This is a genomic window from Streptomyces sp. NPDC006012 (assembly GCF_042871185.1).
Classification (GTDB): Bacteria; Actinomycetota; Actinomycetes; order Streptomycetales; family Streptomycetaceae; genus Streptomyces.
Window position 1 is genome coordinate 57,672 of sequence record NZ_JBIAIE010000007.1, and the last position, 115,343, is coordinate 173,014.

The window sequence follows — 115,343 nt, forward strand, 5'->3', positions numbered from 1 at the left end:
GTCGACGGGGCCGAGGTAACCGAGCCCGAGTTGTTCGAACACACTCGGCCCGCGCCCGGCGCGCAGGTCGGCCAGGTGCTCGGCCAGCCCGCCGACGGTCGGCGCGTAGGAGCGTTGGTTGTCGTTGAGCACGATGACGAGCGGCCGCTCCGGCCCGCCCGCGATGTTGTTGAGCGCCTCCCAGGCCATGCCGCCGGTCATCGCGCCGTCGCCGATGACCGCGACGGTCGCCCGGTCGCGTCGGCCGAGGTGGGCGTCCGCCCTGGCCAGCCCGTCCGCATAGGACAGCGCGGTGGACGCGTGCGAGTTCTCCACCAGGTCGTGCTCGGACTCCTCCCGGCTCGGGTAGCCGGAGACCCCGCCCGACGTGCGCAGCCGGTCGAACCCGGCCTGGCGGCCCGTGAGGATCTTGTGCACGTAGGACTGATGTCCGGTGTCCCACAGCAACCGGTCCCGCGGGGACTCGAACACCGTGTGCAACGCGATGGTCAGCTCGACCACACCCAGGTTGGGCCCGAGGTGTCCCCCGGTCGCGGAGACCCGCTCGATGAGGAACGCGCGGATCTCCCCGGCGAGGTCGCGCAGCTCCCCGGCGGTCAGCTCACGCAGCCGCGCCGGGTCGCGCACGGTTTCCAGCAGCGCCATGTCGAGCAGTGCTCCTCACCGGGTGTGGTCGGCGGCCGCGGCCGCCCTCTCGGTCAGTTCGGGCCGACTGCCCGGCGCGATGCCGGTTCGGCCGACGTCCTCGTGTGTCGGCTGACGCCTGGAAGGAGGGTGGCCGTGGCCGGTCGGACAGGTCGGAGCGACGGCCGACGCGGCTCACCGCCGACGTGTTCCTGCCGGCGGAGTCCTTGTGGGCGCCGTCAGCGACAGGGGTCGCCCGGTCTCGATCGGTCACGGCACGTCCGCCACTCCGGTCAGCCGCGTGGGCGGGGAGAACACGATGTCCTCGGTCGCCACCCGTGCTACGGACGTGTCCGCGTGACCCAGTTCGGCGAGCCGGTCGAGCAGCTGGTCGACGAGGATCTCCGGCGCGCTCGCCCCGGCGCTCACGCCGACCGTGCTCACGCCGGTCAGCCACGTGGGGTCGAAGTGGGTCACGTCCGGCACCAGTTCGGCCCTGCCGCCGAGCCTGCGCGCCACCTCGACCATCCGGATCGAGTTGCTGGAGTTGGTCGAACCGACCACCAGCACCAGGTCGCACCGGTCCACCATGGCCCTGATGCCGTCCTGGCGGTTCTGGCTGGCGTAACAGATGTCGTCGGTGGCGGGCCCGCGCAGGTCGGTGAACCTGCGCTGGAGCACGGCGATGATGTCCCTGGTCTCGTCCACCGAGAGCGTGGTCTGGGTGAGGTAGGCGACCGGTGCGTCGGGGGGAAGGTCCAGTGCCTCCGCGTCGGCAACCGTCTCGACGATGACCGTACGGTCGGGCGCGTGCCCGTAGGTGCCCTCGACCTCCTCGTGGTCCGCGTGCCCGATCAGCAGCAACGTCCGCCCGTCGCGGGCGAACCGGCGGGCCTCCTGGTGCACCTTGGCCACCAGCGGGCAGGTCGCGTCGAGCACCTCAAGCCCGCGTGCGTCTGCGTTCTGCCGCACCTGCGGGGAGACGCCGTGCGCGGAGAAGACACACACCGCGCCCTCCGGTACCTCCTGCTCGGAGTCGACGAACCGGACTCCCCGGCGCTGGAACTCGCGCACCACGTAGTGGTTGTGCACGATCTCCTTGCGGACGTAGATCGGCGCGCCGTGCTGTTCCAGCGCGAGGTCGATGATGGCTATCGCCCGGCGTACACCGGCACACAAACTCCGTGGCTCGGCCAGCAGGACCTGCTTACCGTCACTCATCCCACTCCGTTCCGTGCCATGACGTTTGCGTCGGAACGCCTGGCTTCGTTGCCGAACAGGGCGTCCACGCCGGTCGGTAGAAACCGAGTCGTTCTCAGGAAGTCTTGTCTGCCGTTGGGTGCCGGCTTAATAGCCGGACTCGAAGTACGGCCTTGGTGCCGCCCAGCAGCTACTGTTCCGCAGGATCGTCCAATCCAGTCCTTGCGTCGTCTTCTTTGGGGTTTTTCCTAAAGTCGAAGATGCTCACGCCGCGTCGTTGACACGACCAGGGCTGTCCCCCAGGATGGCATCCAATAGTTGCCACTCGATTTCGGGACGACTCAAGATTCCAGATCATGAGGGCGGCTCTGCATTTCGAACGAGGCGCTGCTCGTGCCGCAAGCCACTTCATGGAATCCGGTCCGGCGATCCCTGTTAAAGGACGTATCCTCGCCAAAATCATGACGAGCGCAGCGTAACGACCACAGCAAGTCATTCGCCAATGTCGTCGGTATCCGAGCTCTGGAGGAGTGACCGTGTCAAATCTGAATGAACTTTCAAGTTCCTCTCAAACAGCGCTGGAGCCTCAGGACGAGGTAAGAATAGTTGGCCAATACTACGACGACAAAACAGCCAGGCTTGTTCGCAAATACGGGCCTGGGCCCAGGATTCACTACCATGTGGGTCACTACCCTTCCTCCGAAACGCCACTGCATGCTCACGATGCGACGCCGGACGCCATTCGCCACAGCATACGGAGTCATCAAGAGGGTTTGCTGCGGTATGCGGCCAAGATCTGGGGCGCTGAACACCGGCTGTCGGGGAGAATCCTGGACGTCGGCTGCGGCCTTGGCGGGGGCTCGCTGTTCTGGGCACAGGAATACGGCGCCGACGTCACGGCGGTCACCAATGCTCAGGAACACGCGCCGATAGTTGACGGGTTCGCGCGGGAATGCGGTGTGGACGGGAAGGTCCGAACACTGGTCTGTGATGCAATGCATCTCCCCTTGGACGGCCCCTATGACGCAGCAGTGGCAATCGAGAGCAGCGGATATTTCAACCGCCCTCAGTGGTTCGAGCGTCTGGCCCGCGTGCTTCGTCCGGGCGGGAGCGTGTGCATCGAGGAAGTATTCATCACACGCCCTCACGGGGCCGATGTGTGGGCCGAATACTTCTACACAAAACCGGCTACGGTACGCGACTACGCAGAAGCCGCGCAGTCTGCGGGTTTCGAATTGGTCGATGACGTCGACGCTACGTCAGAAACCTTGCCGTTCTGGGAGGAGAGTGCCGCCTGGACGAAGGCGGTACTGGACAGTGACAGCAGCCTTTCGGCAGTTGCCCGCAGGCAGCTGAGGATATCTCTGATGGCCAACCAGGCGCTTGGCGCTGAATGGCAAGCAGGGGGATTGCGGCTGGGCTTCCTGCGCTTCGAGCTGAAGTGAGCGAGGGCCCACCGTCGAGGTGAACGGCGGCGGCCGGCCGGTACGGCTCCGAGTCGCGCCGCACCACGAGAGCCCCGGGGACGACGGGCCGCCGCAACGCCACACCTTCGGCGGCCTGGGTTCCCAGGACATGTCAGCTGTATCCACGTCGCCGGCCGTCTCCTCGCCGCGTTCCCCCGCATGTGGCTCGCGGTCGACACCCAGGACCTGCGGTGGCGTGCCAACACGACCATGGCGGGCGCACCGCCGGTACGGCTGAACCGCCGCCGACTTCCCGCCGCCTTCACAACGATACGGAATTCCTCATGACGCTCGAACAGTCTCCCGCTCACAGCGACGTCCGCAACGTGTACGACGGGTTCGGTCGGATCTACGGTTCCGCGTGGGGCCGCAACATCCACTACGGCTACTGGGAGAACGACGCCGACGACAGCTCCGTCGAGGTAGCCACGGACCGCCTGACCGACCTGATGATCGAAGGTCTCGCCGCGCAGGCCGGCCAGCGGGTCCTGGACATCGGCTGCGGCGTCGGCCATCCCGCGCGGCGGCTCGTCCGCGCCTGTGACGTGGACGTGGTGGGCATCACCGTCAGCCACATCCAGGTGGCGGAGGCCACGGAACTCACGGCCGAGGCCGGGCTCGCCGACCGGGCCACGTTCCAGTTCGCGGACGCGATGGACATGCCCTTCCCTGACGGCTCTTTCGACGCGGCCTGGGCGTTCGAGTCGATGTGGCACATGCCCGACCGTGGCCAGGTGCTCTCCGAGGCCGCCCGCGTCCTGCGCCCCGGCGGCCGCCTCGCCGTGGCCGACGTCATCCAGCGCGACCCGGTCAGCCCCGAGGGACGTGTGGTCCTGGACCACGTCTGCGAGAACTACGCGGTGCGCTCCTTGGGCACGGTGGACGAATACCGGGTGGCGTTGGCCGCCAACGGTTTCGTCGACGTGGAGATCCGTGACATCACCGACAACGTCATCCGTACCCTCGGGCTCATGGCGGACGCCTTTGAGACTGTCCGTGACAGGCTGTCCGATCTGGTCGGCAAGGAACACGCCGACTCGCTGATCGACTTCGTACGCAGGTTCGGGGCCATCCCGGAGAGCGGTTACCTCTTCCTGACCGCGGTCCGCGCATGACCGTGGGCGCCGTCCCCGGTTTTCAGCTCGGCGTCCCATGGTGTAAGGCTGAGGTCGAGGTGCGTCCTGACGCTTCCTCAACAGTGAGCCGTCCTCGGTAATGGCCTGCCACGTCAAGTGATACGGCGGACGCGAGGCCCGGCCGGTGCACGTCATGCGTGGCCCCGAGTGCGTGACAGGGCCACGCCGATCGCGTACTCGAACTGCGTCACCGGCCGCAGGCCAGAGCCGAGGACCGCATCCGCGCCGCCCAAGCCGAAACGGCCCGCCAGTCGAACTGGCGGGCCGTCACGAATTTCCGAGGCCGGCCGGCATCCTGATCCGTGGAGCCCAGGGTCCTCACCTTGACTGCTGTCGGCCAGATGAGTTCTGCGGGGTCAACGGGTCGTCAGCTGCCCGGCGACCGCCCGGACGCCCGTCCTCACTGCCGTACCCGCAGCTCGGTCAACGCCCGAAGCGGAAACACCGGCCGGTGATGTGGCGGCAGCCCCGGCGCCAGAGCCAGACCCGGCATCCGGGCGGCGATGGCCTGTATCGCGATCTCCAGTTCCGCGCGGGCGAATCCGGCTCCGAGGCAGAAATGGATGCCGTGCCCGAACGCGAGATGCGTGGCGGACCCACTGCCCGGACTGAACCCGGCCGGACATGCGTGAGCGCGACTGTCCCGGCCGGCCGCTCCGTACAGCAGAAGCAGCCGGCTCCCCGCGGCCAGGTGGACGTCGCCGACCACCACGTCACGGACCGCGGTCCGGTACATGCCCGCCAGTGGGCTGTCGAACCGCAACCCCTCCTCGACAAGGTCCCGTGTGGCGATCGTCCCGTCGACGACCTCGGCCCAGCCGCCGGGTGACCGAAGCTGCTGGTAGAGGATCGTGCCAAGCGCCTCGGCACAGGTCATGTGTCCCGCGAAGATCAGTGTGGGGACCTGGACGGAGACTTCGTCGGCGGTGAGCGTGCGGCCCGCCTTGCCGTCGTGGAGCAGCTCGCTGATCAGGTCGTCCTGCGGTGCGGCCAGCCGCTCCTGCACGAGTGAACGGGCGAACGCTCCGAATTCCATCAGTCCGCGGGCGTATTCACGCAGCCGGTCAGGATCGGCGTTGCGCTGCGACATCATGAGTTCGATGCGTTGCTCGGACCACGTGCGGCAGCGGTCGACGTATTCGTCCGGGACTCCAAGGCGCCGGCAGATCACCTCAAGGGCGTACGGAACGGCGAACGCCGAGATGAAATCGAACTCCGTCAAGACCCCAACACGCTCGACGAGGTCGGTGGCGATCGCACGGATCGTGGGTTCGAACGCTCTGACCCTGGCCGGCGTGAACCCGGCGTTGAGCACTTCCCTGATCCTGGCGTGCTCGGGAGGGTCGAGTGAGCCGACGGCCACCGCATCAGCGCCGCGCCAGGTGCGGAACATCCGACTCACGTCCTCGGGCAGCGCGACCGCAGGACGGGGGTTGTGGTCACGGGCCGAGAAGCTTCGGTCGTCCCGCAGTACGGCAACCATGTCCTCGCGCCGGGTGACGCACCATGCGCCGAGCAAAGGAGCGTAGAACACCGGCTCCGCATCTCCGACGTCAGCCAGGAAGGAATACGGGTCGTCGCGATGTGCGCCATACGGGTCGAACGAGGTGCTTTCATGCAATTGCCCAGAATCAACTGACATAGCCATTCCGCCTCTCCAGCTTTCAGCGAACCATTCCGGGTGGGGATCAGTGACGTTGTGTCATTTTGCTCGGCCCGCCGGAGCCGAGACAGGCCGCTCGGCCCAGGAGCTATTCAGCGGTATGGCCGACCCGGTCGAGGCGCAGCAGTTCTTCGCCGTTCCCTCTCCGTGGTGTGTCGGAGGGAAGGTTCAGTGCCGCTGCGCCGGCAACCGTCCCGACGATGACCGTCCGGTCGGGAGCGTGCCCGTGGGTGCCCCCGACCCCCTCGTGGTCCGGGTGCCCGAACAGCAGCAACGTCCGCCCGCCGCGGGCGAACCGACGGGCCTCCTGGTGTGCAGCTTGGCCACCGGGGGGCAGGTCGCGTCGAGCCTCCGTTCCGTGCCATGACGTGTGCGTCGGAACGCCTGGCTTGCGTTGCCGAACAGGGCGTCCACGCCGGTCGGCAGAAACCGAGTCCTTCTCAGGAAGTCTTGTCTGCCGTTGGGTGGCCGGCTTAATAGCCGGACTCGAAGTACGGCCTTGGTGCCGCCCAGCAGCTACCGTTCCGCAGAATAGTCCAATCCACTCCTTGCGCCGTCTTGTTTGGGGTTTTTCCTAAAGTCGAAGATGCTCACGCCGCCTCGTTGACACGACGAGGGAGGTCGTTCAGGATGGCGGTCAGAACGGTCACGTAAATTCCTGCGCCTCTTCTTTGGGGTTTTTGCTGAAGCCGAAGATGCTCACGCCGCGTCGTTGACACGATGGGAGAGGTCGTTCAAGATGACGGCCGGAACGATCACGCAAATTCCGGTGTATCCCTCCAGGTTCAGATTGCGCGTAGACGCGGCAGCTGCCTACGTATTGACCTGTGGTGATGTCGGGTGATCATGAGCTTTGCGCAAGCGTTCGTCTGTCGACAGTTCGCCGAGGCTTCACCGCACGGCGAGGTGTGGCAAGGGCTGAGAAGATGTTTACGCAACATATCCAGCACAGTGATTTTGAGTGATGCAATTCGCGAACCCCAGGCGCGTAGGTTCTGACCAGGAATTGGGAGGGCGCGCAACCGGAGGAGAATCCCGATGAGCGCACTCGACACCCCGTCGACCGGGCTCCAAGCCTTCCTGTCGCCGAAGACAGTGCAATCCACAACCGATCAACCTGCCGCTGGGCGACTTCCTCGTTCCTCGACGGACACCGGGGCGACGAGCTCCAGTACATCGTGATCGTCCTCGACAAGGTGGTCCGAACCTCGATTCCGGCGGAGGCCGTCAGTGAGTACCCCAGCTCAATTGCCTTTCGAGCAGACGAATGTGCTGCAACTCGCGCCAGGGCTGCGCACGCTCCAATCCCAGGGCACGGTCCATCGGGTTCGTACTGCCGACGGCGACGAGGCGTGGCTGATCACCGGTCATGCCCAGGTGGCGCAGTTGCTCGACGACGGCCGGCTCGGCCGCTCCAACCCCGATCCGGAGGCGGCGAAGGACGGCGGGTCGGCGCTTCTCGCCGGCCTGCTGGGCGACTTCGCCACCGACCACGCTCGGCTGCGGGCGCTGTTGGAGCCGCACTTCTCACCCGAGCGGATGCTGGCGCTGCGGCCCCACGTCGAAAAACTGACCGGGCGACTCCTGGACGAACTGGCCGGGCAGAAGCCACCGGTGGACCTGCGCCAGGCCTTGGCGCTGCCGCTGCCGATTCAGGTGATGTGCGAGTGGTTGGGCGTGCCCCAGGAGGACAAGGACCGGTTCGGCAGCTGGACCCAGGACGCCGCCAACCTCGGGGACCCGGTCAGGTCCAAGCAGGGACTGGGCGAGTTGTTCGGCTACTGCAGGCAACTCGTCGCGGACAAACGGCGGAATCCGGGCGATGACGTGATCTCCAGGATCTGCGCGACCGAGGGGACCAACGACAACGAGGTCCTCGGATTGACGGCGTTGTTGCTGTTCGGCGGCTATGAGACCACGGTCGCCCGGATCGGCACCTGTGTGTCGCTGTTGTTGGCCAACCCCGAGCAGTGGCAGGCGCTGGTGGACGACCCCGGCCTCGTCCCCGGCGCGGTCGAGGAAACCCTGCGGATGTCGATGCCGAACCCGCACAACGGCGGCATGCCCCGTTATGCGCTGACGGACTTCGAGATCGACGGAGTCACCATCCGAACCGGCGACTTCGTGCTGCTGAACATCATCGCGGCCAACCACGACGAGACGGCCTTCGCCGACCCCGGCCGGATCGATGTCGCTCGCGACACCACGGGCAGCCTCGTATTCGGGCGCGGCGCGTACTCCTGCGTCGGCGCGATGCTGGCCCGGATGCAGCTGCAGGTGGTGCTCACCCAGCTCGTCGCGCGATTCCCCACCATGCGTCTGGCTGTCGGTGTGGAGGAGCTGGGGCTGCGCCACAACACGCTGATCGGCGGGTTGATCCAACTTCCGGTGACATGGTGATTGGATCCTGATGCTGCACAAGATATCTACCGGCGTAGTCACGAAGAGCCCGGATTCGGCCCGCGCGTATCTCCTGTTGATGCGACTGGACAGGCCCACGGGGTACGTGCTCTACCTGCTTCCAGGGCTGTGGGCTGCCGTCCTCGCCCCCGGGAAACAACCCGACCTGCTGGCGGTGGTGGTTGTCGCTGTCGCCGCGGTGCTGGTGCGCGGCGCGGCCTGCGCGGTCAACGATGTGGTCGACAGGGACGTCGACGCCCGAGTCGCCCGTACCGTGTCGCGTCCGGTCGCGTCGGGGACGATCAGTATCGGGAAAGCACTCCTGTTCGCCGCCGCCCAGGCCGTGGTCGCACTGCTGGTCCTGGCGGTGGCGAACGTGGAGACGGCCCTGGTCGCCGGGGCCTCGTACCCGTTGATCGTCGCGTACCCCTACATGAAGCGCATCTTCTTCTGGCCCTCGGCGTTCCTGGCGCTGGTGATGAGCGTCTACGTGCTGATCGGCTGGACGGCGGTGACCGGGAGCGTCGACTACCCGCCCGCGGTGTACGGCCTGTACGCCGGCGGGGCCTTCTGGACCCTGATTCACGATGCGATCTACTCCCATCAGGACAAGGAGTACGACCGGAACATCGGTGTCAGGTCTTCCGCTCTGCTGTTCGGCAAGGCCACCAAGGTGTGGCTGGCGGTTTTCATGGTGCTCAGCGTCGGCGGCGTGCTGTGGGCCGGTTCCCAGACGTCGATGGGGTGGGCCTTCTACCTCATCGTCGTGCTCGCGGGAATCTTCCTGACCTATCTGGTCGTCCGTGTGGACCTGGATGATCCGAAATCGTGCTGGGACGCCTTTGTCACCAACACGTACTTCGGTTGGATCATTCTCGCGGCCGTGGTCGCCGGGCAGTTCACATGAAGGATGAGGTACGTGTGACGGATTCGATGTGGCAGGGCAGTGGCGTCGACCTGGACGCCTACCTGACCCGCGTGGGCTACCAGGGCGACGTGGCTGCGGACCTCGCCACGCTGCGCGGTCTGCACGCCGCCCACGTCGATGCGATCGCCTTCGACAACCTCGACGCGGTGCTCGGGCGGCCGACGGTGCCGTTGGACCTGGACAGCGTCCAGGAGAAGATCGTGCGAAAGGGCCGTGGCGGCTGGTGTCTGGAACAGGTCGTGCTGGTGGCGGCCGTGCTGGACCGCATCGGGTTCACGTTCACGGCGTTCGCCGGCCGGACGCGGATCCGCACCGGGAACAAATTCGGTCCCGCACTCCACGTCGCCCTGTGCGTGGAACTCGACGACGAACGCTGGATCTTCGACGTGAGTTTTGGTGCATACGGGCCGCACGTCCCCATCCGCCTCGCCGAGAACTCGCGGCTGGACGGCGATTGGCCCTTCGACCTGGTGCGGGAACCGAATGGTGAACACGTGCTGCGGTTCCTGCGACCTGAGGGGCCAGCAGAACTCTACGGTTTCACCACCGACGTGCGCTATCCGTCGGACTTCGAGCTCCTCAACCATTTCTGCCTGACTCACCCGCGCTCGCCGTTCAACCACCGGATGGTCCTCCAGCGCACACAGCCCGAAGTGAGGCACCTCCTCGCCGGCAGCACTCTCACGGAAATACGTCCCGCAGAGCCGGCGACCTTCCGGGAACTCGACAAGGACGAGCTGCTTTCCGCTCCCGAGAAGATTTTCGGGATCACCTTGGCACCGGGCGACATCCAGGCGCTCCGGAAAATCTTGGACGGTCCGTGATGCGTACCTTGCTGCTGGACAACTATGACTCGTACACCTTCAACCTGTACCAGTTGATCGCCGACATCAACGGTCAGGAACCCGTCGTCATGGTCAACGACGATCCGATGTTGTCCAGCCTGCGGCTGGAGGACTTCGACAACATCGTCGTCTCACCCGGGCCTGGACGGCCGCAGAACCCCCGCGACGTCGGGCTCCTCGACGACCTGCTGCGCCGCACCACGCTGCCCGTGCTGGGCGTCTGCTTCGGCCATCAGATGATCGCGCACCTGGCCGGAGCGTCGGTGGTCGCCGCGCCCGAACCGAAACACGGGCACCTTGCCAAGGTTTCCCACGAGGGAGATCCGCTGTTCGCCGGAATTCCGCGGGAATTCGTCGCGGTTCGCTACCACTCGCTGTGTGTGCGGGAGCCCCTGCCCGAGGAACTCATCGCCACCGCGTGGGCGGACGACGGTGTGCTCATGGCGCTGCGTCACCGCGATCTGCCGCAGTGGGGCGTGCAGTTCCACCCCGAGTCGGTCGCTTCTCAGTACGGGCGTGAGATCCTGCAGAACTTTGCCGAGCTGACCCGCCGGACGCAGCACGGACAACGGCCGTCCGCCACCGACACCGTCGCCGTCACCCCACTGTCCGACGACACGCCTGGCGCGGTCGAGGAACTGGGAGTCATCAGCACGGTCGTGCCGACCGCTGCCGATTCCGAGGCCATTTTTCTGCATCTCTTCGACAACACCCCGTACTGCTTCTGGCTGGACAGCAGCCGGGTGGAGGAGGGCCTGTCCCGGTTCTCGTTCCTCGGCGACACGTCAGGTCCGCTCAGCGAGACCCTGACCTACCGCACCGGCAGCGGGACAGTGGAAGTGCGCGATGCGAACGGCGTCGGCTTCGTCACTGGAAGCGTGTTCGACGTCCTCGAACAGCGGCTGCGCGAACGACGCATACCCGACTCGGACCTGCCGTTCGACCTGACCGGCGGCTACGTCGGCTACTTCGGCTACGAACTCAAGGCCGAATGCGGGGCCACGGCCCGCCACACCGCCGAGACACCGGACGCCCTCTGGATGTTCGCCGATCGCGTCGTCGCGGTCGACCACCAGGAGGGACTGACGTACCTGGTGGCCGTCCACGACGAGAAGACCCGGGGCGACGCGCAGGAGTGGGTGGAACGGACGTCCGCGCTCCTGATGGGCCTGAACCCGGCCGGCGCCGAGCCGCCGCGCGAACCTGCCGCCGGCCCGCCCCCGAACGCCGAGGAGTACCTCGGCCGCGGCCGGAGCCAGTATCTGGCGGACATCACGGAGTGCCGACGGCAGCTGAACCGGGGCGAGAGCTACGAGATCTGCCTGACCAACCAGTTGCACATGCCCTTCCATGACGACGACACGTCCTTCTACCTGAGGCTGCGCCGGGCGAATCCGGCACCGTACGCCGCACTCATACGCCTCGGCGACGTCACGGTCTTCAGCTCCTCGCCGGAGCGGTTCCTGCGCGTCGAGAGGGACCGCACGGTCACCAGCAAGCCGATCAAGGGCACAGCCCCTCGCGACGCCGACCCGGTGCGTGACGCCGAACTGGCTGCCACCCTCGCCTCAAGCGCCAAGACCCAGGCCGAGAACCTGATGATCGTCGACCTGCTGCGCAACGACCTGGGCCGGGTGTGCGAGGTGGGCAGCATCGAGGTCGACCCGTACCTGGCCGTCGAGAGCTACGAGACCGTGCACCAACTGGTCTCCACCGTGCGCGGACGGCTCGATGACGGGGTCAGCGCGGTGGACTGCGCCCGGCAGTGCTTCCCGGGCGGGTCGATGACCGGGGCGCCGAAGCTGCGGACCATGGAGATCATCGACCGCTTGGAGACGGAGGCCCGGGGCGTCTACTCCGGCGCCCTCGGCTACTTCGGCCTCTCCGGCGGCACGGACCTGAACATCGTGATCCGCACCGCGGTCCGCGTCGGTGACCGGTTGACCATCGGAGCCGGCGGGGCGATCGTGCTCGACTCCGACCCGCAGGAAGAATACGAGGAGATGCTGCTCAAGGCGGCAGCGTCGCTCCGCGCCTGGCGTGCGCCGGCGGTGCCGGACGCGGGCGGCTCCGCACGATGAACACGCCCGTGAGCACCGCGACCGACCAGGGCGTCCGCCGGTGGTGGGACGCCGATGGCGGATGGTCGACGGCCGACGCCGCCGGGACGGTGCTGGTCATCGACTCCTGGCTCGTGGACGAGGGGCGGGTGCGGGGACTCGACCGGCACGCCGGACGCTTCCGTTCGGCCTGCGACCGGTGCTCCGAAACGGGAGCGGCACAGACGAACCGGTTCCTGCGGGCGGTCGCCGAGTCGCTGCCCGCGCGAGGCCGCTGGTTTCCTCGCGTCGAACTCGTGCAGATCGGGTCGAGAACGCGGCTGCGGATGTGGCTGCGCCCCGCGCCACCGCGCACCGCGACCGTCCGGCTGTGGACCGCGACGGGCCCCGACCGTCGTCGACTGCCGGCCGTCAAGGGCGCCGACCTGGACCACCTGGCTTCCCTGCGTGCTGCCGCGGCTACGGCGGGAGCTGACGAGGCGCTGCTGATCTCGGCGGAAGGGCACGTGGTCGAAGGGGCGTCCACGAGCATCGTCTGGTGGCGGGGCGACACGCTGTGCGGGCCACCACCCGGCCCCGGCCTGCTCCCCGGGATCACCCGCGCCCTGCTCGGCGAGCTCGCCGGTACGGCAGGGCACCAGGTCGTCACCGAGCGGGCCACCGCGCCGGACCTCGCCGATGTGCCCGTCTGGACGCTGAACGCCCTGCACGGCATCCGGCCGGTCACCGAGGGGCTGGGCCGGTTCCAGGACACGGACGCCGCAGCGGCCGAGCGCTGGCAGTCGCGCCTGGCTGCGCTCGCCGTTCCGGCCGGCGCCTCCCTGATTCCTGTGGTGAACCCATGACGGAGGTTTCCCGATGACCGCGGCACGTGAAGAAGCCGAGTACGAGCGCGACCTGCTGGTGCAGCTGACGCGCCGCTGGGGGAGACGAGTGGCCGTCAAGAAGGACGAGCTCGACCTCGACGGTCACTTCGACACGGCGCTGCCGGACTTCCCCGAACACCTCGTTCCGGTGCTGGGACTGCCGGGTGCCGACCGGCTCGACCGGGACGCTCGCGAGCGGATCCTGTCCGCGGCGTGGATCGCCTACAACGCCAAGACCGCCGCCATCGAGGACGAGATCATCCTGCCGGCCTGCCGGTTGATGCTCCAGGAACGGATCCCCGTCCGCCGCGACGACGTCGCCGTCGATGCGCTGCACCAGACGATCATCGATGAGCACTACCACATCCTGATGTGCCACAACGCCGTCGGCGTCACCCGCAGGCGGCGCGACATGACGGACGTGCGGTTCGCGCCGGGCGTCTGGTCGGTCGTCCAGGAACGGGACGCGACCCGCGCCGGGCTGTCCGGGTTCGACCGCGACATCGTCGACATCGCGTTCTCCCTGGCCGCCGAGACGACGATCAGCGGGTTCCTCTCCACACTCGCCACCGCCCAGGAGATCCAGCCGATGAACCGGATCACCACCGATCTGCACCGGCGGGACGAGAGCGGACACGCGGTGGTGTTCCGCGAGTTGTGCGGCTCGCTCTACCGGAGCCTGGACGGCGCACTGCAGCGGACGTTCCGCGAAGCGCTCGTCACCGGGCTGACCGCGTTCCGCTCCGCCGACCTGGACCCCTGGGTGACCGTGGCGGCCCAGGGCGGCTTCGAGATCGACACCGGTCAGCTGAGCGAGTGGGCCGCGTCCCGTCCCGTGCCCGCCCGGGACACCGGACCATTGCAGCTGCTCCTCGACGACCTGGGCATCAGCCACGACCTCGTCGAGATGGTCCAGCGCTGACCGTCCCACGCCGTTGAGCCATGAGAAGGGGACGGAGATCATCTTGACCCTCACCGGCGACGCCGCGCACTGGCGGACACTCGTCGCCCATCAGCGGCCCAAGTGGCCGAGCCCGGCTGAGCTCGGCGAGGTGGCGGATCACCTGGCAGCCTCGCTCCCGTTGGTCACGCCACAGGAGTGCGACACGCTCACCGCACAACTCGCCCAGGCGGCAGAGGGCAAAGCGTTCCTGCTGCAGGGAGGCGACTGCGCCGAACGATTCGACCGCCTCTCGACGCAGGCGATTCACAGCAAACTGCGCCTCCTGCAGCAAATGGCCGTGATCCTGACGCACGCGTCGGCGGTGCCGGTGGTCAAGGTGGGCCGGATGGCCGGGCAGTACGCGAAGCCCCGATCCCGGCCGACCGAGACCGTCGACGGGCGCACCCTGCCGGTCTACCGGGGCGACGCGGTGAACGGCATCGGCTTCAGCCAGGCCGAACGACGGCCGGACCCGGCCCGGCTGCTTCGGATGTACGACGCCTCGCGCCACACCCTGGACGTCATGCGCGCATTCGCCCGTGGCGGCACCGACCTACGCCGACTGCACCAGGAGAGCCAGGACTCCGTCTCACGTTCGCCTGCCGGTGAACGCTACGACGACCTCGCCGGTCGAATCGGCCAGGCACTGTCCGCCAAGGCCGCGGGTGGCGCCGATCCGCTGCGCACCACGGAGTTGTTCGCCAGCCACGAGGGACTGCTGCTCGACTACGAGGCCGCGCTGACCCGCTACCACCCGCGTTCCGGCCGAAGGTATGCGGGCAGCGGCCACATGCTGTGGATCGGCGACCGCACCAGACAGCCCGACGGCGCCCACGTCGCCTACTTCGCGACCATCGACAACCCGATCGCGGTGAAGCTGGGCCCTGCCACCACGCCCGCGCAGGCGCTGGCCCTGATCGACCGCCTCGACCCCGACCGGCGGCCGGGCCGGCTGACGTTCATCGTGCGCATGGGGGCACACCGCGTGCGGTACCTGCTGCCGGAGCTCGTGGAGCAGGTCACGGCTTCCGGCGCGCCGGTGGTGTGGGTGTGCGATCCGATGCACGGCAACACCTTCGAGGCGCCCAGCGGGCACAAGACCAGGCGGTTCGACGACATCCTCGCCGAGGTCGCCGGCTTCTTCGAGGTGCACGACGCGCTCGGCACCCACGTCGGCGGACTGCACGTGGAGCTGACCGGCGAGGACGTGACCGAGTGCGTCGGCGGCGGCGCCGGTCTGGGTTTCGACGACCTGCACCGCAGGTACGAGTCGGCGTGCGACCCGCGCCTCAACGGAGGCCAGGCGCTTGACCTGGCCTTCCGGGTAGCCGAGCTGTTCACCCCGGGAGCAACCGGCGTCGGGGCGCAGGACGCAGCGGTGAATACCGCGGCCTGGGGCGCGGGTGACGGCAATTCACCCGCTTAGTCCGGCGCGTGAGACCAAAAGGATCTTCGAGGATGCGTCCACGCATCGGGATTCCGCCCTGTGGACCCTTCTTGCGATGTCTCATGAGCGGTTCACGAGAGCCCGTCCGAACGAGTCGAGCTGAGAACCCCAGCATCCTGACTCTGGCCGTACGCCGCTTCGGCCGCATTATATGGAGTGCGTGGCGATTCTGAAAGTGGCTGCAAAGGTTGTCTGACCTGCGGGTTCGGGTGGTGTGCGTTATGTGCAGTGTAGGTGTTACAGGTGAAATGAAGCTTTCCGGGGAATCTTGACGCTCGTCATGAACGGGGTGGGTGACCAGCCTGCTCGCATCCATCGAAGACCGATGCCTACCGCAGGGCACGAGGGGTGGCAGGTCCCTCACTCCGCGGACGTGCTCACCAGTAGTCTGGAGCCACACCTTCGGTCACTCGGTGTGAGGTTCTTGCTCAAGCTATGCCTTTGGTGGAAGATCGTCACCGGGTGCACGGACATCGATTTCGAAGGCCCCGCAAAGATCAATTCTGATATACGCGCTACCCCTCGGGATAGGCATATGTCACCTTTGATGGTCATGCGCAGCGACGTGATCGATTACTCTTTCCTTGATCGGAGTGTCGATCCGCCCATTCGTTCGGCGGTCCCGGTGTGCTCAGCTCTTTGGCTGAATGCGTATCGTAATGAGCTGCTTTTCGGCCACCTTTTCCTGCGTCGGTACTTTTGAAAGTTCCGTATTGGAGTCTTCTTGCATAACTGCGACACCCTCCGAGCAGCGGATTCGCTCCGGGTGTCGTGGTTCACGTCTTTGCGTCACTGTCAAACGTGACTCCGAACACAGCTGATCTTTTCCGTCTTGTGATCGCACCATGGATATCTGCACCCCGTCCGCACCGTCGTGGAGGCTGGTATGTGCTCGGTCAGGTGTTGCCTGACTGCCCTTGGGTCCCGGTGGCGCACTGACGGAACGTCATATCGCTGCCTGCCTGGTGGTGACGCCTTGGGCAGGGCGGGGCGACCCGCCACCGTCCGGCGGCCGGGGCGCCGCTCGCCGCGCTCGCAGCCCACGTGGCCCGTGCTCAAGACCGGGAGCAACTCCCGTCCTGCTCGTTCCGGGTCAGGGATCCAGGCAATGTGCCGACCGCCGAGAACCACGTTTTCGGTCATCGTTCCAGGGATCGGCTCCGGAGCGAATTGACCTTGGCCTCGCGTATCGAAACCCCACACTGCGGCCGGACCGGCCGCGCGACACGGCAAGACAACGGAGGAACACGAGAATTGAGAACCACGGAGGAATCTGCCGATCACGTCGGCCCCAGTACGCTGCGCCGGCTCACGGCAGCCTGGCCGAGGCGGGCCACGGTCCGTACCCACATGGACGAGATCACCGGACCGGAGGAATACGATCCCGAACTGCTCGACTACCCGGTCGCCCTGATGCCGTTCGGGGAACACCCGGACTTCCAGGGCGCGTCGGAGGACAAGCGGCGCACGGTGAACACCCTGGGCTGGATCGCGTACAACGAACGCGTCGTGGCGGCTGAGGAGTTCGTCGTCAACCCCACCTTCGAGAAGCTCGGCCACGCCGTCTACCCCGGCGTGGACCGTTTCGAGGTCAAGGAAATCGTGCGGCAGTCCCACATCGACGAGGTGTGGCACACGTATATGCACATGCTGGGCATGCAGCGCACCCGCGAGGCCCGGGAGATCACCGCCGAACCCGACTGCGGCCACCCGGTGACCAACCGCCTGCTCTACCAGGCGCAGGAGGCGTCGGGGGAGCGCAGCGCAGCGGATCTGCTCTATCTGCTGTGGACGACGGTCGGCGAGGTCAGCGTCAACGCCTTCCTCGACCTGATGGCCCGCGACGGGACCGTGCAGCCGATGCACGCCCTGATCGCCCGGCTGCACGCCCGCGACGAGGCGGCACACGGCCCGGTCATGGTCGAGGTGATGAAGGACGTCTTCATCAACCTGAGCAAGCGGCAGCAGGACTTCTTTGTGGCGTCCCTGCCCGCAGGCATCAATGCGTTCTGCACCGAGGACTTCGACTGGTGGCTGAAGGTTCTCGCGTTCGCCGGCATCCCGAAGGCCCGGGACATCATCGAGGACTCCCGGGGCGGCGGGGGCCACGCGGGACTGCTCGTCACCGACTTCTCCGGCATCCTGCGCATGCTTCGCGAACTCGGCGTCGAGGACCGGGTGGACTTCGACTTCGCGGGCGCCGCAGCGGCCGGCACCACGGGGAGGGGCGCATGATCCTCACAGGTCCCGAGATCACCGAGGCCGCGCAGGACGGGCGTATCGTCATCTCGCCGTTCAATCCCGCCCAGGTGAACCCCAACAGCTACAACGTCTGCCTCGGGGACAGTCTGCTGACGTACGCCGAGGACGTCATCGACCCCTACCTCCCGAACGCCACCCGGGAGATAACCATCGGGGAGGACGGCTACGTCCTGCAGCCCGACCAGCTCTACCTCGGACACACCGTGGAACGGGTCGGCTCCGACCTCTATGTCCCGCTCCTCTTCGGACGGTCCTCGGTCGGCCGCCTCGGACTCTTCGTGGAGATCACGGCCCCCATCGGCGACATCGGCTTCCACGGCCAGTGGACGCTGATGCTGGCCCCGGTACGGCCGTTGCGGGTCTATCCCGGGATGAAGATCGGTCAGATCATGTTCTTCGTATCGCTCGGGGAGGTCGATCTCTACCGGGGCAAGTACCAGGCCTCGGCGGGCCCCCAGGAGTCCCGGTACTGGAAGGACGTGGCGGTGCCCACGACATGATCCTCACCCGTGGAGCCATCGCCGCCGCCGTCGAGCACGGCGACATCGTCATCGAGCCCTTCGAGGCCGACCGGATCTCCCCGAACGCCTACGACTGGCGGCTGGGGGACCGGATCCGGGTGTGCGAGGGCGACGAGTTGGACGCCGCGGCGGCGACCAGCGTCACCGAGCACATCATCCCGCCCGAGGGCATGGTGCTCCGGCCGGGGCAGCTCTACCTCGGCGTCACGCACGAGCGCACCCACTCCGAGCGCTACGCCCAGATGATCAACGGCGACCGCAGCATCGGCGCGCTCGGGATCTGGGTCCATGTGTCCGCCCCGCTCGGGCACGTGGGCCACGCCATCCGCTGGACCCTGGAGATCCGGGTGGCACGGCCCGTACGGGTCTACCCGCACATGTCGTTCGGGAAGATCGTCTTTCTGGTCGCTGCGGGAGCGGTGTCCAGCTACCAGAACATGGGCCAGAAGTACACGCGGACCAGCGGAATCGACATATCGCGGCTGTATGAGGAGCTGCGATGAGCGCGGTGCGGGTGTTGACGGGTCTCGACCTGCCGTGGGGCAGTCCGGGTGGCAGCGTCGAACTGCTCAAGGACCTCTATCTGGACGCCCCCGGGGCACTCGCGGCGAACTCGTTCATGCTCGTCCCGGATGGCCCGCCGCCACCCCCTGAGGACGCGGCGGAGCTGCCCGATCTGCTGAACGTGCCGGGCAAACAGCTGGAGGGCGACGGCTTCTGGGCGTACGTCGAGCGGCTGACTCAGGCGGTCACCGAGCGTTTCCCCCACGACGAGCAGGACGTCATCCATCTCCAGCACCTCGCCTTCGGCGCCACACCGGCGCTGCTGCGGGGCTATCCGAAGCAGCCGTCCATCGGACTGGTACACGGCACGGACCTGCTGTTCGCCGCCGAGTATCCGACCCAGGCAGAGGTACTGCGAGAAGCGGTGGCCGCCGCCTGCTCCCTGGTGGTGCCGACCGCCGGGATGGCCGACCAACTGCGGCGCCTGGCCCCGGTGGAGAGCAGCCGCATCGTCCACATCCCCTGGGGAGTCCCCGACGCGCTGCTGGCAAAGCCGCCCGTGCGCAAGGAGCGGGACGACGGGGAGCTCCGTGTGCTCTACGCCGGCCGCCTCACCGCGGAGAAGGGTGCCGCCGAACTGGTCGACGCCCTCGACGGCGTAGCCGGACTGCGGCTCAGCATGGCCTCGCCCGAGGCCGAGTACCGCCGGCTCTCCGCCGTGCGGGACGTGTCCGCCGTGCACTATCTCGGCTGGCTGACGCGCAAGGAGCTGTGGGCGGCCTTCGCCGAGCACGATCTGCTGGTGATGCCCTCGGCGAAGCTCGAAGCCTTCGGCCTGGTGGCGGTGGAAGCCCAGGCGTGCGGGCTCCCGGTGGCCTATCAGCCGGTGCCCGGGCTGAGCGACGCGCTGGGCGACTCGGCCCTGCCCCTCGACATCCTCGCCGATCCGCGGCGGGCCCTGGCCGAGCTGATCAGGCTGCGTGAAGACCAGGGGGCGCTGGACGAACTCCGGCGCTCCGGTTTCCGGAACGCGGCACGCTTCCCGCTGTCCAGGACCGCACAAGAATTGGCTTCCCTCTCCGCCCAGGTGCGATGAGACCGGCTCCAGCTGCCTACGCCCGAAGGAAGGCGACATGTACACCGCCGCGCTGTTCGACCTCGACGGCACGCTGATCGACACGGAGCCCCGCAGCTATGAAGCGTGGTCGCGGCTCTTTCGCAACCACGGGGTCCCCTGCGACGAGGCCACCCTCAAGGGCTTCGCCGGACGGCCCGGAAGAGAGGCGCTGCGCGACCAGCTCGACCGGTTTCCCGGTCACACCGTCGACGAACTCTTCGCGGAGGCCATCGCCTACACGGCCCTCCCGGACATGCCTCCCGTCCGGGCCGTGCCCGGCGCCCTGGAACTGCTGGCCCGACTGCGTGCGCAGGGGGTGCCGCTCGGACTGGTCACCTCGGGCACGAGGGACTACGCCCGGCACGAACTCGGCGTTTTCGGCGCCCTGGACTTCTTCGACGTACTGATCACGGCCGACGACGTCACCCGCGGAAAGCCGGATCCGCAGGGCTGTCTCAGGTGCTGCACGGCGCTGGGTGTGGACGCGTCCGCCGTCGTGGTGTTCGAGGATGCTCCGGCCGGAGTGGCGGCGGCCAAGCGCGCCGGCGCCGATTGCGTGGCGATCACCTCCACCCAGCCGGCGGCGGCGCTGGCCGCGGCGGACCTGATCGTCCCCGATCTCACCGGCATGACCTGGCCACCCCCGACCCCTGCTGTGGCCGCGACGGCGCGGACGGAGGTCTGAGGGTGAGCGAGGCGATTCTGGAGGTGGTCGTCACCTCGGCCGAGGAAGCCCTCGCGGCGGTCGCGGGGGGCGCTGACCGGCTCGAACTGGCGACGGACATGGAGGCGGACGGCATCACCCCCGCACTGGCGGAGTTCGTCCGCACGCGCGAGGCCGTCTCCGTCCCGGTGCGTGTCATGCTGCGCGACCTGGGCGGTTTCCAGGTCGCCGACCTCGACGAGTTGTGCGTCAGGGCCTCGGCGATGCGGGCCGCGGGCGCCGAGGAGTTCGTCCTCGGGTTCCTCACTCCGGACGGCGCGCTGGACCTGCCCGCGATGCGCGCGGTGCTCGACTCGGTTCCCGGGTGCCGCTGGACCTTCCACCGGGCCGTGGATCACGCGGCGGACCGGACAGCGGTCCGGCGTGCCATCGAGGGGCTGCCCGGCATGGACACCGTGTTGTCCGCGGGCAGTGTGATCGGTGTCGCGGACGGTCTGGACATCCTGCTGGAGGAGGCGGACCGCCAAGGGGAGCCGGGCTACACCATGGCCGTCATGGCCGGCGGAGGGCTCGACGCGGGGCACGTCCCCCTCCTGTGGGCCAGAGGTGTTCACGCGTTCCACGTCGGTACGTCGGTCCGGCGCGGAGGCTGGGACAGCCCGGTCGAGCCGGACTCCGTACGCCGCTGGCGACACCTCATCAATGCCGCCCGGAAGGACGTCGGCTGATATGCCGTCCGAGACGCCCACCGCGGCCGACTGCGTGTTCTGCGACATCGTGGCGGGCCGGCTGCACGCCGAGATTCTCCACGAGGACGAGCGGACTGTCGCCTTCCTCGACAACACCGCGGTCATGGAGGGCCACACCCTCGTCATCCCCAAGCGCCACGCGGTGGACATCTGGGCGATCTCCGAGGATGACGCGGCGGCGGTGATGCGTATGGCCCACCGCATGGCCGGGGTCCTTCAGGCTGCCCTGGAGCCGCACGGCATGACGCTCTTTCAGGCGAACAGGCCGGCGGGCTGGCAGGACGTCTTCCATCTGCACGTCCACCTGGTCCCGCGGCGGAACTCCGACCACCTTCACCGCCCCTGGGTCGTGGACCGTGCCGACCCGGCGGCACTGGCGCGGACCCGCCACCGCATCCTGCGCCGCGCGGGAGCGGCGGCTCACCCAGCCCCCGCCGAGGTCATCCCGGACGACCATGGTTAGGGCCACGGATCTTCAAAGAGCCGCTGCGAAGAGGTACTTCAAGGAGAGACGCGCAGGCGGTGGGCCGGTGTGTGCCCGGGCCGTCAGACCGCTCGGCGGTACGGGGGGCGGTAGTACGGGCCGGTACGAGGGCGGTACGGGGGGAACTCGCCATCGGACATGCCACCGAACCCCGCCGGCGGTAACTCAATCATCGGGCACCCGCCTAAGACGCCATGACATGAATGTCAATCGAATCCTTCCGATTCTCACGAATTGGTCACGCCGAGACAACCCTGAATCCTTGATCCTGGTCCGGTCCGTACAGCAGAGTCTTCATGATGGTGCCGACGCAAAATGCAGGACGGACCAGAGGTAGCTGCGGGATCCCGTTTGCATTAAGATGCCTGTTGGTAGAAATTATCTCCAGGTTCACGTCTCCAAGCTCATGGTCCACACGTTTCCGGTCTCTTCTCAGGACAAGGAACATGCTCATGGCTTCTCATGGGGATCTTATCCGAGCGTGCCCGATGATGCGCGATCACGACGACTTTTCTGCAGCAGCCGCCAGTAGTGTGGTGCTTACTTCCGATGTATTCGGACAAACTGCCGCACCGGATTACTGGAATTGGTCCGAAACGGCTCATCGTGGAGTGGTCGGTGCCCTGCTGGGTAGGGGGACGGAATCCGTTGGGCGGGCTGTCACTCAATTATTGGAAAACCCCGAGAGCGGCGATCTCCATCACCAACTCCAAGGGTGCATCAAAGAGTATCTGGATCACAGCAATGCGGCCGACCTCTTCCCGCTCGCCGAAGCCGTCTGGAGTGTTGAACGTCGGTCGCGCCTTCGGTTCCATGTCGGCCCCGACTGGCACTCTTATGGCGAGAGCGTGTCACTCACCGATCTGGCGAATAGTTGCCGGACCGCAGAGTCGGAGGCCGTGGACCCGGAAGCCGCCATTGTCATTCCTTTTCGTGGGAGCGATCCGCATTCGGCCCGGATTCGGAATCTCCTCGCGACTCTGAGCGCACTCAGCCAGCAGACCTGTGCTAGACACCGATATCGAGTCGTGGTGGTAGAAGCCGACAGTGAGCCACGGTGGCAAAGCCTCATTGAACCTGCATGCGACGTCTACATATTTGCCCCTCACACGGGAAGATTCAACAAGGCGTGGACCACGAACATCGGGGTTGTGCAGGGTGCGACTGGAGCAGAAGCCGTCTGTATTCTTGATGCCGATATTCTGGTGAATGACGACTTTGTCGAGCGCGCCATCACGCGATTTCAGGTTGCCGGAGCGCAAGCACACTGGCCATTCAGGGACATGCTGTTCCTGGACGCGAGGTGCAGTGAACTCGCCATCCGCGGACGCTGCATCAAGCGTGAGGCCGCAGTGCCTCATCCCATGATGCGTGGTGTATATGTGCGCCGTCCCCCCGGGGGGTGTATTTGGCTGAGAAATGGTCTCTTCCGGCGGATAGGCGGAATGGATGAGCGGTTCGAAGGCTGGGGAGGAGAGGATCAGGACTTCGAGTGGCGAGTAGATCGCTACGGTTCCCTCGACCGTCATCCGGATCCGATCGTGCACCTTGATCATCCCAGAATGCCTTACCGAGCCGATGACGGGCTCCCATTCTTCAAAGAAATCAGCTTCTGCAGCTGGCCGTGCGAGTCAGAGATCGGGGACGTTCACAAATACGTCAGTCGGCCATGATCCAGTAATCGCGACAGAGGGAGATCTCGGTGGAATCGTCTCGGACGGAAGAGGTACGTTTTTCTGCCTCCCGATGCGAGACTGGGCCTCTGACCTGGGCCCAGCGTCTTCTGTGGAGCGACACGCAATGGCTCAAGCCGGACGACCACTTCTACAACATAGCCTTGCAATTCAAAGTCCCCGACGGGCACAGCCTGAAAGACGTACTGAGCGCGTTGACCGCCCTCGTACAGCGTCACGAGTCCTTGCGGACCCGTTTCGTCCGCTCCGACAGCGGCGAACCGGTACAGCAGGTCACGTCGGAAGGGGCATTGTCGATCGAGATCCTCTCGGCCGGCGCGGCGGATGCCGACGCAACCGCAGGCGCCTGGCTGAAGGAAAACCACGACATTGCGTTTGACTTCTCGAAGGAAACGTCGGCCAGGATTGCCGTATTAGAGGTTGCCGGATCGCCTCGGCGAGCGCTTTTCATCATCTCCCACATGGCTCTCGACCAGGCCGGAGGCAATATTCTCCGGACGGAGTTTGAGCGAATCTTGGTACTGGGTGCTGATTCCCGATCCGCGCAGAGCGCTGTATATCAACCGCTGGACCGGGCTGCTTATGAGGCCACAAAAACCGGGCGTCGGCAATCCGAGATGGCCCTCGGCTACTGGGCGGACGTACTGCAATCGACGCCGGCGCGTATGTTCGCCTACCCGCCGCAGCACCCGGAAAAGCCGCGGTATGTGAATTTTGCTATGAAGTCGGAAGCGGTGTCCACATGTTTGGACATCCTTACGGAACGTTACCAGGCAACCAACGCCTCCGTGCTGGTCGCGGCGACGGCAGCGATGCTGAGCACGGTGACCGGCAGCACGGACATCCTGCTCAAGACGGTCAGTAATAACCGGTTCGTGCCGGATCTCAAAGACTTGCTGGGTATCGCGTTGGGGAACTCCATCATGGCTGTACCGGTTGGCGGCCACAAGTTCGGAAAGATCATTCAGCGCGTCAGCGGGACAACGGTAGCCGCACTCATGCATGCGCAACTCGACTCCGTCGAACTGTCCGAGCGCGTTGCTCGAATGAACCGCGAGCGGGGTGTTTACACCGATCTCTTCGAAGCATTCATCAATGACCGGCGATACTTCAGTCCCCTGACAGGTCAGAAGGAGTTCTCGCTCGCGGAACTCCGGCAGATGGCTCTGAAGACCGTGGTGTACAGGGACGGAACCTGGGAGCGGCAGAACGCCAAGTTCTTCCTTGACGCAGGCCCGGGTGACAGCGGGGGCGGAGATGTATTCAGCATCATGGCGGATACGGCCTTCATCTCTGCCGCGACCATCAAGCAGATGCTGCGAGGGCTGGAGTCGCTGCTGATCACGGAGACCCACAGAGAGGTCGACTCCTCGGAGATCTCGGCCATCGTCGGTATACCGGAGCCGGCCCGAGGCGATTCCTGGAAACTGATCGACCAGTGCTGGGCCGATTTGGACAGGTCCAGAGATGTCCTGCGCCAGGTCACAGGCGGCTCGCAGGTCGGCCTCTTCCCTGTCGACTCCGGGGAAGGGCTTGAATTGGTGGCTTATGTCCGAAGTGAAGATCCCTTGGTGACCCCCGAGACGATCCATTCCCTATGTGTCGAAGCCCTGGAAGAGAACCCGACCGCCATGGCTGCCGGTCGCTATGTCATCTGCCGGAGCGCCCCTGCTTCCCCGGCGGAGGACGAGGCCTCTTGGCTGCGGCAGCCGGTGGTGTGTGCGGGGACAGGGCGAGGGCGTTGATGGTGAGCACGCGGGTTTGTTCTCCGCGTGCTCCCGCCGGCACCGACCGCTGGATCCACCGGCTCCCTGTGCGCTCCCGTCCGTCCACCACCCGAAGGGGCGAGATCGAACTCCTCATGTCGAAGATCTGAGTTGCTGCGCTGCACGGACTGGCCGATATGGAAGGTTAGGAACACTGTGTCTGCCGAGTTATTGATGCTCTGTCTGGATCTGCAGCTCGGGCGCCCCCCGGCGCCCGCAGATGCGAAGGCCCTGACGGACGGCGAGACGACCTTGACCTACGGCAGCCTTCACGATCTGGTTGTTCAAGAAGCCGCGGTACTGCGCCGGGACGGCCTTGGACCCGGCTCCCTCGTTGCGTTGCCCACCGGAGAGAGACGAACTGTCGGCACCATCGTGTCCCTGCTGGCGATCCTGGCTGCCGGTGCGGCGTTCACTCCGGTGCCGGCGGGCGCCGACGGCAAGTCCCCGGTCCTTGAGATCGTGTCGGACCGTTCGGCCTGGCCGGGTCACCTTTCGCCGCTCTCCGCCCCGGCCTACGTCTTCTCCACTTCAGGCAGCAGCGGCGCCGCCAAACACACGGTGGTCACCAGAGAGGGTTTGCGCAACGTCTTCGCCGGCCTGTACGCCCGCTTCCACGAGCACGTTCCGCCGTTGGCCGTGTGGACGCAGCTGCATCCGCTGACGTTCGGCTTCAGTATGTGCGAGGTACTCGGGAGCCTGACGTTCAACGGCACGCTTGCCCTGGTCGACCGGGAGGAGCCCGTGACGTTCACGGCGCTCTCCCGGAGACTGTCCGAGGAGGCCGGCCCGCACGTGGTGTGCCTGACGCCCTCGGAACTGTCGGTCCTGATGCGGGAGACGAAGGATCCGCTTCCCTCCCATCTGGTCCTCAGCGGCGAACCGGCGCACAGGGCACCGTTGCGCGAGGTCTTCTCCCGTGCGCAGGACGGGCCGTCGGTCGTGGTGAATACGTATGCGGCGACGGAGACATCAGGACAGATCACCGCCGACCTCGTCAGTGCCGCGGGGCTCGAAGCGGCCCTCGCCGGCCACGTCGGGCGCCCCCTACCGGGTGTCGAGGTCGTTCTCCTCGGCCAGGACGACGCACCGATCCCACCCGGCGACACCGAAGCCGAGGGGGAGATCGTGGTGCGGGGCCCGACAGTGTCAGGCGGATATCTGGACCCGGTCGCGAACAGCGAGAAGTTCTCTGCCGGCGGTAGGGAAAGGGCCTTCCGTACGGGAGACCGAGGGCGCTGGTCGAGGGACGGCGGGCTCGTGGTCACCGGTCGCTCCGAACGCCGCGTGAAGCTCACGGGTCACTGGACGGATCTCGACGAGATCGAGCGGGCTCTCACCGGGGAGGGTCTCGCGGCCGAGGCGGTCGCGGCCGTCGAGGAGTACACCGTCGACGCCACCTCGGCCAGCCGTCTCCTGGTGGCCTTCGTCGCTCCGGGAGCGGCAGGCAACGAGTCGGCGGCCCGGGTCCGACGCCGGGTGCTACGGATGCTCGACGGCCAGGTCACCCTCCGGGTCATCGCGTGCGGGACGATTCCGCGCACCGCCAATGGAAAGACCGATCTGGCCGCGATGCGACAGGCACCGCAGGCAGTCGCGCGCTCCGGACTCGCCGCCACCGTGATGGGGGTGTGGGGGGAACTGCTGGGGGCCGGGTTCTCCGCCGATGCGAATCTCTTCGAGAGCGGCCTGGATTCCCTCGCCGTGACCGCCGCGGCGGTCCGGCTCACCCACGTCCTCGGGCGTGAGGTGTCGACGACGTTCGTCTTCGACCACCCGCGGATCACCCTCCAGATCGAGGCTCTCTCCGGCGCCGTCGACCCGGCCGAGCAGCGACGAGTACGTCAGCCGAGCCCCCTGAGCAGCGCCGCGGACCGGCGTCGGGCGGCCCGACGCCCGGACTGTCTGTCAGTGCCGCCCGCCCACACCGAAGGAGTGACGCAATGAACGACCGTGATGTAGTGGTCCTGGGGTACTCGTGCCGTGTTCCCGGTGCGTCGACCGTTGCCGCGCTGTGGAAGCTGGTCGCGGAGGGCCGGGACGTGATCACCCGTGCGGCGACCAATGTGGGGGCGACCGCCAGGGACCGCGTGCACGCCTACGGTCTCGTGGACGAGCCGGAACTCTTCGACGAGAACTTCTTCGAGTATTCGCCGAAGGACGCCGCCGAGATCGACCCCCAGCAGCGGCTGCTGCTGCTGTGCGCCGTGGAAGCCCTGGAAGCGGCCGGGGTGCGGCCTTCGGCCCTCCCGTACGACATCGGAGTGTGGGCCGGCACAGGACTCAGCTCCTACCTGCTGAAGACGTGGGACTCGACGCTGATCGGCACCGAGGGCATGTCCGCCCTGATGGGCGGCGATCACCATTACGCGGCCACGCGCATCGCCTACAAACTGGGTCTGACCGGACCGGCGCTGTCCGTCGGCTCCGCGTGCTCGTCGTCGCTGCTCGCCATCCACACGGCGTCCCAGGCCATCCGGGCCGGGGAATGCGATCTGGCCCTGGCGGGCGGGATGGACATCGAGCATCCGCAACCCATGAGCTACGTCCACCAGGAGGGCGGCATCCTCGCCGTGGACGGTGTGTGCCGTCCCTTCGACCGGGACGCCACCGGTACGGTGTTCGGCTCCGGCGGCGGCCTGGTGCTCCTCGCCGACAAGGCTGTGGCGCAGCGAGAGGGCTGGCCGGTCCGGGCGACGCTCCTCGGCACGGCCGCCAACAACGACGGCGCGGCCAAAGCGTCGTTCACCGCGCCCAAACCCGCCCGTCAGGCCGCCGTGATCCGCCAGGCCCTCGCCGTCAGCGGTGTGGAGCCGGGCGAAGTGACCTACGTGGAGTGCCATGGAACCGGCACCAAACTCGGCGACCGCAGTGAACTGGACGCCATGGCCGCCGCCTACGGCCGGGAGACCGGGATCACCGTCGGGTCGGTCAAAGCGAACATCGGGCACTTGCGGGTGGGCGCGGGCGTGGTGGGTTTCATCAAGGCCTGCGAAATGCTGCGGCACCGCACCCTGCCGCCGGTGGCCAACCTCAACGAGGTGACGGCATCGGCGAACGAGACGGGCTTTGCCGTCCCGGCCCAGGCGGTCCCGATGGCCGATCCCGACTCGGCTGTCATCGGCGTCAGCTCCTTCGGCTTCGGCGGCACCAACGTGCACGCCGTCATCGGCGCAGTCCCCGCCACCGTCTCCGAAGCAACGGACGCCGAGGGCAGCGACCACGTGGTCCTCCAGGTCTCCGCGGCCACTCCGGACTCCTGCCTCGCCACCTCCATACGGCTCGCCGACCATCTCCGGGCCGAGCCCGGGGTCGGGCTGGACGCGGTCGCGGAGACTCTGCGCCGGGGCCGGGAGGCCAAGCCGTATCGCCTCGCCGTGGTCGCCCGCGAACGGGCAACCGCAGTGTCCGGCTTGGAGGGTGACTCCGCCCGCACCGTTGAAGGCTGGGCCTCCGCGACCACGGCTCCCGTCGTCCTCGTTCCCGGTCAGGGCGCGGACTTCGGCCCCCTCACCCGTGCACTGTGGGAGTGGGAGCCCGTGTTCACGGACTCGCTGCGCCGGCACTGGACACGGTTGCAGGAGCTGCGCCCGGCCACCCCGGGGATCGAGACCGCTCTCGGCGACCCGGCACAACTGGCGCGGGGCCAACGCCACGCCTGGCACACCGCGGTCGTGCTGTCGGTCATCGAGCAACTGCGCAGCCGGGGGCTGCCGGACCACCTGTACGCCGGATACTCGCTGGGCGAGTACGCCGCAGCGGTCGCCGCCGGAGCACTCGACGCCGATCGCGCCCTGGCCCTTCTGGCCGACCGGGGCGAGGAACTGGACCGCACTGCTCCGGCAGGCCGGATGCTGGTGGTTCAGGCCGGCCCCGAGGAAGCGGCCCGCGCACTGCCGGGCCTGGTCCCGGCGGCCGTACTCTCCGACGACCGCACGGTCTTCGCGGTCGCTTCCGACCAGGCCGACGAGGTGCGCCACCGCCTCGCCGACGCCGGCCTGGCCTGCCGCGACACCGCCGTCGACCTTCCGTACCACTCGCCGCTCCTCGGGGAGTCCGCGGCCGCCTTCGGGCCCCTGGCCCGTACGGCCGCGCCGAGGAAGGCGGAGCGGTGGATCCCCACGCTCGCCGACGGCGCGGAGCATTCCTCCTACTGGGAGCACCACCTCGTCCGGCCCGTGGACCTGCGGGTGATCGCTGCCTCGGTGGACAGCCTCGCGAAGGAGACCCGTCCCGCACTCGTCGACCTGAGTCCCGACGGCTTCCTGGGACGTGCGGTGCGGTCCCGTGAGGCGGACGTCCTCACCGTCCGTCCCTGCCGGTCGGCCGGATCCCCGCGGGAGTCCTACCTGCGGGCACTGGCCGAGCTGTGGACGGCCGGGATCGAGGTGGACCTGAGCAGGCCGGCGCGGAGCGCGGCGACGGTGACGCTGCCGCCACGGGCGTGGGATCTGCGCCCGCATCAGAAGGAAAGCCTGGAGGGTAGCGAGTCGGCCGCCGTACGCAAGGGCACGCGTCTGGTGGTGCGGGAACGCTCCCTCGACCGCTGGATGTACCACCCGAGTTGGAGCCTGCGCCGACGTCCCCCGCAGCCCGTCGAAGTGGCGGGTCAGCGGTGGCTGGTGTTCGCCGGACGGGACGAACTCAGCGAGCGTATCGTCACCGACCTGCGGCAGCTCGGCGTCGACTGTGTGTGTCTGCGTCCCTTCGACGACGTCGTACCCGGTGACGAGGAATCCGTGAAGGCAGCCCTCGCGGGCCTGGACCTGGACTCCCGGCCCGTCCAGCGGGTCGTGCACCTGTGGTGCGCGGACGGCCTGGTGGATCCCGGAGACCTCGACGGCCGGCTCACGGCGCTGGAGTCCGAACTGGCCGGCGGCTTCTACACCTTGCTGTTCGGCCTCCAGGCCCTCACCTCCCAGCAGGGCGCCGCGCCGGTCCAGCTCGACATCGTCGCCCGCGGTGTCCATCCCCTCGACAGCAGCGGCACGGCGGTGTCGCCGGAGCGTGCGCTGCTCGCCGGGCCCGCGCTGGTCATACCGCAGGACTTCCCGTTCGTCACCGCCCGCTCGATCGACATCAGCGCCCTGGCCGACGGCCACGCCGCCGCGGAGACGGTGGCGGAACTGCGCACGCCCGCCAAGGACCACGCGGTCGCCCTCGCTCCCGGCGGGCGCTGGGCCCGCACCTACGAACGCGACGTCCTGCCCGAGGTGGAGGCGGATCAGTTGCCGCTGCGCCTGCGGGAACGCGGTGTCTACCTGATCACCGGCGGCCTCGGCGGTATCGGCATGACACTGGCCGAATACCTGGTCCGCACCTGTCGGGCCCGGCTGGTCCTCACCGGACTGGACGCGGTGCCGTCCCCCGGCGCTCTCCCGTCGGACGGCGATCCGGGGCTCGCGGAACGTGCCGAGCGGATCCGCAAACTGGAGGCGCTCGGCGGCGAGGTGCTCGCCGTGCGCTGTGACGCGGCCGACCGGGAACAGACGGCGGCGCTGTTCGCCGAGATCGACCGCCGCTTCGGCGGACTCGACGGGGTCGTCCACGCCGCCGGTGTCTTCGAGACCCGACGAGCCTTCCGCGCGCTCTCCGAGACCGGCCGGGAGGACTGCGAGCGGCGGCTGCGTCCCAAGGTTCAGGGCACCCTCATGCTGGCCGAGTTCCTGCGGGGACGTCGCCTGGACTTCGTTCTCATGCAGTCCTCGCTCTCCTCGCACCTGGGCGGCCTCGGCTTCTACGCCTACACCGCCGGGAACGCGTACATGGATGCGTTCGCCGAGCGGCACCGCGATGACGACATCCCGTGGATGACGGTCAACTGGGACGGCTGGATCTTCCGGGAGCGGGACGACGACGCTCCCCACGAGTCGGTGGTCTCGCCGTCCTTCGCCTCGCCCGACTTCGGAGTGGTCGCCGAAATCGCGATCCGTCCGAGCGAAGGCGCCGAGATCTACGGCCGGTTGATGAACCTGGACGCACCTCACCAGGTTCTTGTCTCCACGGCCGACTTCGACGCGCGCATCGACCAGTGGGTACGCGGAACACTGACCAGTCCTGCGGCCGTGCCGGGCCCGGAGACCGTACGGCTGCCCGAACCCGCCGGCGCAGGCTGGGCCGACCCTGTCGCGGCGAAGGTGGCCCGGGCATGGACCGACCTCCTCGGGGTCGAAGACCTGAGTCCGGATTCGAACTTCTTCGCACTCGGCGGGGACTCGCTGCTCGGGGTTTCCCTCGCCCACCGGCTCATCCAGGAGTTCGACACCGTGCTCAGCGCCATCACCCTGTTCGAGAACCCCACCATTGCGCAGATGGTGAAGGAGATCACCCGAGCTACCGCGCACGGTGCGGACAACCGGGAGGAATCGTGACCGACCGATCCGCGTCCCCAGCCACCCGGACCGACGGGGCCGTCGCCCTCCACCATGCGCCGGCCAGGTTCTCCGTCACCAAACTTTTTGACGACCTGCCGTGCACCCACCGCTCCTGGGCACACGACGGCAAGTGCTCCTTCCTGCACGGCTACGAGAGGAGCTTCGAGATCGAGTTCGGTTGCAGCACCGTCGAGCCGAAGACCGGATTCGTGGTCGACTTCGGCGAGCTGAAGGAGGTCCGGGCGCTTCTCCAGGCCCAGTTCGACCACACCACCCTGATCGCTGCCGACGATCCCCAGCTGGAGTTGTTCGAGGAACTCAGGCGCTCCGGCGTCATCGACCTCCGGATCATGGACCATACGGGCATGGAGGGAGCCGCCGAGTGGGTTCATGACAACGTCGACGGCCTGGTCCGGGAACGCACCGCGGGCCGGGTGCGGGTGATACGTGTCGTCGCCCGCGAATCACGGAAGAACGCCGTGGTCTTCCGGTCCGACGCGCATGCCCAGGGGCCGATGTGAGCGGTGGGGCCGACCCCGTCGTCGGTGCGGACGACCGACTCGTCCTGGCTGTCGTGCCACGGCAGGGCGGAACTCCCTGGCTGCTGCTGCCCGGGTGGCAGCAGTCAGCCGCGCACTGGACACCGGTCGCCCGCTGGCTGACGGGCTCACGGATCACGCTTCTCGCCGCCGACCTGGCAGGCGCGGCGGCCGGCTGTACCGCCCCGCGCGGCACGCTGGCCCGGACCGAGGAACTCGTGGACCGCCTGCTCGGCGAACCGGTCACTTCCGGGACGGTCATGGTGGTCGGTCACTCGGCCGGGGCAGCGCTGGCCGTGCTCGTCGCCGCCGCCCTGCCCGGCGCCCAGGGCGTGATCATGATCGAGCCCGTCGCCTCGCATTTCGGAGCCGCCCCACCCCGCCCCTACGCCGGCCCGCCCGAGGGGCGTGGCAGGCCGCGCAGCCTGCGCGACCAGTACCCCATGGCGGCCGAGGCCACGCTGCGCAGCATCGGCGCCGCGGCACGCGGGCTGCCGGGGAGCGAACCGGCCCCCCGTGCCCGGATGCCGACGGGCGACGCCCCCGAACGAGAGGTGCGGGTCGGCCAGGCCCTGGCCGCCGCCCGGCTGCCCGTACTGGTGCTGCGCGGCGAGGCGTCGGCGCTGCTCTCCGCCGAGGACGCCCGCACCCTCGCCGCCATGGCACCGTCAGGGCGGTGCGCCACCCTCCCCGGCGCCGGCCACTCACCCCACATCGACCGACCCAGAGCCACCGCCGAGCAGTTGACCGCCTTCGCCGCTCAGGTGACCATCCCTCCCGACCCACGCAGGAGCATCCAGTGAGTGATCATATGGACGTAGTGGCCGCACGGCTGCTGAGCAGCCGGGAAACGGAGGTGCGCACCCACGGCACAGTAGATCTCACCCGGATCGAAGGGGCGGTCCGTGACATCCTCCTCGCCGTGGGGGAGGACCCCGACCGCAACGGCCTCAAGGAGACGCCCAAGCGGGTGGCCCACGCCTACGCGGAACTCTTCGCGGGACTGCGGGTGGACCCGGCAGACGTACTGGGCACCACGTTCGAGGAGGGCCACCAAGAGCTGATCATGGTGTGCGGCATCGAGGTGCAGTCGTTCTGCGAACACCATCTGCTGCCCTTCATGGGGCGGGCGGACATCGCCTACGTGCCGGGAACGAGCGGCTGCGTGGTGGGGCTGTCGAAACTCGCCAGGCTCGTGGAGATCTACGCCCGCCGACCGCAGGTCCAGGAGAGGCTGACGGCCCAGATCGCCGACTGCCTGTATGCGGCGCTCGACGCCGCCGGAGTCATGGTCGTGATCGAGTGCGAGCACAGTTGCATGACCATGCGCGGGATACGAAAAGCGGGTGCCCGGACGGTCACCTCCGCGGTCCGGGGCACGCTCCAGAGCGACCCTCGTACCCGTAACGAAGCCATGCAACTCCTGCGGCGCACCGCAGCCTGACGAAAGATCGTGATGCCCGTTCAGCGAAATGCCGCAGCGACGGGGGCGGGCCTGGTGGCAGCCGGTTCGCCCGGGAGGCTCATCGCCTGGGTGCTGAGACTCCAGGCCGGACGCATGGCCGTGGCCGTGATCGCCCTGGCGGCCGCGGCGGTGGTCCATATGGTGCTGCCGTGGTTCCTCGCCCGGATCGTCGACGAAGGGCTGATCGCCGGGGACCGTGATGCCCTGATCTCCTGGTCGCTCGGCATGTTCGCGGTCTCCCTGGTCAACCCGCTCTGCTACATGCTCGGCTACCGGCAGATGGCGCTGGCCGAAGCCGAGGTCCAGCGGCGGATCGCCGACTCCCTGACCGACCGGGTGAGCCGTCAGACCGGTCAGGAGGGGCAGCGGTCCGCGGCCGGCGACATGGTCAATCTCGTCACCGGGGACAACCAGGCCACCGCGTCCATGTGTTCCACATTCGGGCACGGGATGATGAACCTGATCGCGTTCGTGCTCGGTACGGTGCTGGTGTGGCGGATCCACCCCTCGCTCGGGATCACCCTCGGCCTGGGTGTGGTCGCCACGACACTGATCGCCGGGCCGCTGCTGGGCCGGCTGCAGCGGCGGCAGCAGGACTACCGCCAGGAACTCGCGGACCTCACCGGCCAGGCGGCGGACGTGACCGCCGGGCTGCGGGTACTGCGGGGCATCGGTGGCGAGCGCCGGTTCTTCGAGCGCTACCGGCGGCAGTCGCGCAGACTGCGGGACTCCGCCTACCGGATGACTGATTCCAGCTCCTGGGTGTACGCCCTGCAGCAGACGGTGCCGCTCGCGTATCTCGCCTCGGTCACCTGGCTCGGCGCCCGGCTGGCGCTGTCCGGTGCCATCAGTGTCGGTGAACTCAGCGCCGCCTTCGGCTACGCCACGGGACTGATCATGTATTCCGGTTCCCTCCTGGGCAACGCGCATGCCATCGTCGCCGCCCATGTCGGCGCCGGCCGGCTCGTGGCGGCGCTCACCTCGGCGGACGACGCCCCGCGGGAAGGCGGCGAGCTGCCCCCGTACGGCGATCTGCGGGACGCCCGCACCGGGCTGGAGGCCCGCGCGGGGAAGCTCACCGTCGTCGTGGCCGAGCGAACTGCGCAGGCCGCCGAGGCGCTGGGACGGCTGGCCGGCCACGGCGGCCCGGACGCCGGGGTCACCTGGGGCGGGCCGCCGCCGACCAGGATCGGGGCGGAAGGGACACGCCGGCAGGCGCTGCTCCTCGCCGACGATGACTACCTGTTCGCCGGTACGCTCCGCGACGTACTCAACGCCCCCCACGATGCAGCGGCGTTGGCCGCTCTCGACGCCGCCTGTGCCACGGACGTACTGGCCCAGCTCGGCGGCACCCTCGACGGTGCGGTCGCCGACCGGGGGCGGAATCTCTCCGGCGGCCAGCGCCAACGCCTCATGCTGGCCCGCGCGCTGGCCGCCCGGCCTGCCGTCCTGCTGGCCATGGAGCCCACCTCGGCGGTCGACGCCACCACCGAGTCGCGGATCGCGGAGCGCCTCAGGGCGGCGCGGCAGGGCAGCACCACCGTGGTGGTCAGCTCGTCCCCGCTCTGGCTGGCGAGAGCCGATCACGTGGTGCGGATCACGGATGCCGAGAACACCGGCACCGACGGATACCCGGCCGGAGCCGCACGATCCGGCGGCGCCGCGGTCCCCCGGGCGGGGAAGGGAGCACAGTGAGCGTCACGGAGCCGTCGCGGCTGCCCGTCGCCGCACCACGCCATGTCCGGCGTACCGTCTACCGCCTGCTCATGCGGGAGAAGGGCACGGTCGCGCTGGTCTGCCTGCTCTATCTGGGCGCCGCGGCGGCCGGCGCCGCACTGCCGGTCATGCTCGGCGGCGTCGTCAACGGCATCGAGGACGGCTGGGGCGCCACCCAGGTGGACGCCGTCTGCCTGGGGCTGTTCGGCTGTGTCGCCGTACAGCTGGCGCTGACCCGGCTCGGCCGGCGGCTGGGCCACCGCTTCGGCGACCGGTCTTCCGCCCGGATCAGGGAACAGGCCCTCCAACGCGTCCTGCGCCTGCCCATGCGCACGGTGGAGCGCGCGGGGAGCGGCGATCTGTCCACCCGGACCTCCGGGGACATCGACACCGTCGCCGGCCTGTTGCGCTCCACCGGGCCCGAAGTGCTCGCGGCCCTGGCCGAGGTACTGGTCGTCGTCGCCGCGGCGTTCTTCGTCGACCCGCTGCTCGCGCTGCTGCTGGCCGTCGTGTTTCCGCCGCTCCTGGTGGCCGCGCGTGCCTACGTCCGGCAGGCGCACCCGGCCTTTCTCTCCGAACGCGCGGCGCTGGGCGACCTCACGGAGGCACTGACGGCTTCCGCCGTCGGCGCGCGCACGGTCGCCGCCCACCGACTCCAGGGCCGGCGCGTGGCCCTCGGACACCGCCTGGCAGGGGTGCGGTACCAGCAGCAGCGGCGCATCATCCGCATGCAGAGCTGGTTCCTGCCCACCCTCGACCTCGCTTACATCCTTCCGGTGTCCGCCGTCCTGTGCGCCGGAGGGCTCGCGGCGCTCGGCGGCGGGCCCAGCGTGGGAGCGGTTGTCTCCTGCACGATGCTCGCCTACCGGCTCTCCGGGCCGCTGGACCGCGTCATGTACTCGCTCACCGAGTTCCAGGAGGCCACCGCCGCACTGGCCCGCGTGGAGGGCATCGGCCTGCTCAAGCCGGAGTCGCGTACCGCACGGTCACAGGGCAGCGACGTCGACCTCAGCCGGGTCAGGTTCGGATACGGTGCTGGGCCGGACATCCTCCACGGGCTCGACCTGAAGGTCAGGCCGGGTGAACGGCTCGCGATCGTCGGCCCGTCCGGTGCCGGCAAGTCGACCGTGGCCTGGCTCATCGCGGGCATCGAGCGGCCCCGCGCCGGAACAGCGTCGGTCGGGGGCGTGCCGAGCGCGGACGTCGAGTTGGAAGACCTGCGCCGCACCGTCATCCTGGTGACCCAGGAGCACCATGTCTTTGCCGCCGGCCTGCGGGACAACCTCGCGCTCGCCCGGGACGAGGACGACGACAAGGCGCTGCTGGACGTGCTCCACCGGGTGGGTGCCACCTGGTTCGGGGAACTCCCCGAAGGGCTCGACACCGTGCTCGGCCAGAACCACCACCGTCTCACCCTCCACCAGATCCAGCAGTTGGCCCTGGCGAGAGTGCTCCTGGCGGACCCCGACGTCGTCATCCTCGATGAAGCGACCGCCGGGCTCGACACCCGTTCCGCCGACGAGACGCAGGCCGTCCTTGCCGAGGCACTCGCCGGCCGGACTCTCATCACCATCACCCACCAGTTGGATGCGGCCGAGAAGGCCGACCGCATCGCCGTGGTCGAGGCTGGGCGTATCACCGAACTGGGCAGCCACGCCGAACTCATCGATTCCGGGGGCGCTTATGCGGAGCTGTGGAAGACGTGGAGCGGCGACACAGTCTGATCTGAGATCGCAACAGTGTGTGCCTGTGATGACGAAGGAGGCCGAATGATCGTCGCTACGACTCAATTTTTCCGAAGGCGAACCGGTCAAGCCATAATTCCGCAGACCCGGCCGTATCACGCCGATCACGACAACGCGCCGGATCCTTCTTCCCGCTGCGGGGACACTCTGCGTGAAGTGTTCTCGCTCGGCCTTGCGCGAGACGCCCGGGCGGCGGCAGAGCTCGCGGAGAAAACGGCATCCAGACTCCGCGGATCAGAGCGGCAGTACGCCGGCGCTGCGTACGATCTCGATCGCGCCCGGGCGTTCTGGCTGGGTGTCGCAGGGGAGATCGACAAGGCTGTCAGCCAGCTTGAAGACCTGCTGGCGAACCTGCTTCAGGAGCGCCCCGGCGACTCTGAGGCATTCGATGTCCGTAGCGACATTGCCTACTGGCGTGGCGAGTCCGGTGACGCAGCCGGTGCGCTACGACTGCTTGAACAGCTGCTGGTCGATGTCGTGGCCGCGTTGGGCCAGGACGCCCCCTGTGCGTTGTGGGTACGCAACAATATCGCGTTCCGGCGCGCGCTCGATGGCGACCTTAAAAAGGCACTGGAAGAATACCGCGACATTCTCGCGGACTACGAGGGCGTGTTCGGCGTCGAGAGCCGGGACGTGCTGATGGTTCGCAACAACGTGGCCTTCTGGCGCGGTCATTCTGGTGACACGGCCGGTGCTCTGGGGCTGTTTGAACAGCTGCTGGTCGATTCCGTGGCCGTGCTGGGCCGGGGGGACCTCTATGCACTGTTCACCCGGGACAACGTGGCGTACTGGCGAGGCTTCAGCGGCAACGTCCGAGGGGCCTTGGAGCAGTACCGGGTCCTCCTGGGGGACTGTGAATTCCTGCTCGGCGAGAAGGACTACTACACCCTGGCCATTCGACTTCAGATCGGGCTGTGGAGCGGGGTAGCGGGAGATCTTGACTACGCGGTCGAGTCACTGAGCAGGCTGCTGCCCGACGTGGAGGGGGAACTGGGCTCAGACCATGAACTCGGACAATCGGTCCGTCATCAAATGGCCCGGTGGTACGGAGCCCGTGGCGACACCCGCAAGGCCGTCTCACTGCTCGAACCGCTCGTGGCGGATCAGACGCGGACGTTCGGCGAGAAGGACTACCGGACGCTTGCTTCGCAAGGGCTCCTGAGTCGTTATTCGAGGTGAGGTGCTCCGGGAACGGCGCGGGCTCGATTCCCCGTTCGTGGTGACCGGTTACTGGTGACCGGCTACCAACCGGATACCGGCTACGGGCTCCCGTCGGCTACTGGCGGTCGGCTACCGGTGGCCGGGGTCGGCGCCACCGGACCGCTGCGCACCGCTCTCAGCGTCGGCCCTGACCCACCCGTATGTCCATGTTCCAGGCATTGCTCCGGCCGTTCGGTCCGGTCTTGCAGACCGTGTCGTAGCAGCGCCAGAACCAGATGCCGGTCGTGCGGCGGCGCAGTTCGATGCTCGTGCCGCCGCAGCGGGCACACGTCGGCGGGCGGGTGAACAACTCGGCGTGCTCGTGCTCCAGCAGCTTGCGGGCGAAGTGGCCGCCCCGCATCGTCACCATGACCTCGCGGGTCCACGACTGGGACAGGGCGTTGAGGCTGCCCAGCATCACCGTCTGCTCGTCGATCACCGCGATCTTCTGGTGCATCACATTGACGGGGACGACGGTGTCGACGACGGCCCGGAGGTCGGCGATGAGGTTCTGGTTGTCCGGGCGAGCCTGGAGCTGGTCCGTGTCGTCGCGGACGAACACGGTCACGCGCACGCCACGCCCCGTCGCCTCGCGCAGCAGCGGCAGGATCCCGCGCACCCGGTTCGCGACCCAGGGTGCCCACAGCCAGATCGAGGTGCGGGACTTGCCGATCTCCTCCTCGAAGGTGCTGAAGAAGGTCAGTTCGTCGTCGAGGCCCGTCACTTCGACGTGCCGGGCAAGGACGTCGGCGAGTGCGGCTCCGAAACCGCCGAGATCCCGGGCCTTCTCGTGCGGCGGCGTGATCAGATGGCTGGCCCGCAGCCGCCGTACGCCGGGCGTGCCGACCAGAGCGGCCAGATGGGTGAAGGCCCGGCCGTTCCGCGCGCTCCGGATCCGCTCCCAGCCGCCGAGCACGTACAGACGGGTCTGGACGTGGGTGGCCGCCACGTTGAACAGACGCACACCGTCCCGCGCCCAGTCGGACGCGTCCGGTTCCCGGTGCGCCCGGGACATCCACAGCTCGCGTTCGCCGGAACCCTCGACCGTGTCGAAGACGACGACGGGGAACTCCCGGCCCTGGAAACGGTGCGCCGTGCCCACTTCGGCCAGCTGGCCGCCCCCCGCTCTCCACGTCCCGCAGAGCCCCAAGCGTCGCGTCCGCCTGGGTACCGTACGGTGTGACGACGCCCGTCTCCTCTCCCCTCTCGCGGTGGTAGTCCACGAGGGCCCTGGCGATCAGTGTCCCGGTCGGCCACCAGCCGCTTCTGCGGCCGGTCAGGTGAGGTCTCGCCAGCTCGTGCAGTCCGTCGGTGTCGACGAGAACGATCTCCGGATCGTCGGACGGTCTCGGCGCCGCGGTCTGTTTGCCGCCCCGTAACGATCCACCGTAGGCGAGGGAGTTGGCCAGCCGCATGACAGCGGGGCCAAAGCGGTGCTGCTCGATCAAGGTGACGCAGGCCGCGTGCCGGTGGGCGTCCGCCGGCTCCCGGATGCCGCAGTGCTCGAAGACGTCCGGGAGCAGCCAGCGCTTGACGTCCGGGCGGTCAAGGTCTTTCAGCTTCTCCTCGACGACCGGCCCGAGCTGCATGAAGTCGCCGAGCAGCACGGCGGTCCGGGACGCCTTCGCCGTCGGGAGGATCACCTCCGGCAACGTCGCGGCGCCCGCCTCGTCGACCAGGACCATGTCGTACGGGCCCTCGAAGACCGCCTTGTTGGTCCGGAACCGAGCAAGTGTGGTGGCGACCAGCCGGGCGCCCTTGATGATCTCGCCCTGGGCATTGCGGGCGAGGCGTTCGTACTTCTCCTGGACCTGCTGGAACTGTGCCTCCAGAGCGGCACGGCGGGCGGTGTCGGCGGCCACCTGGGGGCGCAGCCGCTCGGCGCGAGCATGGCGGGCCGGCCAGTCCTGCCGCGCGGCGAGTCCGGTGAGTTCCGCGGCGTCGAGGGCCCGGACGACGGCCCGTGCCAGCTCGGTGACCTCGTCACGGCGGGCCGCAAGGGCGGCAAGGGCCGACCTGCGGCCCGACTGTGCCGAGGCGAGCGCCCGCTCCAGGGCCGTGAGCTGCAGCCACAGATACGCATCCGGAAGGTCCGCGAATTCGGCGACCTTGAGGGTGAGCAGGGAGCCGTTCTGCACCGTCTCCGAGACGACGAACCCCTTCGTCTCGATGTTGTCCGATTCCGCTCCGGCGAGTCGCAGGGCGTCCAACTGGTCCGGTCCGATGTCCGAACCACGCAGGTCCACCGCGTACCAGCCCGCGTCCTTGGTGCGGACCGCGCGCCCCACCCGCTGCCAGCGCGGCTGCCTGCCCGAGCCACCCGTGATCGTGATCAGCTCGCCCAGAGCCGTGGCGATCTCCTCGCGCCACCTAACCCGCGTCGCCCCCGTTCCGCGTCGTCCCGGGAGCTCTCACGTGTGCCCGGGCGGATCCCGTGGGGACCTTACCCACCGGGTACCTGCGACGATTCCGTGGACGTCATGCCGTATGGCGAATTCCGGCCGTGGGCGCCGCCGCCGAACGCAGGGGTGTCTGGAGCGGCGGCAACGGAGGCGCCGGGCCGCGGCGCCTGGGTCGGGCCGGACGGCGCCGCGGCAGTGGCGGGCGCCTCCGCGAGAGTGGCGGACGGCCGCGTTCTCGTATCCGCTGCGCGCCCGACGCGCCCCGCCCGTGCCGGCTGCGTCCACGGACCCACGCGCCCCCATGCCGGCTGCATCCCGTGCTGGACGCGTTCCCCTGCCGGACGTCGCCGTCACCCGGTCGCACCATGCGCGGATTGCATCCGGGCGTGTGGCCAGCACGGTAGAGGTATGGAGGGCGCGGTGCGGGGCACCGGCCGACGGGGCGAGGACAGGGACGGTACCCGTGGCGGACGAGGCGGCAGGGACGGCGGCCGGGGACGAGGCGACGGCGCGTGCGGCGCCGACCTGTCTGGTGACCGGTGCGAGTGGTTACATCGGCGGCCGGCTGGTGCCCGAGCTGCTGGCCGCCGGCCACCGGGTGCGCTGCCTGGTGCGCACTCCGGACAAGCTGCGCGACCACCCGTGGGCGGGCCGGGTGGAGATCGTCCAGGGCGACGTCACCGACGCGGAGTCGGTGGCGCGGGCCATGGACGGCGTGCACGTCGCCTACTACCTGGTGCATGCGCTCGGCACCGGCCGCGACTTCGAGCGGACCGACCGCGACGCGGCCCGCGTCTTCGGTGAACAGGCCCGCCGGGCCGCCGTCCGCCGCCTGGTCTACCTCGGCGGTCTCACCCCACAGGGCGTGCCCGAGTCACGGCTCTCCCCGCATCTGCGCTCCCGCGCCGAGGTCGGCCGGGTCCTGCTGGATTCGGGTGTGCCGACCGCCCACCTGCGTGCCGCCGTCATCATCGGCTCCGGGTCGGCCAGCTTCGAGATGCTGCGCTATCTCACCGAGCGGCTGCCGGCGATGGTCACCCCGCGCTGGGTGCACACCCGTATCCAGCCGATCGCCGTACGGGACGTCCTGCGCGTCCTGGTGGGCTGCGCCGGGCTGCCCGCCGAGGTCAGCCGTGCCTTCGACATCGGCGGCCCGGAAGTGCTCACCTACCTGGAGATGATGCAGCGGTACGCCGCCGTCGCCGGCCTGCCCCGGCGGCTCATCGTGCCGGTGCCCGTGCTCACGCCCGGTCTGTCCAGCCACTGGGTCGGACTGGTCACCCCGGTACCGGCCTCGGTCGCCCGTCCGCTCGCGGAGTCCCTGCGCCACGAAGTCGTCTGCGGGGAGCGGGACATCGAGCGGTACCTGCCCAGCCCGCCTGGTCATCCTCTCGGTTTCGACCGGGCCGTCGACCTGGCGCTGCGCCGCGTCCGGGAGGCGCAGGTCGTCACCCGCTGGTCCTCGGCGTCCGTGCCGGGTGCCCCCAGCGATCCGCTGCCCACCGACCCGGACTGGGCCGGCGGCAGCCTCTACACCGACCTGCGGGAACGCGACACGGACGGGGCGCCGGAGGCGCTGTGGGAGGTGATCGAGGGCATCGGCGGGGAAAACGGCTGGTACTCCTTCCCTTCTGCCTGGGTCGTGCGCGGCCTGCTCGACCGGTTCGTCGGCGGTGTGGGCCTGCGCCGGGGGCGCCGGGACGCGCGGCGGCTGCGGGTGGGGGACTCGCTGGACTTCTGGCGGGTCGAGGAGATCGAACGCGGGCGGCTGCTGCGGCTGCGCGCCGAGATGCGGCTGCCGGGCCTGGCCTGGCTGGAAATGCGGGTGGACGACACCGGCGCCGGGCCCGTGCGGTACCGGCAGCGGGCGCTGTTCCATCCACGCGGGCTGCTGGGCCACCTGTACTGGTGGAGCGTCTCGCCCTTTCACGCGGTTGTCTTCGGCGGCATGGCCCGGGGCATCGTCCGGGCCGCCGCCCGCGCACAGCAGGGGCACCCGCACACCCCCGCGGCGGGCGCGGCCGGCCCACGTACCGCATCCGGATCCGCCGCGCTGCCGGAAGACAGTGCGGACAGTGAACACCGCGCTGTCCGCACCGACCGCCGACCACCGGAAAGAAGCTGACCGCCATGCACGTCTCGGTCGTCCTGTTCACCTCCGACCTGCGCCTGCACGATCATCCGCCGCTGCGTGCGGCGCTGGAGGCGGCCGACGCGGTGGTCCCGCTGTTCGTGCGCGACCGCGCGGTGGAGGCGGCCGGGTTCGTCACTCCCAACCGCAGCGCCTTCCTCGCCGACTGTCTCGCCGACCTGGACGCCTCACTGCGCGAGCGCGGCGGGCGGCTCGTGGTGCGCTCCGGAGACCTGGTGGAGCAGGTCTGCCGCGCGGTGGCCGAGGCGGACGCCGACGAGGTGCACATGGCGGCGGCGCACAGCGCTTTCGCCACCCGCCGGGAGGAGCGGCTGCGGCGGGCCCTGGAGTCCGACGGCCGCCGTCTGTTCGTCCATGACGCGGTCACCGTCGCCGTTCCGCCGGGCGAGGTGACCCCCTCGTCCTCCGACCACTTCGCCGTCTTCACGCCGTACTACCGGCAGTGGGCGCGGTTTCGCCTGCGCACTGCCGTGACCGCCCCGCGCCGCGTGCCCGTGCCCGACCAGGTGACGAGCGAGCCGCTGCCCGCGCGCGCCGACGTCACCGGTGTCTCGCCCGCCCTGCCGCCCGGAGGGGAGAGCGAGGGCCGCAGGCGAATGGCCGCCTACTGGCGGCACGGTCTGGACACCTACGAGGACCTGCGCGACGACCTGGCCGCGGACGCCACCTCCCGGCTCTCCGCCCACCTGCACTTCGGCACCCTGTCGCCGGTGCAGCTCGTCCACGGGGCCCGCCGCCGGGGCGGGGCGGGCGCGGAGGCGCTGGTGCGGCAGCTGGCCTGGCGCGACTTCCACCGCCAGGTCCTCGCCGCCCGACCGCAGAGCGCCCACGCCGACTACCGCACCAAACGCGACCGCTGGCGCACCGAGCGCACGGCGAGGGACGACATCGAGGCGTGGCGGGAGGGCCGCACCGGCTACCCGGTGATCGACGCGGCGATGCGGCAACTGCGCCACGAGGGCTGGATGCACAACCGCGCCCGCCTGCTGACCGCGAGCTTCCTCGCCAAGACCCTCTACGTCGACTGGCGGATCGGCGCCGCCCACTTCCTGCACTGGCTGGTCGACGGCGACATCGCCAACAACCAGCTCAACTGGCAGTGGACGGCCGGCACCGGCACCGACACCCGGCCCAACCGGGTCCTGAACCCGGTCATCCAGGCCAAGATCTACGACCGCGACGGCACGTACGTCCGCCGGTGGGTGCCCGAACTGAAGGGCGTCGACGCGCCGGCCGTGCACGAGCCGTGGAGGCTGCCCGGTGAGAGCCGCGCCGCACTCGACTACCCCGACCCGATCGTGGACCTGTCCGAAGGACGGGAAAGGTTCAGCCGGGCCCGCGACCGGCAGGAATGACCAGGACCGACCGGCAGTGCCCGGCCTGCCCATGCCGGTGCCGTAGCACTCGGCGAGCGCCGTCCGCACCGTGCGCGCTCCCGTCCGACGGCTGGGCAGGCGGGTGCGGAGGCGGCTGCATCCTGCCCGTGTCCGCCGACACCCCGGGCTCAGCTTGGCATGTGACGTCAATGCCAAGCCGGCCACGGACGAGGACCGTCTGCGGCTGTTGCTGTCAGTTCTCCCGGATGAAGCAGTCCGAGACGTAGCCCTCCACGCCGGTTCTGTTGTTGTGGATGTACGTCCAGTGGTCCTTGACCTGGCCGTCGGGGCACCGCACCTCGTCGGCGCCCGTGCTCTGGCCCCCCATCCAGGTGTATCCGTCGCCCGGATTTCCGTGTCCCCGGACTGATGAGTCGAGCTTGTAGCCGCTGTGGATCTTGACCCCGGTGGCGGTGAAGTCGCCCCGCGGAGGGTCCGCCGCGATCGCAGCTCCCGGCGCGGACAGAACGCTCAGCAAGGTCAGTGCCCCCACGGCGGTCCGGACGACCGTGAAACGCGCAATGTTCATGGTGCTGCCTCTTTCTTGAGCGGGGGTGTCACAGCCGCCGCAGCGAGGAGTAACTGTCTTCCCAGGTCATGTGGCTGAGCGCGATGGGTTCGGGTCCGTCTCCCCACGACAGTTACATCACCCACAGTATCTTCCGAGTACTGTCCGTTACAGGCGTATCGGATGGGCCCGGAAGCACGCTCCCTCCCCGCAGTGCACTCCGCGCCCCCTGCGTAACTTCGCGCGCCACCGGACCTGAGCTCCCGGCACCGGCAGGCGTTCCTGAGCAGATTCGACCGGGAGCACACGTTCCGCATGATCAAGCAGACCCCCGGCTGGACCCGCAGACCCACGCTTGGAAGGTAGGACAAGCTCAGCGTGCCGGTGACGCGTGCCGTGCACCGTTGTCGTCGCCGTACGGGCGGCTCAGGGTCGCCACGGCGTCCCGCAGGCCGGTGCACCGCGGAAAGCCCGCGGAGGCCCGCCGGTCCCAGCCCGGCCCGGCGGGCAGGACGAGGGGCCGCCCGCGTGCGCCTGCCGTTCCCCACTCCAGACCGGCGACGTGCCGGGCCAGCGGCACCGACGCCGTCGAGCGGGCCTGCGCCCACAGCACGACCGCGGCCGGTCCGGTACGCCGTACGCACGCCAGCAGCGCTTCCGCGGGCACCGCCGCGCCCAGCGTCCGGGTCGGCACGCCGCGTTCGCCCAGCGCGGCGGTCAGCGCCTCCAGAGCGAGGGAGTGCTGCTCGCCGGGCGCGCAGGCCAGCACCACGGGCGGGGCCTTGGCGGTCGGCACCGCACTCGGCAGCAGCAGTGGCGCGCTGCGCAGGGCGGAGGAGATGTGCCAGGACAGCAGGTGCTCGACCTCGACGTACCGGTCACCGGAGGACTCCCATTTGCGGCCGACCGCGCGCAGCGTCGGCACCATCACCTCCTCCCACGCCACCGTCAGACCGTGCCGCCGGACGGCGTCCAGCAGCCGGTGTGTCAGTTCCGGCGCGTCCAGCCGGACCGCGGCCCGGGCCAGGCCCCGGCACTCCTGCCGTACGTCCCCGAGCGGGAGCCCGCCGCCCGGGCCGCCGGGGCGGGCGGACCCTTCTCCGGCGGCCGGCCCGGTGTCCGGCTCCGCGGCAGGGGGACCGGCCGGGACTTCGTCCGGCGCCGCCGGGTCGTGCGGGGCGAACCGCAGCAGGGCCACCCGTGCCGCCTCGGCCGGCGGGGCGCCCGCGGCCGTGAGCCGGCACATCTCCTCCGCCATCGCGATGTCCCTGGGCACCCAGCGCCGATGACCGCCCTGCGAGCGTCCCGCGGGGCCGAGCCCGTAACGGCGGTCCCAGGAACGCAGGGTGGTCGGTGAGACGCCGAGCCTGCGGGCGAGTGCGCCCGTCGGCACGCCGACCGTCGAGGCCGGGTCCGCTCGGCCGGTGCCGGCCTCGGGATGGGCACTGTCCTCGGCGGTGTGGGGTTCGTCGTTCATGGCTGTCGTGGTCCTCGGCGTCCTCGTGCCGCTGCGATGCCGGACGCGGCATCGGATGGGAGACGGGGATCGGATGAGAGATTCGCTGCGATATCGATGCGAGTTGTCCCATCTTGCTCCGGTGCGCAGTCTGGTGCAAGGCGGGGCCGGTGGCCGACCGGACCGCCACGGACGGCCCGGGAGGCTCGCGATGGACCGGCTTACGACGCCCCACGGCGGTACGGCGGCCCGTCCCGACCACGGGCGTGCCGACCACGAGCGTGCCGACCACGGGCGTCCCGCCGAGACGCCTGCCGTCGAGACGGCGTCCGTCGTGACGCCTGCCGCCGTCACGACCTCCGTAGAGACGTGCGGCCCCGGTGCCGACTGGGCGGAACTGCACCGCCAGTGGTCCGGTTTCGTCCACGCGTTCGCCCGGCGGGCGTTGGGGGACGTACGGGACGCCGAGGACGTGACCCAGCAGGTGTTCGTCGCCGCCTGGCGCGGCCGTGACGGCTACCGAGCCGACCGCGGAGCGTTCCCCGCCTGGCTCACCGGCATCACCCGGCGCAAGGTGGCCGATGCCCTCGCCGCCCGCTCGCGGCGCGTCGAGCTGACCGTACGGGCGGCCGAACGGCTTGCGACGAGCCCGCGTCCGGAGTCCGACCCGGAGGCGGCGCTCGACCGCGTGGTCGTCGCCGCGGCTCTGGCCCGGCTCTCGGCTCCCCAAAGGCGTGTCCTGCGGCTGGCCTTCTACCAGGACCTCACCCAGACGCAGATCGCACAGGTCACCGGCTGGCCGCTGGGCACGGTCAAGAGCCACACCCGGCGCGGTCTGGAGCAACTGCGCCGCAGTTTGCGGGACGACCGGGTGCTCGCCGCGTGAGCCCCGTGAGTTCCTGAGCCGCGTGAGCCATGTGAGAACCGCACGAGCCGCGTGAGCCATGTGAACCGTTCTAGCCGCATGATCCGCATGATCCGCATGCTCCACATGAGCCGGATGAACGCCTGGTGGAGAAAGCGATGCACGGTCGATGCGTCATGCGCTCTGTCTGTCTGTCTATCTGTCTGCGCGCCCACGTGCCCACCTACCCGCCCGCGACACGGCCGCGCTCCGTATGCGGCCGTCGGCCGGCCGGCGTTCTCAGACCGGCAGCAGCCCGTTCGTCGCGTACCGGGTGTCGAGGCTGAAGTCCTGGTGGTGGACGGGCCGGATCGAGTGGAGCCGGACGCGGGTGACCGAGGGGAGATGCCCCGGGGCGGTGGCGAGCACGATGACCGAGCCGGGGTGGAGGCCGGCCGCCGTGTAGGAGCCGTCGGCCGTGGTGGTGGTGCGCAGGATTCCGCGCCCGTGTTCCGTGGTGACGGTGATCGTCGCACCGGCCAGCGGCAGGCCGCTCCGATCGGTGGCGCGGCCGGTGAGGGTGCACAGCGGCATCTCCATGGTGGGGTCGTCGACCGGCGCGGCCGGCGGCAGGGCCCGCGCGTTCTCCGCCGGTGTCCGGGCCAGTTCCTTCACCCAGCCGAGCAGGATGAGCAGGGCCCCGAGCGCGATCCACGCGGACAGTGCCAGGGTGGGCCGCAGCAGGTTCTCGCGGTGGAAGTACCCGATGTCGCGCACCGCGTCCACCACGTTGCCCATCGGCAGCACCGGATGCAGGAATCTGAAGAACGCGGGCACCATGTCGGTCGGCACGGTCCCCCCGCTGCTGGGCATCCCCAGCATCATGAAGAGGACGACCGCGACGGCCGGGAAGAACCGCCCGAAGAACGCGACGAGACCGAACGAGGTCAGCGTGACCGCCTCGGCCATCAGGCAGAGGTAGAGCAGTATCAGCGGGTTCTTCGGCACGGCGTGGTAGCCGTAGGCCGGGACGAGGTAGCTGACCGCGGCGATGACCAGCGCGCCGCAGACGTACGTCAGCACCTGTTTGCGGCGGCTGAAGCCGGCCCGCTGCAGGGAGACGACCATGAAGTAGCAGGGCAGTGTGCAGGCCAGCGCGAGGTAGAGGCCGGTGGTGCCGGAGGCGTCGTCGGGGAGGGTCGGCACCAGTTCGTGGACCTGCAACTGCGGTGCGGCCTTGGGGTGCTGGGCGGCGGTGGCCGCGCCGACGGCGTTCTCCAGGACGGTTTCGAGCGAGGCGCCGTCGGCCTTCGCGAGGTAGAGCTGCGGGTGGTGGGCGTCGGGCTGCCACGCGGCGACCGTGTCCTGGTGGAGGACCGCGCCCCGGGCCGCGCGCACGCTGTCCACCGGGCGCAGGTCGAAGGCGCCGGGCGCGGTCCGGTCGAACTCGGCCTGGAGGGTGGAGGCGGTGTGCGCGGGTGCGGCCACCGCGATGCGGACGCCGTGCGGTGTGGCGTGGTGGAAGGCCGGCAGGTAACAGAAGATCAGGCCGGCGAGGAAGACGGCCGGCAGCCAGAGGTTCCCCGCCAGTGCGCGAACGGTCGCGCCCACCTGTGTCTGCTCCTGCTGCAACGTGGCCCTGTCCATGTCCGCGAGCCTAGCAAATCTTGCATTCGTGCAAACATGCACTCCTGCAGTTATGCATCGTGGCAGATAGGCTGCGTTCGACGACAAGGCCGAGAGCGCGTGCAGAGGGCGGAGGACGATGGTGTCGGGCGAGCGGGAGCCGGGGCTCCGCGAGCGGAAGAAGGCCCGCACCCGGGCCGAGTTGCGTCACGCGGCGGTCGCCCTGGCCCTCGAACACGGCCCCTCCGCCGTCACCGTGCCCGAGATCTGCGCGGCGGCCGGAGTCTCGCCGCGCACCTTCTTCAACTACTTTGACAGCAAGGAGGAGCCGCTTTTCGCCTGGGACTCCTGGCTCAGCCGCGAGGCCACCGCCCGCCTGGCCCGGCGTCCGGCGGACGAGGACACCTTGACCGCCCTGCGCAACGCCATGCAGGAGACCCTCCCGGGCGTCGGTACCTCCGGCGACTGGCCCGCGCGCAGAAAGCTGCTGACCACCCACCCGGAGCTGGTCGGCCGCCTGGCCCAGAACCTGCACCACATGGAGGACCTGCTCGCCGGGGCGCTCGCCGAACGCCTGTCCGTTCCGCCCAGCAGCCTCTACCCCCAGCTGGCCGCCGGTGCCGCGGTGAGCGCCCTGCGCGCCTCCTTCGTCGCCTGGGACCCCGACACCGGCCAGTCCGGCCTGGCCGCCCTCCTCGACCGGTCCTTCGACCTCTTCACCGCGGGGCTGCTCGACGGCGGCGGTCAGGGGACCGGACGGAGGAACCGACGGGAACCCGAAAAAATCTCGGACGGCGATGTCGAGATCCCGTGATCGGCTCCGTCCCTGTGACGAGCGCGACCACAATGGGGGCGCACCAGATCGAGGAGAACCACGATGGCCAAGTACTTGCTGCTCAAGCACTACCGCGGCGCTCCGGCTTCGGCGAACGACGTGCCGATGAGCCAGTGGACGCCCGAGGAGATCACGGCGCACATCCGGTACATGCAGGACCTCGCGGTCCGGCTGGAGGGGACCGGCGAGCTCGTCGGCGCCGAGGCGGTCGCCCCCGAGGGGACCTGGGTCCAGTACGGCGGTGAGGGGCGCCCGCCGGTCACCGACGGACCGTTCGCCGAGACCAAGGACCTCATCGCCGGCTGGATGGTGGTCGACGTCGACAGCCACGAGCGGGCTCTCGAACTGGCCGGGGAATTGTCGGCGGCCCCCGGGGCGGGCGGGAAGCCGCTCCACGAGTGGATCGAGGTGCGCTCCTTCCTGGCCGCACCGCCCGTGGTGACGGAGTGACCTCTGCAATGGACGAGGCACTGCTCCGCAGCCTCATCCCGAGCGTGCTCGGGATCCTCGTCCGCCGCGGAGCCGACTTCGCGGCGGCCGAGGATGCCGTGCAGGACGCGCTGACCGAGGCGCTCCGCGTCTGGCCGAGCGGGACTTCCCCGAACTCCGCGAGCGGGTCGGACGCCGTGCGGGACATGAAGGGCTGGCTGGTCACCGTGGCCTGGCGGCGCTTCCTCGATGCGAGCCGGGCGGACGCCGCCCGGCGTCGGCGTGAGGACCTCGTCGACGAGGAGCCACCGCCCGGGCCGGTTCCGGCCGTGGACGACACGCTCCAGCTCTACTTCCTGTGCGCCCATCCGTCGCTGACGCCGTCGTCGGCGGTCGCGCTCACGCTGCGCGCCGTCGGCGGGCTGACCACCCGCCAGATCGCCCGCGCCTACCTGGTGCCCGAGGCCACCATGGCGCAGCGGATCAGCCGGGCCAAGCGCATGGTCTCCGGCGTGGGGTTCGACCAGCCCGGCGATGTCGCCACCGTGCTGCGCGTCCTCTACCTCGTCTTCAACGAGGGCTACTCCGGCGACATCGACCTCGCCGCCGAGGCCATCCGGCTCACCCGGCAGCTCGCGGCCATGACCGACCACCCCGAGGTGGCGGCGCTGCTCGCCCTCATGCTGCTCCACTACGCCCGGCGTGAGGCCCGGACCGAGCCCGACGGCAGCATCGTGCCGCTCGCCGAGCAGGACCGCAGCCGGTGGGACACCGAGATGATCGCCGAGGGCGTCAGGATCCTGCAGGCGGCCCTCGCCCGCGACCAACTGGGCGAGTACCAGGCCCAGGCCGCCCTCGCGGCACTCCACGCCGACGCGCAGAGCGCCGAGGAGACCGACTGGGTGCAGATCGTCGAGTGGTACGACGAACTCGCCCGTCTCACCGACAGCCCGGTCGTCCGGCTCAACCGCGCGGTCGCCGTCGGCGAGGCCGACGGACCGCGCGCCGGACTGGCGGCGCTCACCGAGCTGGACGCCACGCTGCCCCGCTACGCCGCGGTGGCCGCGTACCTCCACGAGCGCGACGGAGACCCGGCGACGGCGGCCCAGTTGTACGTGGAGGCGGCCGGGAAGGCGGCCAACCCGGCCGAGCGCAACCACCTGACCCGCCAGGCCGCCCGGCTCAACACGCGCCGCCGTCGCTGACGGCACCGGGCCCCGTTACCGCCGGGCGGTCACGGGCGTCGGGGGCCGGCCGGCGTGCCCGTGCCGTGTGTCGAGCACACCTGGAACAGGCGCGGCTGCACGTCGGTGGCGATCTTCGCTGCCTCGTCCATGTGGACGCGGGCCTCGGGGTTGGCGAGCATCGCGCGGTAGTGCTCCTCGGACTCCCACTGGGCGTAGTTGAGGACGCGCAGGCCGTCCTTGGAGGCGTGGAAGTTGGCGCAGATGAAGCCGGGCTGATGCTTCATCGTCTCCTCGGTGGCGCGGGCGAGCAGGGTGACGAGTTCGTCCTGCCGGTCGGGCGGCACGGTGAAGACATTGATGAGCGTCGCCACCGGGCGGGTGCTGTCGATCTGTGCGGTAACGGTCATGCATCTTCTCCTCCCCTTACGGAGGACGGGCGGGACGCCTCCGGGTCCGCTTTCCCCCGATCGGATCCAGAGCGGCGGCGTCGAGTACAGCGCCTTTGTCTGCATCGTCGCCCTCGCCCCCATCACCGCCATCACCACCGTCGTTCCCGGCCGGCCCTTGGCCGGTTTCTTTCGGGGCGGGCTGACGTGCCGACGGGCCGCAGCCGCGCCCGCCCTCGTTCCCGCGTATGCAGGCGCGGTCCGCGTCAGTCGCGAGCCGGGGTATGCACCGGCTGTTCCGCCGGAGGTGTCACGGGCGGGTGCTGGGCGGGCTTGTCACCTTCGAAGTCGATGTCGAAGTCGGCGCCGGGCAGGACGCGGTCGATCCAGGCGGGCAGCGACCACGCCCGCTTGCCGAGCAGGGCGAGCGCGGCGGGCACGATCGTCATACGGACGACGAAGGCGTCGAAGGCGACGGCTGCCGCGAGTCCGAAGCCAAGCGACTTCAGCATGGCGTCGTCGGCCCCGATGAAGCCGGCGAAGACAGAGATCATGATGAGGGCGGCGACGGTGACGACGGTGGCGCTGTGCCTGAAGCCGGTCCGGACGGCGGCAAGGGCGTCGGCGCCATGGACGTACGCCTCCCGCATGCGGGTGACCAGGAACACCTGGTAGTCCATGGCCAGGCCGAAGACGATGCCGACCATCAGGACGGGCATCAGGCTCATGACGGGGCCGGTCTGCCGCAGCCCGAAGAGGTCCTTCAGCCAGCCCCACTGGAAGACCACGACGGTCGCCCCGAGCGAGGCCAGTACCGAGAGCAGAAAACCGAGGGCGGCCTGCACGGGGACCAGGACCGAGCGGAACACCAGCATCAGGACGAGGACCGCCAGGCCGACGACGAGCGCCAGATACGGCGCGATGGCATCGCCGAACTTGGCGGAGATGTCGATGTCGACGGCCGTCGCTCCGGTCACCAGGGAGCGGGCACCCGTCTCCGCCCTGACGCGGTCGGCGCGGGAACGGATCTCACCGACGAGCTTCTTGGCGGCGTCGCTGGTCGGTGCGGTCCTGGCGACGACGGTGATGACGGCGGTGTCGCCCGCCGGGTCGAAGGCGGCCGGGCTGACGGCGGCGACATCGGGCAGGCCGGTGAGGGAGACGCTCAACTGCTCGGCGCCGGCCCGTGCGACGCCGGGGTCGTGGTGGTCGACGGTCACCACCAGGGGGCCGTTGAAGCCGGGGCCGAAGGACTGCGACAGCAGGTCGTAAGCCCTGCGCTGGGTGGAGGAGGCGGGCTTCGAACCGTCGGCGGGCAGCCCCAGCGAGAGCTTCGTGGCGGGCACGGCGATCACCCCGAGCCCGACCACCGCCAGGAGCAGGACCTTTGCCGGCTTGCGCAGGATGTGGGAGATCCACCGCTCGGAGAGCCGGGCACGGCCGGTCCGCGCCCCGTCGTACCCGGTGCCGGACCGCTCGCGGGCGGCCCCGCCGAGGACACGTTCGCCGGCGAAGCCCAGCAGCGCGGGGATCAGCGTGACGGCGACGAGGACGGCGACGACCACCGCACCGGCGGCGGCCAGCCCCATCTTGGTCAGCAGGGGCAGGTCCACCACCGCCAGGCCCACGAGGGCGATCACCACGGTGAGGCCGGCGAAGACGACGGCCGATCCCGAGGTGCCGTTGGCACGGCCGGCGGCTTCCGCGGGGGCATGGCCGGCCGCCCGTTCGGCGCGGTAGCGGGAGACGATGAACAGGGCGTAGTCGATGCCAACGGCGAGGCCCAGCATCGTGGCCAGGGACGAGGTGTTGTTGTCGAGCTTGAGCGGCCCGCTGAGCGTCGTGACGAGGGTCATGGTCGTGGCCACACCGACCAGAGCCGTCAGGAGGGGGAGGCCGGCGGTGACCAGCGAGCCGAAGGTCATGAAGAGGATGACGGCGGCCAGGGCGAAGCCGACGGTCTCGGCCGTACGCCCCTCTTCCGGCCCGAGCAGCGCGCTGCCGGACGCCTCGACCGTCAGGCCGTGGTCACGGCCGTACTCCATTGCCTCGTCGAGGCCGGTGTGGTCACGGTCGGTCAGGTCCGTGGCCTGGACGGTGTAGGTGACCTGCGCGTAGGCGGCGGTGCCGTCAGCGCTGACCGTCCGTGCCGTGAAGGGGTCGCTGACCTGCGCGATGTGTCCGGAGGATCTCTTCACCTCCGCCAGGGCCGCGTCGAGCGCCTTCTTGTTCGCGGCGCTGCCGATCTTCTCCCCGCCGGGTGCTCGTACGACGATACGGGCGGTGGCGTGCTGGACGCCCATGGCCGGGAACTTCTTCGCCAGCAGGTCATTGGCCTGCTGTGCTTCCGTGCCGGGCAGGGTGATGGTCGAGTTCCGGGGGCCCGAGCCGCTTGCGGCAGCGGCGCCCATGAGGCCCAGGGCGAGCGCCCACAGGAGGACGACCAGCCGACGCCGCTGGAAGGCGGCCCGGCCGATCCGGTACAGGAAGGTGGCCATGAGGGTGCGACAACTCTCTGTCTGTCGAAGCTCTGTCCGTGCTCGGTCGGTCGGTCGATTCGGGCGGGCGGCGCACGGCTACCGCGGTCCGGGCGTCAGACCGTCGACCACGGAGGTGACTCCGCCGTCGACGAGGAGGCCGGTGACGGTCCCGGTTCCCTTCCCAGTCCCGCTCCCGGTTCCGGTGCGGAAGCCGCCGCCGGGCCGAGCGGGAACCCGGCGGCGGATCCGGGCGTGGGAGCGTCGGGCCCGCACCGGCTGATCCGGTGACCGGCGCCCTCCAGTCGGACCCTCCCACGCGCGGCACCTCGCCGCCGTGGTCGGCGCGCGGGAGGCGGCGTCCGGCGCCGAACCTGCCGCCGGACGGGGGACCGGCCCGTGCCGCCCGCTCCGACGACGTCCGGAACATCGCGGTTCACGCGACCGCTGCTTCGTGGCGGTGAGCGCCCGGCGCGGCAAGGCACAGCGTGGGAAGGCAAGGCGCGGTGCGGGTGCGGGTGCGGACAGAGGTGAGCCGCTGGTCACCGGTCATGGTGCTGCGGCGGCTGGAAGTCGCAGGTGGGAGGGCGACACGGCGTCGGAGTATTTCTTCGCATGCTTGTGTGAGCCCTGTACGCGCCCCCTTCTGTGCGGAGAAACTGCGCCGTGTCGGCGGACAGCGGTCGATCGCCTGTTCGGCCAGCTCCCAACTCGCCCCGGAAGGCAGGTCGTCTGCGGTGCTGCTGCGGTTTCCCACATCCGTGTCCGAAGCCCAGGAATGCCTGGCGGAGGAGTCCGTCCCGATCGGCGGAGCGACGCTGGTGTGGGCCACCTGGCAACGCGACGGCTTCCCTCAACACGCCATGTCACTGAGGGACTTGCCGGAAGCCAATGTCGTCGGGCACGAGCTGCTGGGCGGCGCCGTCGTGCTGAACCGGATCGACGAGCGGCTGCCCGACGTGCTGCGCCTGGCCGCCGCCACGATCGGCACCGGCGCCGTACGCCGCACCGCCACGGTCGGCGGCAACATCGTCGGCAGCGCCCTGCGGTGCCTGCTGCCCGCGGCCCTCGTCCTGGACGCCCGCGCCCGGATCCTGGAAGCCGACGGCGTCCACGAGACCGACCTCGCCGAGGTCACGGCCAAACGCCCGCTGCTGCTCAGCCTGCACTGGCGCGCACCGGTCGCCAGCGCGTACCGCAAGCTGCCGGGTGCGCCGGGCGGCCCGCCGCCGCTGGTCGTCGCCTCGGCACTGCACGCCGACCCCGCCCCCGACGCCGGTGGCGGCAGGCTGCTCCGGGTCGCCGTCCGTGACGGTTACGACGTGCTCGTCGGCAGCGCGGAGTGCGCCGCCGACACCGACACGGCGGAGGTGCTGCACGTCCTGAGGAGGCAGCACTTCGGCGACCTCCCGGCCGACGCCCGGACGGCGATCGGCGACCAGGTCTCCGGCCTCCTGAGCCACCCGGCCGACTGAGCCCGCGTCGCCGCTCAGCCGCTCAACTCGCCATTTTTCACTGCCGTGATGAAGGCGGACCAGCTGTTGTTGGGGATGATGAGGGCTGGGAGGTGAGGGGTCTTGCTGTCGCGAACGGGGACGAGGGTCGCGTGGGCGTCGGAGATCTCGACGCACTCGCCGCCGTCAGAGTTGCTGTAGGAACTCTTGCGCCAGCCAGCGGCATTCAGGTCTATGCCTCGCAAGGTGTTTCCTCCAAGAGGTCCAGGATGAACTTCCGCGATTCGGTCGGTGACAGAGCCAGATCACGCATCGCATCGTACTTGCGCTGCAATCGCTCGACCGGTCCGTCCGCCTCGATGAGTTCGCCACGATGTGCGTTTTCCGTGTACGCCACCGTAAGCCCGCCGGGTAGCCGCAGGAACATCAACGTAGTGCTGTCCAAGCCATGCATGCCGGTGCTCAGCGGGAGCACCTGCATCGTCACCTTCGGTCGCTCGGCCACCTGCATCACGTACTCCAACTGCTCCCGCCAGTCTCCCGCGTCCCGCAATGGAGTGCGCAGCACCGCCTCCGACAGGATCGTCCGGAACGGTGGCGCGTCCTTCCCCTCCAGCAGTTCGCGCCGCCCCATCCGAGCCTCAACTTGCTGCTCAAGTTCTTGTCCCTCCAGCCCGCCCGCCGCCAGTACCTCTCGCGCGTAGCCCGGTGTCTGCAACAACCCCGGCAGTACGCTCACCGCGAAGTGCCACAGGCTCACCGCCTCGGCCTCCAACGCCATGTACCGCCGATACCGCTCCCGGAACTGCGTATGGTCCCCCGCGGCCAGTTCCCACAGGGCCAAGAGCAGGCCCGGGGTTCCGTAGTGCTGGTCGAGGGCCTGGGCGACCTCGGGGCTGCCCAGGGTTTCGCCCTTCTCCATCTTGCCGAACAGGGACCAGTCCCAGCCGAGCCGTTCGCCGAGTTGCCGCAGGCTCATCCCGCCGGCCGCCCGGAGGGTGCGCAGTTCTTCCGCGAACCGTTGGCGTGGTTCCTGGCTGCGTCCGGTGATGGCGCGTCGTTGCGGCATACCGCGTCCTCCGGGATGTGCGTTCGGCCCTGTGGAAGATGTGGCACCTGCTCCGTACGACCGGGAAAGAGAGCCCGGCCACGGCGTGAGCCGGTCCTGATCGGGCGCATTCTCGTAACACCCGGACTACGCACCGTAATCCAGGCTGCGCAGCCGCTTCAGGAATTCACCGGAACTGTACGGACAAGGACGGTCATGACCCCCACACCTCGACGCACCGACGCAGCGACCAACCCGGAGCACACCGCCATCGTCACCGGGCCCCCGGAACCCCGGGTGCCTACGGTCCAGGAAGCGCTCGACGCCCGGGACACCCTCGCCTCGGCCCTGAGCCGGGCCGGTATCCAACTGCCCGCCATGGACATCCGTACCCCGTGGGCCGACGACCGCGAGGGCGAGGCCCGGTACGCGCTCGTCCACCTCGGGGTCTGCTCCGCCCCCGTGGCGTTGATGATCGCGGACGTGATCCTCCGGGGGGTCGCCTCATGACGGAGGATGAGGTTCCCGGCGTCGGAGAGGCGGTTCACGACAGGGCGCACGGCCGGTCCGGGAGGGTCACGGGACGTGTGAGTACGCATCTCCGGGTGTCCCCGTTCGGCGGTGGCCGGGCCTGGGACGCCGACCCGGAGCAGGTCCGGCGGCTGAGCCAGGACGAACTGCTCCGGGAACTGGTCGCCGAGGCCAACGCACGGAGCAGGCAGACCACGTGACGGCAGGGCAGCGTCGTCAGGACGTCCGGCGCTGCCGCCTGATCGGTTCCCCGATGCGGTGCATGTGGGTGAGCGCTTCGCGGTAGGAGCGGAACAGCCCGGTCTCGTGGTACGGGACACCGATCTCCGCGCAGTACTCGCGCACGACGGTCTGGGCCCGGCGCAGATGGGGCGTGGGCATGCTGGGGAAGAGGTGGTGCTCGATCTGGTAGTTGAGGCCGCCGAGCATCACATCCGTGAGCAGACCGCCGCGCACGTTGCGGGAGGTGAGCACCTGGCGGCGCAGGAAGTCGGGCCGCTCGTCACCCGTGAACGTGGGCATGCCCTTGTGGTTGGGGGCGAAGGTGCAGCCGAGGTAGACACCGAAGAGGCACTGGTGCACCGCGAGGAACGCCACCGCCTTGCCGGGCGAGAGCACCAGGAACAGCGCGGACAGATAGGCCGCGAGGTGCAGGAAGAGCAGGACGCCCTCCAACAGCCGGTGTTTCATGGACGGCGAGCGCAGCGCCCGCGCGCTCGCCACATGCAGGTTGAAGCCCTCCAGCGTCAGCAGCGGGAAGAACAGGAACGCCTGATGGCCGCCGATGATCCGGGCGATGCCCCGGCTGTTTCGGGCCTGTTCGGTGGACCACACCAGGATGTCCGGCGCCACGTCGGGGTCCAGTTCCTCGTGGTTGGGGTTGGCGTGGTGGCGGGTGTGCTTGTTCATCCACCAGCCGTAGCTCATGCCGATGCCGAGGTTTCCGAAGAGGCGGCCCCAGGTCTCGCTCGGCCGGCGCCGCCGGAACACCTGCCGGTGCGCCAGGTCGTGGGCGACCAACGCGACCTGACCGAAGACCAGGGCCAGGAACGCGGCGACCGCCAGTTGCCACCAGGTGTCGCCGAGTGCGAAGAAGGTTCCCCAGCCCGCCGCGAGAAGCGCGATCACCAGGCCGAGCCGTGCCGTGTAGTAGCCGGGGCGCCGCTTCAGCAGGCCCGCGTCGGTGATCCGCTGGGAGAGCCTGGCGAAGTCGCTGCCCCGCCCGGCGGCAGAGCCTGAGGTACGTGTGCGGGGGCCGGGCACGGTGACGGGTGCTGTGGGTGCTGCGGATCCTGCCGGTGCGACAGAGGGATCGGTCGAGATCGTCATGCTGTCGAGTCTCGGGACGACGGTCCGGCCGAGACAGCCTGCCAGGCACCCGAAGCGGCCGGGGGCTGTCCCCAGGGACCCCAGGGGGCTTCCACCACCCTGGGGCTCTGACCTGAGCTTTTCATCGTCGTACGGGTGTCGGTGCGGTGCGGGATGGGGGTCGGCCCCCGGGTGAAATGGGGGTCGGCACCGATGGCGGTCCGGCGCTCGGGCGGGTGACGGTGGGAGTGCGCCGCCCGGTGTCTCGTCCAGCGCCCCTCCCGGTGCCCGGCCCTCCGTGGTGTCCGCCGAGGCCGAAACCGTGACCGGACCGGCCGGTCAGGGCTCGATCAGGCCGTCGCGCATGCCATGGATGCCCGCGCCCTCGGACGCACCGTCGACGCCACGGCCATCGTCCCGGCAGTTCCACGCCGGTGGATGTCCTGCGGAGGCTCAGTTCGGTCCGGCCCGGTCGCCATCCGTGGCGGCACCCATCTTCAGGTCCGGACGCCCGGTATGCGTGACGGCTCCTGTGCGGGGCAACCACCAGGAAGATGAGGGCCGAACCTGATGGCGGCAGGCCGCGGGCGGGGGAGAGCCTGGAGGTCCGGATGGGCCGGTCGGGTCAGGAGTGACGGACCGGCTCGCCGACCGTGTCGGGTTCGGGAGGGATGGAGCCGTGACCCAGTTCGACGATGAACGTCTGGTCGACCTCGCCGCACGGCTGGAGCGTGACGACCCCCGCTTCGCCCGCGGGCTCGGGGCCGGGCGCCCCGCGCGGCCCCGCGAGTACCGGCGCACCGGCGCCTGGTGGGGGCTCGCGACCGGCGGCGTCGCGCTCGCCGCGGGCGTCTTCCTGCCCCAGGGGCTGCTGATCGCCACCGGGCTGGTGGTCATGGGCATCGCCGTGCAACTGCTCGACCCGGACCGGGCCCGCGGCGGGGACCGGGCCCGGGGCGGGCACCGAGGGTCGCCGCAATGAGATCGTGCGCCTCACCGGTGGCGTTCTCGGGTGGCCGCTGCCGTCGTGCGGTCGGCGTCTCTGCGTGGGGGTCGATGTCTCCGAGTGGCCTCTGTGTGGTGGTCGACGACTCCGTGCGGCCGGCGTCTCCGTGCGGTGGTTGATGTCTCCGAGTGACCGGCGCCTCTGCGCGGCTGACGTCTTCGGGTGGTGGTCGATGACCCCGTACGGTGGGGGTTTTGTTCCCGTGTCGTGGCTGGTGAGCCGGTGCGGTTGACGGTGCGTGCGATGCGTGGCCGCTCCGGGCGGCGGCCCATGCCGTCGGGTGCCGACGCCTGGGTTTCCCTGAGGGCTCGTTCTGCTGTGCGATAGACTTCTTTGCCGAGCCCTTACACTCCGTTGAGCGTTTGTGTGCTCAGTCGTTGGTGGTCGCCGGTTTCCGGCCGACGTGATGGGGGGCGTGAGATGGACCGAGCCGTCTGTGCGCGCGCCGCCGTCCGCGTCCGCGTCGACAACACCGCCCGCGACAGCGTTCCTGATACCGACAGTGCCGTCCTGAGCGACCACCGCTCGCGCTGACGCCTCGTATCCGCAGCCCAGCCGGTCCCCTTCCGCCGCGACGGGCCGCCGCGGCTCGCACACCGCACCGCCGCCCCGCACCGGCCCCGCTCGACTTCGTCTCTTGCCATGAGACGGCATCAGGCCGTCGGCCGGCCGACGGACATGAGCACGCGCAACGGCACCGGACATGACCACGCGCAACGGAATCCCGGACATGCGTACGCACCACGACACCGGTACCGGCGCCCACATCCGGCGCCCGGAACCCGCGAAGGCACAGACGCCGCCACCGAACCGATCGACGGAGGTCAGACGCCCGTGCACGACACCACCGCCATGCTCATCGAACTCGGGGCGATCATCCTGGTCCTGGGCCTGCTGGGCCGTATCGCCGGGCGGGTGGGCTTCTCGCCCATACCCCTCTACCTGCTCGCCGGACTCGCCTTCGGGCAGGGCGGTATCCTGCCCCTGACGGCCAGTGGGGAGTTCGTCGCCACCGGCGCCGAGATCGGTGTGATCCTGCTGCTGCTCCTGCTCGGCCTGGAGTACAGCGCCTCCGAACTGGTCACCACCCTCCAGACCCAATTTCCCTCCGGGGCGGTCGATTTCGTCCTCAACGCGCTGCCCGGCGCGGCGATGGCGCTGCTGCTGGGCTGGGGCCCGGTCGCCGCCGTGGCGCTCGCCGGGGTCACCTGGATCTCCTCCTCCGGAGTGATCGCCAAGGTCCTCGGCGACCTGCGCAGGATCGGCAACCGGGAGACCCCCGTCATCCTCGGAGTACTCGTCCTGGAAGACCTGGCCATGGCGGTCTACCTGCCGATCCTCACCGCGCTCCTCGCCGGGGTGAGCCTGGCCCGCGGCACCCTCACCCTGCTGATCTCGCTGGGCACGGTCGGTGCCGTTCTGTACGTCGCGCTGCGGCACGGCCGTCTGGTCAGCCGCGCGGTCTCCTCCGACAACGCCGAGATGCTGCTGCTGGTGGTGCTGGGTCTGACGCTGCTGGTGGCCGGACTCGCCCAGCAACTCCAGGTCTCCGCCGCGGTCGGCGCGTTCCTGGTCGGGATCGCCCTGTCCGGCGAGGTCGCCGAGGGCGCGCACAATCTCCTGGCGCCGTTGCGGGACCTGTTCGCGGCGGTGTTCTTCGTGTTCTTCGGTCTGCATACCGATCCCGCGGAGATCCCGCCGGTCCTCCTGCCCGCCCTCGCGCTGGCCGTGGTGACGTCCCTCACGAAGATAGCCACGGGGTACTGGGCCGCACGCCGCGCCGGGATCTCCGTGAAGGGCCGCTGGCGGGCCGGCGGCACCCTCGTCGCCCGCGGCGAGTTCTCCATCGTCATCGCCGGACTCGCCGTCGCCGCCGAGCCGCGCGTGGGTCCTCTCGCCACCGCCTATGTGCTGCTCCTGGTCATCCTCGGACCGCTCGCGGCCCGCTGGACCGAACCCCTCGGCCGCCGGTTGTCCCGAGGATCACGGCATACGGTGGCCGACGCCGCGGCGGCCGAACAGGCGGAGGTGGCCCGTGCGAACGGCTGAGCACGGCAGGCGCGACGGGCCCGGGTGCGCCGAGCGGCCTGGTGCGTGGGGCGCGGGCGACGGGCCGCCGGTCGAGTTCGGGTGGACGGGGGACAGGGGAGGCGACGGCGCGTCCCTGGTGGACGAGGAGCCACCGTCGGACGGCCCCGGCCCCGGGTCGCGTCCCGCGCCGGTCGACGGCGCCACCCCCGACGTGTTCCTCGACGGCTTCGCGCGGATCCTGGCGGACGCCACCGGCACCGGCCGTCGGCTGACCCGGGACGAGACCGAGTCCCGGCGTGCCCTCGGCGCCCGCGCGGCTCAGGCCGGGCACGGCTGGCGGGCGCTGGTGCGCGCGCACCTTGCGGCGAGCCGGGCCGGCAGGCCCGCCGGGGCCGGCCCGGACAGCGTCCTCGCCGTGGTGGAGCAGGCGGTCGATGCCTTCGCCGACGGGTACGAGCGCGCGCAGCGGCACGTCGTGCGCAGGGAGGAAGCCGCCCGCCGCGAGTTCATCGACGACCTGCTGCACGGACGTGGCGACCCCGGCCAACTCGCCTCGCGCTGCGAACGGTTCGGGCTGCGCCTGTCCCGTACCCACGCCGTCGCGGTGGCCGGCGGCCCGGAGGGCTACGACGAGTCCGACCCCGTGCCCCGACAGGTCGCCGACGAGTTGTTCGCCCGCTTCGAGAACCGCCGCATCCTGTTCACCACCAAGGACGGGCGGATGGTGTGCATCGCCCCCGGCGACCAGGACGACGTACTGACCTGGTTCGGCAAGCTCGTCCACGCCCGGGTCGCGGGCAGCCAGGTCTCCGTGGGCCGGCCCAGGCCGGGCACGGTCGGCATCGGGCACAGCTACGAGGAGGCGCTCAACGCTCTCGACGTCGCCCAGCGGATGGGCTTCGACGATCCGCTGCTGCGTGCCGCCGACCTGCTCGTCTTCCCCGTCCTGGCCCGGGACCGGCCGGCCCTGGTGGATCTGGTACGGCACACTCTGGGCCCGCTGGAGCAGGCCCGGGGCGGCGCGCAGCCGCTGCTCGACACGCTCACGGCGTACTTCGACACCGGCTGTGTGGCCACCGCGGCGGCCCGCGCACTGTCGCTCAGCGTGCGCGCACTGACCTACCGGCTGGCCCGGATCCACGACCTGACCGGCATGGATCCCGCCGATCCCGGCGACCGCTACACCCTGCAGACCGCGGTCATGGGCGCCCGGCTGCTGGCCTGGCCGGGCCGGCCCCTGTGACCGGGGCCGGCCGGACGGCGCCTGCTCATGGCCGGCCGAACGCGTCCTGATCCTCCGCGGCGTCCCGCGGCGCCGGCACCGTGTCCTCAGTCGATTCCGCCGCCGTGGCGTCGGCCGACGCCACCGCCGTGTCCTTTGCCGACGCCACTGCCGTGTCCTTTGCCGGTGCACCCGCCGTGTCCTCGGCCGGTGCCTCGCCGGAAGCCGCGGGCGCCGGTTTGCCGAACCGCCGTACGAGGCCCTGGACCGCGGGTTCGGTCCAGCGGGCGGTGAGCGGTCCGAGGATGACCAGGAGCAGCACGTAGGCCGTGGCGAGCGGGCCGAGCGAGGGCTCGATCCCGGAGGTCACGGCGAGTCCGGCGATGACGATGGAGAACTCGCCGCGGGCGACGAGGGTGCCGCCGGCCCGCCAGCGGCCCTTCACGGAGATCCCGGCGCGGCGTGCGGCCCAGTACCCCGTGGCTATCTTCGTGAGGGACGTCACCACGGCCAGCGCGAGGGCGGGCAGGAGGACCGGCGGGATCTCCGCGGGATCGGTATGCAGACCGAAGAACACGAAGAACACCGCCGCGAACAGGTCCCGCAACGGCGCCAGGAGATTGTGCGCGCCCTCGGCGACCTCGCCGGACAGGGCGATCCCGACCAGGAACGCGCCGACCGCGGCGGAGACCTGGAGTTGCTGGGCGAGTCCGGCCACCAGCAGCGTCAGACCCAGCACCACCAGCAGCAGCTTCTCCGGGTCGTCGCTGGAGACGAAGCGGGAGATGTGCCGGCCGTAGCGCAGCGCGAGGAGCAGCACCAGACCGGCGACCCCGAGGGCGATGGCCAGCGTGACACTGCCCGCCGCCAGCCCGGTGCCGGCGAGCAGGGCGGTGAGGATCGGCAGGTAGACCGCCATGGAGAGGTCTTCGAGGACCAGGATGCTCAGGATCACCGGGGTCTCCCGGTTGCCGAGCCGCCCCAGGTCGCCGAGGACCTTGGCGATCACTCCGGAGGAGGAGATCCAGGTGACCCCGGCGAGCACCACCGCGGCGACCGGGCCCCAGCCCAGCAGCAGCGCCATCGCCGCGCCGGGCAGCGCGTTCAGCGCCGCGTCCACGAGGCCGGCCGGGTACTGGGTCTTGAGGTTGGAGACCAGATCGCTCGCCGTGTACTCCAGGCCGAGCATGAGCAGCAGCAGGATCACGCCGATCTCGGCACCGGTGGCGACGAACTCCTCACTGGCGTCCAGCGGCAGCAGCCCGCCCTCGCCGAAGGCCAGTCCGGCCAGCAGATAGAGGGGAATCGGCGAGAACCGCAGCCGCCCGGCGAAACGGCCCAGCAGTCCGAGGCCCAGCAGGACCGCGCCGAACTCGATCAGAAAGGTTGCATAGGAGTGCACAGGCGGTCACTCCCGGCCGAGGATCTCGGCTGCTGCGTCCACGCCCTCATGGGTACCGATCACGATCAGGGTGTCGCCGCCGGCCAGCCGGAAATCCGGGCCGGGGGAGGGTATCGCCTCGGCCCGCCGCATCACGGCCACGATCGAGACGCCGGTCTCCGTGCGCATCCTGGTCTCGCCCAGCAGCCGCCCGTTCCAGTGTGACGTGGCCGACAACTCGACCCGCTCGGCCACCAGACCCAGTTCGGTCGTCGACAGCAAGCTCGGACTGTGATGCTTGGGCATCAGCGCGTCGATGAGCGCGTCCGCCTCTCCGGCGGCCAGCCGCACCGACAGCGCGCAGGCGTCCGGGTCGTCCGCGCGGTACGCGCTGAGCGTGCGGGAGCCGTCCCGGTGGGCCACCACCGAAAGGCGGCGTTGCTCCCGTGTCGTCAGGTCGTAGCGCACCCCGATCCCCGGCAACGGAGTCCTACTCATGCGTGCGGCGCCCACAGTGATCCCCTGTCTTGTTTGACTGTTCCTTTACAAAAGGGTTGGTGACACTCTAACCAGCACCCCGGAACCGCCGACGGAGCCCGGTAGCACCCCGTCGGCGCCCGGCCGGACCGGAAGGAACGTTCAGCATGATCGAGTGGGTGTCATTCCGCTCAGGGGCCCGACCGGTGCCCCAGCCCGTCGCGACGCCGTTCGTGTGGGCCGGCGCCTTCGGCGGGGCGTTGGTGCTGGTGACCCTCCTCAACCATGTCGTGGGCCCCTACCGGCCCACGCTCGCGCTGACCGTGCTGTCCCTGCTCGCCGCCCTGCTGGGGCTGTGCGCCCGCTTCACGGCGGCGCCCGGTACGGCCCTGCTGTGCTGGCTGCTCCTCAACGGCTTCGGGATACCTCCGGAGGGGACCCTCACCTGGGCCGCTTCCCGTGACGCGTTCTGGCTGTCCTGTCTGTTCGGCGCCACGCTCGTCGGCACGGTGCTCGCCCGCCTGGTGAACGCCCGCGCCGCCTACCGACGGCTGACCGGCGTGCCCGGCCCCCTGCCGCCCCGGTACACCGACGGCGGCCGCTGAGGACGGCGCCGCCACCCGCACCCCTTGCGGGGCGCCGTCAGGACGGGGGATCGCCGAACGCCTTCAGGATTTCCTCCGCCGCCAGGGTCGCCGTCAGCGAGCCGTCCCTGACCCGCTGCTCCAGGCCGGGGGCCGCGGCACGGACGGACGGGTCGGCGTGCAGACGGCCGAGGAGTTCGTCGCGGACCATGGACCAGGTCCAGCCGACCTGCTGGTCGCGCCGCTTGGCGGTGAGCCGCCCGGTGGACTCCAGCAGCACCCGGTGCTGTTCGAGCCGCTCCCACACCGTGTCCAGCCCGGACGACTCACGGGCGCTGCAACTGAGCACGGGCGGCGTCCAGAACGCGTCCCTGCCGTGCATCAGCCGCAGCGCGCCCGCCAGTTCCCGCGCCGCCGCCCGGGCGTCGCGCTCGTGCGGGCCGTCCGCCTTGTTCACGGCGATCACGTCGGCCAGTTCCAGGACGCCCTTCTTGATGCCCTGCAACTGGTCGCCGGTGCGGGCCAGGGTGAGCAGCAGGAAGGAGTCGACCATGTCGGCCACCGCGGTCTCCGACTGGCCGACGCCCACCGTCTCCACGAGGACCACATCGTAGCCCGCCGCCTCCATCACCACGATCGACTCGCGGGTCGCCTTCGCCACCCCGCCCAGCGTGCCCGCGCTGGGCGAGGGCCGTACGAACGCCGCCGGATCCACCGCCAGCCGCTCCATCCGGGTCTTGTCACCCAGGATGGAACCGCCGGTACGGGTCGAGGACGGGTCGATGGCGAGCACCGCGACCCGGTGCCCCAGGGAGGTCAGCGACGTGCCGAACGCGTCGATGAACGTCGACTTGCCGACGCCCGGCACCCCGCTCACCCCGATCCGCCGGGCCCGGCCGCTGTGCGGGAGCAACTCGGTGAGCAACTCCTGTGCCAGCGCCCGGTGCTGCGGCCGGGTGGATTCGACGAGCGTGATGGCCCGGGCCACGACGGCCCGCTTCCCGTCGAGCACACCCTTCACATACGTGTCGAGATCGATCGCAGCCATGGTGCCCTACAGATCGTGGCCGAGGTCGGCCGCAAGCCGCCGCACCAGGTCGTACGCCGCGTCCGGGATCACCGTCCCCGGCGGGAAGACGGCCGTGGCGCCCATCTCCAGCAGGGTCGGCACGTCCTGCGGCGGGATCACCCCGCCGACCACGATCATGATGTCCTCCCGCCCCTCCGCGGCCAGCTGTTCGCGCAGCGCCGGTACGAGGGTGAGGTGACCGGCGGCCAGTGAGGACACCCCGACCGCGTGCACGTCCGCCTCGACCGCCTGGCGGGCCACCTCCGCGGGGGTCTGGAACAGCGGGCCGACGTCGACGTCGAAGCCGAGGTCGGCGAAGGCGGTGGCGATCACCTTCTGGCCGCGGTCGTGTCCGTCCTGGCCCATCTTGGCGACCAGGATGCGCGGCCGGCGCCCCTCGGCCTCCTCGAAGGCGTCCACCAGGGCGCGGGTGCGGTCCACGGACGGGGACGCGCCGGTCTCGTTGCGGTACACGCCGGAGATCGTACGGATCTGGCCCGCGTGCCGGCCGTAGACCTTCTCCAGGGCGTCGGAGATCTCGCCGACGGTGGCCTTCGCGCGGGCCGCGTGCACGGCCAGCTCCAGCAGATTGCCGTCGCCGTCCGCGGCCCGGGTGAGCGCGTCCAGCGCGTCCCGGCAGGCCGTCTCGTCCCGCTCCTGGCGCAGCCTGCGCAGCTTCTCGACCTGCTGGGCGCGCACGGCGGAGTTGTCGACCTTCAGGACCTCGATCTGCTCGTCGGACTCGACCCGGTACTTGTTCACACCGATCACCGGCTGGCGGCCGGAGTCGATCCGGGCCTGGGTGCGGGCCGCGGCCTCCTCCACCCGCAGCTTCGGAATGCCGGCGTCGATGGCCTGCGCCATGCCACCCGCCCGCTCGACCTCCTCGATGTGCTGCCAGGCCCGGTGGGCGAGGTCGTACGTCAGCCGCTCGACGTAGGCGCTGCCGCCCCACGGGTCGATGACCCGGGTGGTGCCGGACTCCTGCTGGACGAGCAGCTGGGTGTTGCGGGCGATCCGCGCCGAGAAGTCGGTGGGCAGCGCCAGCGCCTCGTCGAGGGCGTTGGTGTGCAGGGACTGGGTGTGACCCTGAGTGGCCGCCATCGCCTCCACGCAGGTGCGGGTCACGTTGTTGAACACGTCCTGCGCGGTCAGCGACCAGCCGGACGTCTGCGAATGCGTGCGCAGCGACAGCGACTTGGCGTTCTCCGGGTCGAACTGCGCGACCAGCCTGGCCCACAGCAGACGCGCGGCGCGCAGCTTGGCGATCTCCATGAAGAAGTTCATGCCGATCCCCCAGAAGAAGGACAGCCGGGGCGCGAACGCGTCCACGTCCAGGCCCGCCTCCCGCCCGGCCCGGATGTACTCCACGCCGTCCGCGAGCGTGTACGCCAGCTCCAGGTCGGCCGTGGCGCCCGCCTCCTGGATGTGGTAGCCGGAGATCGAGATGGAGTTGTAGCGGGGCATCCGCTGCGAGGTGTACGCGAAGATGTCGGAGATGATCCGCATCGACGGCTTCGGCGGATAGATGTACGTGTTGCGGACCATGAACTCCTTGAGGATGTCGTTCTGGATGGTCCCGGCCAGCTTCTCGGGCGGCACGCCCTGTTCCTCGGCCGCCACGATGTACAGCGCGAGCACCGGCAGCACGGCGCCGTTCATCGTCATCGACACCGTCATCCGGTCCAGCGGGATGCCGTCGAACAGCTGCCGCATGTCGTAGATCGAGTCGATGGCCACGCCCGCCATGCCGACGTCACCGGTCACCCGCGGGTGGTCGCTGTCGTAGCCGCGGTGGGTCGGAAGATCGAAGGCGACCGACAGGCCCTTCTGACCGGCCGCCAGATTGCGCCGGTAGAACGCGTTGGACTCCTCGGCGGTGGAGAAGCCCGCGTACTGGCGGATCGTCCAGGGCTGGTTGACGTACATCGTCGGGTACGGGCCGCGCAGATACGGCGCGATGCCCGGGTAGGTGTCCAGGAAGTCCAGGCCCTCCAGGTCACGGCCGGTGTACAGCGGTCTGACGCCGATGCCCTCGGGCGTCTCCCACACCGGGACCTCGCCGCCGGTCGCCCACCGCACGGCCGTACCCCAGTCCGCGGCGGTGCCCGCCGGGTGCGGGGTGCCCAGTTCGATGCCGGAGAAGTCGGGGATTCCCATCAGGCCACTCCCATGCGGTCGAGGGTCGCGGACAGCACGGCTACGGCGTCGCAGCCCGCGAAGACGTACGAGTCGACGCCCGGATGGCCGGCCGGGCGGCCCGCCAGGGCCACATGCCGGGCGCCGGCCGCCCGCAGGTCCGCCGCGGCCTGTCCGGCCTGCTCGGCGTAGAGCGCGTCGCTTGAGCACAGCACGGCCTCCGCCGCGCCGCTGTCCGCGAAGCGGCCCTCGGTGACCGGTTCGACGCCGCCCGCCTGGAAGAGGTTGGCGGCGAACGTGGCGCGTGCGCTGTGCGCGGCGGCCGGGCCGAGCGTGGCCAGGAAGATCCGCGGCCGGGCGCCGGTCGCCGCGAGGTGGGCGTCGGAACGGGCGCGCAGCGCCTCGAACGCCTCGTCGCGGCGGACCCGGGGCAGCCCGCCGGAGCGCGGCGTCGGAGCGGGCTCGCGGGTCAGGGGCTGCTCGGCCAGGAACGGGAACTCGCTGACCCCGGTGACGGGTTCGCGCCGGGTGGCGAGCCGCGCCGAGCGCTGCTGCCAGGTCCGCGCCAGGTCGTCGCGGAGCCGGCCCGAGCGCAGCACCGCCGCCTGGCCGCCGCCCCGCTCGATCGACCGGAAGAACTCCCAGCCCGCGTGGGCGAGTTCGTCGGTGAGCCGTTCCACGTACCAGGAGCCGCCCGCCGGGTCGATCACCCGGGCGAGGTGCGACTCCTCCAGCAGGATCGTGGACGTGTTGCGGGCGATGCGGCGGGCGAACGCGTCCGGCAGGCCCAGCGCGTGATCGAACGGCAGCACCGTCACCGCGTCGGCGCCGCCGACCCCGGCGGCCAGCGTCGCCACCGTCGCCCGCAGCATGTTCACCCAGGGGTCGCGGCGGGTCGCCATCACCGGCGAGGTCACGGCGTGCTGGACCTGCGCGCCCGCGTCGGGCGCCCCGCACACTTCGGCGACCCGCGCCCACAGCCGGCGTGCCGCGCGCAGCTTGGCGACGGTCAGGAACTGGTCGGCGGTGGCCGCGTAGCGGAACTCCAGCTGCGCACAGCCCTGCTCGACCGTCAGCCCGGCCTCGGTCAGCTCGCGCAGGTAGGCGACGCCGGTGGCGAGGGAGGCACCGAGTTCCTGCCCGGCGCTGCCGCCGGCCTCGTGGTACGGCAGCGCGTCCACGGTCAGCGCCCGCAGCGCCGGATACCCGGCGGCGCAGCGTTCGGCGAGCGCCGCGACCGGGGCGAAGTCCTGCCGTTCGCCGGTGCGGGCCTCGTGCCCGAGCGGGTCCGCGCCGAGGTTGCCGTGCGCCGCCTCCGGTGCGACGTCCCGCTCCGCGTACAGCCCGAACAGCTCCTGCGCGGCGGCCGGCGTGTCCTGGCCCGCGTCCAGGACCACCGGGGCCAGGTCGAGGAGGACGCCGTCGAGCGCACGGCGCAGCTGAGGCACCGGGATCCCGTCCGCCCCCACGAGCAGCCAGAGCGAGGTCGCGCCGTTCTCCAGGTCGGTGAGGACCGCGCCGTCGGCGAGCGCCGCGTGCCGCTGCCGTACGTCCCAGCCGCCCATGGTGTTGCCCTGCGGGCGGCTGCCACGGACGAAGGGGGCGAAGCCGGGCAGGCCGGGTTCGGGCGCGGTGTCGCGCGCGGTGTAGAGAGGACGGGTGCGCAGCCCGTCCTGAAGCGTCGTGGACAGAGCGTCCTCAGCTGCGGCGCCCGAGACTTCCTTGCCCGACTTGCGCAGCACGCCCGCGACCAGGCGTTGCCACTGCTCGTGCGTCGGGTCAGGGAACTCGGCGGCCAGTGAGAGCCCGTCGTCAGGCAGGACCGTCATGGTCGGATGCTAGGGCAGCCCGCTCACCGGACAGCAGAGCACGCGCTGTGACGTTGCCCTCGCCGAGATGGTGAACTGCGCCTCTTCGAGGCGGCCCAGGGTCCTTCAGGGGCTCCTCAGGGGTTTCTCCGCGGCAAGTCGGGGCTCGGCAGGGGCTGCTGCGGGCCCGCCGGGCCGCTTGGGGCGGACGGCCCGGCGGCCGGACACCCGGCGGCCGGACACCCGGCGGCCGGACACCCGACGACCGCGACCGCCGTACACCTCATGGTTCACCCGCGCGGCGGCCCGCGTCGGCGGCGAGAGCGCGCCGAGACCGTTCGGGCCGCGAGAGCGAGCTGAGTCGTTCAGATTGCGAGACTGCGCCGGGACCGCGCGGGCCGCGACTCGGTGCCGCACGGCCGGTCGCCGACCGCGAGCCGTTTCTGCCGGGAGACCGCGTCGCCCGGCAGACCGTGCCGCCCGGAAGATCCCGCGTCGGCAGGGCCCTGCCGACGGTAACACCGCCCCGGCCGTCAGCCGGTGCCTCCGGGGACCTCTCGCAGGTGGACGTCCTGACTCGACAGTGTCTGCGGCGTGGCCGTGAACGCGCGCAGCCGCACCCGGGCCTTCGTCTTGGGGAGCCCGTAGCCGCCGTCCGGCGGCCGTAGCTCCACGGTCGCCGTGCTGTGCGCGGGCAGCGTCGCCGGACCCCGCACCAGGGACCAGTACTTGTTCATGCCCTGGCCCTGGGTGAGCGTGAAGTGCGGGGTGAGTGCGTCGCCCGCGGTGTTCGTCACCCGCAGGGTGAGCGCCGAGACGACGCCTGCCGAAGCGTGCCGCACCGCGGTGACCCGCATCCGCAGCGGCGGCGAGCCGGTCACCGCCAGGACCGCGCTCACCAGCGCCGGGAGGACGAGCAGCGCGCTCACGGCGGCCAGGGCCGGCCGGCGGCGCACCCCGGCCAGCGGCCCGGGCCGCGGCTGCCAGGCGTGCTCGAACTCCGCCGCCGGAGCGGTGATCGCGCCCACCAGCCACAGCGGCGTCATCAGCAGGTAGTAGCCGTCCTGGGAACGGGTCGCCAGATAGAAGGCGCACCAGGGCAGCACCGTCGCCGCCGGGCCCAGCCGCCGCACGAACAGCACGAACAGCGCGAACAGACCGGCCGCCAGGAACATGCTCGCGTGCCCGTACCAGTCGAGCCGGCCGCTGCCGTCGGTGAAGTACAGCGAGATGTCGTCCAGGCCCTGGCCGTGCAGCACCGCGCCCTGGGTGAGCGGCAGCGCGACCCCGTCCAGCCACGGTCCCGGTTCCTGCACGACGAAATAGGTGTTGATCAGCAGCCAGGTGGTGACCGCGATCCCGACCAGCCGCAGCACCACCAGCCCGGCCGCCCGGCCGCCCAGCTCACCACGGCGTACGGCGTAGACGCCGGCCAGCAGGAACGGCGCCACGAACCACGGCAGTTGCTGCGCCGCGCAGGCCGCCCCCAGGCAGACGGCCCGGGCGATCCCCGCGGCGCCCAGCCGGCCGTCGAGCCCGGTCCGCGGCCAGCACACCACCACCGGCATCAGCAGGGCCAGGCCGATGATCGCCGGGTAGCCGAGCCGTGCGTACGTCGGCAGGAAGCCGAAGCCCAGGCAGGCCATGGTGACCGCCGGCCGCCAGGGCGCGGGCAGCATCCGCCACAGCACGACCGTGCCGACGAGCAGCGCGCCGGTGGTCACCGCGGTGGCGGGCGCGGCGCCGTGACCGAGCCACAGCAGCGCCGCGGTCAGCATCGGGGCGAGCGGCGGATAGCCGTACGTCAGGTCGTAGCCGCCGTTCGTCGTCGGGGTGAGGGCCACGCCCTTGCCGTGGAACAGCCAGGGCCAGGGCCGGCCGTAGACGGTGTGTCCGGCCGCGAGTTCCCGGGCGGCCTGGGCGGTGAGGGCCCCCTCGTCGCCGCCGCCGTGGTTCATCGCCCAGTTGCACAGGACCAGCATCACCGCCGTCACCAGCACCACCAGATCGAGCCGGGCCAGCGAGCCGGCCCGGCGGACCGTCAGGGCCAGCACGCCGGTGACCAGGATGGCGGCGTAGCACAGGGAGATGACGGCCGCGAGGACCAGGTGGTGCGTGGCCGCCTGGGTCCAGACCGACCGGGTGCCGATGAAGAGGCTCACATCGGCCAGGACCGTGAGAACGCGATGCCACTGCGCGGGGGAGCCGGGATTTCCCCGGGTGGCGGACACCACCGACCGTGTCCGCCACCGGGGTGCCACCAGCTGTGTATCTGCCAAGTGCACGACTCGGCAACGTAATAGCGGCCGGTGAGCGGGGCGTCGCAGAAGGAGAAGAGTCCGGTGTGAGGGCGGTAAGAAGCGGGCGTATTCGGACAAGTGCTCAGAGAATCCACCGGGGAGTGGGCGGTCGTAGCGGTGGCCCATCGTGTCGCTGTTGGGCCGAACGGGTGACTTGGCGTAAGAATTGGCCGGTGAAGGCATGGAGAGCGAGTCAGATCGGGGGGAGCCGGTGAACCGTTACGACGCCACCGACGAACAGTGGGAGGGGCTCGCCCAGGTCGTGCCGTTGCGGGGCCGGGACGCCTGGCCGTCCTCGGTGGGCCACCGTGCGCTGCCGGAGGCCGTGACCGAGGCCCGGCGCCGGCTCGTGGTCCTGCGGGTCAATGTGTTCGCGGACGCCCGCGAGGTCGCCGAGACCCTGATGACCGGCATTCCCGTGCTGCTCGACCTCACCGGAGCCGAGACCGATGTGGCCAAGCGTGTGCTCGACTTCAGCACGGGCGTGGTCTTCGGCCTGGCCAGCGGAATGCACCGCGTCGACCGCAATGTGTTCCTGCTCACACCGCCCGGCATAGAGGTCAGCGAACTGATGGACCAGGCAGGGGCGTCCGGCGGCTGAGGACGGTCCCCCGATCGTAGGAAAGTGCCGAGGGCGGAACGGTTCGCCTCGGCGCCGTGGCCCTACGGTCCCGACATGGCCGAGCCTCACGCGTCCGCCGCGCCCGTCCCGCCCCTCGCGAACCCCGCCGCCGACCGGCTGCCGCCGTCGGTTCCACCGGCGGCGTTCGTACCGGCGGCGCGCTCGGCCCCACCGTCACCGCCGATGCCGTCGGCCTCCCGGAACCGGCCGGACCCGCCTGGTCGGCCGGACCTGCCTGCCGGGACGGACCTGCGCCGACCGAGCGCGTCTGGCCGGTCGAGCGCGACGGACCGGCCCCAGGGGGCAGCGGGGGCGGTGCGGCCGGGCCTGACCGAGTTACGGCTGTCCGCCTTCGCCGGGCACCGCCGGACCGCGCTCCCGCTGGGCCCGGTCACCCTCTTCGCGGGGCCCAGCGGGTCCGGCAAGACGACCGCGCTGCGGGCGTACGAGGCGCTGGCCCGGCTCGCCGCCGGCGCCCCGCTCGCCGAGGTCTTCCCGGACCCCGCCGCCTGTGTGCCCGAGCGGGCCAGGCCCGACGCCCAGCGGCGCCGCGGTTTCCGCATCGGCTGTACGGCGGACGGCCCCGAGGGCCCGGTCCGGCTCGACGTCGCCGTACAGGCCGAGCCGGAACTGCGCATCGTGGGCGAGCGGTTGACAGCGGGCGGCCGGGCCCTCCTGGAGACCGCCCTGCGCGATCCGGGCCGGCGTACCGTACAGGCCGCCTGGCACACGGCGGGGTCGGCGCCGGTGACCCGCGCCCCGCTCCCGGACGACCGGCTCGGCACCGCGCTCCTGCCGCTGCGGGTGGCCGGCAAGACGGACGGGCAGCGCCGGGTGCTCGCCGCCGCCGAGCAGGCCGTGCTCGCCCTGCGTTCCGTCTTCGCCTGCGATCCGCGGCCCGACCGGATGCGGGCGCCGGTCCGCATCGGCCCCGGACGGCTGCTGCCCGGCTGCGACAATCTCGCGGACGTCCTGTGGCGCACCAGGTCGGAGTGCGGACGCCGGTACGCGCAACTCGTCGCCGCGGTGCGCGACGGGTGCCGCGGTCCGGTGGCCGACGTGCTCGCCGAACCGCTGGGCGACGGCACCGTACGCCCGGTGCTCGACCGGGGTGACGGCATCCGCACCGACGGCGGCCGGCTCGGCGACGGCGAACTGCGTTACCTCGCCCTGGCCCTGGTACTGCTCACCGGGCCGGGCGTGCTCGACGTCGACGCGCCCGGGGAGGTGCCCGACGCCCTGCGGGGCCTGACCGTCCTCGCCGACGGCTTCGACCGCGCCCTGGACCCCCGCCAGCGCAGCGGACTGCTGCGGCTCGCGGCGCGGATGTGCGCACTCGGGCACATCCGGTTCGTCGGGGCGGTCGCCGACGCCTCATGGGCCGTCGGGGCGGCCGGAGTCACAGTGGTAGACCTGGACCCGTGACGGAACACCTGGACGTGCCGAAACTGCAGCGCCGACTGGCCGACTTCGCGGCCGCCCGGAACTGGCAGCCCTACCACACCCCGAAGAACCTGGCGACCGCCCTCAGCGTGGAGGCGTCCGAACTGGTCGAGATCTTCCAGTGGTTGACGCCCGAGGAGTCGGCCCGCGTCATGGAGGAGCCGGACTCGGCGCACCGGGTCGAGGACGAGATCGCCGATGTCCTCGCCTATCTGCTCCAGTTGTGCGAGGTGCTGGGCGTCGACCCGCTGTCCGCACTGGCCGCGAAGATCGACCGCAACGAACGGCGGTTCCCGGCGCCGGATGCCGCCGCGGGGGAGGGCACCACGGGGGAGGGCGCCGGGGATTCGGCCGGGGGATGACACCGCCGCAGGCGCAGAGGAGCGCGCGGTGCGGTGCGCAGGGCGGGGCACTGCGGAGAACGACGCAGGTGGGGGCGTCGGAGAGGGCGCGTGGTGGTCCGTTGCGGGGTGTCGGGGGCGGCGCGGCGCGGGGCGGCACGCGCCATGCGCGGGGCGGAGCCACGAAATTTCACGCTCCACTTTCACTCTCCGTAGTCAAAATTCCTGTCGAATCCGAATTGTTGTCCGCAGATTTCCGTCTTCCTCTGGCTTTTCGTCCCACGGACCTTCACTCTGGGTAGTGAACAGTGGAGTCAGGTCGGACGTGTGGAGAGCACGTCGGAGGGACGGGGCAGCGCATGGATGCGGTGCGGCTCATCGTGACGAGCAGACGCGCCCTCGCCGCGAGCGGGGACGCGCCGGGGACCCTGACCGAGGTGTGGCAGGCCCAGGCCCTGGCCCAGGCGATCGGCAGCCGTCTGGCGGTCTCCGGGCCACCGGAGTTGCGGGGCGAGGCGCTGGGCCTGACCGAACTGGCCGGCCGGGGCTGCGGTGTCCTGGCGGCGCCGGACCTCGACACCGCGGACCTGCGCGCGGCCCAGCTCACCGAACTGGACGACGCCCGCCACACCCTGCTCTGCCTGGGCGGCCTGCTCGCCGAGGTCGGTATCGCCCTGATCGGCATGTCCAGCGCCGCCGACGAGACGACGTACTGGCAGTGCATGGAGGCGATCGACGCGGCGGACGAGTCCCGTGACCGGGTGCGGGAGATGCTGCGCAAGCTGGCCGCCAGAGAGGAGGCGGCGATGCCGGAGACGGAGGTGGGATAGCCCCACCCGGTCAGGCTTCCGGCAGCCCGGCCTCAGGCGGCGTCGCTCCCGTCGACGGGACCGTGCCCCGGACCCCCGGCCGACTGCAGATCCGCGTCCAGAGCGGACAGATCCGCGTTCAGCGCGGCCATCAACTCCTCCATCTTCTCCAGCAAACCCTTCGGCTGCCCGGCACCCGCCGGGAGCGGCACGGAATCCTCGGACACGACGGCCTCCTCGCGGGCGCCGGACGGTCCGGCTCCGCCCGGCCAACGACCAAGGCGGGAAGCCGGTCACTGCTCTGGCGGCGTCCCGCGCGCGGTTGACGTGATTTCACCCGACCGGGGACGGCCGCGACAGGGGGTGCCGGTGGGGTCGAAGAGGCACGTGGCGTGCAGGATGGGTGCATGGACCTGCGCATCTTCACCGAGCCCCAGCAAGGGGCGACCTATGACACCCTGCTCGCCGTCGCGAAGGCCACGGAAGACCTCGGCTTCGACGCCTTCTTCCGCTCGGACCATTACCTTTCCATGGGCAACGTGGACGGCCTGCCCGGCCCCACCGACGCCTGGATCACCCTCGCCGGCCTGGCCCGTGAGACCAAGCGCATCCGGCTCGGCACGCTGATGACCGCGGGCACCTTCCGGCTGCCCGGCGTGCTCGCCATCCAGGTCGCCCAGGTCGACCAGATGTCCGGCGGCCGGGTCGAACTCGGCCTGGGCGCGGGCTGGTTCGAGGAGGAGCACAAGGCGTACGGCATCCCCTTCCCGAAGGAGAAGTTCGGCCGCCTGGAAGAACAACTGGCCATCGTCACCGGCCTGTGGCAGACCAAGATCGGTGACACCTTCGACTTCCACGGCACCCACTACGACCTGACCGGCTCGCCCGCGCTGCCCAAGCCCGCCCAGGCGAGGATCCCGGTGCTGATCGGCGGTCACGGCGCCACCCGCACGCCGCAGCTGGCCGCGCGGTACGCCGACGAGTTCAACATCCCGTTCGCCTCGGTCGAGGACACCGAGCGGCAGTTCGGCCGGGTCCGTGCGGCGGCCGAGGCTCTGGGCCGGCCCGCGGACGGGATCACCTACTCCAACGCCCTCGTCGTCTGCGTCGGCAGCGACGACCAGGAGGTCGCCCGGCGGGCCGCCGCGATCGGCCGTGACGTCGACGACCTGAAGACCAACGGTCTGGCGGGCTCCCCGGCCGAGGTCGTCGAGAAGATCGGCAGGTACGCGGAGGCCGGCTCCGAGCGGATCTACCTCCAGGTCCTCGACCTCTCCGACCTGGACCACCTGGAACTGATCTCCTCCCAGGTCCAGCCCCAGCTGTCGTAACACCCGGCCCCGCCGCGCCCGGCCCCTGCCGTCCCGAGCCGGGCCCCGCCGCTCCGGTTCCTCCGGCCGGCCCCTGCCGGACCGGGACGGTCTCCGTCCGTGGCCCGGACGGGAGCGGCGGCCCCGGCCCCGGACGGCCGCCCGGGCCCCGGGAAAACCGCTGGTCGTCGAGGGGCGTCGGCAGCGAGACTCGGGGCATGTTTCTGACCCTTACCACCACCGGCACCCCGGAGCGTCCGGCCACCGATCTCGGGTATCTGCTGCACAAGCATCCCGACCGGGCTCAGGCGTTCTCCACCTCCTGCGGCACCGCACACGTCCTCTACCCCGAGGCCAACGTCCTGCGCTGCACGGCGGCGCTGCTGCTTGAGGTGGATACGGTGGCGCTGGTGCGGCGCGGAAGGGGAAAGGGCCGCGGGGGAGCACCGGACGCGGCGCTCGCGCAGTACGTCAACGACCGCCCGTACGCGGCCTCTTCGCTGCTCGCTGTTGCGCTGGGCAACGTCTTCTCCAGCGCCATGCGGGGCGTCTGCAACGCCCGGCCGGAGCGGGCCGCCGAGCCGCTGCCGCTGCGCGTCGAGGTGCCCGCGCTGCCCGCCCGCGGTGGCGCGCGCAGCGGTCCCGACCTGGTCCGGGACCTGTTCGAGCCGCTCGGCTGGACGGTGACGTCCGAATCCGTACCGCTGGACGCCGAGTTCCCCGAGTGGGGCGACTCGCGTTACGTGCGGCTCGTCCTGGAGTCGGAGCGGCTCACCCTCGCGCAGGCACTGCGGCACCTGTACGTACTGCTGCCGGTCCTCGACGACGCCAAGCACTACTGGGTGGCGCCCGACGAGGTCGACAAGCTGCTGCGGGTCGGCGAGGGCTGGCTGGCCGATCACCCCGAGCAGCGGCTCATCACCAGCAGGTATCTCTCCCGCCGCTGGTCCCTGACCCGGCAGGCGAGCGAGCGGCTGGAACTGGTGCGGCTCGCCGAGACCGACGACAGCGAGGCCGAGGAGATCGACAACGCCGTCGAGGACGACAACGCGGACGAGGCCGAGAACGAGAAGGGGAGCGAGGGGGAGAACGGGCGCGCAGGCGAGGGCGAGAAGGGGGCCGAGGCCGCCACCGGGATCGAGGCCGAGACTCAGACCGGAGCCGGTACCGGTGCCGCGAACCAGGCCGGTACCGGTACCGGGGCCGAGGAGAAGCCGACGCCGCTCGCCGTGCGTCGTCGTGACGCGCTCGTCGACGCGCTCAAGCGGGCCGGCGCCGGCCGGGTACTCGACCTCGGCTGCGGCCAGGGGCAGTTGGTGCAGACCCTCCTGAAGGACCCCGCGTTCACCGAGATCGTCGGCGTCGACGTGTCCGTGCGGGCGCTCACCATCGCCGCCCGGCGGCTCAGGCTGGACCGCATGGGCGAGCGGCAGGCCGCGCGCGTCAAGCTGGTGCAGGGCTCGCTCGCCTACACCGACAACCGGTTGCGGGGCTACGACGCCGCCGTGCTCTGCGAGGTCGTCGAGCACATCGACCCACCGCGGCTGCCCGCCCTGGAGTACGCGGTGTTCGGCGCCGCCCGCCCGCGCACCGTCCTGGTGACGACCCCGAACGCCGAGTACAACGTCCGCTGGGAGACCCTGCCGGCCGGACGGCTGCGCCACCGCGACCACCGGTTCGAGTGGACGCGGGAGGAATTTCGGACCTGGGCCCGGACGGTGGCCGAACGGCACGGGTACGACGTGGAGTTCGTGCCCGTCGGACCCGACGACCCCGAGGTGGGGCCGCCCACGCAGATGGCCGTGTTCGGCCTCGGAACCACTGACGAGAAGAACGAGGCGAAGGCCGCATGACCGCGATACCGGGACAGGCACAGGAGCCGGACACAGCACCGGCGCAGGCACGGACACCGCGCGCGGGGCGGGTGCTGCCCGTCACCGATCTCTCCCTCGTGGTGCTGGTCGGCGCCTCCGGCTCCGGCAAGTCGGCCTTCGCCCGCCGGCACTTCAAGCCCACCGAGATCATCTCCTCGGACTTCTGCCGCGGCCTGGTCAGCGACGACGAGAACGACCAGAGCGCCACCCGGGACGCCTTCGACGTCCTGCACTACATCGCCGGGAAGCGGCTGGCCGCCGGCCGCCGCACCGTCGTCGACGCCACCAGCGTGCAGGAGGACAGCAGACGGCAGCTGATCGAGCTGGCCAGGACCTACGACGTACTGCCGATCGCCATCGTGCTCGACGTGCCCGAGGAGGTGTGCGCCGAACGCAACGCCGTCCGCCCCGACCGGGCCGACATGCCGCGCCGGGTGGTCCGCCGGCACACCCGCGAACTCCGCCGCTCCCTGCGGCATCTGGAGCGCGAGGGCTTCCGCAAGGTGCACGTCCTGCGCGGGACGGACGAGATCGAGCAGGCGAGCGTCGTCACGGAGAAGCGGTTCAACGACCTCACCCACCTCACCGGCCCGTTCGACATCATCGGCGACGTGCACGGCTGCTCGGCCGAACTCGAAGCACTGCTGGCCGAGTTGGGGTACGTGGACGGGGCGCACCCGGACGGCCGCACGGCCGTCTTCGTCGGCGACCTGGTCGACCGCGGGCCGGACAGCCCCGGTGTGCTGCGCCGGGTGATGGCGATGACCGCCGCGGGCCACGCCCTGTGCGTGCCCGGCAACCACGAGAACAAGTACGGCCGCTACCTCAAGGGCCGCAAGGTCCAGCCCACCCACGGGCTCGCCGAGACCGTCGAGCAGATGGAGAAGGAGAGCGAGGAGTTCAGGGAGCAGGTGCGGGAGTTCATCGACGGACTCGTCAGCCACTACGTGCTGGACGGCGGCCGGCTCGTCGTCTGCCACGCGGGACTGCCCGAGAAGTACCACGGGCGCACGTCGGGGCGGGTGCGCTCGCACGCGCTGTACGGCGACACCACCGGCGAGACCGACGAGTTCGGCCTGCCGGTGCGCTACCCGTGGGCGGAGGACTACCGGGGCCGGGCGGCCGTGGTCTACGGGCACACACCGGTCCCCGAGGCCGCCTGGCTGAACAACACGATCTGCCTGGACACCGGCGCCGTCTTCGGCGGCAGGCTGACCGCGCTGCGCTGGCCGGAGCGCGAACTCGTCGGCGTACCGGCCGAGCGGGTGTGGTACGAGCCGGTGAAACCGCTGCACGGCGAGGCGCCCGGCAGCCGGGAGGGACGGCCGCTCGGCCTCGGCGACGTGCTCGGCCGCCGGGTCGTCGAGACCCGGCACGCGGGCCGTGTCGCGGTGCGCGAGGCGAACGCCGCGGCGGCGCTGGAGGTCATGAGCCGGTTCGCGATCGACCCGCGGCTGCTGCCATACCTCCCGCCGACCATGGCGCCGACGGCCACGAGCCGGGTCGACGGCTATCTGGAGCACCCGGCCGAGGCCTTCGCGCAGTACGCCGAGGACGGTGTCGCGCGGGTCGTGTGCGAGGAGAAGCACATGGGCTCGCGGGCCGTGGCCCTGGTGTGCCGGGACGCGGCGGCGGCCCGCGGGCGGTTCGGGGCGGACCGGGTGACCGGGGCGCTGTACACCCGCACCGGGCGGCCGTTCTTCGACGACGAGGCCGTGACCGAGGAGATCCTCGGGCGGCTGCGGTCGGCGGCCGGCGCGGCCGGGCTGTGGGACGAGCTGGACACCGACTGGCTGCTGCTGGACGCGGAGCTGATGCCGTGGTCGCTGAAGGCGTCCGGGCTGCTGCGCAGCCAGTACGCGGCCGTGGGCGCCGCGGCCGGGGCGGTCTTCCCGGACGCGCTGACAGCGGTGGAGGGCGCGGCGGCGCGCGGGGTCGACGTGGCCGGGCTCCTCGCCCGCCAGCGCGAACGGTCCGCCGACGCCGCCGCGTTCACGGACGCCTACCGGCGCTACTGCTGGCCCACCGAGGGCCTGGCCGGGGTGCGGCTGGCCCCGTTCCAGTTGCTCGCCGTGAGCGGGCGCAGCCTGGCCGGGGTGCCGCACGACGAGCAGCTCGCCCTGATCGACCGGCTCGTCGAGCACGACGAGAGCGGGCTGCTGCAGACCACGCGACGGCTGTACGTCGACACCGGGGACCCGGAGTCGGTTCAGGCCGGTGTCCAGTGGTGGCTGGAGCTGACCGGGCGGGGCGGTGAGGGCATGGTCGTCAAGCCGCTGACCGCGCTGGCCCGCGACCCGCAGGGCCGGCTGGTCCAGCCCGGCATCAAGTGCCGGGGCCGCGAGTACCTGCGGATCATCTACGGTCCCGAGTACACCCGCCCGGACAACCTCGCCCGGCTGCGGCAGCGGTTCCTGAACCACAAGCGGTCGCTGGCGCTGCGCGAGTACGCGCTCGGTCTGGAGGCCCTGGACCGGCTGGCGGAGTCGGAGCCGCTGTGGCGGGTGCACGAGGCGGTGTTCGCGGTGCTGGCCCTGGAGTCGGAGCCCGTCGACCCTCGGCTGTGAGCTGCGTCACGAGCCCTGCCCCGTGGTTCGACGCGGGGCGGGGCGGGACGCTGCCCGGTGACCGTGGCCCGGCGGCCCGTGCGGGGTGCCCGGCAGGTCCGGCCCGCCTGCCCGGCCCGGTCGATTTATCCTCGGAAAGGGGTGGGGCCGAGGATGAACCCGGTCAGCTGCGGCGAGGATGGAGGCATGGGATTCCACGTCGACTCCGAGGCCGGGCGGTTGCGCCGCGTCATCCTGCACCGGCCTGATCTGGAGCTGAAAAGGCTCACCCCCAGCAACAAGGACGCCCTCCTCTTCGACGACGTGCTGTGGGTGCGTCGGGCGCGTGCCGAGCACGACGGGTTCGCCGACGTGCTGCGCGACCGCGGGGTCACCGTTCACCTCTTCGGCGACCTGCTCACCGAAACCCTGGAGATCCCGCAGGCCAGGGCCCTCGTCCTGGACCGGGTCTTCGACGAGAAGGAGTACGGTCCGCTCGCCACCGACCATCTGCGGGCCGCCTTCGAGACCCTGCCCGCGCGCGACCTGGCCGAGGCGCTGGTCGGCGGCATGACCAAGCGGGAGTTCCTGGACGCGCACGCGGAGCCCGCCTCCGTCCGCTTCCATGTGATGGACCTCGACGAGTTCCTGCTCGACCCGCTGCCCAATCACATCTTCACCCGCGACACCTCCGCCTGGATCTACGACGGCGTCTCCATCAACGCCATGCGCTGGCCGGCGCGGCAACGGGAGACCGTGCACTTCGAGGCGATCTACCGGCACCACCCCCTCTTCAAGGGCGAGGGATTCCACATCTGGTCCGAGGGGCAGGCCGACTACCCGTCCACCATCGAGGGCGGCGACGTCCTGGTCATCGGCAACGGCGCCGTCCTCATCGGGATGAGCGAGCGCACCACCCCGCAGGCCGTGGAAATGCTCGCGCACAAACTCTTCGCCGCCGGGTCGGCCCGGACCATCGTGGCGCTGGACATGCCCAAGCGGCGTGCCCTGATGCACCTCGACACCGTGATGACGATGGTCGACGGCGACGTCTTCACCCAGTACGCCGGGCTCGGCATGCTCCGCTCGTACACCATCGAACCGGGCGCCGCCGACCGGGAACTCAAGGTCACCGACCATCCGCCGGAGCACATGCACCGGGCGATCGCCGCGGCCCTCGGCCTCAGCGAGATCCGGGTGCTGACCGCCACCCAGGACGTGCACGCGGCCGAGCGCGAGCAGTGGGACGACGGCTGCAACGTCCTCGCCGTCGAACCCGGTGTCGTCGTCGCCTACGAGCGGAACTCGACCACCAACACACATCTGCGCAAACAGGGCATCGAGGTGATCGAGATCCCGGGCAGCGAGCTGGGCCGCGGCCGGGGCGGGCCGCGTTGCATGAGCTGCCCGGTGGAACGGGCCGCCGTGTGACGGCCGGAAGGGGGCACCCAGGTGCTGTATAGAAATGCTGCCCATCGTATAGACTTCCACGGTCTTCCGTAGCGTCCCCGTTCTCGCGATCCCTGGAGCGCCCCCCATGGCGACAGTCCCGACCGCCCTCGCCGGCCGCCACTTCCTCAAGGAGCTGGACTTCACCGAGGAGGAGTTCCGCGGCCTGATCGAGCTGGCCGCCGAACTGAAGGCGGCCAAGAAGGCCGGGACCGAGACGCGGCACCTGAGCGGCAAGAACATCGCGCTGGTCTTCGAGAAGACCTCGACACGCACGCGCTGCGCGTTCGAGGTCGCGGCGGCCGACCAGGGGGCGCACACCACCTACCTGGACCCGGCCGGCTCGCAGATCGGACACAAGGAGTCCGTCAAGGACACCGCCCGGGTGCTCGGCCGGATGTACGACGCCATCGAGTACCGCGGCCACGGCCAGGGCGTCGTCGAGGAACTCGCCGCGTACGCCGGAGTGCCCGTCTACAACGGCCTCACCGACGAGTGGCACCCCACCCAGATGCTCGCCGACGTGCTCACCATGACCGAGCACAGCGACAAGCCGCTGACCGGGATCGCCTTCGCCTACCTCGGGGACGCCCGCTACAACATGGGCAACTCCTACCTGGTCACCGGCGCCCTGCTCGGCATGGACGTCCGGATCGTCGCGCCCCGGCTGCTGTGGCCGGACGAGACGATCGTCGACCTGGCCCGGCAGCTGGCCGGGGCCTCCGGCGCCCGGATCACGCTCACCGAGGACGTGGAACAGGGTGTGCGCGGCGCCGACTTCGTCGCCACCGACGTATGGGTGTCGATGGGCGAGCCCAAGGAGGTCTGGGACGAACGCATAGCGCTGCTCGGCCCGTACGCCGTGACCATGGACGTGCTGCGCGCCACCGGCAACCCGGGGGTGAAGTTCCTGCACTGCCTGCCGGCCTTCCACGACCTCGGCACCGATGTCGGGCTGGAGATCCACGAGCGGCACGGGCTGACCGAGCTGGAGGTCACCGACGAGGTCTTCGAGTCCGAGCACTCCGTCGTCTTCGACGAGGCGGAGAACCGGATGCACACCATCAAGGCGGTCCTGGTCGCGACCCTGGCCTGAGCCGCGCCGTGCGGCCCTGCCCCGGACGGCCCTGAGCCGGGGTCAGAACGGGCGGGGCTGACGGGGTGCGGGGAGCCGGAACCACACCGCCTTGCCCGACTCGGTGGGCCGGTGTCCGCAGGACGAGCTGAGGGCCCGGATCAGCAGCAGGCCGCGTCCGCCCTCCTGCCAGACGTCGGGCTCCTCGGTGCTCGGGTGGGTGAGGTCGCCGGGCGGTGCCGGATCAGGGTCGTGCACCTCCACCTGGCAGCCGGTCGGCCGCACGTCCACCACCAGTTCGATCGGTCCCCGTCCGGCGGTGTGCTCCACCGCGTTGGCGACCAGCTCCGCCGTGAGCAGTTCCGCGGTGTCGCGGTCGGCCGCGTGCTCCGGTGCCGTCAGTGCCGTTCGCACCAGGGCGCGGGCCACCGGCACCGCCGCGGTGGTGTGCGGCAGCGCGATGCGCCAAGAGGCCGATGTCGGGGGGCGTTCGTGCACGGTGGTTCCGTTCATGGAGCAGGAAGTCCTGCTTTCAACCGTAGAGAGGGTACGGGGCCCGTCCGGCGAGACTTCGGACGGGTACCGCTCGGGGCCGTCGGGCCCCGGTACGGGGCGGCATACCCGGGCCGGCGGCCTCCCTCGCACCTTCGGCCACGTTGTTACCGCGCTATTGACGAGTTGTGACCGACGTGGCCGATTTCGCCCTTTTTCTATGGCCTGCGATGTTGCGCCATCCTGACGACGGTCAGAATTCAGTGATAGCTTCGAGGGTAGAGATACGTGAGGAACCGCCCGCCCGAGGAGGCCGCACCTCATGAGTCCCTTCACCGGCTCCGCCAACCGCACCCCGACCTGGGACCACCTCAGGGTCGAGCGTGCCGAGGGCGTCGCCACCGTCACCCTCGCCCGCCCCGAGAAGCTGAACGCGCTCACCTTCGGCGCCTACGCCGACCTGCGCGACCTGCTCGCCGAGCTGTCCCGCGAACGGTCCGTGCGGGCCCTGGTACTGGCCGGCGAGGGACGCGGCTTCTGCTCGGGCGGCGACGTCGAAGAGATCATCGGCGCGACCCTCGCCCTGGACACCGCCGAACTCCTCGACTTCAACCGGATGACCGGCCAGGTCGTGCGGGCCGTACGGGAGTGCCCGTTCCCGGTGATCGCGGCGGTGCACGGGGTCGCGGCGGGCGCCGGGGCCGTCCTCGCGCTCGCGGCCGACTTCCGCGTGGCCGACCCGAGCGCCCGCTTCGCCTTCCTGTTCACCCGCGTCGGGCTGTCCGGCGGCGACATGGGCGCCGCCTACCTGCTGCCCCGGGTCGTCGGCCTCGGCCATGCCACCCGGCTGCTCATGCTCGGCGAACCGGTGCGCGCCGTCGAGGCCGAGCGGATCGGGCTGATCAGCGAACTGACCGAGGAAGGCCGCGCCGACGAGGCGGCCCAGGCCCTCGCCCGGCGGCTGGCCGACGGCCCGGCCCTGGCCCACGCGCAGACCAAGGCGCTGCTCACCACCGAACTGGACATGCCGCTGGCGGCGTCGGTGGAACTGGACGCGTCGACCCAGGCGCTGCTGATGAACAGCGAGGACTACGCCGAGTTCCACGCGGCCTTCACCGAGAAGCGCCCCCCGAAATGGCAGGGACGGTGACCATGCCGGGGGAGGGGGCGCGGGACTGTGCCGACGATCGGCTCCGCGACGAGACGCAGTCGGCCACACCGCAGCCGCAGCCTGGCTTGCAGCCGGAGTCACACTCGCAGCCGCAGCCTGGCCCGCAGCCGCAGCCGCAGCCGCAGCCGCAGCCGCAGCCGCAGGCGCAGGCGCCGGAGACCGCCGGCGGTCCCCAGCGCGTCGCGATCATCGGCGGCGGCCCCGGCGGCCTGTACGCCGCGGCCCTCCTCAAGCGGCTGGACCCGGGACGGCAGGTCACCGTCTGGGAACGCAATGCCCCCCAGGACACCTTCGGTTTCGGCGTCGTCCTCTCCGACGAGACCCTCGGTGGCATCGAACACGCCGACCCGGTGGTCTACGAGGCCCTGCAACGAGAGTTCGTCCGCTGGGACGACATCGACATCGTCCACCGGAACATCCGCCACACCTCCTCAGGACACGGCTTCGCCGCCCTCGGCAGACGACGGCTCCTGGAGATCCTGCACGAACGCTGCCGCTCCCTCGGCGTCGACCTGCGCTTCGGCAGCGAGGCACCGTACCCGGCCTGGCTCGCCGAGACCTACGACCTGGTCATCGCCGCCGACGGAGTGCACAGCACCACCCGCGAGGCGTACGTCCATGTGTTCCGCCCCCGGGTGACCACCCACCGGTGCCGCTACATCTGGCTCGCCGCCGACTTCGCCTTCGACGCCTTCCGCTTCGAGATCGCCGAGACCGAACACGGCGTGATGCAGCTGCACGGCTACCCCTACTCCCGCCCGTCACCCGACCAGCACCCCACAGGGGGATCCTCCGGGCCGCAGGACCCCTCCGGTGCCTCCACCGTCATCGTCGAGATGCGCGAGGAGGTGTGGCAGGCCGCCGGATTCGGTGAACTCGGCGAGCAGGAGTCCGTCGAACGCTGCGCCAAGATCTTCGCGGACGCGCTCGGCGGACGGCCGCTGCGCTCCAACAAGTCCGTTTGGACCACCTTCCGCACGGTCGTCAGCGAACGCTGGTCGCACGGCAACGTCGTCCTCCTCGGCGACGCCGCCCACACCGCCCACTTCTCCATCGGCTCCGGCACCAAGCTGGCCGTCGAGGACGCCCTGGCCCTGGCCGCCTGCCTGACCGAACACCCCACGACGGCCGGGGCGCTCGCGGCCTACGAGGCGGAGCGCAGACCCGTCGTCGCCTCCACCCAGCGGGCCGCCCGGGCCAGCCTGGAATGGTTCGAGGACCTCGGCCGCTACCTCGACCAGCCGCCCCGGCAGTTCGCCTTCAACCTGCTCACCCGCAGCCGCCGCGTCACCCACGACAACCTGCGGCTGCGCGACGCCCACTTCACCGAGTCGGTGGAGCGCGAGTTCGGCTGCCCGCCGGGCACGCCCCCGATGTTCACCCCGTTCCGGCTGCGCGGGCTGACCCTGCGCAACCGGGTCGTCGTCTCACCCATGGACATGTACTCGGCCACCGACGGCGTCCCCGGCGACTTCCACCTCGTCCACCTGGGTGCCCGCGCCCTCGGCGGCGCCGGCCTGCTGATGACCGAGATGGTCTGCGTCAGCGCCGAAGGGCGGATCACCCCCGGCTGCACCGGCCTCTACACCGGCCGACAGGCCGAGTGCTGGCGCCGGATCACCGACTTCGTGCACACCCAGGCACCCGGCACCGCGATCGGCGTACAGCTCGGCCACAGTGGACGCAAGGGCTCCACCAAGCTGATGTGGCAGGGCATCGACGAGCCGCTGCCCACCGGGAACTGGCCGCTCGTGGCCGCGTCCCCGCTGCCGTACAAACCGGGCAGCCAGACGCCGCACCGGCTCACCCGCGCCCAGCTCACCGACCTGCGCGAGCAGTTCACGGCCGCCGCCCGGCGGGCCGCCCGGGCCGGCTTCGACCTGCTCGAACTGCACTGCGCGCACGGCTATCTGCTCTCCGGTTTCCTCTCCCCGCTCACCAACCGGCGCACCGACGCCTACGGCGGCTCGCTCCCCGACCGGCTGCGCTTCCCGCTGGAGGTCTTCGACGCCGTCCGCGGGGTGTGGCCCGAGGAGCGGCCGATGACCGTACGGATCTCCGCCACCGACTGGGCCGACGGCGGGACCACGGCCGAGGAGGCGGTGGAGATCGCCCGCGCCTTCGCCGCGCACGGCGCCGACGCGATCGACGTGTCGACCGGACAGGTGGTGGCCGAGGAGCAGCCCGAGTACGGGCGGTCCTACCAGACGCCGTTCGCCGACCGGATCCGGCACGAGACCGGCGTCCCGGTGATCGCGGTCGGCGCGATCACCTCCTGGGACGACGTCAACTCGCTGATCCTGGCCGGGCGTGCCGACCTGTGCGCGCTGGGCCGCCCGCACCTGTACGACCCGCACTGGACCGTGCACGCCGCGGCGGAGCAGGAGTACGAGGGCCCGGGCACCGGCTGGCCCGCCCCCTACCGCGCGGGCAGCCGACGCCCGCGGACCGGACGCACCGACGCCCCCAGACCCCGGCTCACACTGGAGCGCTGACCCGCGCCAGGCCCGCGGCCGGCGTGGCGCCGTCGGCCGGCGCAGCAGTCACCGGCGCAACGGTCCGGCTCCCGCCGCCCCCTCTGGGGCGCCGTCGAGTACCGCGGGCCGTCGAGTACGGCGGGTCGTCGACTACCGTGGGCCCTCGCCTTCCGCGGGTCGCGCGGAACGCGACGACCCGCCGGGGACGACGGCCCGCCGGGGATCACGCCCCGACGAACTCGGCCCCCGCGTCCCGCAGCCGCGCGTGCAGCGCGCGGAAGACCTCCGCCGAACGGGCGCCCGGCCAGTTCGCGGGCAGCAGGTGCGGCGGCAGCCCGGGGTCGGCGTACGGCAGATGGCGCCAGGAGTCCAGGGCCAGCAGGTAGTCGTGATAGGCCTGCTCGGGCGCGGTGTCCGCCCGCCGCTGCCAGGCGTGCAGCACCGGCGCGTGCGCGTCCAGGAACACCTCGTGCTGCTTGGCGATGGCGGTCAGGTCCCACCAGCGCGCGACCGCCTCGGCGGTGGGCGCGAAGCCGAGGTGCTCACCGCTGAAGAAGTCGACGTACGGGTCGAGCCCCAGCCGCTGGAGGGTGTGCCGGGTCTCCTCGTGCAGCCGCGCCGGAGCGATCCACACCCCGGGCGCGGCCGTGCCGAAGCCCAGCCCGGCCAGCCGCGAGCGCAGCACGTGCCGCTTCTGCCGCTCCGATTCCGGCACCGAGAACACGGCGAGCACCCAGCCCTCGTCCGCGGGCGGCGTGGACGCGTAGATGCGCAGATCGCCGTCGTCGAGCAACTGCCGGGCGTCCGGGGACAGTCCGTATCCGGCCGCGCCCTGCTCCGTGCGGGCGGGCAGCAGCAGCCCGCGCCGTTTCAGACGGGACACCGACGACCGCACGGACGGCGCGTCCACGCCGACCGCCGCCAGCAGCCGGATCAGTTCGGCGACGGGCACCGGACCGGGCATGGAGCGGCCGTACGCGCCGTAGAGCGTGATGATGAGGGACCGGGGGGCGTGCTGCTCGGACACGTTGATCATCTTAGGTCTTCGTGATCACTGCTGGTCACCTTGGGTGCGGAGGCGGAACCGCTGGAGCTTGCCGGTCGCCGTGCGCGGCAGCGCGTCCAGGAAGACGATCTCCCGGGGGCACTTGTACGGCGCCAGCTCCGACGCGACGAAGTCGCGCAGGGCGTCGGCGTCCCGCTCGGCGCCCTCCGTCAGCACCGCGTACGCCACCACGACCTGGCCGCGCGCCTCGTCGGGCCGCCCGATCACCGCGGCCTCGACGACGTCCGGATGGCGTAACAGCGCGTCCTCGACCTCGGGGCCCGCGATGTTGTACCCGGACGAGATGATCATGTCGTCGGCGCGTGCGACGTACCGGAAGTAGCCGTCGGCCTCACGGACGTAGGTGTCCCCGGTGACGTTCCAGCCGCCGCGCACGTAGACCCGCTGCCGCGCATCGGCGAGGTAGCGGCAGCCGACCGGGCCGCGCACGGCCAGCAGGCCCGGTTCGCCGTCGGGCACGGGATCCCCGTTCTCGTCCTGCACGCGCGCGTGCCACCCCGGGACCGGAACCCCCGTGGTGCCGGGTCTGATGTGCTCGTCCGCGGCGGAGATGAAGATGTGCAGCAGTTCGGTGGCGCCGATCCCGTTGATGATGCTCAGCCCGGTGCGCTCCTGCCAGGCCCGCCAGGTCGCGGCGGGCAGGTTCTCGCCCGCGGAGACACAGCGCCGCAGCGACGAGGTGTCGTGTCCGTCCAGGTGGTCGAGCATGGCGCGGTAGGCGGTCGGCGCGGTGAACAGCACGGAGACCCCGTGCCGGGCGATGGCCGGCAACAGCTGGCGGGGCCCGGCCTGTTCGAGCAGGAGCGCGCTGGCGCCGGCGCGCATCGGGAAGACCACCAGCCCGCCGAGCCCGAAGGTGAAGCCGAGCGGGGGACTGCCCGCGAAGACGTCACCCGGACGGGGGCCGAGCACATGTCGGGAGAAGGTGTCCGCGATGGCGAGCACGTCCCGGTGGAAGTGCATGCACCCTTTCGGGCGGCCGGTGGTGCCGGAGGTGAACGCGATCAGCGCGATGTCGTCGGCCGCGGTCCGCACCGCCGGGTACGGGGCGTTGGGCGCGGGGCGGCTGAACAGGTCGTCCGGCCCGTCACCGCCGTACGTCGTGACGCGCAACCCGGGGATCCGGGCCTTCGTGAGATCGCCGACGGACCGCGCGTCGCACAGGGCGTGGCGCACCCGGGCGATCTCGCAGATGGTGGCCAGTTCGTGCGGGCGCTGCTGGGCCAGCACGGTGACGGCGACGGCGCCCGCCTTCAGCACCGCGAGCCAACAGGCCGCCAGCCACGGTGTGGTCGGGCCGCGCAGCAGGACCCGGTTGCCCGGCACCACGCCGAGGTCACCGGTGAGGACGTGGGCGAGGCGGTCGACGAGCGCGCGCAGTTGGCCGTAGGTCCATGAACCGCCGGTGGGCGTGTGGAACACCGGGTGCGCCGGGTCGGCGTGGTCCAGGAGCTCGGCGGCGCAGTTCAGCCGGTCGGGGTAGCGCAGCTCCGGCAGGTCGAAGTGGAGCTCGGGCCACTGGTCGGGCGGCGGGAGGTGGTCGCGCGCGAAGGTGTCGACGTGGGCCGAGACGTTCATGCCGGTTCGCCCCCTTGCCGGTCGGCTCGTGGTGGGCTCGCGGAACGAGCGTATCGTGTTGATGACGACAGTCAATGGTCCGCGATACCGTCGAGTGGGGCCATGACGGCCCGCCGTGGAGGGAGGAAGGGCAGTGCCCGCATTCTCGCTCGAACCCCAGCAAACCGCCTGGGGCGCCCAGCTGCGTTCACTCGCCGCGCAGCGGCTGCGTCCGCTCGCCGAAAAGGGTGAGCCCGGTCGGGTCAATCGCCCGCTCGTCGCCGAACTCGGCAGACTGGGCCTGCTCACCCGGCTGTTCGACTCCGGTGCCCTCGATCTCTGTCTGATGCGGGAGAACCTGGCCTACGCCTGTACGGAGGCGGAGACGGCCCTCGCCCTCCAGGGCCTCGGCGCCCACCCGGTGCACGCCCACGGCACCCCGGCCCAGCGCGACCGCTGGCTGCCGCGGGTCGCCGACGGCACGGCGATCGCGGCCTTCGCGCTGAGCGAACCGGGGGCGGGTTCGGACGCCGCGGCGCTGGCTCTGCGGGCGGATGCGGAGCGGGACGCGGTCGCGTCCGCCGCCTCGGCTGCCGCGGCAGAGCCGGGGGCCGTGCGTAACACCGGGGACGGCGGCGGACGGTACGGCGGTGGCGGTGAGGGCAGCGGTGGCGCGCGTAGCTCCGGGGGCGTGGGCGGAGACGGCCCGGTGCGACGTGACGCGCGTGGCGTCGGTCCGGACGCCGTGCCCGGTCCCGTGCTCGGTGCCGTGCCGGCGGCCGAACGCGACGGCCTTCGCCGATGGCGGCTCACCGGTGAGAAGTGCTGGATCTCCAACGCCCCCGAGGCCGACTTCTACACCGTGTTCGCCCGCACCACCCCGGGCGCGGGCGCCCGCGGCGTGACCGCCTTCCTCGTCCCCGCCGACCGGCCCGGACTCACCGGAAGCGCCCTGGAGATGCTCTCCCCGCACCCCGTCGGCGCCCTGCGGTTCGACGCCGTACCCGTCACCGCGGACGACGTCCTCGGCGAGACCGACCGCGGCTTCCGGGTCGCGATGGGCACCCTGAACCTGTTCCGCCCGAGCGTCGGCGCCTTCGCGGTCGGCATGGCACAGGCCGCGCTCGACGCCGCCCTCCACCACACCCGCGGACGGGACGCCTTCGGCGGCCGGCTGATGGACCTGCAGACCGTCGCCCACCGCGTCGCCGAAATGGCCCTGCGCACGGACGCGGCCCGGCTGATGGTGTACGCGGCGGCGACGGCGTACGACGAGGCCGCGCCGGACGTTCCCATGCGCGCCGCGATGGCCAAGCTGCTCGCCACCGAGACCGCCCAGTACGTCGTCGACGCCGCCGTCCAACTGCACGGCGCCCGCGCACTGCGCCGCGGCCACCTGCTCGAACACCTCTACCGCGAGGTGCGCGCCCCGCGCATCTACGAGGGTGCGAGCGAGGTCCAGCGCGGCATCATCGCCAAGGAACTGTACGCCATGAACGCCGCACCGCACAGTCCGCAGGAGGCTCCGTGACGGCCGAGCGCATCAACCCGCCCGACCTCTCCCCGCCCGTCGGCTTCTCCCACGCCGTCGTCGCCACCGGCACCAGGCTGGTCTTCCTGGCGGGCCAGACCGCCCTGGACACCGATGGCAAGATCACCGGTGACACCCTGCCCGAGCAGTTCGAGAAGGCGCTCCGCAACCTGCTCGCCGCCCTGCACGCGGCCGGCGGCACCCCCGGTGACCTCGCGCGGGTCACCGTCTACGCCACCGATGTCGCCGACTATCGCAGCCACGCTCGTGAACTCGGCGGTATCTGGCGGAGGTTGACCGGGCGGAGCTATCCGGCGATGGCCGTCGTCGGGGTCGTACGGCTTTGGGACGAGCGGGCGCTGGTGGAGCTGGACGGGTTTGCCGTGCTTTAGCGCTCCGTTTGGGGGCGTGGGGTTGTCGTTGGTCTGTTGTTGGTCGGGTGCGGGTCTGGTGGGGTGTTTGCGCAGTTCGCCGTGCCCCATTTTGGACTTCGCGTGGCGTTCAGGCGGCTGGGGTCAGGTGGGCGGCCGGCGGGCGGTGGGGCGGGACGATGCTGCCGTCGGGGTGCAGCGCGCCCGTGTCGTCGAAGTGGATCGTGCCGTCGCACAGCAGGCTCCAGCCCTGTTCGGGGCGGGCGGCGACGATGTGCGGGGCGCCGCCGGGATGGCACGGGGAGAGCTGGGGACACATGGCGGACCTCCGCGTCTACTGGGACGACAGCCCGGCGGCCTCGCTGCCGCACGGCACACCCAGACCATGCGCCGCCCGTGAACGCCCCGGAACGGCTCGTCGCGAGATGTGACAACACGTGGACAACTCCCCGACCGCTCCATGACGGTCAGGACGCGCCACCGATGGGGTGACGGTCACGGACCGGGCCCGGGCCACCCGGTAAGTACCTGGCGTGACCCCCGCCCACCCCCACGATTCCGGGAGGTACCCCATGTCCGTACGCCCCGTGCTCGCCACCGCCGCCGGTGCCGCCGCGCTGCTGCTCGGCGTGGTCGCGCCGACGGCCACGGCCGCCGACCCGTCCGAGACCATCACCGTCGACAAGACCGGCCGCGTCGCGACGGACGGCACCGTCTCCCTCTCCGGCACCTATCGCTGCACCAAGGGCACCGGACCGGTGTTCGTCAGCTCCTCGGTCCATCAGAAGTCCGACTCGGTCCTGTACGGCGTCGGCGGCACCCTGGCCCAGTGCGACGGCGCCGAACACCGCTGGGAGAATTCCAGCAAGGTGTCGTCGGAACAGCTCGTCCCCGGGACCGCCCACGTCGAGGCCGCCCTCCTGGAACTGCGCCCGCAGGGCGGCCTGCCACTGCCGTACCTCCACGCCACCCGGAACCAGGACGTGACCCTCGCCGCGAAGTGACCGCCGGTCTCGTGGCGACCGCGGGGCCGGCCGGAACCCGGCCGCCCCCGCAGTCGCCGGCCGGGACGAGTCCTCGGCCGGCAAGGGCGCGGCGGACTCCGTCGGTCAGATGTCGCGAAACGTCTCGATCTGGGCCCCGATCGAGTTGAGGCGTTCCGCCAGGTCCTCGTAGCCGCGGTTGATGACGTACACGTTGCGCAGCACGGACGTGCCCTCGGCGGCCATCATCGCGAGCAGGACGACCACCGCCGGGCGGAGGGCGGGCGGGCACATCATCTCGGCGGCACGCCAGCGGGTGGGGCCCTCGACCAGGACCCGGTGCGGGTCGAGCAACTGCAGCCGGCCGCCCAGGCGGTTGAGGTCCGTGAGGTAGATCGCGCGGTTGTCGTAGACCCAGTCGTGGATCAGCGTCTGGCCTTGGGCGACCGCGGCGATGGCCGCGAAGAAGGGGACGTTGTCGATGTTCAGTCCGGGGAACGGCATCGGGTGGATCTTGTCGATCGGCGCCTCCAGCTTGGAGGGCCGTACGGTCAGGTCCACCAGGCGGGTACGGCCGTTGTCGGCGACGTACTCCGCGGTGCGGTCGTGGTCGAGGCCCATCTCCTCCAGCACCGCGAGTTCGATCTCCAGGAACTCGATCGGCACCCGGCGCACGGTCAGCTCCGACTCGGTGACCACGGCGGCGGCCAGCAGGCTCATCGCCTCGACCGGGTCCTCGGAGGGCGAGTAGTCCACGTCGACGTCGATCACGGGCACGCCGTGCACGGTGAGTGTGGTGGAGCCGATGCCCTCGACCCGTACGCCCAGCGTCTCCAGGAAGAAGCACAGGTCCTGGACCATGTAGTTGGAGGAGGCGTTGCGGATCGTGGTGACGCCGTCGTAGCGGGCCGCGGCGAGCAGCGCGTTCTCGGTGACCGTGTCCCCGCGCTCGGTCAGGACGATCGGGCGGCCGGGGCGCACGGCCCGGTCGACGGTGGCGTGGTACTGCCCCTCGGTCGCGGCGACTTCCAGACCGAACCGGCGCAGCGCGATCATGTGCGGTTCGATGGTGCGCGTACCGAGGTCACAGCCGCCGGCGTACGGCAACTTGAAGGCGTCCATACGGTGGAGCAGCGGGCCGAGGAACATGATGATGGAGCGGGTACGGACGGCCGCGTCCGCGTCGATGGCGTCCAGTTCCAGCTCGGCCGGCGGCACGATCTCCAGGTCGACCCCGTCGTTGACCCAGCGGGTCCGTACGCCGATGGAGCTGAGCACCTCCAGCAGGCGGTACACCTCTTCGATCCGGGCGACCCGGCGCAGCAGGGTGCGCCCCTTGTTCAGCAGTGACGCGCACAGCAGGGCGACGCAGGCGTTCTTGCTCGTCTTCACGTCGATGGCGCCGGACAGGCGACGACCGCCGACCACCCTGAGGTGCATGGGGCCCGCGTACCCCAGCGACACGATCTCGCTGTCCAGGGCTTCGCCGATCCGGGCAATCATCTCAAGGCTGATGTTCTGGTTGCCGCGCTCGATCCGGTTGACGGCACTCTGGCTGGTTCCGAGCGCCTCCGCGAGCTGTGTCTGTGTCCAGCCTCGGTGTTGCCGGGCATCACGGATGAGCTTGCCGATGCGTACGAGGTAGTCGTCTGCCATGAGGTTGAGGTTATCTCACATATGAGATGGCGCCCGTTGGGGGGTCCATTCGGGTGACAGGACGTCAGCGGCCCCTGGAGGTGCGGCGATGGGGTGGTCTGGGGAGTAACGAGCTGGCTCAAAAGGTGTTATGTAGCGATATTGATTGATAAAGGAGTGATTGTGGTGGGGTGGCGGCCTCGGCGTGTCGCGCTCGCGGCCATGCGTGGCCAATGCCGGGGCCCGTCCCGGCGTGTGCCGGGTGGTCGGCCGTTCCACGGCGGAGGGGTGAGGGCCCGGTCCGCATCGGGACCGAATCCGGGGCGCGCGCCGGCGGTCGGTCGACGGCCAGTGGGGGACGGCCGTCGGGGGTGGCCGGTGGGGTGTCGACGCCGAGCGTGATGTGGGCGTCACCGAGAGTATCGGAATGCGGTGTGCCTCGCTTCAGTCCGGGTCGGACGGCCGGTCCGGGCATGACCATCCGGGTCCCATGTACTAGAGTTATCTCGACATCGAGATATCTGCCGAGGGGCACCACAGCCGCCACCCCGGTAAGGGTGACCTAACTTAGCCTTACCTTAGCGGAATGGCCCGCGGGTCGTGGCGGCAGGATCGTGGTGGTACGCGCACATCAATGAAGGAGACTGTCGTGTCGGCGAACAGCTTCGACGCCCGCAGCACGCTGCAGGTGGGCGACGAGTCGTACGAGATCTTCCGGCTGGACAAGGTGGAGGGCTCGGCCCGCCTGCCGTACAGCCTCAAGGTCCTGCTGGAGAACCTGCTCCGTACCGAGGACGGCGCGAACATCACCGCCGACCACATCCGCGCCCTCGGCAACTGGGACTCCCAGGCCCGGCCGTCGCAGGAGATCCAGTTCACGCCGGCCCGTGTGATCATGCAGGACTTCACCGGTGTCCCCTGCGTCGTGGACCTCGCCACCATGCGCGAGGCCGTGAAGGAACTGGGCGGCGACGCCGCCAGGATCAACCCGCTGGCCCCGGCCGAGCTGGTCATCGACCACTCCGTCATCGCCGACAAGTTCGGCACCGACGACGCCTTCAAGGTGAACGTCGACCTGGAGTACGGCCGCAACAAGGAGCGCTACCAGTTCCTGCGCTGGGGCCAGACCGCGTTCGACGAGTTCAAGGTCGTCCCGCCCGGCACCGGCATCGTCCACCAGGTGAACATCGAGCACCTGGCCCGCGTCGTGATGGTCCGCGACGGCAAGGCCTACCCGGACACCCTGGTCGGCACCGACTCGCACACCACGATGGTCAACGGCCTCGGCGTCCTCGGCTGGGGCGTCGGCGGTATCGAGGCCGAGGCCGCCATGCTCGGCCAGCCCGTCTCGATGCTCATCCCGCGCGTCGTCGGCTTCAAGCTGACCGGCCAGCTCCAGCCCGGCACCACCGCCACCGACCTCGTGCTCACCATCACCGAGATGCTGCGCAGGCATGGTGTCGTCGGCAAGTTCGTCGAGTTCTACGGCGAGGGCGTCGCCGCCACCTCCCTCGCCAACCGCGCCACCATCGGCAACATGTCCCCGGAGTTCGGCTCCACCGCCGCGATCTTCCCGATCGACGACGAGACCCTCAACTACCTGCGGCTGACCGGCCGCAGCGACCAGCAGGTCGCGCTGGTCGAGGCGTACGCCAAGCAGCAGGGCCTCTGGCTGGACCCGAAGGCCGAGCCCGACTTCTCCGAGAAGCTGGAGCTGGACCTGTCGACGGTCGTCCCGTCGATCGCCGGACCCAAGCGCCCGCAGGACCGCATCGTCCTCGCCAACGCCGCCGAGCAGTTCAGGTCGGACGTCCTCAACTACGTGGACGCCGGCGACGAGGCCGGCAAGGAGTCCTTCCCGGCCTCCGACGCCCCGGCCGTCGCCCCCAACGGCGCCCCGTCCAACCCGGTGCAGGTCACTGCCCCCGACGGCACCACCTACACCCTCGACCACGGTGCGGTCACGGTCGCGGCCATCACCTCCTGCACCAACACCTCCAACCCGTACGTCATGGTCGCCGCCGCCCTGGTGGCCAAGAAGGCGGTCGAGAAGGGCCTGACCCGCAAGCCCTGGGTCAAGACCACCCTCGCGCCGGGCTCCAAGGTCGTCACCGACTACTTCGACAAGGCGGGCCTGACCCCGTACCTGGACAAGGTCGGCTTCAACCTCGTCGGCTACGGCTGCACCACCTGCATCGGCAACTCCGGCCCGCTGCCGGACGAGGTCTCCAAGGCCGTCAACGACCACGACCTCGCCGTCACCTCGGTCCTGTCCGGCAACCGGAACTTCGAGGGCCGGATCAACCCCGACGTCAAGATGAACTACCTGGCCTCCCCGCCGCTGGTCGTCGCGTACGCCATCGCGGGCTCCATGAAGGTGGACATCACGCGCGACGCCCTGGGCACCGACCAGGACGGCAACCCGGTCCACCTGAAGGACATCTGGCCGAGCGAGGCCGAGGTCAACGACGTCGTCGCCAACGCCATCGGCGAGGACATGTTCCAGAAGTCCTACCAGGACGTCTTCGCCGGTGACGCCCAGTGGCAGGCGCTGCCGATCCCGACCGGCAACACCTTCGACTGGGACGCCGAGTCGACCTACGTGCGCAAGCCCCCGTACTTCGAGGGCATGACCATGGATCCGGCCCCGGTCGAGGACATCGCCGGCGCGCGCGTCCTGGCCAAGCTCGGCGACTCGGTCACCACCGACCACATCTCCCCGGCCGGTGCCATCAAGGCCGACACCCCGGCGGGCAAGTACCTCACCGAGCACGGGGTGGGGCGCCGCGACTTCAACAGCTACGGCTCGCGCCGCGGCAACCACGAGGTCATGATCCGCGGCACGTTCGCCAACATCCGCCTGCGCAACCAGATCGCGCCGGGCACGGAGGGCGGCTACACCCGCGACTTCACCCAGGACGGCGGTCCGGTCTCCTTCATCTATGACGCCTCCCAGAACTACCAGGCCGCCGGCACCCCGCTGGTCGTCCTGGCCGGCAAGGAGTACGGCTCCGGCTCGTCCCGTGACTGGGCGGCCAAGGGCACGGCCCTGCTGGGCGTCAAGGCCGTCATCGCCGAGTCCTACGAGCGCATCCACCGCTCCAACCTCATCGGCATGGGCGTGCTGCCGCTGCAGTACCCGGAGGGCGCCTCCGCCGAGTCGCTGGGCCTGACCGGCGAGGAGTCCTTCTCCGTCTCCGGCGTCACCGCGCTGAACGACGGCACCACGCCGCGCACGGTCAAGGTCACCACCGACACGGGCGTCGAGTTCGACGCGGTCGTCCGCATCGACACCCCCGGCGAGGCCGACTACTACCGCAACGGCGGCATCATGCAGTACGTGCTGCGCAACCTGATCCGCAAGTAACCGGCAGCAGCCGGGCTCCGCGCCCGGAGTGCCGCGTCCCAGGGCCGCATCCCCGTCAACGGGGTGCGGCCCTTCGCCGGTTCCGTCCCGGGGTATCCGGGGCATCCGGATGGCCGAACGGCCCTCGGCCTGGACACGGGGCGCCGACGACGAAGCAGCCGGGGCGAAGCCGGTGGAGCCGGTGGAGCGGACCGCGGAGGCGCCGGAGTCGGTGCAGGCGAGGAGAAGCCGCTCCGGGCGGACCCGGCGGCGGTGCGCACCGGGTCCGCGAGCCGGACGGGCGAGGGGGGATCGACCTGTCCGGGTGGGGCGTGGCTCGTGTCGGACGAAGGTGCGACAACGTTGTCGACTCGCCGCCGTACGACTTTACCGCCTCAACCGACAACGATGTCAAGCAAGTTGGGGTACCCGGTCGGCTGATCTGGGTGGATCCGGGCTGCTCCACTGCGGGCTGACGCACCGTCACCGTCGGCTTCCGGCCGCAAGCGCGGTGGACAGGACAGTGACAGGGTTTCTGGACCAAGCTCCTATAAGGTCACAAACCTCTGTCCGGCGCGCGTGCGTGGTGACGCCCGGCGGGCCGACGAATCGCAAACAGGACAGTCGAGACGTCAGTCGGTCGGAGGGTCAGCCCCACCCACAGCGTCACCACGTCACATCCTCACTGTCAGTCGAGGTGGAAGACCTCCTCCGCCGGGGCCCACCACTCGCCCTCGGCAGCACTGTCCAGGGGCTGCTGGCAGGGGTCGGTGAGGGCCCACCAGGCGCGGGTGTCCGGGTCCTCGGCGATGGCGGCGGTGTCCTCGGCGTAGTTGTCGCCGCCGTACTCCAGGTAGCTGAACAGCAAGCCGTCCCTCAGGAAGATGGAGTAGTTGCCGATGTGGGCCCGTTTGAGAGCCGCCAGCACTCCGGGCCAGGCGGCGGCATGCAGACGGCGGTATTCCTCTTCCTTCTCGGGCTTCAGCCGGATGACCGTTGCGAAGCGTTGCATGTGCTCACTCCTCAGTCTTCGGTTCCCAGTTCCCAGTTCCCTGTTCCTAGTTCTCGGCCCCCGGCCCTGGTTCTCAGCTCGCGGTTCTTGCCGGTCTTTGCCGGTCCCTGTCAGTCCGCCAGTTGCTCGTCCGTCCTCCGCCTTCCCGGAGGGGCCATGGCTTCGGAACGGACCGTCAGGGACAGGAGTCCGTGCGCGAACAGGGCAAGAGGGCCCGCCGGTCGTGACCGGCGGGCCCTCTCGGTTCGTCGTGCCCTACGGGATCAGTCCCGGGTGACGGGCACGTCCGTCACGCCAGCAGTTCCACCTCCGCCAGCGTCGACTCGCCGTCCAGGACCAGGCGGTACTGGGTGTACGAGCCGGGCGCGGAGATCGTGAACGGCCGGGTCTGCCGGTCCCAGGCGAACGACTCGCCGGACCGCTTGTCCAGGGTCTGCCACGTCGTGCCGTCCGTGGAGCCCTGGAGGGTCCAGCCGGTCGGCACCTTCGTGTGGTCCTTGGACGAGGTCAGCGTGTACTGGACCGCCTTGGTGGCGCCGTCGACCGGCAGGTCCACGGAGCCGGCCGCCGCCTCCGTCGCCGACGTGTTGTCGAACAGCGGGCCCACGCCTTTCAGCACATCCGCATGCGGCGTCGGCACCTTGTCGTCCTTGGTGATGGAGACCGGGGCCGCGTCCTTGCCCGTACCCCAGGCGGACGGCTGGGCGCCCATGTCGAAGTTGACCACGCCGCCCTTCTGCAGCACCGAGTTCGGCAGCGAGGTCGACGTCCAGGTCTTTCCGTTGACCTTGACGCCCTGGACGTAGATGTTCTTCGAGCTGTTCTTCGGAGCGTTGATCACCAGGTCCCGGCCGTTGTCCAGGTGGACCGTGACCTTCTTGAACAGCGGGGAACCGATGCTGTAGTCGCCGCTGCCCATGACCAGCGGGTAGAAGCCGAGCGACGAGAAGAGGTACCAGCCGGACATCTCGCCGTTGTCCTCGTCGCCGGGGTAGCCCTGCCCGATCTCACTGCCGGTGTACAGGCGGGAGAGCGCCTCACGGACCTTCTGCTGGGTCTTCCAGGGCTGCCCGGCCGCGTCGTACATGTAGAGGGCGTGGTGGGCGACCTGGTTGGAGTGCCCGTACTGACCCATCCGCACGTCCCGGGCCTCGGTCATCTCGTGGATGACACCGCCGTAGGAGCCGACGACGTCCGACGAGGCCGTCTCCGGGGTGGAGAGGTACTTGTCGAGCTTGTCCCCGAGCCCCTTCTGGCCGCCGTACAGGTTCGCCAGGCCCTTGCTGTCCTGCGGGGCGGTGAAGGCGTAGCCCCAGCCGTTGGTCTCCGTGTAGTCGTAGCCCCACACGCGCGGGTCGTACTTGGAGGAGTCCCAGCGCCAGTTGCCCTTGGCGTCCTTGCCCTGGAAGAAGCCCACCCGGGTGTCGAAGAGGTTCACGTAGTCCCGGGCGCGGTTGAGGAAGTAATCCGACTCCTCCTTGTAGTGCTTCTCGCCCGTCTTCTTGTACAGGGCCTGGCCCATCTGGGCGATGCCGTAGTCGTTGACGTAGCCCTCCATCGCCCAGGACATGCCCTCACCGGTGTCGGTGCTGGTGTACCCGAGGAACGGCGAGGTCGCCATGCCCTTGCGGCCGACGCCGGAGGACGGCGGGACCACCGTCGCGTTCTTCACGGCCGCGTCGTAGGCCGCCTTGGCGTCGAAGTCGACGCCCTTGACGTATGCGTCCGCGAAGGCCACGTCCGAGGAGGTGCCGGTCATCAGGTCCGCATAGCCGGGGGAGGACCAGCGGGACGTCCAGCCGCCGTCCTTGTACTGCTGCACGAACCCGTCGACCATCTCGCCGGCCTTGCCGGGCGTCAGGAAGGAGTACGCGGGCCAGGTCGTCCGGTAGGTGTCCCAGAAGCCGTTGTTGACGTACACCTTGCCGTCGACGATCTTCGCGCCGGTCTGGGTCGGAGTGTCCTGGCCCGTCCTGGCGGAGAAGGGGGAGGCGTACTGGTACTTCGAACCGACCTTCTCGAAGGACGAGTTGGGGTACAGGTACAGCCGGTACAGGCTGGAGTACAGCGTCGTCAGCTGGTCCGGCGTGGCGCCCTCGACCTCGACCTTGCCGAGCACCTTGTCCCAGGCCTGCTGGGCCTGGCGCTTGACGGTGTCGAAGGACGCGCCGGCCGGGATCTCCTGGCGCAGGTTGTCCTTGGCCTGGTCGACGCTGATCAGCGACGTGGCGATGCGGAGCGTGACGGTGCGGTCGGCGCCCGCGTCGAACTTCAGGTAGCCCTTGACGCCGCTCGACGAACCGTCCGTCACCGGCTTGTCGAACTCGCCGTACACGAACATCCGGGTGGCGCCCGTCGACAGCCCGGACTTGACGTCCGAGTAGCCGCTGAAGGTCCCGCTCGCCTTGTCGAGCGTGAGGCCCGCCTGATCCGTCACGTTGTCGAACAGCACGCTCGCGTCGTTGCCTGGGAAGGTGAAGCGCATCGTCGCCGCGTGGTCGGCCGGGGTCATCTCGGCCTTCAGCCCGTTCTCGAACTTGACCCCGTAGTAGTACGGCCGGGCGGTCTCGTTCTCGTGGCGGAAGGCCAGCTCACGCGCCTCGCGGCCGGTGTCCGGGGTGCCGGACGCGGCGGACGGCATCACCTGGAAGGTCTGCCGGTCGCCCATCCAGGGGCTCGGCTCGTGGCTCGCGCTGAACGCCTGGATCGTCGGCAGGTTCTCCGCGTTGTTGGCCTTCGCGTACTCGTACAGCCAGCTGAGCGAGGACGCGTTGGTCACCGGGGTCCAGAAGTTGAAGCCGTTCGGGACCGCGGTCGCGGGGAAGTTGTTGCCGCGCGAGAAGCCGCCGCTGGAGTTGGTGCCGCGGGTGGTCAGCGCGTAGTCGGACAGGTGCGCCTTGGGCTGCTCGGGGGCCACCTGCCTGACCGCCACGTCGTCCAGCCAGCCGCGGAACTTCGCCGGGCCCTTGGGAGAGTCGTAGGCCAGCAATATGCGGTCGATGGTCTTGCCTGCCGCGACCGAACCGATCCGCGACATCACGTTGTTCCACTGGTTGACGTACAGCGCCTTGGAGGCGCCCTGAGCCTGCGGCGAAAGACCGAAGCCGTGCTGGTCGATCGCGCCCAGGTCGCTCAGGTAGGTGCCGTCGGTGAAGGCCAGGTCGACGGAGACGTTGGTGGCGTCGTAGTCGCGCTCGTCGTCGGCCATGGACGGGAAGATGCGGTACGACAGCTGGGTGTCGCGGTCGACCTTCGTGTTTACGTCGAAGATCTTGTTGTACGAGTAGCCGCGTTCGTCCGCCGTGTGCCGGCCGGCGTACCTGAGGGCCCGCGTGCCGGTGAAGCCCGCGCCCGCCTTCGCGGTCGGCGAGCTGCCCGGGCCGCGGTCGACCAGCGTGAGCATGTCCTGCGGGGCCGGGGCGCCGCTGTCACCGGTCGAGAACTGGACGTCCGCCAGCTGCAGGATGCCCGAGGCGCCGTTGTTCTTCGTCACGTCGAGCCGGAAGTGCTGGTACTCGGCCGGCGCGGCGAGGTCGTACGACTTGGTCTGGAACCGCTGCGCGAACGTCTCGCCGGAGCGGGTGTCGAGCGTCGTCCAGTCCTTGCCGTCGGTGGAACCCTGCAGGGTCCAGTCCTTCGGGTCGCGTTCGGCGGAGTCGTTCGCCGACGTGAGGGCGTAGGTCACCAGCTTGACCGGCTTGTCCAGGTCGAACTCGGCCCAGCCGGTCGGCTCGAAGGCCAGCCACTTGGTGCTCGGGTCGCCGTCGGCGAGGTTCTCCTTGACCTCACCGCCGTCCGTGTTCTCGGCACTCGCGCGTACGCCGGTGACGTGGTCGTTGACGTTGCCGGGGATGCCGGTGGTGTAGCCGCCGTCGACGCCCGAGGCGCGCTTGGTGCCGTCAGGTGACGTGTCGACCGTGCTCAGCCAGTCCGGCGCCGGGTCATTCGCCTCGAACGAGGATGCGAAATCGCGGTCGGCGGCAGGTGCCTGGGCGGGCAGGGCGATCGCGGCCCCCTGCGAACCCGCCGCCAGGACGAAGGCGGTCGTGACCACGACCGCCGGCCCCCATCTGTGTCGAACTCTCCGATGCATGTACGGAAACCCTCCCTGCGCTCAGACAACGTTGTCAAAATCGCTGCGCAGGAACCAGTAGGGAGTCAAGTGACCGATGATGTCAAGGGTGTTGCCTGCGGCATTCGGGGCTGTATGGAGTGGATTTTTCGGGCATGGCGCCTACAGCGGGCCCAGATTTCCGGGAGGTCTCAACTCGGAAAAGACCGGCGTCCAACCTTGCACATGATGTTGCTCAGCCGCCGGGAACTGGACTATACCTGTCGGCATTTCCTGCACGGCCCAGCACTACCCGACCAGCGGTGCCGGGGAGGATCCGGTTCACCGCCTGAGTCCTGGAGAAGGCGAGGACTTGAGCATGGGATCCACTTCCGCAGCGAATCACGGTGACGGCGGACTCGGCCGGCGCGACCTCATCCGGCGCTCCGCAGCCCTCGGTCTGCTCACCCTCCCCACGGCGGGCTTCCTGTCGGCCTGTGCGAGCAGCGGAGGGGACAGCCAGGACAAGGCCGCCGCGGGCAAGAAGACGGCGAAGAACCCGCTCGCTGTCAACGAGAGCGCACAGATGGAGTTCGTCCTGTTCGACGGCGGCTACGGCAAGGAGTACGGCCAGGACGCGGTCAAGATCTACGAGAAGGACTTCCCGAAGGCGACGGTGAAGTTCTCCACCACCCAGAAGATCCAGTCGACGCTCCAGCCCCGCTTCAACCAGGGCAACCCGCCGGACCTCATCGACAACTCCGGTGCCGAGCAGATGGACATGGGCGTCCTGGTCGGCAAGAAGCAGCTCGCCGACATCACCCCGCTGCTCGACGCCCCCTCGTTCGACGACCCGAACAAGAAGGTCCGCGACACGCTGCGCCCCGGCATCGTCGAGATGGGTCAGTTCGACGGCGAGCAGGTCTGGGTCCTCTACTACGCCTACACGGTGTACGGCGTCTGGTACTCGCAGAAGGCCCTGAACGCGCTCGACGAGCAGTACCCGGAGACCTGGGACCAGATGCTCGCGGTCTGCGAGAAGGCCAAGAAGAAGGGCATGGCGGGCTGGACGTACGCCGGCAAGTACCCGTACTACGTCCCCTTCTCGCTCTACCCGATGATCGGGAAGGTCGGCGGCCGGGAAGTGCTCGACGCCATCGACAACCTCGAACCGAACGCCTGGAAGCACCCGGCGGTCAAGACCTGTTTCGAGGCGTACTACGAGCTGTACAAGAAGGGCTACGTCCTCAAGGGCACCCCCGGCCTCGACCACATCCAGTCGCAGACCGCCTGGGCCGAGGGCAAGGCGCTGTTCATCCCGAACGGCTCCTGGGTGGAGAACGAGTCGGCGAACGTCATCCCCGCCGACTTCGACCTCGCCGTCTCCGCGCCCTCCGGCATCGACAGCTCCGACAAGCTGCCCTTCGGCACCCTCTGGGCCTCCGGCGGTGAGCCCTACATCGTCCCGGCCCACGCGAAGAACGGCGAGGGCGGCATGGAGCAGCTGCGCATCATGCTCAGCGAGGCGTCGTCGAAGAACTTCACCACCAAGGTGAGGTCGTTGACCGCGTACAACGGCGGCACCACGGGGATCAGCCTGACCCCGGGGCTCACGTCCGGTGTCGCCGCGCTGGAGAAGGCGGGCCAGAACGTGGTCAACCCGCGGCTCCAGGACTGGTACGTCCAACTGGAGAAGGAAAAGATCGGCGTGGCCGGTCTCGGGGAGATGATGGCCGGCCGGCTCACCCCGGCGGAGGCCGTCAAGAAGATCCAGGGGTTCGCCGACGAGGCCGCCAAGGACACGTCGATCAAGCACTACAAGCACCAGTGACGATCCGTCACCAGGGCCGCTCCGCCGTGCGCGGGGCAGGCCCCGGTGACGGCACTCGCGGGGAGATCGAGGGCGGCAGTCATGCAGCACGGTAAGTACCGTTTCATCGTGGGGTTCTTGGCGGTGCCCCTGGGGCTCTATGCCCTCTTCGTCATCTGGCCCTTCATCCAGTCCATCTACTACTCGTTCACGGACTGGACCGGGTTGAGCCCCGACTTCAAGATGGTGGGCCTCGACAACTACAAGAGGATGGTCCACGACGACATCTTCTGGAAGTCGTTGCAGCACAGCCTGCTGTTCGCGGTGGTGCTCCCACTGGTGACGATCAGTCTGGCGCTGTTCCTCTCCTTCATGATCAACGTCGGCGGGCGGCGCCGGAGGGGCGGCCCGGTGGTCACCGGCGTCCGGGGCTCCTCCTTCTACAAGATCGTCTACTTCTTTCCCCAGGTGCTGTCGATCGCGATCGTCGCCCTGCTGTTCGCTTTCGCGTACAACCCGGACAGCGGCGCCATCAACTCGCTGCTGCGGGGCGTCGGACTCGACAGCCTCCAGCCGCTGTGGCTGGGCGACCCGAGCCTCGCCCTGTGGTGTGTGATGGCGGTTCTCGTCTGGTCGACCACCGGCTTCTTCGTGGTCCTGTTCTCGGCGGGCATGGCGTCGATCCCCGCCGACCTGTACGAGGCGGCCCTGCTGGACGGCGCAAGCCGCTTCAGCACGTTCTTCCGCATCACCCTGCCCCTGCTGTGGGACACCGTGCAGTCGGGCTGGGTCTACATGGGCATCCTCGCCCTGGGCGCCGAGTCGTTCGCCGTCGTGCAGATCATGACGACCGGACCGGGCGGCCCCGACTACTCGACCACGGTGATGGTCCTGTACGTGTACCAGAAGGCGTTCCGGGACGGTCAGGCCGCCTACGCCACCACCATCGGCGTCGCCCTGCTGGCCGTCACGCTCGCGTTCGCGGCGATCGTGATGCGGCTGGGCCGTCGCGAGCGGCTGGAGTTCTGATCCGATGAAGACGACCGAGACCCCCGCTCCCGTGCCGGCCGAGTCCGGCGCACCGGTGACCAGAACGGAGCCGCCCGCCGCCCGGCGGTCCGGGCGGACGAAGGGGGGCCAGACCCTCAACGCCTTCTCGCACGGTTTCCTGGTCATCTGGGCGATCATGGTGGTCACGCCGCTGCTGTGGGCGGTGATGACCTCCTTCAAGGACGACCGGTCCATCTTCTCCTCGCCCTGGTCGCTGCCGGACAAGCTGCACTTCGACAACTGGTCGCGGGCCTGGACCCAGGCCAACATGAGCGACTACTTCCTCAACACCGTGCTGGTGGTGGCCGGCTCGCTGATCGGCACCCTGGTGCTCGGCTCGATGGCGGCCTATGTCCTCGCCCGCTTCGACTTCCCCGGCAACCGCTTCATCTACTACCTGTTCGTCGGCGGCATGAGTTTTCCGATCATGCTGGCGCTGGTCCCGCTGTTCTACGTCGTGAACAACATGGGGCTGCTGAACACGATCCACGGCCTGATCCTGGTCTACATCGCGTATTCGCTGCCGTTCACGGTGTTCTTCCTGACGGCGTTCTTCCGGACGCTGCCGACGTCGGTGGCGGAGGCGGCCTTCGTGGACGGCGCGTCCCACACCCGGACGTTCTTCCAGATCATGCTGCCCATGGCCAAGCCCGGACTGATCAGCGTGGGCATCTTCAACTTCCTCGGCCAGTGGAACCAGTACATGCTGCCGACCGTGCTGAACACCGACCCGGACAAACGCGTCCTGACCCAGGGCCTGGTCCAGCTGGCGGCGAGCCAGGGATACAAGGGCGACTGGTCCGGACTGTTCGCGGGGCTGGTCATGGCGATGCTGCCGGTACTGGCCGCCTACATCGTCTTCCAGCGGCAGGTGGTGCAGGGTCTGACGGCTGGTGCGCTGAAGTAGCGGACGGCCCGGCCGGCAGCCCGGTCTCCGGGGCGGCACGCACCGTTCCGCCGGCCGGCGAAGGCTGCCGGCGGAACGGCGCCGCGTCGTACGGGGCGGTGCCGCACCGTGCCGTGTTCAGCGGTGCCCTGTGCGGCGGGGTGCGGCGGGGTGTGTGCGCCCGTGCGTGGTTCGTGGTGGCGGGTCCCGACGTCGTTCGTACGCGGCCGGGGCGGTGGCCGGTCGCTCGCACCCATGCGGGGCTTCGCCCGAACGGGGGGACCCCCGGTTCCGCGCGCTCCTTCGGGAGCCTGGGTTCCCCGCGCCCCTTCGGAGGCGTCGGCGGGCCGGCGGGTGCCGGTCGTCCAGGGCGGCCGATTCCGTATGGACACGTCTCGCGGGATCCTGCCGCGCCCCGTCGGACCGCTCGCGGATTCGCGGGTGTAATTCGCACACAGGTTCCCTCTGGGGCGGCGAAGCGGGGTGGCAGGGCCGGTCCGGCTTCCGCGGCTGAAGGGGCGGGGAGGTCTCGTGGGCGGGCCGGACGAGGGCTCGCGGCGGTCGGCGGCAGGGTCGCGGGGTGCGGCGCGAGGCCCTTGCCGCCCTGCTGGAGTGGTGTGGGCGTGTCCGGAGGATGTCCGCGGCACGGCCGACGAAGTGACAGCGATTTACGTCAAGGACTTGACTGCGGCAACCCCTTCAGCAGAGCTTGGAGTTCATAACTTGTAAGTGGCCCGGTTCCGCAGATGTGACCTGGGCCACGGGCGGCGCAGAGGCCGCCCGGCCGATGGCGGGAGTGGATGAGTCGATGGAGACTCCGGGGTCGCAGTCGTCGCTGCACCGAGCCAACCTGGAGCGAGTCGTACGGGCCGTGCGGCTGGCCGGGTCGCTCACGCAGGCGGAGATCGCGCGGACGACCGGCCTGTCCGCGGCGACGGTCTCCAACATCGTGCGCGAGCTCAAGGACGGCGGAACCGTCGAGGTGACGCCCACCTCGGCGGGTGGCAGGCGGGCCCGGAGCGTTTCGCTGAGCGGAGACGCCGGGATCGTCATAGGCGTCGACTTCGGCCACACCCACCTGCGCGTCGCGATCGGGAACCTGGCGCACCAGGTGCTGGCGGAGGAGTCCGAGCCGCTGGACGTCGACGCGTCCGCCGCGCAGGGCTTCGACCGGGCGGAGGAACTGGTCAACCGTCTGATCGACGCGACGGGCGTGGACCGGGCGAAGGTCGCGGGCGTGGGCCTCGGTGTGCCCGGTCCCATCGACGTCGAGTCGGGCACCCTCGGCTCCACCGCCATCCTGCCGGGCTGGTCCGGCACCAGGCCCGCCGAGGAACTGCGGGGGCGGCTCGGCGTTCCGGTGCACGTCGACAACGACGCCAACCTGGGCGCCCTCGGCGAGCTGGTCTGGGGCAGCGGCCGGGGCGTGCGTGACCTGGCGTACATCAAGGTCGCCAGCGGCGTCGGCGCCGGCCTGGTGATCAACGGCAAGATCTACCGGGGCCCGGGCGGCACGGCAGGTGAGATAGGCCACATCACGCTCGACGAGTCCGGCCCGGTCTGCCGCTGCGGCAACCGCGGCTGCCTGGAGACGTTCACGGCCGCGCGTTACGTGCTCCCGCTGCTCCAGCCGAGCCACGGTGCCGACCTGACCATGGAGTCCGTCGTGCGGATGGCGCGGGACGGCGACCCGGGCTGCCGCCGGGTGGTCGCCGACGTCGGCCGGCACGTCGGCAGCGGGGTGGCCAACCTGTGCAATGTGCTCAACCCCAGCCGGGTGGTGCTCGGCGGGGACCTCGCCGAGGCCGGCGAGCTGGTGCTCGGCCCCATCAGGGAGTCGGTCGGGCGCTATGCCATCCCCAGTGCCGCGCGCCAGCTCTCCGTCCTTCCCGGGGCGCTCGGAGGCCGAGCCGAGGTGCTGGGGGCGCTCGCCCTGGCGCTCAGCGAGATGGGCGATTCAACCCTTTTGGACGGAAGTCTGACCACGGCGACACCCGCCTTCACTTAGAGAACGGCTGACACCGTTGCCATCTCGTTAAGGATTTACTTCTTGACGTCGCACGTGTGGCCGAGTTGACTTCCAGCCACCTCGGCCGCAACGACGCGGCCTCGTCAGGGAGGTTTCTGTAGTGAACACGCGTATGCGTCGTGCCGCTGTTGCCGTTGCCGCAGGTGCGATGGCTGTTTCGCTTGCTGCCTGTGGAAGTGCCAAGAACTCGGGCAACAGCGATTCTTCCTCGTCCGCGCCCAAGAAGGGCGACGACATCAAGGTCGGTCTGCTGCTGCCGGAGAACAAGACCGCGCGCTACGAGAAGTTCGACCGCCCGTTGATCGAGAAGAAGATCAAGGAGCTGACGAACAACAAGGCGGAGATCCAGTACAACAACGCCCGCCAGGACGCGAATCTCCAGGCGCAGCAGGTCGACACGATGATCACCAACAAGGTGGACGTGCTCATTGTGGACGCCGTGGACGCCAAGGCCATCCAGAACTCGATCCAGAAGGCCGCGGACGCCGGCATCAAGGTCGTCGCCTACGACCGTCTGGCCGAGGGGCCGATCAGCGCCTACACCTCGTTCGACAACGTCGAGGTGGGCAAGACCCAGGGTGAGGCTCTCCTGAAGGCCCTGGGCAGCAAGGCCACCAAGGCCACCAAGATCGTCATGGTCAACGGCTCGGTCACCGACCCGAACGCCAAGCAGTTCAAGGAAGGCGCCCACTCCGTCCTCGACGGCAAGGTCACCATCGCCAAGGAGTACGACACCCCGGAGTGGTCGGCGGACAACGCCAACTCCGAGGTCGAGACGGCGCTCTCGTCGCTCGGCGCGAAGAACGTCGCGGGCGTGTACTCCGCCAACGACAGCATGGCCGGCGGTATCATCACCGCCCTCAAGGCGGCCGGCGTCACCGTGCCGGTCACCGGCCAGGACGCCGAACTCGCGGGCGTGCAGCGGATCGTCACCGGCGAGCAGTACATGAGTGTCTACAAGTCCTACCCGGAGGAGGCGGCCACGGCCGCCGAGATGGCGGTCGCGCTCGCCAAGGGCGAGAGCCTCGACTCCATCGCCAAGACCAAGGTCTCCAGCGGCAGCGCCAAGGACATCCCGTCCACGCTGGTCCCGGTCGTGTCGCTGACCAAGGACAACATCACCGACACCGTCATCAAGCAGGGCATCTACACCGCCGCCGAGATCTGCTCGGGCAAGTACAAGGCCGCCTGCGACAAGATCGGTCTCAAGTAGGCAGCCACGGGTCCCTCCAGACACGGTGATCCATCCTTGGATCCCCGTGTGGGACACGTCCGCCCCCCTCGCTCCACCGGTGCCCCGCGCATCAGTCAGCCCCGCAAGCTCGGCGCGGGGCGCCGGTCGGATTTTTCCCAACTTCTGCACAACCTCCCGCCGGGTCAGGCGGCGAAGGAGATGGTTCACGTGTCCGCTACGCCCGTGCTGGCGTTGCGCGGGGTCTCCAAGCGGTTCGGTGCCGTTCAGGCGCTCACCGACGTAGAGCTTGAGGTCCACGCCGGTGAAGTGGTCGCCCTGGTGGGTGACAACGGCGCCGGAAAGTCCACGCTGGTCAAGACGATCGCCGGCGTGCACCCCATCGATGAAGGCGTCATCGAATGGGAAGGCGAGCCGGTCCAGATCGGCCGGCCGCACGAAGCGCAGAACCTGGGCATCGCGACGGTGTACCAGGACCTCGCGCTGTGCGACAACATCGACGTCGTCGGCAACCTCTTCCTGGGCCGTGAGCTGAAGCGGCGCGGCATCCTCGACGAGGTCGAGATGGAGCGCCGCTCCCGCGAGCTGCTCACCACCCTGTCGATCCGCATCCCCAGCGTCCGCATCCCGATCGCCTCGCTCTCCGGCGGTCAGCGCCAGACCGTGGCGATCGCCCGCTCCATGCTGGGCGAGCCCAAGCTGGTCATCCTCGACGAGCCCACCGCGGCCCTCGGTGTCGAGCAGACCGCCCAGGTCCTCGACCTGGTGGAGCGGCTGCGCGAGCGCGGCCTCGCCGTGATGCTCATCAGCCACAACATGGCCGACGTCAAGGCCGTGGCGGACAAGGTCGCTGTGCTGCGCCTGGGCCGCAACAACGGCGTGTTCGAGGTCAAGACGACCTCGCAGGAAGAGATCATCTCCGCCATCACCGGAGCCACCGACAACGCCGTGACCCGTCGTGCGGCCCGCTCGAACGGGGAGGTTTCCCAGTGAGCATCGACAAGACCTCCGCGGCCACGCAGAACGAGACCGTCGTGGAGAACACTGAGGCGGCGGCCGCCGCGGTGACCGCGGTCGACCCGCGCCTGCTGGTGCGCGAGCAGGGCCTGACCGGCTACCTCGGCGAGTTCAAGCGCAAGCTGAAGGCCGGTGAGCTGGGCTCCCTCCCGGTCGTCCTCGGCCTGATCATCATCTGCATCGTCTTCCAGAGCCTGAACTCCAACTTCCTGTCCGCGCAGAACCTGAGCGACATCACCGTCACGATGGTCGGCACGGGCATGATCTCCGTCGGCATCGTCTTCGTGCTGCTGCTCGGCGAGATCGACCTGTCGGTCGGCTCGGTCAGCGGCGCGGCCAGCGCCCTCGCGGCCGTCCTCGCGGTCAACCAGGGCTGGCCCGAGTGGCTGGCCGTGGTCATCGCCATCGCGGCGGGCATCGTCATCGGCGCGCTGCACGGCTTCTTCTTCGCGGTGCTCGGTGCCCCCGCCTTCGCCGTGACCCTGGCCGGCCTGCTGTTCTGGCTCGGCTTCATGCTCAAGGTGCTGGGCGAGAACGGCACGATCAACCTCGACGGCGACGGACTGATCGGCAAGCTCACCACGTACTTCTTCTCCGACGTGGCCGCCGCCTACGGGCTGGCCCTCGTCGTGGTCGTCGTGTTCTTCGTCACCTCGTTCCTGGGCAACCGCCGCCGCGAGGTTGCGGGCATCCCGTCCCGGCCGCTCAGCGACACACTGATGCGCACGGTCCTGCTCGCGATCGTCTCGTTCGCCGCCGCCTACATGTACAACCAGTACAAGGGCCTGCCGCTGGCCGCGGTGATCTTCGTGGCTTTCCTGGTCGGCACGGACTTCGTGCTGCGCCGCACCGCCTACGGCCGCAAGGTGTTCGCGCTCGGCGGCAGCGTGGAGGCGTCCCGCCGCGCGGGCATCAACGTCACCGCGGTGCGGATCTCCGTCTTCGCCATCTCGGGCGGCTTCGCGGCCATCGGCGGTCTGTTCCTGGCCTCGAAGATCGCCTCGGCCAACCAGAGCGCCGGCACCGGCGACCTGCTGATGAACTCGATCGCCGCGGCCGTCATCGGCGGCACCAGCCTCTTCGGTGGCCGGGGCCGCACCTGGAACGCACTGCTCGGTGTCCTGGTCATCGTGTCCATCCAGTACGGGCTCCAGCTGGAGTCCATCGCCGAGCCGGTGAAGTACATGATCACCGCGGCGGTGCTGCTGATCACCGTGGTCGTCGACTCCATCACGCGCAAGACGCAGAAGACCGCGGGCCGCGCGTAGCGCTCGCTCCGCCGGGGTCGGCCGCGGTATCACCGTCGTTGTTCGTCTGCGACGGCGTCGTGGCTGGTCGCTCCCCCGAGTTCTCGGCTTCGCTCGAACAGGGGGACCCCCAGTTCCCCGCGCCCCTTTACGGGGCGCGGGTTCGTGCCCGGTGCCTTTGAGGTGCCGGGCACTGTCGTGTCAGGCGGAAGGTGAACATTAGACTGCGTCGGGCCCGACTACGCTCGATCAGCTCTACTGCAAGGAGGCACTGGTGCCGCTGCTGACCCGCATCAGGGGACCGCGCGATCTGGACCGGCTCAGTCTTGAGGAGCTGAACCAGCTGGCGGAGGAGATCCGTACCTTCCTCGTGGACGCCGTCGCCAAGACCGGCGGTCACCTCGGGCCCAACCTCGGAGTGGTCGAGCTGACCATCGCCCTGCACCGCGTCTTCGAGTCCCCGAAGGACAAGGTGCTGTGGGACACGGGTCACCAGTCATATGTGCACAAACTACTCACCGGACGGCATGACTTCTCGAAGCTGAAGATGAAGGGCGGCCTCTCCGGCTACCCCTCGCAGGCCGAGTCCGAGCACGACGTCATCGAGAACTCGCACGCCTCCACCGTCCTCGGCTGGGCCGACGGCATCGCGAAGGCCAACCAACTGCTGCGCCGCGACAGCCACGTCGCCGCCGTCATCGGCGACGGTGCCCTCACCGGCGGGATGGCCTGGGAGGCCCTGAACAACATCGCCGCCGCCAAGGACCGCCCGCTGGTCATCGTCGTCAACGACAACGAGCGGTCGTACGCGCCGACCATCGGCGGGCTCGCCGACCACCTGGCCACGCTGCGCACGACGGACGGCTACGAGCGTTTCCTGGCCCGCACCAAGGACCTCCTCGGGCGCACCCCGGTCGTCGGCAAGCCGCTCTACGACACCCTCCATGGCGCCAAGAAGGGCTTCAAGGACTTCATCGCGCCGCAGGGCCTGTTCGAGGACCTGGGCCTGAAGTACGTCGGCCCGATCGACGGCCACGACATCGAGGCCCTGGAGTCGGCGCTTACGCGCGCCAAGCGGTTCGGCGGGCCGGTCATCGTGCACTGCCTCACCGAGAAGGGCCGCGGCTACCGGCCCGCCCTTGAGGACGAGGCCGACCGCTTCCACGGCATCGGCCCCATCCACCCCGACACCGGCCTGCCGGTCAAGGCGTCGGGCGCCGACTGGACCTCCGTCTTCGGCGACGAGATGGTCGAGCTCGGCCGGGAGCGCGAGGACATCGTGGCCATCACGGCGGCGATGCTGCAGCCCGTCGGCCTGAAGAAGTTCGCGGACGCCTTCCCGGACCGGATCCACGACGTCGGCATCGCCGAGCAGCACGGCGCCACCTCGGCGGCGGGCCTGGCGCACGCCGGACTGCACCCCGTCTTCGCCGTCTACGCCACCTTCCTCAACCGCGCCTTCGACCAGGTGCTGATGGACGTGGCCCTGCACAGGTGCGGGGTGACCTTCGTGCTGGACCGGGCCGGTGTCACCGGCAGCGACGGCGCCTCCCACAACGGCATGTGGGACATGTCCATCCTCCAGGTCGTGCCCGGCCTCAGGCTCGCCGCGCCGCGCGACGCCGAACAGGTGCGCGCCCAGCTGCGGGAGGCGGTCGCGGTCAAGGACGCGCCGACCGTCGTGCGCTTCTCGAAGGGCGCCGTCGGCCCCGCCGTACCGGCCGTGGGCCGCGTCGGCGGCATGGACGTGCTGCGCGAACCCGGCACCGACACCCCGGACGTGCTGCTGGTCTCCGTGGGCGCGCTCGCACCGATGTGCCTGGACATCGCCGACCTGCTGGACAAACAGGGCATCTCCACTACCGTCGTCGACCCGCGCTGGGTCAAGCCCGTCGACGAGGCCATGGCGCCCCTCGCCGAACGGCACCGGGTGGTCGTCACCGTCGAGGACAACTCCCGGGTCGGCGGCGTCGGCTCGGCCGTCGCCCAGGCCCTGCGGGACGCGGGCGTCGACGTACCGCTGCGCGACTTCGGCATCCCGCCGCGCTTCCTCGACCACGCCTCGCGCGCCGAGATCCTCGCCGAGATCGGCCTGACCGCACCGGACATCGCCCGCCAGGTCACCGGAGTCGTCGCCCGGCTGGACGGCCGCTTCGATCCGCCCACGGCCGAGTTCGACTCCGTGGAGCCGGCCCGCGACTGAACGCCCGGACGGGCCGGTTCCATCACGACGACGAGTGGTGTGACCGGCCCGTTCGCGTGAATGCGTCCGCGCCGGGGGACAAGGTCCACCGCCCCCTCTCGATCATGTCGAGAGCGCCGAGCGTGGGAGGTACGTCGTGGCCAGTAGCCTCTTCAGGACGAAGCAGGTCGAGCAGTCCATCCTCGACACCGAGGAACCGGAACACGCGCTCAAGAAATCACTGTCCGCGCTGGACCTGACCGTCTTCGGCGTCGGTGTCATCATCGGCACCGGCATCTTCGTGCTGACCGGCAAGGCTGCCAAGGAGAACGCCGGTCCCGCCGTCGCCCTGGCC

Annotated in this window: 89 protein-coding genes and 1 pseudogene (2 of these 90 cut by a window edge); 63 read left to right on the forward strand and 27 right to left on the reverse strand. The window is 70.2% G+C overall.

Features of this window, described 5'->3' with window-relative positions; translation table 11 throughout:
- On the reverse strand, positions 1 to 645 hold the 5' portion of the coding sequence (locus ACFYPJ_RS15455; protein WP_389016144.1) for a 1-deoxy-D-xylulose-5-phosphate synthase. The gene continues 1,179 nt to the left of window position 1, outside the view; only the first 645 of its 1,824 coding nucleotides appear in the window; the start codon lies at positions 643 to 645; its stop codon lies beyond the left edge, outside the window.
- Positions 646 to 894: 249 nt separating this feature from the next.
- Positions 895 to 1,845, reverse strand: a complete 951-nt coding sequence (gene ispH, locus ACFYPJ_RS15460; RefSeq protein ID WP_389016147.1) for a 4-hydroxy-3-methylbut-2-enyl diphosphate reductase — start codon at positions 1,843 to 1,845, stop codon at positions 895 to 897.
- 515 nt (positions 1,846 to 2,360) lie between these two features.
- Between ispH and ACFYPJ_RS15465 the strand changes: the two genes are divergently transcribed.
- Both ACFYPJ_RS15465 and ACFYPJ_RS15470 read left to right on the forward strand, forming a co-directional pair.
- Positions 2,361 to 3,269 (forward strand): methyltransferase domain-containing protein, encoded by a 909-nt coding sequence (locus ACFYPJ_RS15465; RefSeq protein WP_389016150.1) that lies wholly within the window; start codon positions 2,361 to 2,363, stop codon positions 3,267 to 3,269.
- A gap of 305 nt (positions 3,270 to 3,574) precedes the next feature.
- Positions 3,575 to 4,405 carry a methyltransferase domain-containing protein gene (locus ACFYPJ_RS15470; protein ID WP_389016152.1) on the forward strand — a complete coding sequence of 277 codons (831 nt, stop codon included), beginning with the start codon at positions 3,575 to 3,577 and terminating at the stop codon, positions 4,403 to 4,405.
- A gap of 421 nt (positions 4,406 to 4,826) precedes the next feature.
- Here ACFYPJ_RS15470 and ACFYPJ_RS15475 read toward each other — a convergent pair whose 3' ends face one another.
- Positions 4,827 to 6,074 carry a cytochrome P450 gene (locus ACFYPJ_RS15475; protein WP_389016155.1) on the reverse strand — a complete coding sequence of 416 codons (1,248 nt, stop codon included), beginning with the start codon at positions 6,072 to 6,074 and terminating at the stop codon, positions 4,827 to 4,829.
- A gap of 1,263 nt (positions 6,075 to 7,337) precedes the next feature.
- Between ACFYPJ_RS15475 and ACFYPJ_RS15480 the strand changes: the two genes are divergently transcribed.
- The 24 genes from ACFYPJ_RS15480 (at position 7,338) to ACFYPJ_RS15595 (ending at position 38,357) form a co-directional block, all read left to right on the forward strand.
- Complete coding sequence (locus ACFYPJ_RS15480; protein ID WP_389016157.1) at positions 7,338 to 8,489, forward strand: cytochrome P450; 1,152 nt, start codon at positions 7,338 to 7,340, stop codon at positions 8,487 to 8,489.
- 79 nt (positions 8,490 to 8,568) lie between these two features.
- Positions 8,569 to 9,396 carry a UbiA family prenyltransferase gene (locus ACFYPJ_RS15485; RefSeq protein ID WP_389016160.1) on the forward strand — a complete coding sequence of 276 codons (828 nt, stop codon included), beginning with the start codon at positions 8,569 to 8,571 and terminating at the stop codon, positions 9,394 to 9,396.
- Positions 9,354 to 10,241: an arylamine N-acetyltransferase gene (locus ACFYPJ_RS15490; protein WP_389016162.1), complete on the forward strand. Its 888-nt coding sequence runs from the start codon at positions 9,354 to 9,356 to the stop codon at positions 10,239 to 10,241. The genes ACFYPJ_RS15485 and ACFYPJ_RS15490 overlap by 43 nt, the downstream gene beginning before the upstream one ends.
- Positions 10,241 to 12,343: an aminodeoxychorismate synthase component I gene (pabB, locus tag ACFYPJ_RS15495; protein ID WP_389016165.1), complete on the forward strand. Its 2,103-nt coding sequence runs from the start codon at positions 10,241 to 10,243 to the stop codon at positions 12,341 to 12,343. Before ACFYPJ_RS15490 ends, pabB begins: the two co-directional genes overlap by 1 nt.
- Before the next feature lie 8 nt (positions 12,344 to 12,351).
- Positions 12,352 to 13,167 (forward strand): aminotransferase class IV, encoded by an 816-nt coding sequence (locus tag ACFYPJ_RS15500; RefSeq protein ID WP_389016168.1) that lies wholly within the window; start codon positions 12,352 to 12,354, stop codon positions 13,165 to 13,167.
- Positions 13,168 to 13,180: 13 nt separating this feature from the next.
- Positions 13,181 to 14,110: a diiron oxygenase gene (locus ACFYPJ_RS15505; protein WP_389016171.1), complete on the forward strand. Its 930-nt coding sequence runs from the start codon at positions 13,181 to 13,183 to the stop codon at positions 14,108 to 14,110.
- 40 nt (positions 14,111 to 14,150) lie between these two features.
- Positions 14,151 to 15,557 (forward strand): 3-deoxy-7-phosphoheptulonate synthase class II, encoded by a 1,407-nt coding sequence (locus tag ACFYPJ_RS15510; RefSeq protein WP_389016765.1) that lies wholly within the window; start codon positions 14,151 to 14,153, stop codon positions 15,555 to 15,557.
- Positions 15,558 to 16,832: 1,275 nt separating this feature from the next.
- On the forward strand, positions 16,833 to 17,813 hold the full coding sequence (locus ACFYPJ_RS15515; RefSeq protein WP_389016173.1) for a diiron oxygenase: 981 nt from the start codon (positions 16,833 to 16,835) through the stop codon (positions 17,811 to 17,813).
- On the forward strand, positions 17,810 to 18,340 hold the full coding sequence (dcd, locus tag ACFYPJ_RS15520) for a dCTP deaminase (RefSeq protein WP_389016176.1): 531 nt from the start codon (positions 17,810 to 17,812) through the stop codon (positions 18,338 to 18,340). The genes ACFYPJ_RS15515 and dcd overlap by 4 nt, the downstream gene beginning before the upstream one ends.
- A complete protein-coding gene (locus ACFYPJ_RS15525) occupies positions 18,337 to 18,864 on the forward strand; it encodes a deoxycytidine triphosphate deaminase (protein WP_389016179.1) in 528 nt (175 codons plus the stop codon). The genes dcd and ACFYPJ_RS15525 overlap by 4 nt, the downstream gene beginning before the upstream one ends.
- A complete protein-coding gene (locus tag ACFYPJ_RS15530; RefSeq protein ID WP_389016182.1) occupies positions 18,861 to 19,961 on the forward strand; it encodes a glycosyltransferase family 4 protein in 1,101 nt (366 codons plus the stop codon). The genes ACFYPJ_RS15525 and ACFYPJ_RS15530 overlap by 4 nt, the downstream gene beginning before the upstream one ends.
- A 37-nt stretch (positions 19,962 to 19,998) precedes the next feature.
- Entirely contained in the window at positions 19,999 to 20,667 is a 669-nt protein-coding gene (locus tag ACFYPJ_RS15535; protein ID WP_389016185.1) for an HAD family hydrolase, read from the forward strand.
- 2 nt (positions 20,668 to 20,669) lie between these two features.
- On the forward strand, positions 20,670 to 21,374 hold the full coding sequence (locus ACFYPJ_RS15540) for a copper homeostasis protein CutC (protein ID WP_389016188.1): 705 nt from the start codon (positions 20,670 to 20,672) through the stop codon (positions 21,372 to 21,374).
- A 1-nt stretch (position 21,375) separates the two neighbouring features.
- Positions 21,376 to 21,858, forward strand: coding sequence for an HIT family protein (locus ACFYPJ_RS15545; protein WP_389016191.1), 483 nt, complete (start codon positions 21,376 to 21,378; stop codon positions 21,856 to 21,858).
- A gap of 473 nt (positions 21,859 to 22,331) precedes the next feature.
- On the forward strand, positions 22,332 to 23,552 hold the full coding sequence (locus ACFYPJ_RS15550; protein ID WP_389016194.1) for a glycosyltransferase: 1,221 nt from the start codon (positions 22,332 to 22,334) through the stop codon (positions 23,550 to 23,552).
- A gap of 29 nt (positions 23,553 to 23,581) precedes the next feature.
- Positions 23,582 to 25,318, forward strand: coding sequence for a condensation domain-containing protein (locus ACFYPJ_RS15555; protein ID WP_389016197.1), 1,737 nt, complete (start codon positions 23,582 to 23,584; stop codon positions 25,316 to 25,318).
- A 195-nt stretch (positions 25,319 to 25,513) separates the two neighbouring features.
- On the forward strand, positions 25,514 to 27,286 hold the full coding sequence (locus tag ACFYPJ_RS15560) for a non-ribosomal peptide synthetase (RefSeq protein ID WP_389016768.1): 1,773 nt from the start codon (positions 25,514 to 25,516) through the stop codon (positions 27,284 to 27,286).
- A complete protein-coding gene (locus tag ACFYPJ_RS15565) occupies positions 27,283 to 31,710 on the forward strand; it encodes an SDR family NAD(P)-dependent oxidoreductase (protein ID WP_389016200.1) in 4,428 nt (1,475 codons plus the stop codon). The genes ACFYPJ_RS15560 and ACFYPJ_RS15565 overlap by 4 nt, the downstream gene beginning before the upstream one ends.
- Positions 31,707 to 32,234, forward strand: a complete 528-nt coding sequence (locus ACFYPJ_RS15570; protein ID WP_389016203.1) for a 6-pyruvoyl tetrahydropterin synthase family protein — start codon at positions 31,707 to 31,709, stop codon at positions 32,232 to 32,234. The genes ACFYPJ_RS15565 and ACFYPJ_RS15570 overlap by 4 nt, the downstream gene beginning before the upstream one ends.
- The gene (locus ACFYPJ_RS15575) at positions 32,231 to 33,055 is read left to right on the forward strand and encodes an alpha/beta fold hydrolase (RefSeq protein ID WP_389016206.1); all 825 of its coding nucleotides are present in this window, start codon (positions 32,231 to 32,233) and stop codon (positions 33,053 to 33,055) included. Before ACFYPJ_RS15570 ends, ACFYPJ_RS15575 begins: the two co-directional genes overlap by 4 nt.
- A gap of 8 nt (positions 33,056 to 33,063) precedes the next feature.
- A complete protein-coding gene (gene folE, locus ACFYPJ_RS15580; protein WP_389016771.1) occupies positions 33,064 to 33,696 on the forward strand; it encodes a GTP cyclohydrolase I FolE in 633 nt (210 codons plus the stop codon).
- A 12-nt stretch (positions 33,697 to 33,708) separates the two neighbouring features.
- On the forward strand, positions 33,709 to 35,412 hold the full coding sequence (locus tag ACFYPJ_RS15585; RefSeq protein ID WP_389016208.1) for an ABC transporter transmembrane domain-containing protein: 1,704 nt from the start codon (positions 33,709 to 33,711) through the stop codon (positions 35,410 to 35,412).
- Positions 35,409 to 37,157: an ABC transporter ATP-binding protein gene (locus tag ACFYPJ_RS15590; RefSeq protein ID WP_389016211.1), complete on the forward strand. Its 1,749-nt coding sequence runs from the start codon at positions 35,409 to 35,411 to the stop codon at positions 37,155 to 37,157. Before ACFYPJ_RS15585 ends, ACFYPJ_RS15590 begins: the two co-directional genes overlap by 4 nt.
- Positions 37,158 to 37,202: 45 nt before the next feature.
- A complete protein-coding gene (locus tag ACFYPJ_RS15595; protein WP_389016214.1) occupies positions 37,203 to 38,357 on the forward strand; it encodes a hypothetical protein in 1,155 nt (384 codons plus the stop codon).
- Positions 38,358 to 38,514: 157 nt separating this feature from the next.
- Here the strand turns inward: ACFYPJ_RS15595 and ACFYPJ_RS15600 are convergent, their stop codons facing one another.
- On the reverse strand, positions 38,515 to 39,480 hold the full coding sequence (locus ACFYPJ_RS15600) for a phospholipase D-like domain-containing protein (RefSeq protein WP_389016217.1): 966 nt from the start codon (positions 39,478 to 39,480) through the stop codon (positions 38,515 to 38,517).
- A 526-nt stretch (positions 39,481 to 40,006) separates the two neighbouring features.
- Positions 40,007 to 40,666 (reverse strand): annotated as a pseudogene (locus ACFYPJ_RS15605) (AAA domain-containing protein); the annotation flags it as partial.
- 577 nt (positions 40,667 to 41,243) lie between these two features.
- On the opposite strand from ACFYPJ_RS15605, the gene ACFYPJ_RS15610 reads away from it, so the two are divergent.
- Positions 41,244 to 42,905 (forward strand): SDR family oxidoreductase, encoded by a 1,662-nt coding sequence (locus ACFYPJ_RS15610; RefSeq protein WP_389016220.1) that lies wholly within the window; start codon positions 41,244 to 41,246, stop codon positions 42,903 to 42,905.
- 5 nt (positions 42,906 to 42,910) lie between these two features.
- Positions 42,911 to 44,287, forward strand: a complete 1,377-nt coding sequence (locus ACFYPJ_RS15615) for a cryptochrome/photolyase family protein (RefSeq protein WP_389016222.1) — start codon at positions 42,911 to 42,913, stop codon at positions 44,285 to 44,287.
- 214 nt (positions 44,288 to 44,501) lie between these two features.
- Here ACFYPJ_RS15615 and ACFYPJ_RS15620 read toward each other — a convergent pair whose 3' ends face one another.
- Together ACFYPJ_RS15620 and ACFYPJ_RS15625 are read right to left on the reverse strand one after the other, a co-directional pair.
- Positions 44,502 to 44,837: a hypothetical protein gene (locus tag ACFYPJ_RS15620; RefSeq protein WP_389016225.1), complete on the reverse strand. Its 336-nt coding sequence runs from the start codon at positions 44,835 to 44,837 to the stop codon at positions 44,502 to 44,504.
- Positions 44,838 to 45,189: 352 nt separating this feature from the next.
- Positions 45,190 to 46,293, reverse strand: coding sequence for a MerR family DNA-binding transcriptional regulator (locus ACFYPJ_RS15625; RefSeq protein WP_389016228.1), 1,104 nt, complete (start codon positions 46,291 to 46,293; stop codon positions 45,190 to 45,192).
- 190 nt (positions 46,294 to 46,483) lie between these two features.
- On the opposite strand from ACFYPJ_RS15625, the gene ACFYPJ_RS15630 reads away from it, so the two are divergent.
- Positions 46,484 to 47,158 carry an RNA polymerase sigma factor gene (locus ACFYPJ_RS15630; RefSeq protein WP_389016231.1) on the forward strand — a complete coding sequence of 225 codons (675 nt, stop codon included), beginning with the start codon at positions 46,484 to 46,486 and terminating at the stop codon, positions 47,156 to 47,158.
- 258 nt (positions 47,159 to 47,416) lie between these two features.
- On the opposite strand, the gene ACFYPJ_RS15635 is transcribed toward ACFYPJ_RS15630, so the two are convergent.
- Entirely contained in the window at positions 47,417 to 48,763 is a 1,347-nt protein-coding gene (locus ACFYPJ_RS15635) for a carboxypeptidase regulatory-like domain-containing protein (RefSeq protein WP_389016234.1), read from the reverse strand.
- 118 nt (positions 48,764 to 48,881) lie between these two features.
- Here ACFYPJ_RS15635 and ACFYPJ_RS15640 point away from each other — a divergent pair, with 118 nt between their 5' ends.
- The 3 genes from ACFYPJ_RS15640 to ACFYPJ_RS15650 all read left to right on the forward strand — a co-directional run bounded on the left by ACFYPJ_RS15640 (position 48,882) and on the right by ACFYPJ_RS15650 (position 51,211).
- The gene (locus ACFYPJ_RS15640; RefSeq protein WP_389016237.1) at positions 48,882 to 49,556 is read left to right on the forward strand and encodes a TetR/AcrR family transcriptional regulator; all 675 of its coding nucleotides are present in this window, start codon (positions 48,882 to 48,884) and stop codon (positions 49,554 to 49,556) included.
- A 63-nt stretch (positions 49,557 to 49,619) separates the two neighbouring features.
- Positions 49,620 to 50,027, forward strand: coding sequence for a YciI family protein (locus ACFYPJ_RS15645; RefSeq protein WP_389016240.1), 408 nt, complete (start codon positions 49,620 to 49,622; stop codon positions 50,025 to 50,027).
- Between the two features lie 8 nt (positions 50,028 to 50,035).
- Positions 50,036 to 51,211 carry an RNA polymerase sigma factor gene (locus ACFYPJ_RS15650; protein WP_389016242.1) on the forward strand — a complete coding sequence of 392 codons (1,176 nt, stop codon included), beginning with the start codon at positions 50,036 to 50,038 and terminating at the stop codon, positions 51,209 to 51,211.
- A 29-nt stretch (positions 51,212 to 51,240) separates the two neighbouring features.
- Here the strand turns inward: ACFYPJ_RS15650 and ACFYPJ_RS15655 are convergent, their stop codons facing one another.
- Together ACFYPJ_RS15655 and ACFYPJ_RS15660 are read right to left on the reverse strand one after the other, a co-directional pair.
- On the reverse strand, positions 51,241 to 51,600 hold the full coding sequence (locus tag ACFYPJ_RS15655) for an antibiotic biosynthesis monooxygenase family protein (RefSeq protein ID WP_389016245.1): 360 nt from the start codon (positions 51,598 to 51,600) through the stop codon (positions 51,241 to 51,243).
- Between the two features lie 245 nt (positions 51,601 to 51,845).
- Positions 51,846 to 54,077: an MMPL family transporter gene (locus ACFYPJ_RS15660; RefSeq protein WP_389016247.1), complete on the reverse strand. Its 2,232-nt coding sequence runs from the start codon at positions 54,075 to 54,077 to the stop codon at positions 51,846 to 51,848.
- 716 nt (positions 54,078 to 54,793) lie between these two features.
- Between ACFYPJ_RS15660 and ACFYPJ_RS15665 the strand changes: the two genes are divergently transcribed.
- The gene (locus tag ACFYPJ_RS15665) at positions 54,794 to 55,531 is read left to right on the forward strand and encodes an FAD binding domain-containing protein (RefSeq protein ID WP_389016774.1); all 738 of its coding nucleotides are present in this window, start codon (positions 54,794 to 54,796) and stop codon (positions 55,529 to 55,531) included.
- Positions 55,532 to 55,545: 14 nt separating this feature from the next.
- Here the strand turns inward: ACFYPJ_RS15665 and ACFYPJ_RS15670 are convergent, their stop codons facing one another.
- Together ACFYPJ_RS15670 and ACFYPJ_RS15675 are read right to left on the reverse strand one after the other, a co-directional pair.
- A complete protein-coding gene (locus ACFYPJ_RS15670; RefSeq protein ID WP_389016250.1) occupies positions 55,546 to 55,755 on the reverse strand; it encodes a DUF397 domain-containing protein in 210 nt (69 codons plus the stop codon).
- Positions 55,743 to 56,579: a helix-turn-helix domain-containing protein gene (locus tag ACFYPJ_RS15675; protein ID WP_389016253.1), complete on the reverse strand. Its 837-nt coding sequence runs from the start codon at positions 56,577 to 56,579 to the stop codon at positions 55,743 to 55,745. The genes ACFYPJ_RS15670 and ACFYPJ_RS15675 overlap by 13 nt, the downstream gene beginning before the upstream one ends.
- A gap of 195 nt (positions 56,580 to 56,774) precedes the next feature.
- Between ACFYPJ_RS15675 and ACFYPJ_RS15680 the strand changes: the two genes are divergently transcribed.
- Together ACFYPJ_RS15680 and ACFYPJ_RS15685 are read left to right on the forward strand one after the other, a co-directional pair.
- Complete coding sequence (locus ACFYPJ_RS15680; RefSeq protein ID WP_389016256.1) at positions 56,775 to 57,068, forward strand: hypothetical protein; 294 nt, start codon at positions 56,775 to 56,777, stop codon at positions 57,066 to 57,068.
- A gap of 77 nt (positions 57,069 to 57,145) precedes the next feature.
- The gene (locus ACFYPJ_RS15685; RefSeq protein WP_389016259.1) at positions 57,146 to 57,289 is read left to right on the forward strand and encodes a hypothetical protein; all 144 of its coding nucleotides are present in this window, start codon (positions 57,146 to 57,148) and stop codon (positions 57,287 to 57,289) included.
- Between the two features lie 16 nt (positions 57,290 to 57,305).
- Here ACFYPJ_RS15685 and ACFYPJ_RS15690 read toward each other — a convergent pair whose 3' ends face one another.
- A complete protein-coding gene (locus ACFYPJ_RS15690; protein ID WP_389016262.1) occupies positions 57,306 to 58,418 on the reverse strand; it encodes a fatty acid desaturase family protein in 1,113 nt (370 codons plus the stop codon).
- A gap of 658 nt (positions 58,419 to 59,076) precedes the next feature.
- Here ACFYPJ_RS15690 and ACFYPJ_RS15695 point away from each other — a divergent pair.
- The 3 genes from ACFYPJ_RS15695 (at position 59,077) to ACFYPJ_RS15705 (ending at position 62,677) form a co-directional block, all read left to right on the forward strand.
- On the forward strand, positions 59,077 to 59,379 hold the full coding sequence (locus ACFYPJ_RS15695; RefSeq protein ID WP_389016264.1) for a DUF3040 domain-containing protein: 303 nt from the start codon (positions 59,077 to 59,079) through the stop codon (positions 59,377 to 59,379).
- Positions 59,380 to 60,237: 858 nt separating this feature from the next.
- Positions 60,238 to 61,452, forward strand: coding sequence for a cation:proton antiporter (locus ACFYPJ_RS15700; protein ID WP_389016267.1), 1,215 nt, complete (start codon positions 60,238 to 60,240; stop codon positions 61,450 to 61,452).
- Positions 61,453 to 61,645: 193 nt separating this feature from the next.
- Positions 61,646 to 62,677: a PucR family transcriptional regulator gene (locus ACFYPJ_RS15705; protein ID WP_389016777.1), complete on the forward strand. Its 1,032-nt coding sequence runs from the start codon at positions 61,646 to 61,648 to the stop codon at positions 62,675 to 62,677.
- Between the two features lie 25 nt (positions 62,678 to 62,702).
- Here the strand turns inward: ACFYPJ_RS15705 and ACFYPJ_RS15710 are convergent, their stop codons facing one another.
- Positions 62,703 to 64,058 (reverse strand): cation:proton antiporter, encoded by a 1,356-nt coding sequence (locus ACFYPJ_RS15710; RefSeq protein ID WP_389016270.1) that lies wholly within the window; start codon positions 64,056 to 64,058, stop codon positions 62,703 to 62,705.
- Positions 64,059 to 64,064: 6 nt separating this feature from the next.
- Positions 64,065 to 64,535, reverse strand: coding sequence for a cation:proton antiporter regulatory subunit (locus ACFYPJ_RS15715; RefSeq protein ID WP_376523362.1), 471 nt, complete (start codon positions 64,533 to 64,535; stop codon positions 64,065 to 64,067).
- A gap of 146 nt (positions 64,536 to 64,681) precedes the next feature.
- On the opposite strand from ACFYPJ_RS15715, the gene ACFYPJ_RS15720 reads away from it, so the two are divergent.
- The gene (locus ACFYPJ_RS15720; protein WP_389016273.1) at positions 64,682 to 65,119 is read left to right on the forward strand and encodes a hypothetical protein; all 438 of its coding nucleotides are present in this window, start codon (positions 64,682 to 64,684) and stop codon (positions 65,117 to 65,119) included.
- A gap of 37 nt (positions 65,120 to 65,156) precedes the next feature.
- Here the strand turns inward: ACFYPJ_RS15720 and meaB are convergent, their stop codons facing one another.
- The 4 genes from meaB to ACFYPJ_RS15740 form a co-directional block, all read right to left on the reverse strand.
- Complete coding sequence (meaB, locus tag ACFYPJ_RS15725) at positions 65,157 to 66,146, reverse strand: methylmalonyl Co-A mutase-associated GTPase MeaB (RefSeq protein WP_389016276.1); 990 nt, start codon at positions 66,144 to 66,146, stop codon at positions 65,157 to 65,159.
- Between the two features lie 6 nt (positions 66,147 to 66,152).
- Positions 66,153 to 68,327 (reverse strand): methylmalonyl-CoA mutase, encoded by a 2,175-nt coding sequence (gene scpA, locus ACFYPJ_RS15730; RefSeq protein ID WP_389016279.1) that lies wholly within the window; start codon positions 68,325 to 68,327, stop codon positions 66,153 to 66,155.
- A complete protein-coding gene (locus ACFYPJ_RS15735) occupies positions 68,327 to 70,135 on the reverse strand; it encodes a methylmalonyl-CoA mutase family protein (RefSeq protein WP_389016281.1) in 1,809 nt (602 codons plus the stop codon). The genes scpA and ACFYPJ_RS15735 overlap by 1 nt, the downstream gene beginning before the upstream one ends.
- A 512-nt stretch (positions 70,136 to 70,647) precedes the next feature.
- A complete protein-coding gene (locus tag ACFYPJ_RS15740) occupies positions 70,648 to 72,375 on the reverse strand; it encodes a hypothetical protein (RefSeq protein ID WP_389016780.1) in 1,728 nt (575 codons plus the stop codon).
- 220 nt (positions 72,376 to 72,595) lie between these two features.
- Between ACFYPJ_RS15740 and ACFYPJ_RS15745 the strand changes: the two genes are divergently transcribed.
- The 4 genes from ACFYPJ_RS15745 to ACFYPJ_RS15760 all read left to right on the forward strand — a co-directional run bounded on the left by ACFYPJ_RS15745 (position 72,596) and on the right by ACFYPJ_RS15760 (position 75,650).
- Positions 72,596 to 73,015 carry a cell division protein SepF gene (locus tag ACFYPJ_RS15745; protein ID WP_389016284.1) on the forward strand — a complete coding sequence of 140 codons (420 nt, stop codon included), beginning with the start codon at positions 72,596 to 72,598 and terminating at the stop codon, positions 73,013 to 73,015.
- 75 nt (positions 73,016 to 73,090) lie between these two features.
- Positions 73,091 to 74,461, forward strand: a complete 1,371-nt coding sequence (locus ACFYPJ_RS15750) for an AAA family ATPase (RefSeq protein ID WP_389016287.1) — start codon at positions 73,091 to 73,093, stop codon at positions 74,459 to 74,461.
- Positions 74,458 to 74,841, forward strand: a complete 384-nt coding sequence (locus ACFYPJ_RS15755) for a nucleotide pyrophosphohydrolase (protein ID WP_389016290.1) — start codon at positions 74,458 to 74,460, stop codon at positions 74,839 to 74,841. The genes ACFYPJ_RS15750 and ACFYPJ_RS15755 overlap by 4 nt, the downstream gene beginning before the upstream one ends.
- Before the next feature lie 338 nt (positions 74,842 to 75,179).
- Positions 75,180 to 75,650 carry a DUF6099 family protein gene (locus ACFYPJ_RS15760; RefSeq protein ID WP_389016293.1) on the forward strand — a complete coding sequence of 157 codons (471 nt, stop codon included), beginning with the start codon at positions 75,180 to 75,182 and terminating at the stop codon, positions 75,648 to 75,650.
- A 32-nt stretch (positions 75,651 to 75,682) separates the two neighbouring features.
- On the opposite strand, the gene ACFYPJ_RS15765 is transcribed toward ACFYPJ_RS15760, so the two are convergent.
- A complete protein-coding gene (locus tag ACFYPJ_RS15765; protein ID WP_389016296.1) occupies positions 75,683 to 75,856 on the reverse strand; it encodes a hypothetical protein in 174 nt (57 codons plus the stop codon).
- Between the two features lie 180 nt (positions 75,857 to 76,036).
- Here ACFYPJ_RS15765 and ACFYPJ_RS15770 point away from each other — a divergent pair, with 180 nt between their 5' ends.
- The 5 genes from ACFYPJ_RS15770 (at position 76,037) to argF (ending at position 83,904) form a co-directional block, all read left to right on the forward strand.
- A complete protein-coding gene (locus ACFYPJ_RS15770; protein ID WP_389016299.1) occupies positions 76,037 to 76,960 on the forward strand; it encodes an LLM class F420-dependent oxidoreductase in 924 nt (307 codons plus the stop codon).
- A 197-nt stretch (positions 76,961 to 77,157) separates the two neighbouring features.
- Positions 77,158 to 78,792 carry a 3' terminal RNA ribose 2'-O-methyltransferase Hen1 gene (locus ACFYPJ_RS15775; protein WP_389016302.1) on the forward strand — a complete coding sequence of 545 codons (1,635 nt, stop codon included), beginning with the start codon at positions 77,158 to 77,160 and terminating at the stop codon, positions 78,790 to 78,792.
- Positions 78,789 to 81,380 (forward strand): polynucleotide kinase-phosphatase, encoded by a 2,592-nt coding sequence (locus tag ACFYPJ_RS15780; protein ID WP_389016305.1) that lies wholly within the window; start codon positions 78,789 to 78,791, stop codon positions 81,378 to 81,380. Before ACFYPJ_RS15775 ends, ACFYPJ_RS15780 begins: the two co-directional genes overlap by 4 nt.
- Positions 81,381 to 81,566: 186 nt before the next feature.
- Positions 81,567 to 82,790 (forward strand): arginine deiminase, encoded by a 1,224-nt coding sequence (locus ACFYPJ_RS15785; RefSeq protein WP_389016308.1) that lies wholly within the window; start codon positions 81,567 to 81,569, stop codon positions 82,788 to 82,790.
- A gap of 106 nt (positions 82,791 to 82,896) precedes the next feature.
- A complete protein-coding gene (gene argF / locus ACFYPJ_RS15790; protein WP_389016311.1) occupies positions 82,897 to 83,904 on the forward strand; it encodes an ornithine carbamoyltransferase in 1,008 nt (335 codons plus the stop codon).
- 42 nt (positions 83,905 to 83,946) lie between these two features.
- Here the strand turns inward: argF and ACFYPJ_RS15795 are convergent, their stop codons facing one another.
- Complete coding sequence (locus ACFYPJ_RS15795; RefSeq protein ID WP_389016314.1) at positions 83,947 to 84,396, reverse strand: ATP-binding protein; 450 nt, start codon at positions 84,394 to 84,396, stop codon at positions 83,947 to 83,949.
- 301 nt (positions 84,397 to 84,697) lie between these two features.
- Here ACFYPJ_RS15795 and ACFYPJ_RS15800 point away from each other — a divergent pair, with 301 nt between their 5' ends.
- Positions 84,698 to 85,525 (forward strand): enoyl-CoA hydratase family protein, encoded by an 828-nt coding sequence (locus tag ACFYPJ_RS15800; protein ID WP_389016316.1) that lies wholly within the window; start codon positions 84,698 to 84,700, stop codon positions 85,523 to 85,525.
- Positions 85,510 to 88,041, forward strand: coding sequence for a bifunctional salicylyl-CoA 5-hydroxylase/oxidoreductase (locus ACFYPJ_RS15805; protein WP_389016319.1), 2,532 nt, complete (start codon positions 85,510 to 85,512; stop codon positions 88,039 to 88,041). The genes ACFYPJ_RS15800 and ACFYPJ_RS15805 overlap by 16 nt, the downstream gene beginning before the upstream one ends.
- A 205-nt stretch (positions 88,042 to 88,246) precedes the next feature.
- On the opposite strand, the gene ACFYPJ_RS15810 is transcribed toward ACFYPJ_RS15805, so the two are convergent.
- Both ACFYPJ_RS15810 and ACFYPJ_RS15815 read right to left on the reverse strand, forming a co-directional pair.
- Positions 88,247 to 89,059, reverse strand: coding sequence for a PaaX family transcriptional regulator C-terminal domain-containing protein (locus ACFYPJ_RS15810; protein WP_389016321.1), 813 nt, complete (start codon positions 89,057 to 89,059; stop codon positions 88,247 to 88,249).
- 15 nt (positions 89,060 to 89,074) lie between these two features.
- Positions 89,075 to 90,667 (reverse strand): AMP-binding protein, encoded by a 1,593-nt coding sequence (locus ACFYPJ_RS15815; protein ID WP_389016323.1) that lies wholly within the window; start codon positions 90,665 to 90,667, stop codon positions 89,075 to 89,077.
- A 133-nt stretch (positions 90,668 to 90,800) separates the two neighbouring features.
- Here ACFYPJ_RS15815 and ACFYPJ_RS15820 point away from each other — a divergent pair, with 133 nt between their 5' ends.
- Positions 90,801 to 92,177: an acyl-CoA dehydrogenase family protein gene (locus ACFYPJ_RS15820; RefSeq protein WP_389016326.1), complete on the forward strand. Its 1,377-nt coding sequence runs from the start codon at positions 90,801 to 90,803 to the stop codon at positions 92,175 to 92,177.
- Positions 92,174 to 92,569 (forward strand): RidA family protein, encoded by a 396-nt coding sequence (locus tag ACFYPJ_RS15825; protein ID WP_389016328.1) that lies wholly within the window; start codon positions 92,174 to 92,176, stop codon positions 92,567 to 92,569. The genes ACFYPJ_RS15820 and ACFYPJ_RS15825 overlap by 4 nt, the downstream gene beginning before the upstream one ends.
- Positions 92,570 to 92,678: 109 nt before the next feature.
- Here the strand turns inward: ACFYPJ_RS15825 and ACFYPJ_RS15830 are convergent, their stop codons facing one another.
- A complete protein-coding gene (locus ACFYPJ_RS15830) occupies positions 92,679 to 92,867 on the reverse strand; it encodes a DUF5999 family protein (protein WP_389016331.1) in 189 nt (62 codons plus the stop codon).
- Between the two features lie 253 nt (positions 92,868 to 93,120).
- On the opposite strand from ACFYPJ_RS15830, the gene ACFYPJ_RS15835 reads away from it, so the two are divergent.
- Positions 93,121 to 93,552, forward strand: a complete 432-nt coding sequence (locus tag ACFYPJ_RS15835) for a DUF6299 family protein (protein WP_389016333.1) — start codon at positions 93,121 to 93,123, stop codon at positions 93,550 to 93,552.
- A 105-nt stretch (positions 93,553 to 93,657) separates the two neighbouring features.
- Here the strand turns inward: ACFYPJ_RS15835 and ACFYPJ_RS15840 are convergent, their stop codons facing one another.
- On the reverse strand, positions 93,658 to 95,187 hold the full coding sequence (locus ACFYPJ_RS15840; RefSeq protein WP_389016336.1) for a helix-turn-helix domain-containing protein: 1,530 nt from the start codon (positions 95,185 to 95,187) through the stop codon (positions 93,658 to 93,660).
- Between the two features lie 628 nt (positions 95,188 to 95,815).
- Between ACFYPJ_RS15840 and acnA the strand changes: the two genes are divergently transcribed.
- Positions 95,816 to 98,533, forward strand: a complete 2,718-nt coding sequence (gene acnA / locus ACFYPJ_RS15845; RefSeq protein ID WP_389016339.1) for an aconitate hydratase AcnA — start codon at positions 95,816 to 95,818, stop codon at positions 98,531 to 98,533.
- A 667-nt stretch (positions 98,534 to 99,200) separates the two neighbouring features.
- On the opposite strand, the gene ACFYPJ_RS15850 is transcribed toward acnA, so the two are convergent.
- Both ACFYPJ_RS15850 and ACFYPJ_RS15855 read right to left on the reverse strand, forming a co-directional pair.
- Positions 99,201 to 99,524 (reverse strand): L-rhamnose mutarotase, encoded by a 324-nt coding sequence (locus ACFYPJ_RS15850; protein ID WP_389016342.1) that lies wholly within the window; start codon positions 99,522 to 99,524, stop codon positions 99,201 to 99,203.
- Positions 99,525 to 99,813: 289 nt separating this feature from the next.
- Entirely contained in the window at positions 99,814 to 103,617 is a 3,804-nt protein-coding gene (locus ACFYPJ_RS15855) for a GH92 family glycosyl hydrolase (protein ID WP_389016345.1), read from the reverse strand.
- A gap of 337 nt (positions 103,618 to 103,954) precedes the next feature.
- Here ACFYPJ_RS15855 and ngcE point away from each other — a divergent pair, with 337 nt between their 5' ends.
- The 9 genes from ngcE to ACFYPJ_RS15900 all read left to right on the forward strand — a co-directional run.
- Positions 103,955 to 105,406, forward strand: a complete 1,452-nt coding sequence (gene ngcE, locus ACFYPJ_RS15860; RefSeq protein WP_389016348.1) for an N-acetylglucosamine/diacetylchitobiose ABC transporter substrate-binding protein — start codon at positions 103,955 to 103,957, stop codon at positions 105,404 to 105,406.
- A gap of 81 nt (positions 105,407 to 105,487) precedes the next feature.
- The gene (locus ACFYPJ_RS15865; RefSeq protein WP_389016351.1) at positions 105,488 to 106,414 is read left to right on the forward strand and encodes a carbohydrate ABC transporter permease; all 927 of its coding nucleotides are present in this window, start codon (positions 105,488 to 105,490) and stop codon (positions 106,412 to 106,414) included.
- Positions 106,415 to 106,418: 4 nt separating this feature from the next.
- Positions 106,419 to 107,342, forward strand: a complete 924-nt coding sequence (locus ACFYPJ_RS15870) for a carbohydrate ABC transporter permease (RefSeq protein ID WP_389016353.1) — start codon at positions 106,419 to 106,421, stop codon at positions 107,340 to 107,342.
- Between the two features lie 787 nt (positions 107,343 to 108,129).
- The gene (locus ACFYPJ_RS15875; protein ID WP_389016356.1) at positions 108,130 to 109,329 is read left to right on the forward strand and encodes an ROK family protein; all 1,200 of its coding nucleotides are present in this window, start codon (positions 108,130 to 108,132) and stop codon (positions 109,327 to 109,329) included.
- Positions 109,330 to 109,462: 133 nt separating this feature from the next.
- Positions 109,463 to 110,563 carry a sugar ABC transporter substrate-binding protein gene (locus ACFYPJ_RS15880; protein WP_389016783.1) on the forward strand — a complete coding sequence of 367 codons (1,101 nt, stop codon included), beginning with the start codon at positions 109,463 to 109,465 and terminating at the stop codon, positions 110,561 to 110,563.
- A gap of 180 nt (positions 110,564 to 110,743) precedes the next feature.
- On the forward strand, positions 110,744 to 111,535 hold the full coding sequence (locus ACFYPJ_RS15885; protein WP_389016359.1) for an ATP-binding cassette domain-containing protein: 792 nt from the start codon (positions 110,744 to 110,746) through the stop codon (positions 111,533 to 111,535).
- Positions 111,532 to 112,827 (forward strand): sugar ABC transporter permease, encoded by a 1,296-nt coding sequence (locus ACFYPJ_RS15890; RefSeq protein ID WP_389016362.1) that lies wholly within the window; start codon positions 111,532 to 111,534, stop codon positions 112,825 to 112,827. Before ACFYPJ_RS15885 ends, ACFYPJ_RS15890 begins: the two co-directional genes overlap by 4 nt.
- Positions 112,828 to 113,080: 253 nt before the next feature.
- Entirely contained in the window at positions 113,081 to 115,009 is a 1,929-nt protein-coding gene (dxs, locus tag ACFYPJ_RS15895; protein ID WP_389016366.1) for a 1-deoxy-D-xylulose-5-phosphate synthase, read from the forward strand.
- Positions 115,010 to 115,145: 136 nt separating this feature from the next.
- Positions 115,146 to 115,343, forward strand: partial view of an amino acid permease gene (locus tag ACFYPJ_RS15900; protein ID WP_389016369.1) — the start only. It continues 1,311 nt past the right edge of the window; the window shows 198 of its 1,509 coding nt (coding positions 1-198); the start codon lies at positions 115,146 to 115,148; the stop codon falls past the right edge of the window.

Coding starts and splice junctions, on each gene's coding strand:
- ispH (WP_389016147.1), bottom strand. CDS start 1,845: ATGAGTGACGGTAAGCAGGTCCTGCTGGCCGAGCCACGGAGTTTGTGT.
- ACFYPJ_RS15470 (WP_389016152.1), top strand. CDS start 3,575: ATGACGCTCGAACAGTCTCCCGCTCACAGCGACGTCCGCAACGTGTAC.
- ACFYPJ_RS15475 (WP_389016155.1), bottom strand. CDS start 6,074: ATGGCTATGTCAGTTGATTCTGGGCAATTGCATGAAAGCACCTCGTTC.
- ACFYPJ_RS15485 (WP_389016160.1), top strand. CDS start 8,569: ATGCGACTGGACAGGCCCACGGGGTACGTGCTCTACCTGCTTCCAGGG.
- pabB (WP_389016165.1), top strand. CDS start 10,241: ATGCGTACCTTGCTGCTGGACAACTATGACTCGTACACCTTCAACCTG.
- ACFYPJ_RS15505 (WP_389016171.1), top strand. CDS start 13,181: ATGACCGCGGCACGTGAAGAAGCCGAGTACGAGCGCGACCTGCTGGTG.
- dcd (WP_389016176.1), top strand. CDS start 17,810: ATGATCCTCACAGGTCCCGAGATCACCGAGGCCGCGCAGGACGGGCGT.
- ACFYPJ_RS15525 (WP_389016179.1), top strand. CDS start 18,337: ATGATCCTCACCCGTGGAGCCATCGCCGCCGCCGTCGAGCACGGCGAC.
- ACFYPJ_RS15530 (WP_389016182.1), top strand. CDS start 18,861: ATGAGCGCGGTGCGGGTGTTGACGGGTCTCGACCTGCCGTGGGGCAGT.
- ACFYPJ_RS15535 (WP_389016185.1), top strand. CDS start 19,999: ATGTACACCGCCGCGCTGTTCGACCTCGACGGCACGCTGATCGACACG.
- ACFYPJ_RS15545 (WP_389016191.1), top strand. CDS start 21,376: ATGCCGTCCGAGACGCCCACCGCGGCCGACTGCGTGTTCTGCGACATC.
- ACFYPJ_RS15550 (WP_389016194.1), top strand. CDS start 22,332: ATGGCTTCTCATGGGGATCTTATCCGAGCGTGCCCGATGATGCGCGAT.
- ACFYPJ_RS15560 (WP_389016768.1), top strand. CDS start 25,514: ATGCTCTGTCTGGATCTGCAGCTCGGGCGCCCCCCGGCGCCCGCAGAT.
- ACFYPJ_RS15565 (WP_389016200.1), top strand. CDS start 27,283: ATGAACGACCGTGATGTAGTGGTCCTGGGGTACTCGTGCCGTGTTCCC.
- folE (WP_389016771.1), top strand. CDS start 33,064: ATGGACGTAGTGGCCGCACGGCTGCTGAGCAGCCGGGAAACGGAGGTG.
- ACFYPJ_RS15585 (WP_389016208.1), top strand. CDS start 33,709: ATGCCCGTTCAGCGAAATGCCGCAGCGACGGGGGCGGGCCTGGTGGCA.
- ACFYPJ_RS15595 (WP_389016214.1), top strand. CDS start 37,203: ATGATCGTCGCTACGACTCAATTTTTCCGAAGGCGAACCGGTCAAGCC.
- ACFYPJ_RS15615 (WP_389016222.1), top strand. CDS start 42,911: ATGCACGTCTCGGTCGTCCTGTTCACCTCCGACCTGCGCCTGCACGAT.
- ACFYPJ_RS15620 (WP_389016225.1), bottom strand. CDS start 44,837: ATGAACATTGCGCGTTTCACGGTCGTCCGGACCGCCGTGGGGGCACTG.
- ACFYPJ_RS15625 (WP_389016228.1), bottom strand. CDS start 46,293: ATGAACGACGAACCCCACACCGCCGAGGACAGTGCCCATCCCGAGGCC.
- ACFYPJ_RS15630 (WP_389016231.1), top strand. CDS start 46,484: ATGGACCGGCTTACGACGCCCCACGGCGGTACGGCGGCCCGTCCCGAC.
- ACFYPJ_RS15635 (WP_389016234.1), bottom strand. CDS start 48,763: ATGGACAGGGCCACGTTGCAGCAGGAGCAGACACAGGTGGGCGCGACC.
- ACFYPJ_RS15640 (WP_389016237.1), top strand. CDS start 48,882: ATGGTGTCGGGCGAGCGGGAGCCGGGGCTCCGCGAGCGGAAGAAGGCC.
- ACFYPJ_RS15645 (WP_389016240.1), top strand. CDS start 49,620: ATGGCCAAGTACTTGCTGCTCAAGCACTACCGCGGCGCTCCGGCTTCG.
- ACFYPJ_RS15650 (WP_389016242.1), top strand. CDS start 50,036: ATGGACGAGGCACTGCTCCGCAGCCTCATCCCGAGCGTGCTCGGGATC.
- ACFYPJ_RS15655 (WP_389016245.1), bottom strand. CDS start 51,600: ATGACCGTTACCGCACAGATCGACAGCACCCGCCCGGTGGCGACGCTC.
- ACFYPJ_RS15660 (WP_389016247.1), bottom strand. CDS start 54,077: ATGGCCACCTTCCTGTACCGGATCGGCCGGGCCGCCTTCCAGCGGCGT.
- ACFYPJ_RS15675 (WP_389016253.1), bottom strand. CDS start 56,579: ATGCCGCAACGACGCGCCATCACCGGACGCAGCCAGGAACCACGCCAA.
- ACFYPJ_RS15680 (WP_389016256.1), top strand. CDS start 56,775: ATGACCCCCACACCTCGACGCACCGACGCAGCGACCAACCCGGAGCAC.
- ACFYPJ_RS15690 (WP_389016262.1), bottom strand. CDS start 58,418: ATGACGATCTCGACCGATCCCTCTGTCGCACCGGCAGGATCCGCAGCA.
- ACFYPJ_RS15715 (WP_376523362.1), bottom strand. CDS start 64,535: ATGAGTAGGACTCCGTTGCCGGGGATCGGGGTGCGCTACGACCTGACG.
- ACFYPJ_RS15720 (WP_389016273.1), top strand. CDS start 64,682: ATGATCGAGTGGGTGTCATTCCGCTCAGGGGCCCGACCGGTGCCCCAG.
- meaB (WP_389016276.1), bottom strand. CDS start 66,146: ATGGCTGCGATCGATCTCGACACGTATGTGAAGGGTGTGCTCGACGGG.
- scpA (WP_389016279.1), bottom strand. CDS start 68,327: ATGGGAATCCCCGACTTCTCCGGCATCGAACTGGGCACCCCGCACCCG.
- ACFYPJ_RS15735 (WP_389016281.1), bottom strand. CDS start 70,135: ATGACGGTCCTGCCTGACGACGGGCTCTCACTGGCCGCCGAGTTCCCT.
- ACFYPJ_RS15745 (WP_389016284.1), top strand. CDS start 72,596: ATGGAGAGCGAGTCAGATCGGGGGGAGCCGGTGAACCGTTACGACGCC.
- ACFYPJ_RS15750 (WP_389016287.1), top strand. CDS start 73,091: ATGGCCGAGCCTCACGCGTCCGCCGCGCCCGTCCCGCCCCTCGCGAAC.
- ACFYPJ_RS15760 (WP_389016293.1), top strand. CDS start 75,180: ATGGATGCGGTGCGGCTCATCGTGACGAGCAGACGCGCCCTCGCCGCG.
- ACFYPJ_RS15770 (WP_389016299.1), top strand. CDS start 76,037: ATGGACCTGCGCATCTTCACCGAGCCCCAGCAAGGGGCGACCTATGAC.
- ACFYPJ_RS15775 (WP_389016302.1), top strand. CDS start 77,158: ATGTTTCTGACCCTTACCACCACCGGCACCCCGGAGCGTCCGGCCACC.
- ACFYPJ_RS15780 (WP_389016305.1), top strand. CDS start 78,789: ATGACCGCGATACCGGGACAGGCACAGGAGCCGGACACAGCACCGGCG.
- ACFYPJ_RS15785 (WP_389016308.1), top strand. CDS start 81,567: ATGGGATTCCACGTCGACTCCGAGGCCGGGCGGTTGCGCCGCGTCATC.
- argF (WP_389016311.1), top strand. CDS start 82,897: ATGGCGACAGTCCCGACCGCCCTCGCCGGCCGCCACTTCCTCAAGGAG.
- ACFYPJ_RS15795 (WP_389016314.1), bottom strand. CDS start 84,396: ATGAACGGAACCACCGTGCACGAACGCCCCCCGACATCGGCCTCTTGG.
- ACFYPJ_RS15800 (WP_389016316.1), top strand. CDS start 84,698: ATGAGTCCCTTCACCGGCTCCGCCAACCGCACCCCGACCTGGGACCAC.
- ACFYPJ_RS15805 (WP_389016319.1), top strand. CDS start 85,510: ATGGCAGGGACGGTGACCATGCCGGGGGAGGGGGCGCGGGACTGTGCC.
- ACFYPJ_RS15810 (WP_389016321.1), bottom strand. CDS start 89,059: ATGATCAACGTGTCCGAGCAGCACGCCCCCCGGTCCCTCATCATCACG.
- ACFYPJ_RS15815 (WP_389016323.1), bottom strand. CDS start 90,667: ATGAACGTCTCGGCCCACGTCGACACCTTCGCGCGCGACCACCTCCCG.
- ACFYPJ_RS15830 (WP_389016331.1), bottom strand. CDS start 92,867: ATGTGTCCCCAGCTCTCCCCGTGCCATCCCGGCGGCGCCCCGCACATC.
- ACFYPJ_RS15835 (WP_389016333.1), top strand. CDS start 93,121: ATGTCCGTACGCCCCGTGCTCGCCACCGCCGCCGGTGCCGCCGCGCTG.
- ACFYPJ_RS15840 (WP_389016336.1), bottom strand. CDS start 95,187: ATGGCAGACGACTACCTCGTACGCATCGGCAAGCTCATCCGTGATGCC.
- ACFYPJ_RS15850 (WP_389016342.1), bottom strand. CDS start 99,524: ATGCAACGCTTCGCAACGGTCATCCGGCTGAAGCCCGAGAAGGAAGAG.
- ACFYPJ_RS15855 (WP_389016345.1), bottom strand. CDS start 103,617: ATGCATCGGAGAGTTCGACACAGATGGGGGCCGGCGGTCGTGGTCACG.
- ngcE (WP_389016348.1), top strand. CDS start 103,955: ATGGGATCCACTTCCGCAGCGAATCACGGTGACGGCGGACTCGGCCGG.
- ACFYPJ_RS15865 (WP_389016351.1), top strand. CDS start 105,488: ATGCAGCACGGTAAGTACCGTTTCATCGTGGGGTTCTTGGCGGTGCCC.
- ACFYPJ_RS15870 (WP_389016353.1), top strand. CDS start 106,419: ATGAAGACGACCGAGACCCCCGCTCCCGTGCCGGCCGAGTCCGGCGCA.
- ACFYPJ_RS15875 (WP_389016356.1), top strand. CDS start 108,130: ATGGAGACTCCGGGGTCGCAGTCGTCGCTGCACCGAGCCAACCTGGAG.
- ACFYPJ_RS15880 (WP_389016783.1), top strand. CDS start 109,463: ATGCGTCGTGCCGCTGTTGCCGTTGCCGCAGGTGCGATGGCTGTTTCG.
- ACFYPJ_RS15885 (WP_389016359.1), top strand. CDS start 110,744: ATGGTTCACGTGTCCGCTACGCCCGTGCTGGCGTTGCGCGGGGTCTCC.